Here is a 112,253-nt window from a genome sequence, read left to right as displayed (position 1 = left end):
TTCCCGGCCGCGGAATCGGTTCCGGGAAGTCCAGTGGTTCGCTGTCGTCGTCACGGTTGACGGTGGCGAACATCCAGTTCGCCTCAGCGAGTTGGTCGATCACGGTCGCGAGCAGGTAGTCGGTCGCCGTCCACTCGGCGGCTTCGCCGTGGAGTTCCTTCAGCAGTGCGCTGTCCCGCGGGAGATGCCGGAGCAGGGCCGACAGCCGGCGCGAGGAGAGGTGGCCGCGGTGCCAGTCCAGCAGGTCGACCCCGTAGTGGCGGAGCAGATCCGCCTCCAGGGCCTCGGCGTGCTCTTCGACGAGCTCGCCGAGGCTCAGTCTTCCCCCAGGCCCAGCCCCGTCTCCTTGCCGTAGGCCTCCAGGATGGCCGCGATGTCCTGCATCGTGACGTCGTGCTTCTCGAAGCGCGCGAACTGCCGCTTCCCGAGCAGCAGGTGCAGCAGCCCGTCCACGTCGTTGTCGTCGAGGCCGCGCAGCTCGCGCGCGGTCGTACGGGTCAGCTCGGTCGGCAGCTCGAAGCTGTCGTCGTCGAGTTCGAAGGTCCAGCTGCGGCCGAGCGCCTCCAGGCGCTGGGCGCGGGCCGCGTTGACGTTGAATCCGGCCATCGGGGTTCTCCCTTGTCAGATGTATGTGGACGGGGGCCGGGGCGGCGGGTGGGGGAGCCCGCCGCCCCGGGTGACGAGCCCTACGGGGCGCCCGTCACGGAAGGTGGATCGGAAGGTCCGTCACAGGGCGGCGTACGCCTTGTCCTTCATGATCCACTTGGCCAGTTCGCGGTTGGCGGTCTCCGCCTCCAGCGCGGTGAAGGTGACGCCGAGCTTCACCGACCCGGTCCGCGTGAAGCCCATCTCCTCGGTCTCGGTGACCTGGCCGCGCGGCAGGATGAAGCGGTACACGGCGTCCGTTCCGTCCGTGAACTCGATGCCGAGCGCCCGCTCGTCCTTGGCCGGGGTGCTCGGGACCAGGAACTCGTACGTGTCCACGACCGCGGTGCCGCCGACCGAGGTCTGCGCGATGTTGGTGGCCGGGATGCCCATGAAGAAGGAGAGCGTGCTCTTGTTCATCTGGAGCAGCTGGAACTTCACGGTCAGATCGCGGTCGGAGTAGATGAAGCGAGCCGGGCTCGCCGACTGCCAGGTGTCGACCGGGTCGATCTTGTCCTTCTTGTTGAGCTTGATGCCGTCGGTGGAGGTGTACCCCAGCTCCACCCAGCCGGCCGGCCAGGCGTCGTCGGACTTGACCGGCGCGGTGGTACCGGCGGGCGCGACGAGGACCCGGCCGGTACCGGCGACACGGATTTCCTTGCCGTTGTTCGTAGCCATGCGAACTCCTTGTGTACGTAAGGGACGTGAGGCCTTGGTTCGAGGTGGGGCGGGCTCAGCCGAGGCGCAGCAGGAGCCGGATCGTGGAGCGGTAGCGGTTGGCGGCCGAGCGGGTGTAGTCGGGCAGCCAGCGCGGCCCGTCGGCCTCGGAGACGTCGACGACGGCCGCGGAGCCGTACACGGTGTCGGCCAGCTCCAGCACACAGGCGCGGGCGGACAGCGCCACGGTGTGTGCCGTGGGCTTGTCCGGGCCGTACACCTCCAGGTCGAGCAGCGGCTGGTCGAGATGCTGGTCGTCGACCCAGGCGCCGCCCATGTGCGAGACGAGGACGACCTTCTGGGTGCCGTCGAATCCGGCGGGCGGCCGGCTGTCGACGACGACACCGGTCAGTTCGGCCCGGTTCTTGAGGAAGTCGACGACGAGCTGCTCGGCGTCGGGAAAGGTCAGGATGGCCACATGGACGCTCCCTTCGGGGCCCGGCTTCGTGCCGGGCGGGGGCCCGTTTCCGGGCAACACAAAGCGGCAGGTCCGTCGCCCCCGCTGAGGGTGGGCGCAGCTCTGCCGCTGCATCGAGTGTGACGCGACCGCTCGGATCGTGCAACTGGTCTATTCGTGTGGGGTATTCGCTCGGCATGGTCGCCATGCACCATGCGGCATGCGCCCGGCCGGCAGCGTGCGCCGCCGACCGGGGTGGACCACAAGGGCCCCGCCGCATCGCGCGGCGGGGCCCTCGGGCGTGCGGAAGGTCAGCGGTCGGCGCCCGCCCGGTGCGTCGCGCGTTCCGCCGCGAACACGTCCTCCAGGCGGTACAGCCGGCGTCGGCCCCGGGTGTCCGCCGGGCGCAGGTGGCCTCGCTGGACCCATTTGCGGATCGTGGCCGTGGAGACCCCGGCCTCGTTCGCCGCCAACTCGGTGGTGATCAAGGGGGAGTTCATGTGTCCTCCGGTTCGAGTACCTGTCCGCACACGGGATTGACGCAGCGCACCTCGGCGCGTTCCGGGAAGGCCCGCAGGGAGACGGAGTCGCAGGCGGGGCAGCGGCCCGGGAGCCGTACCAGTTGTTCGGGGTCGCCGAGCGCCCGTGCGCAGCGGGCGGCCATGCGCCGGGTCTCGTCCTCCACGTGCGAGGCGAGGACGGAGTCCGCGGCGACGCGCTCCAGCAGGCCGGCGATCCGGCGCAGCCGCACCGGGACGGGGGCGGGCGGCACGGCCCGCAGCCCGAGCCGTTCCCGTGCGGCCTCCTCCAGTTCGACCACTCCGTCGGTGATGTCCCGTACGGCGTCCGAGACGTGCAGCCGTACGGGCAGTGTCGTCCCCGCGACGGGGCCGCCCCCGCGGCGCTCCCGCATCCCCCCGTGCGCGGCGGGCGCCAACTCGTCGACGAGGTCGGGGAAGCGGCGGACGAGCGAGGCGATCCAGACGGCACCGGGCAGTTCGCGGTTCATCGCGCGGCTCCCGCCGGGGCGCCCTGCGACATTCCATGGGACACCTCACGCCCGTTGCGCCACAGCCGTCCCCCGCTCACTCCGTCGAACCAGGTGTGCGAGGGGTCGACGACCGCCTCGCATTCGTGATGGATCGGGCACTGATTGCAGGCGCGCAATACCGGCTCGGCCTCGGAGAGGGTGCGGGTGAACACGGAGTGCTCGGGAAGATCGGCGCAGGCTGCGGCGCGGCGCCAGTCCAGTTCTTCGCTTGTCGAGGGAAAGCGCCAGGTCGTGGCGGTGGCGGATGTGGTCGAGTGGTTGGGCACGTGCAACCCCTCCCCAGGTGTGGGAACATATGTTCGACAGTTGCGAACGCGCGATCAGAGTCGCATGGTGCGAGCGCGTGCGCAAGTGACTACGCTCCGGAGTCGCGCTCGGCCGGAACCGGGATCGGAACCAGGGCCGGGGCCGGGGTCGGGACTCGTCCGGGAGGTGTCAACAGCGCCTGTACCAGCCGCATATGCCGCGACAAGAGCGACCGCGCATGTCAGAACTTTACGAATGCGTGCGAGCGCGCACTCCCAGAGGTGCGCGCGCGCTCGGTACTCTTCCCTCGCGACGAGGGGAGAGCCACCACATGGGTGCAAGCTCGTGGGCCAACGCCTACAACGACCAGGGCCATCGCGCCGACAGTGGCCGAACGCCCAGGGCCGACGGCCTGGAGGAGTTCGCGGCCTGGATAGAAGGGCTGATGCGCAGGCGTGGCTACGACATCGACAGCCCGCGAGGCGGTGGCAAGTCCAAGCTCGCCGACGACGCGGGCGTCCACCGGGCCGCGGTCAGCCGGCTGTTGCAGCGGCAAAGCATGCCGGACCTCGAGACGATGCGCCGGTTGGCGACGGTTCTGGCCGTTCCCTTGCGGGACATGCTGATCCGGTCCGGTCGGCTGTCGGAGGACGATCTTCCGCTCGACCCGCGGATCGGCGAAACCGCCGGGGGCCCGGCTGCGTCACTCAGCCCGGCGGAGGCGGCACGGCTGCTCGGGGTGCCGTCGGAGCTGCAAGATCTTTTCGTAAAGGTGGTTGGCCAGTTCCTGCCGGAGGAACGCAGACGAGAGTGACGCTTCGGCAGGGGGATTCGGAGCAGCGGTGAAGAGGGGTGTGCAGGTGGGGCACGAGGGGGGAGACCCGCATGCGCGCGACCCGCGTGCGCGTGGTTCGCACGACTCGCACGCACATGATCGACGTCCACCGGAGGAGGAAGCGGCGGACCGACCGGCCACCGCGCCGGATCCGGACGCCGTGGCGTACACCGTGGGCGGCCTGCTGATCGAGCTGGGGGAGAAGATCCGGCGGGCCGGTACGGACGGCGTACGCATCCTCACCGATGAGGAGGTGCAGCGGGACCAGTTGGCCTGGTTCCGCGCGGGCTGGACCGAGCACGCCCGAGCGATGTCCCCCGACCGGCCCGACGGCCCCGAGCCCTCCAACGGCCCCGGCCAGCACCCGGACAGCGAGGGCTTCCCCGTGCCGCCGGCACGGCTGCTCCACTTCCCCGAGCGGCAGCCGGAGCACCACGACCACCAGGACGAGCGGCACTCCCGCTGTGCCGAGGGCCCCCAGGAACACCACAAGACCGAAGAGTTACGGCTGCCCGTGGTGGGCGCGGGCGAGTCCCGCATACGCGACCTCATGCCGCACCGGCCGCGCTTACGGCGGTTACGGGAGGGCGAGGACGAGGACAACGACGACATGCCACCGGACAGGACCTAGAGCGCGGTCACCTCGATCCGCTCCGGATCGGTCGCCTCACGCACATCGTGTACCGGGCCCCGGTGGACTGGTGGCGTCCACTCGCGGCGAGGGCCGTCCCCGGCGCGAACAGCGCGCCGAACGTCCATTGCACCCTCCGCTCGCGGGATGTCGTCCAGCGGTCCTTGCGTTCCGTCCGCGGCGGCACGGGCACGGTGGTCACCAACGTCGCCCCGTCCGCGCGCGGTTCGACGGCGTCCCGGACGGGCAGCGCGGCGTTGACCGTGTCGGCGAACGCGGTCGCGGCGGTGGCATTCGGTGGGCTCGGCGTGTGGACGACGGGGGTGGCGCCGGCGGAGGTCAGGGCGATCTCGATGACGCGCCGCCTCGATCCTCCGCCTGTACGGACGGTCTCGATCGCGGCGAGGGGGATGTGTGAACCATTCCGGGCCCGCCGGTGTCTCAGAGGGGGACCGTGTTTGTCGTACTTGATGTGCTCGTCGTGCTGGAGGCGTCCGTGGCCATGATCGGCCTGTTCTGGATCACCAAGGAGAGCGTGTACGTGGGCGCCGAGCCCGAGGGGCACGGGCGCGGGGTGCGGCTCACCCCCGAGGGGCTTCAGGCCGTGGGTACCGGTCAGCAGGGGTTCTGGTCCTGGGCGGACGTCCGTGCGGTCACCGTCCACGACGTGCAGGTGCGCTCCAGCACGCGGTGGCTGGTGAACAACGTGATGGACACGGTCCTCGACATGGCGACGGGCGGCGGCGAGGCGCCGCCCGCGTTCGAACTCCACGTACGGACGGACGAGGAGAAGGCCGAGCTGACGGTGTACACCGCGGCCGTCGGGGGCTACGTCCAGTCCGAGTACGAGCTGTCGGTGGCGCTGCTGGACCGGTTCGTGGACGGTACGGCGGACGTGGCGCGGCTGCTGGAGTGGGGGAGCGCCGAGGGCGACGGCGTGACGCCCTGGCGAGCGGCCCGCGAGGCACTGCTCACGAGCTGGGCCGCGGCCTGAGGCGCTGGAGGAGGGCGGCGAGGCCCTCCGGAGTGGTGGCGAGTACGGTGCGGGGTTCGGCGCTCTCGCGTAGGCGGATCGTTCCGAGGACGTGTCGCCATGACCGCTCTTGCGCTTTCGTGATCGGCGAGGCCATCACCGGGCCCAAGCGGAGCTGAGGCCGCCCCGTCGTCCTCGGGCCCCGGTCGGTGAACGCGCGGGCCACGCCGTGTCGCCCTGGGGGAAGCGGGTCCACGATGTACCGGGCAGGACACCGCCACCACCGTCATGTTGTTGCAGAGCGCCGTGCGGAGGTGGGGATATTTCCGGACGTATGCGGGCGAGAGGGGGCGCGCGAGGGGCGCAGCCGTGTTGCGATGGCGGTCGGGGCCGCGCATAGTTGCGCTGCGGACGGCGCGGAGGCGTCGCATCGCGACGATGCTGGAGCCAGGGGTGGGAGATGGCCGGGCACAGGAGGGACGGGCATCCGCACGGCGCTGACCGACTGTGCGAGGCCGGAGACCGGGTGTACTCCCGGGCGGTGCGGCGCGGACGCGTGCCGCGCGAGGACGCCGAGACGGTGCCCTGTCTTGTCGAGTTGGCGCTGCTGCATCCGGACCCTGACGACATGGGGTGGCTGGTGCCGACCTCGCCGCAGGAGGTCATGACACGGCTGCTGCGCGGGGTGTACGAGGAGGTCAGCGCCAGCCAGGCGCGCGTGGGCGACGCGGTGGCCGCCTTCGAGTGGTACGCCGGTCTCGGCGGTCGCGTCCAGACGCCCACGGAGGGCGTGGCGATCCGCGTGCTCGACGGACTGCCGCGGATCCGGGCCGCGATGGACGAGGCGACCGAGGCGTGCGCGACCGAGGTGCTCACCGTGCAGCCCGGCGGCATCCGCCGCGAGGACGAACTCTCCGAGGGACTGCACCGGGCGCTGGAGATGCGCCGGCGCGGCGTGCGGATGCGCGACCTGTACACGCACGTGGCCCGGCACGGCCAGGGCCTGCACAACTACATGGAGCTGATGGGCGACGCGGCCGAGGCCCGCACCCTCGACGAAGTCGTCGAGCGCCTCATCCTCTTCGACCGCAAGGTGGCCTTCATCCCGGCGAACACGGACCGCACGATCGCCCTGGAACTGCGCCACCCCGCCCTCGTCGACTACCTGGTCACGGTCTTCGAGCGGCTGTGGCGCCTCGCGATCCCGCTCGCCGCGCCGCTCCCGGAGACCGGCATCGACGGCATCACCCACCGCGAGCGCTCCATCGCCGCGCTGCTCGCCGAGGGACACCAGGACGCGGTGGTCGCGGAGCGGCTGGGGATCAGCGTCCGTACCTGCCGGGCGCACATCGCCCGCCTCTCGGAGACCCTGGGCGCGGCGAGCCGTACGCAGTTGGGTGTGCGGATCGCGCAGGCGGGGCTCGACGGGCCGCCGCGCTCCCCGGAACTCCAGACGCTCACCGCTCCCGGCTCGGCACCTGTTCCTGATCCAGGATCCCCGACTGCGCTATGAGATAGCCGAGTTGGGCTCTGCTGCCGCTGCCGAGGGCGGTGGCCAGCTTGGCTATGTGGGCGCGGCAGGTGCGCACGTTCATGCCGAGGCGGCGGGCGATGGCCTCGTCGACGTGCCCCTCCACAAGGAGTTTGGCGATGGAGTGCTGGATCTCCGTGATGCCGTCCGGGGCCGTTTCGTAGGGCGCGCCGGCGCTCAGCGGGACGGACCGGCCCCACATGAACTCGAAGACCTTGATGAGATAGCGGACGAGTCCCGGGTTGCGGAGTTCCAGGGCGACTTGCTGGTCGTCGCGGGTGGGGATGAAGGCGACGGTCTCGTCGCAGATGATCAGGCGCTCGACCAGCTCGTCGATGGTGCGGTACTCCACCTTGCCGTTCGAGAGCTGCTCCACGTAGGCCAGCCGCTCCAGGTCGTAGCGGACCGTGTGCTGATAGAGCGTCCGGATGCGCACCCCGCGCTCGGTCAGCGGCCGGTCGCGCTCCATCCCCTGGAGGATGCTGCGTTCGGAGAACCGGTTGCTCGGCTGGACCGTGAGCATCTCGGTCTGGCACTGGGCCGTGGCCAGGTTGAGCGCCGCGTTGATCCGGTCGCCGCCCTCCAGCACCGTGATCGAGTGCGTGGTCGCCGTCGTCTGCGTGCTGAGCGCCATGAACGGCTCGAAAGCATCGGACAGTTCGATTGACCATCGCCTGCGCTCGGCTATCTCCTGCTCCAGGGGGTTGAGCCGCTGAGCGAGGGCGACTGCCGGGGGTACGGGTCGCAGCCAGTCCGGGTCGTCGGGATCAGGGTGAAGAAGGGACAATTCCATCAGACAGGAAGCGGACTTTACGTCTTCGCGGGCGATACGTCCGGTGCGCAGGGCATGCGCATAAAGTCGGCCACCTTCCTCACACAGTTCGGTCACCGCATGGGGATGTGTCGCTTTAGTCCGATTCGTTGTCAAATCTCCACCCCCCAGGGTCCTGAACGTGCAGGAACATGATGCACCGATTGTGTGGCCATGACGTGCCCGAATGAGCCATCGTCGTATCCGACGGGGGAAGAGGGGACCTTCAAGTGAGGACGAAGCCGACTATGCGTAACAGAATGCTTCGCTCGGTGCTTGTCGCTGCCTTCTCTGCCGTTGTGGCCATCGGAGCTCTGAGTGGCCTATCCGGTACGAAGAGCGACATGCGAGCGGACAGCAAGTGGCCGGCGGTAGCCGTGTCCACCACGCCCGTGGACACGGCAGAGGGAGCTGGAGGCTGACGTGACCACTCCACCCGACGACCGCTCCTTCCGTCGAGAAATGGCCACCGCCTACCGCTCTGGATGGCACTTCATCGACCTGGCGACCGCCATTCCCCACACTGGCGACTCGTTGATGGTGACGGTGTTCGGAGAGCCGGTCGTCGTCACCCGGGACGATGACGAGGACGTCCGGGCGTACCGGTGTCTGCGACGCCCGCGCGGCGCGCCGCAGCCCGTGCGATGTGCCATTCGGTACGGAATGATCTTTGTGAACCTCGACCAGCGTGACCACCAGCTGGCCGAGCCGGAAGTCCCGGACGTAAGGACCATCTCAGCCACCCCCCGCAGTGCCTGACGCGATTCCCCCGTCGCAGTAGATCGCGCAGGTACTTCCCCCCGCAGCGGCGTCACCGTGACCTGAACACGGTGACGCCGCTGCAGTTTTGGGCGAAAGATCCAGATATCCGCCCAACTTCATGCCATCTCCACAACGGCCGAAACCAGCCGGACCCCCACGCCCGGGTCCGATCGACCGCGCCCCCGGGCCGGACGGGTCACCCGTGCCCTCTCTCCCCGCCGAGGCCGGTCGGCCGCGCCTCCGGGCCTGGACGGGGTATCCGTGCCCCCTCCCCCGTCGAGGCCGGTCAGCCGTGGCCCATCGCTGAGGTCAGGGTGATCTCGATCGCCACCCGGTCGGGGTTCGGCGAGGGCACCCTCCCGTACCGCTCCGCGTACCGCCGCTCCGCGTCCGCGACACGCGCGGGCTCCGCGGCGATCCTCGCGCGCCCCTCCAGCGTCGCCCACCGGCGCCCGTCCACCTGGCAGACCGAGACGCGCGCCCCCTGCGCCCCCGCGGCCAGTACGTGCCCCACCTTCGCGCTGGACTTGTTGGTGATCACCCGAGCCAGGCCCGCCTCCGGATCGTATGTAACCCCGACGGGCACGACGTGCGGGCTGCCGTCCGCCCGGAGGGTGGTGAGGGTGCACAGATGGCGTTCCCGCCAGAAGGCGAGGTACGCGGGGTCGGGATCGTACGGGTCCACCGGGTATGCGCTCATGTCGGAAATGTATCCCCACCCGTGAGTGTCATGGCTTCCCCGGCCTTACTTGAGTGAAATAGACTCAACTTTGTGTACGTTGGTTGAGTCAGTGCTTACATCAGGGCCGTACTGAGGAGGAGAACGCGAACGTGGACGCCGAGCTGACCAACAGGAGCCGGGACGCGATCAACGCGGCCACCAGCCGGGCCGTGTCCGAGGGGCACCCCGACCTCACCCCTGCCCACCTGCTGCTCGCGCTGCTCGGTGGTCAGGAGAACGAGAACATCACCGACCTGCTGGCCGCGGTCGACGCCGACCAGGCCGCCGTACGGGCCGCGGCCGAGCGCGTCCTCGCCGGCCTGCCCAGCGTGACCGGATCCACCGTCGCGCCCCCGCAGCCCAACCGCGAACTGCTCGCCGTCATCGCCGAGGCGGCCGACAAGGCCAAGCAACTCGGGGACGAGTACCTCTCCACCGAGCACCTCCTCATCGGGATCGCCGCGAAGGGCGGCCCGAGCGGCGACGTACTCTGCCAGCAGGGCGCCAGTGCGAAGAAGCTGCTTGAGGCGTTTCAGAAGAGCAGGGGAGGACGCCGGGTGACGACCCCGGATCCCGAGGGCCAGTACAAGGCGCTCGAAAAGTTCGGTACGGACTTCACCGCCGCCGCGCGCGACGGGAAGCTCGACCCGGTCATCGGCCGGGACCAGGAGATCCGCCGGGTCGTGCAGGTGCTGTCCCGGCGCACCAAGAACAACCCCGTCCTCATCGGTGAGCCCGGCGTCGGCAAGACCGCCGTCGTGGAAGGGCTCGCCCAGCGGATCGTGAAGGGCGACGTGCCCGAGTCGCTCAAGAACAAGCGGCTGGTCGCGCTCGACCTCGGCGCCATGGTGGCCGGGGCGAAGTACCGGGGTGAGTTCGAGGAGCGGCTGAAGACCGTCCTCGCCGAGATCAAGGACTCCGACGGGCAGATCATCACCTTCATCGACGAGCTGCACACGGTCGTCGGCGCGGGCGCGGGCGGCGACTCCGCCATGGACGCCGGCAACATGCTCAAGCCGATGCTCGCCCGCGGTGAGCTGCGGATGGTCGGTGCCACCACCCTCGACGAGTACCGCGAGCGGATCGAGAAGGACCCCGCCCTGGAGCGCCGCTTCCAGCAGGTCCTGGTCGCCGAGCCGTCCGTCGAGGACACCATCGCGATCCTGCGCGGACTCAAGGGCCGCTACGAGGCCCACCACAAGGTCGTGATCGCGGACAGCGCGCTGGTCGCCGCGGCCACCCTCTCCGACCGGTACATCACCTCCCGCTTCCTGCCCGACAAGGCCATCGACCTCGTCGACGAGGCCGCCTCCCGGCTGCGCATGGAGATCGACTCGTCCCCCGTGGAGATCGACGAACTCCAGCGCGCGGTGGACCGCCTGCGCATGGAGGAGCTGGCCCTCGACAAGGAGACCGACCCCGCCTCCCGGCAGCGTCTGGAGAAGCTGCGCCGCGACCTCGCCGACAAGGAGGAGGAGCTGCGGGGCCTGACCGCCCGCTGGGAGAAGGAGAAGCAGTCCCTCAACCGCGTCGGCGAGCTGAAGGAGAAGCTCGACGAGCTGCGCGGCCAGGCCGAACGCGCCCAGCGCGACGGCGACTTCGACACCGCCTCCAAGCTGCTCTACGGCGAGATCCCCACCCTGGAGCGGGACCTGGAGGAGGCCTCCGAGGCGGAGGAGGAGGCCGCCAGGGACACCATGGTCAAGGAGGAGGTCGGCCCCGACGACATCGCGGACGTGGTCGGCTCCTGGACGGGCATCCCGGCCGGGCGCCTCCTGGAGGGCGAGACCCAGAAGCTCCTGCGCATGGAGGAGGAGCTGGGCCGCCGCCTCATCGGCCAGAGCGAGGCCGTCCAGGCCGTCTCCGACGCCGTACGCCGCACCCGCGCCGGAATCGCCGACCCGGACCGCCCCACTGGGTCGTTCCTCTTCCTCGGCCCGACCGGCGTCGGCAAGACCGAACTCGCCAAGGCCCTCGCGGACTTCCTCTTCGACGACGAGCGGGCCATGATCCGCATCGACATGAGCGAGTACGGCGAGAAGCACAGCGTCGCCCGGCTGGTCGGTGCCCCTCCCGGGTACATCGGCTACGAGGAGGGCGGCCAGCTCACGGAGGCCGTGCGCCGGCGCCCGTACAGCGTCGTCCTTCTGGACGAGGTCGAGAAGGCGCACCCGGAGGTCTTCGACATCCTGCTCCAGGTGCTGGACGACGGACGGCTCACCGACGGACAGGGCCGCACGGTCGACTTCCGCAACACCATCCTCGTCCTGACCTCGAACCTGGGAAGCCAATTCCTGAGCGGGCACAGCCTGGACGAGCCGCTGACCTCCGAGGAGGAGAAGAAGCAGCAGGTCCTGGAGGTCGTACGGGCCTCCTTCAAGCCAGAATTCCTCAACCGCCTCGACGACCTCGTGGTCTTCTCGGCCCTCAACAAGGAGGAGCTGGAGCGCATCGCCGGGCTCCAGATCGGCCGCCTCGCCAAGCGGCTGGCCGAGCGCCGGATCGGCCTGGAGGTCACCGACGTGGCCCTGGCCTGGCTCGCGGACGAGGGCAACGATCCGGCGTACGGGGCCCGGCCGTTGCGCCGCCTCGTCCAGACCGCGATCGGCGACCGGCTCGCCAAGGAGATCCTGGCGGGCGAGGTCAAGGACGGCGACACGGTCCGGGTGGACGCATTCGGGGACGGCCTGATCGTGGGGGCCGCGCAGTAGTCCCGGCGGACCGATCCTCAGCGGTCGACGGCGCCGACCCCGGCGGCGCCGTCGTCACTGGCCGCATCGGACGCACACTCCCGGTGGCGGTGTCCGTGCCTTTGCCCTGTGGGGTTGCCACTGACCGCCCGTGATGGGGGAGGATGGCAGCATCCGTACGAAGGGAAATACACGGTGAGCATCGACCCGTCCTCGATTCCGAATTTCGGGGGCCAGCCCGAGCCGCAGCCCGGCGGACCGGCGGGCCCCGTCGTCCCGGATCAGGACCTCGTGAAGCAGCTCCTGGACCAGATGGAGCTGAAGTACGTCGTCGACGACGAGGGTGACCTCGCGGCGCCGTGGGAGGAGTTCCGTACGTACTTCATGTTCCGCGGCGAGGGGGACCAGCAGGTCTTCTCGGTGCGGACGTTCTACGACCGGCCGCACCAGATCGACGAGAAGCCGACTCTGCTGGAGTCCATCGACGACTGGAACCGCCGCACGCTGTGGCCCAAGGTCTACAGCCACACGCACGACGACGGCACCGTCCGCCTGATCGGCGAGGCACAGATGCTGATCGGCACCGGCGTCGCCCTCGAGCACTTCGTTTCGTCGACGGTCAGCTGGGTGCGGGCCGCCATCGAGTTCGACAAGTGGCTCGTCGAGCAGCTCGGCCTCGAGGAGGAAGTCAACGAGGCGGAGAAGCCCGAGGACGACGAGGAGTAGTCCTCCCACCAGGATTTACAGCGGCGTGTGCGCGATGACGACCAGATACGCGCCGTAGGCGAACGAGAGCCCGGCCAGGGCGCCGACCACCAGGACGGCGTGCCAGGGCCGGGCTCTTGCCGTGCGGACCAGCGCCCGGGCGAGCGGCAGCAGCAGCGGGAACGCGGGCAGCAGGAAGCGCGGCTTGCACTCGAAGAACCCGGAGCCGCCGAGCGCGATCAGCAGCAGTACCCCGCTGTGCACGAGCAGGGGCAGCGGGGCACGGTCCGCGATCAGCAGCCCGTACAGCAGCACGGCCGCCGCCACGACCACCATCGTCATGGGGAACACGAAACGGTCCCCGTGCGTCAGCAGATGCCGGACGAAGCGCAGCGAACCGGCGCCGAGGTCGAAGCGCGAGCCCCACAGCCGCTGCACCTCGAAATAGCCGCCGAACGGATCGCCCTTGCGCCGGCCCACCCACAGCACATAGCCGCCCCAGCCGACCGGCGCGAGCGCGGCGCCCGTCCACAGCCTGTGGGAAACCCGTCCGCGCCGCCGCCAGACCTCGCACACCGCCGCGGCCAGCACCGCCGCGGCCACCGCGAGCCCGTTCGGCCGCGACATGCCCGCGAGCGCGGCCAGTGCGCCCGCCCACAGCCAGCGCCCGGTGAGCACCGCGTACAGCGACCAGGCGGCGAAGGCGGTGAGGACGGGCTCGGTGTATGCCAGCGAGAGCACGATCGAGTGCGGGAGCAGGCCCCACAGCAGGACCAGCATGGTGGCGACGGCGCGGCCGTGCAGCCGGGCCCCGATCGCGTAGATCCCGCAGGCGGCGACCGCGGCGGCGGTCCAGGCGACCAGCAGCCCCGCCGCGCCGCCGCTCAGCGCGGTCAGCGTGGTGACGGCGCGGATCAGCCCCGGATACAGCGGGAAGAAGGCCAGGTCGCTGTGGACGACGGTGGGCCTGAAGTACTGAGTGCGTCCATAGCCGTGCGCCGCGATCCCCAGGTACCAGAGAGAGTCCCAGGACCGCCCGAGCAGGGCGAGGGGGCGCTTGCCGCCCGCCCAGGCGGTTCCGGCGAGCACGAGAACGCCGACGAGCCGCGCCGTCGCGAACAGCGCCAGCGCGTGCGCGACAGGGGGCAGGCGGTGCGCGGGGCGCGCCGGGCGGCCGTGCCCCGCGTCACCGGGCTTCGGGGCGGCGGGGGCCGGAAGGGTACTGGCGTGGGTCACACCCGAACTGTGCGTCCCTTACGGGCCATGTGCGAGCTTTACACGCCTGGGTGGGTACGGTTTCCCCCACTTCGGCGCGCCGTCCCCACCGTCCCGGGCCCCCGTGCTACCAGGCCGCCTTGAGCCGCTTAGCCGCCTCCTCCAGCACCTCGGTCCGCTTGCAGAACGCGAACCGCACGAAGGGCGCGCCCGCCTCCCGGTGGTCGTAGAAGACCGCGTTCGGGATGGCGACGACCCCGGCGCGCTCCGGGAGCGCGCGGCAGAAGGCGAAGCCGTCGGACTCGCCGAGCGGCCGGATGTCGGTGGTGATGAAGTACGTGCCCGCCGGCTGGAAGACCTTGAACCCCGCCTCCGTGAGCCCGGCCGCCAGCACGTCCCGCTTGGCCAGCATGTCCGCGCGGAACGCCTCGAAGTACGTGTCCGGCAGCGCCAGCGCCTCGGCCACGGCGTACTGGAACGGCCCCGACGCCACGTACGTCAGGAACTGCTTGGCCGACCGTACGGCGGTGACGAGGTCCGGCGTGCCCGTCACCCAGCCCACCTTCCACCCCGTGAAGGAGAAGGTCTTCCCCGCGCTGCCGATGGTGACCGTCCGCTCCCGCATCCCCGGGAAGGAGGCCAGCGGCAGATGCTCGGCCTCGTCGAACACCAGGTGCTCGTACACCTCGTCCGTGATGACGAGGAGATCCCGCTCGACGGCGAGCTTCGCGATCTCCCCGAGCTCCTCGCGGGTCAGGACGGTGCCGGTCGGGTTGTGCGGGGTGTTGACGAGCAGCAGCCGGGTGTTGTCGGTGACCGCGTCGCGCAGCTCGCCGAGGTCGAGCCGGAAGCGCCGGTGGGTGACTCCGTCGCGGGTCTCCTCGTGCGGGCGCAGGGTGACCGGGATCCTGGTCCCGCCCGCCATCGCGATGCTGGCCGCGTACGAGTCGTAGTACGGCTCCAGGGCGATGACCTCGTCACCGGGCTCGACCAGCGCGAGCAGCGACGCCGCGATGGCCTCCGTGGCACCGGCCGTGACGAGCACCTCGCGGTCCGGGTCGTACGCCAGTCCGTACCGGTGCTTCTGGTGCGCGGCGATCGCCGTACGCAGCTCGGGCACGCCGGGGCCCGGCGGGTACTGGTTGCCGCGTCCGTCGCGCAGCGCCCGCACGGCCGCCTCCCTGATCTCCTCGGGCCCGTCCGTGTCGGGGAAGCCCTGGCCCAGGTTGATCGACCCGGTACTCAGGGCCAGGGCCGACATCTCGGCGAAGATCGTTGTGCCGAACTCGGCGAGTCGGCAGTTGAGGAGGGGGCGGCGGCCGTTGGAGGTCATGCCGGTCATCCTGCGCCGAAGCTCTGGACTTCCTCAACTCTGCTTTGGCTGGTGAGACGCGAGGGCATCCCCCTGGCACGCAAGAAGCGAGGCGCCCACGGGGGGTCGCTTCGGGGGAACGAAAGGAGGGTGACGCCATGTTCATCGGCTTCATCCTGGCGGTCGTCTGCATCCTGTTCGTCGTGTCGTTGCGTGCCGCCGCCCGCAGCCGGAAGAAGGTCGGGCTCTCGAAGAGCTCGTCGGGTTCGGCGCGGGGCCGCCGCTCGCGGGGCGGGTCCTCGGACAGCTCCGGCAGCTGGTGGGCCGGCGGGGCCGGGGGAGCCGTGTCGTCCTGCGGCAGCGGTTCGTCCGGAGGTCACCACGGGGGTCACCACGGGGGTCACTCGTGCGGCGGGCACTCGTCGTGCGGGGGCGGCTCGTCCTGCGGAGGCGGGTCGTCCTGCGGCGGCGGGGGGTGCGGCGGGGGCAGCTGAGCCTCGCCGGGGGCAAGAACAAGGACAGGGGCAAGGGCAGGGGCGGGAGCAGGGGCGTGGGGCCGGGGGGATTCGGCTGCGGGGCCGGTGGGGGCTGTTCGCGCCCGCGCGGCGGAGCCGCGGATGCCGGCGCCCCGCGCCCCTTACGGGCTGTGCCGGGGCGCTCAATTCCGCGCGCCCCGGCGCACGCCGTGGTTGAACAGTTGAACTGTGGAGCCCTCGGGGGGATGGAAACCCTACGAAGTTGGGTAAAAACGCTGTGACGGCGCCACAGTTCATGATTCCCTCTAAACCACCAAAGCAGCCCTCGGATCGTCCCTTCCCCACAGGGCAGACCGGGCTGACCGGGCCGATCCCCCGGTACTGAGGTACCGACCGGGTGCGCCGGATCCCCACCTCCCTTTTTGCGTGCTAGCGGAGCCGACCCATGCTCACGACCCTGAACACCTCGTACACCGACACGCGCGCGGCCGACCTCGCCTGGGCCCTGGGGCGCGAACCGCTCCCCGCGCTCGCCACCCTCGACCTCGAACTCGAAGGGGCGAGACTGCAGTTGCGACTCCTCGGCGCGTCCCACCAGGTCCTCCTGGAGGAGGAGCGGGGCAGCTGCTCGGAAACCGTCGCGTGCATCGCCGGCAGCAGCACACCGCTTCCGCTCGGGGTGGCCAAGCGCGTCGGCGACTGGGAGTACGAGTTCGCGGCGCGCGTCGAGACGCTCTCCCGAGGGTCCTTCGCGGGGCGGGCGCAGGAGTTACTGGCCCTGGTCTCCGACCACCCCAACGGACTCGCCGGAGTCTTCCCCGGCAGCCCGCACGCCTTCACCGCGCTGCTCGCCCAGCGCCATGAGGGGCAGGTCCACTGGCGTACGTGGCACGCCTACCCGCAGGACGGGCAGCTGGTGGCGACGCGCACGAGGGTGGGGGTACGGGTGACGGCGGGGGTGCTTTGAGGGGGTGGTGCGGGGGTGGCGGGCCGGCTGCCGATGAACTCGTCGTCAGCGCCGGACGCCACACATCGGGACGGCACTTCCACACGTGTGGGTGACGAAGCGTCGTGGTGGCGTGACGTAGCGTTCCACGCGTGATCGAACCGCACGCGCCTGCTCCCCCCGGCGCGCCGCCGCCCTGGGGCGTCCAGGGCCAGGCGCGGCTGCCCGTCCGCCCGGGCACCGGGCGGTTCCTGGTCCTCGCGGGCGTATTCGTCTGCGCTGCCTGTGGACTCGTGTACGAACTCGAACTCGTCGCCCTCGCCTCGTACCTGATCGGCGACTCGGTCACCCAGGCCTCCGTGGTCCTCTCCGTGATGGTCTTCGCCATGGGCATCGGCTCCCTCGCCGCGAAACGCCTGCGCCCCCGCGCCGCGGCCGGCTTCGGCGCGGTCGAGGCGGCGCTCGCCCTGGTCGGCGGCTGCAGCGCGATGGCCCTGTACGCGGTGTTCGCGTGGACCGGCGACTGGGGCGGGGTCTGGACGAGCGGCTCGCGCTACCTCCTGGCGGCCTTCTCCCTCGCCATCGGCCTCCTCATCGGCGCCGAAGTCCCCCTCCTCATGGAGCTGATACAGCGCATCCGCCGCCAGGACCCGGGCGGTGCGGTGGCGGACCTCTTCGCGGCGGACTACGTCGGCGCCCTCGTCGGCGGCCTCGCCTTCCCCTTCCTTCTGCTCCCCCTCCTCGGGCAACTGGAGGGCGCGCTGCTCACCGGAACCGTGAACGCGCTGGCCGGCGGAGCCCTCGTACTGGGCCTGTTCCGCAGGGACTTGAGCCGACGCGGGCGCTGGTTCCTGCTGATCGCCAACGTCCTGGTCCTCGCCCTGCTCGCCGCGGCCGCCGCCCACGTCGACGACTTCGAACGCGCGGCCCGGCGCGCCGTGTACGGCAAGGACGTACGGGTCGCCCTGCAGACCGGCGTCCAGGAGGTCGTGCTCACCGGCGGCACGCACGGCCGCCCGCTCGACCTCTTCCTCGACGGACGCCTGCGGGTCAGCGGCCGCGACGAGCACCGCTACCACGAGGCGCTGGTCCACCCCGCGATGAACGGCCCCCACGCGCGCGTGCTCGTCCTCGGCGGCGGTGACGGACTCGCCACCCGCGAGGTGCTGCGCGACCCGGGTGTGCGCCGCGTCGACGTGGTCGAACTCGACCCGGGCGTGGTGCGGTTGGCACGCACCGACCCGGCCCTGTCGGCGCTCAACGCCCACGCGTTCGGCGACCGGCGCGTGCACGTGTTCACCGCCGACGCCTTCGGCTGGCTGCGCGGAGCCGAGTCGACGTACGACGTGGTCATCTCGGACCTGCCGGACCCCGGGATCACGGCGAGCACCAAGCTGTACTCGCAGGAGTTCTACGGTCTGGCGCGCCGCGTCCTCGCCCCCGGTGGCCGCCTGGCCGTCCACGCGGGACCCGTCTCCTCCCGACCCCGCGTCTTCTGGACGGTCGAGTCCACACTCCGGGCGGCCGGCCTGCGCACCACCCCCTACTGTGTCGGCGGCCGGGACTCCAGTTTCGCGGCCGGCCCCGACCGCACGGCGGGCGCGTCGCGCGCCCCCCGCGACTGGGGCTTCATCCTGGCCTCCGTCACGGGCGCGCCCCTGCGCCTCGACCCGCACGGCCCGCGCCTTCGTACGCTCACACAGCCGTCCCTCACCGCCGACGCGCACGCCGCGTGGCGTACCCGCGTCCCCGGCCTGGCGCCCTCCACACTGGTCCATCCGCGCTACGCCGACTGAGACCCGACCGAGACGGCGGACGGGCGAATCCCCGGATACGAGGGTGCGGTGCGGGCCGTCCTGGGTAGGCTCGGCCGACATGGAGCATGAGGTGTTCGTTCCGGTTCAGGCCGAGCGGCTGAGGGAGGCGCTGGCCGATCCCGTACGGGTGGCCCGGGCGGTCCCCGGACTCCAGCAGGACGCCGGGACGCCGCCCGTCTCCGGGCGCCTGAAAGTCCGCGTCGGCGGCCACACCATCACCTACCGGGGGGCGGTCCGGGTCACCGCCCGGGACGACGGTTCGTACACCGTCGAGGGCGACGCCAGCGAGGCGCGCGGGCCCGGCACCGTGAAACTCGCCCTCACTCTCACCCTCTCCCCCTCCGACGGCGGCACGACCGTCACCATCACCGGAACCACCACGGCGGACGGGCGCGTGGCGGATCTCCCCCCGGACGCGGTGTCCGCGACCACGGGCCGCCTGCTGAACCGGTTCGTCGAGAACCTGGCGGAGGTGCCGGAGACGCCACCGAGCGTGGCCGAACGCGAGCCGAAGCCGGAGCCCGAGCCGGAGGTTGAGCGGGAGCCGGAGGCCGAGCCGGAAGCGGAGATCGAGCCGGCCCCGGAGGCCGAGCCATCCGCCCTCTTCGAGGAGGAGGAACCGGCCCCGCCCGAGGAACCGGCCCCGCCCACCCCGAGCCGTGTGAACAGGGAGGATGCCGTGGCCGAGGCGGCGCACGCGCGACGGACGATGATCGGCCGCAGCGCGGAGGAGGTGGACCACGCCCCGCCGCGTGGCCGCTACGCCCCCGTCCCGGCGCCGGAGGCCGCCGCCGCCCGCGCCACGCTCCGCTGGGCGGCCCCCGCCGCGGCCGTCGCCCTGGCCTCGGCCATCGCCGTCACCCGAGCCCTGCGCAAACGCCGCTGACCACACCACCCCCGTGCCCGCGCCTGCCCAGGGGCGCGGGGGACCGCGCGATCAGCACCCAACCGCCCGCAGCCGACGAACCGCCCCGGGGTTCGGGACGGGACGGGCAGGGGCGGCGGGGGCGAACAGAGAATCCGGCCCAGTAGGGTCAACTCCGTGAGTAACGAAGACATCACGCTGACCGCGGGCGACGCGGAAGTGACCGTCACACCGGGCAACGGCGGACGGATCGGCAGTCTACGAATCGGCGACACCGAACTACTGCGACAGGGCCAGAAGTTCGGCTGCTTCCCGATGGTCCCGTGGTGCGGAAGAATCCGCGACGGCCGCTTCCTGGACGGCGCCACGGTCCAGCAGATGCCGCTCAACGCCCCACCGCACGCCATCCACGGCACCGCCCGGGACGGTGCCTGGCGCACCGCCCGCACCAGCAAGTCCGAGGCGGTGATCACGTACGACCTCGTGGCCCCCTGGCCCCACCCCGGCCGCGTCACCCAGCTCTTCACCCTGACCGAGGACGCCTTCACGGTCACGATGTCCGTGGAGACGTACGAGGACTCGTTCCCCGCCCAGGTCGGCTGGCACCCGTGGTTCAACAGGAACCTGGGCCAGGACGACGTCCAGGTCGACTTCACCCCGGCCTGGCAGGAGGAACGCGGCGAGGACCACCTGCCCACCGGCCACCGCATCGAGCCGAAGCCCAGCCCCTGGGACGACTGCTTCGGCATGCCCGACGGCGTCGACGTCACGCTCACCTGGCCGGGACAGCTGGAGCTGAAGGTCGCCAGCCGGGAGGAGTGGGTGGTGGTGTACGACGAGCAGGAAGCCGCCGTGTGCGTCGAGCCGCAGACCGGCCCGCCCAACGGGCTGAACACCCACCCGCGCCTGGTCACCCCCATCGACCCCCTGGAGGCGACCATGACCTGGAGCTGGCGGCGCCTCTAAGCTGGCGGACATGAGTGACGTACGCGGCGCGCTGCTGCAGCAGATCAAGGACAAGGCCGTGGTGCACGGCAAGGTGACCCTCTCGTCGGGCAAGGAAGCCGACTACTACATCGACCTTCGCCGGATCACGCTCGACGGTGTGGCCGCGCCGTTGGTCGGTCAGGTCATGCTCGACCTGACCGACGAACTCGACTACGAGGCCGTCGGCGGTCTGACCCTCGGCGCGGACCCGGTCGCGACCTCGATGCTGCACGCCTCCGCCGCGCGCGGGAAGACGCTGGACGCCTTTGTGGTGCGCAAGGCCGGCAAGGCCCACGGCCTCCAGCGTCGCATCGAGGGTGCCGAGGTCAAGGGGCGCCGTGTCCTGGCGGTCGAGGACACCTCCACCACCGGTGGCTCGGTGCTGACCGCGGTGGAGGCGCTGCGCGAAGCCGGTGCCGAGGTCGTCGCCGTGGCCACGATCGTGGACCGGGACACCGGTGCCGCCGAGGCCGTCGCCGAGAAGGCCGCAGTGCCGTACCTCTTCGCCTACTCGAAGACGGATCTCGGCCTGGACTAGACCCCGGCACGGGACCCCGCGGAACTCGGGGTCCCGTATCCCGGACAGGGTGTCTGGAGCATCCGGTCAAGTCTGGAAAGATGGGGACGACGATGACGTCGCCCCCCTAGGTCAGGGCCGTAAGCACCAGTCCCGTCGTGCCGCAGCAGCGGTACGCAGACCCGCACATACAAGGAGCGGACAGATGCCCATCGCAACTCCCGAGGTCTACAACGAGATGCTCGACCGGGCGAAGGCAGGCAAGTTCGCCTACCCGGCCATCAACGTGACCTCCTCCCAGACCCTGCACGCTGCGCTGCGCGGCTTCGCGGAGGCGGAGAGCGACGGCATCATCCAGATGTCCACCGGTGGTGCGGAGTTCCTCGGCGGCCAGTACAAGAAGGACATGGTGACCGGCGCCGTCGCGCTCGCCGAGTTCGCGCACATCGTCGCCGCCAAGTACGACATCACCGTCGCGCTGCACACGGACCACTGCCCCAAGGACAAGCTGGACACGTACGTACGCCCGCTGCTCGACATCTCCGCCGAGCGCGTCGCCAAGGGCGACAACCCGCTGTTCCAGTCGCACATGTGGGACGGCTCCGCCGAGACCCTCGCCGACAACCTGGCCATCGCCCAGGAGCTGCTCGCCAAGGCCGCCGCCGCGAAGATCATCCTCGAGGTCGAGATCACCCCGACCGGCGGTGAGGAGGACGGCGTCAGCCACGAGATCAACGACTCCCTCTACACCACCGTCGACGACGCGCTGCGCACCGCCGAGGCCCTCGGCCTGGGCGAGAAGGGCCGCTACCTGCTGGCCGCGTCCTTCGGCAACGTGCACGGCGTCTACAAGCCGGGCAACGTCGTGCTGCGCCCCGACCTCCTGAAGGAGCTGAACGACGGCGTCGCCGCCAAGTACGGCAAGCCGTCCCCGTTCGACTTCGTCTTCCACGGCGGCTCCGGCTCCACGGCCGAGGAGATCGCCACCGCGCTGGAGAACGGCGTCGTGAAGATGAACCTCGACACCGACACCCAGTACGCCTTCACGCGCCCCGTCGCGGACCACATGTTCAAGAACTACGACGGTGTCCTGAAGGTCGACGGCGAGGTCGGCTCCAAGAAGACCTACGACCCGCGCACCTGGGGCAAGCTCGCCGAGGCGGGCATGGCCGGGCGTGTCACCGAGGCGTGCGAGATGCTGCGCTCCGCGGGCAACAAGCTCAAGTAGTCACCGGGTTCCTCGGTTACCCGGGTTTCCCAGGTCGGTACCCGGGTTCGCCCGGTCCGGACCGTACGAGAAAGGGCTCGGCACCACCCACGGTGCCGGGCCCTTCCGTATGCTCCGAAGTATGGCTGCGCCTCTGCAGAAGACATCGGGCGAGGGAGCGGGGCCGGGTCCCCAGGTGCGGATCTCCAGCCCCACCGGCAAGTGGATCCTGCTGACCACCGTCCTCGGCTCCAGCATGGCGATGCTGGACTCGACGGTCGTCAACGTCGCGCTGCCCACGATCGGGCGTGACCTGGGCACGGGCCTCGCGGCACTCCAGTGGACCGTGAACGCGTACATGCTGACCCTCGCGGGCCTGATCCTGCTCGGCGGCTCACTCGGCGACCGCTTCGGACGGCGCAAGATCTTCGTCCTCGGTGTGGTGTGGTTCGCCTCCGCCTCGCTGCTGTGCGGCCTCGCACCGACCGGGGGCGTACTGATCGCGGCCCGCGCCCTGCAGGGCATCGGCGGAGCCCTGCTCACCCCCGGTTCGCTCGCGATCATCCAGGCGTCCTTCCACCCGGACGACCGGGCCAGGGCCGTCGGCCTGTGGTCGGGCTTCGGCGGCGTCGGCGCGGCGGTCGGACCGTTCCTGGGCGGCTGGCTGGTGGACGGCCCCGGCTGGCGCTGGGTCTTCCTGCTCAACGTTCCGGTGGCGCTGATCTGCGCCCCCATCGCCGTGCGCCACGTCCCCGAGTCGTCCGACGGCCGTGCGCACGGCCGGGGCTTCGACGTCCTCGGCGCCGTCCTCGGCGCCCTGGCGCTCGCCCTGGTGACGTACGCCCTGATCGAGGCCACGAGCGGTGCCGTACTGGTCTGGGTGTCGGCGGCCGCGGGCGTGGCGGCCGGCGTGGCCTTCGTGTACGTCGAGCGGCGCCGCCCCGACCCGATGATGCCGCCGGACATCTTCTCGTCGCGGCAGTTCACGGCCGTCAACCTCGTCACGCTGTGCGTGTACGCGGCCTTCGGCGGCTTCTTCTTCCTGACCGCGCTCCAGCTCCAGGTCGTGGCGGGCTACTCGGCCCTGGGCGCCGGTACGGCACTGCTGCCGACGACCGTCCTGATGTTGCTCTTCTCCGCCCGCTCCGGCGAGCTCGCCCAGCACATCGGCCCGCGCATCCCGCTCACCGTCGGCCCGCTGCTGTGCGCGACGGGCATGCTGCTCATGCTGAGGGTGGGCCCGCACGCCTCGTACCTCGGCGATGTGCTTCCCGCGCTGGTGGTGATGGGCGCGGGCATGGTGACCCTGGTCGCGCCCCTGACCGCGACCGTCCTCGCCTCCGTGGACGCCGGGCGGGCGGGCCTGGCCAGCGGGATCAACAACGCGGCCGCCCGGGCGGCCGGGCTGATCGCCGTGGCCGCGCTGCCGCTGCTGACCGGGATGGGCCCGGAGGCCTACCGGTCGGCGGACGCCTTCAACGCCGCCTTCCGGCGTGCGATGCCACTGTGCGCGGGGGTGCTGGTCGTCGGGGCGGTGCTGGCCTTCACGACCGTACGCCGCCCGGCCCCCGACTGCCGACGCCCCCAGTGCCGCACGCATGGCTGTGTGACGACCCCACCACTGGAGCCTTCGCGCCCGCGACCGCCCCAGTGAGACCCGTGCCCGCCCTGGGGGGACTGGAAGGGGGGGCCCCGGGTCCGCCGGCCCCGGGTCCGCCGGCCCCGGGTCCGCCGGCCCCGGGGCGGCTGCTCGGGCGCCGGGTACCCCGTACGGCACAACCCCCGGAGGGTGCCGCAGACTGGAACGTATGACCATTCACGAGAACCTTCTCGGGGGCCCGCCCCCGACTCACCTCCCCGACGACCCGGGGCCGCGCGAGCTCCTCGCGAACGGCACGGCGCCCGCGGATGTCGCCGCCAAGTACCCCACCTCCTCGCTCGCCTGGGCCCAGCTGGCCGACGACGCGTTCGAGCGAGGCAGTGTCGTCGAGTCGTACGCCTACGCCCGTACGGGCTACCACCGAGGCCTGGACTCCCTGCGCCGCAACGGCTGGAAGGGCCACGGCCCGGTGCCCTGGGAGCACGAGCCGAACCGCGGCTTCCTGCGCGCCCTGCACGCCCTCGCCCGCGCCGCGCAGGCGATCGGCGAGCAGGAGGAGTACGAGCGCTGCAGCCAGTTCCTGAAGGACTCCTCGCCGACGGCGGCGCAGACGCTGGGCTGAGTCCTCCCCTGGGGGCGGCCGAGCCCTCCCAGGGTGTACCTGTCGTGCAGCCCGCCGGGTGTGCTCGCGGGTCGTACGGGTCCGCCTGGTCGATGTGACCGGGCGGACCTTGCGGTTTCGGGTGACGATTGTGGAGGATGCCCGGTGGGGACCGGGGCCCCCGTGTCGATAACGGCAGGGGCGGACCGCTACCCGGAGTACGCATCAGGAGACAGCGATGTCGTCCCAGCAGGCTCAGCCCGTCGAGGCTCAGGAGCCCGAGACCCCGCATCTCGACTTCCAGGGAACGACCCCGTACGAGGACTATGTCCAGGCGGACGTTCTGACCCACCTCCAGCACACCCTCTCCGACGACCCCGGAGAGATGGTCTTCCTGGTCACCACCCAGGTCATGGAGCTGTGGTTCACGGTCATCGTCCACGAGTGGGAGACCGCGGCGAACGCGCTGCGCGAGGACCGGGTGCCGGTCGCGGTGGCCGCGCTGAAGCGGTCCGTACGGGAGCTGGAGGCGCTGAACGCCTCCTGGCGGCCCCTCGCCCAGCTCACCCCCGCCCAGTTCAACTCCTACCGCTCGGCCCTCGGCGAGGGCTCCGGCTTCCAGTCCGCGATGTACCGCCGGATGGAGTTCCTGCTCGGCGAGAAGTCCGCGTCCATGCTGGTCCCGCACCGGGGCGCGCCGCGCGTGCACGCGGAACTGGAGAAGGCGCTGCACGAACCGAGCCTCTACGACGAGGTCCTGAGGCTGCTCGCGCGACGCGGCCACGCGGTCCCGAAGTCCGTACTGGTTCGGGACGTGTCCCGGCGCTACGAGTCCTCGCCGGAGGTGGAGGCGGTGTGGACGGCCCTGTACGCGGGCGACGAGCATGACGAACTCGCCCGACTCGGTGAGGCGTTGACGGACGTCGCCGAACTGGTGTGGCGATGGCGCAACGACCATCTCGTCGCGACGCGCCGTGCGATGGGCGCGAAGACGGGCACGGGCGGCTCCGCCGGGGTGGCCTGGCTGGAGAAGCGGGCGCAGAAGAACGTGTTCCCCGAGCTGTGGACGGCGAGGTCTCATGTCTGAGCGGTCTGAACTGGGTGTCTCCGAGCGGCCCGACCTGGGTGTCAGGGCCGCTGAACTGGACACCTCCGACGAACTCGCCAAACTGCGTGCGCAGTTCGTCCTGGACGACGTGGTGTACCTGGACGGGAACTCGCTCGGCGCGCTCCCGGCGTCGGTCCCCGGCCGGGTCGACGACGTCGTACGCCGCCAGTGGGGCGAACTGCGCATCCGCTCCTGGGAGGAGAGCGGCTGGTGGACGGCGCCGGAACGGATCGGCGACCGCATCGCGCCGCTGGTCGGGGCGGCCCCCGGCCAGATCGTGGTGGGCGACTCCACGAGCGTGAACGTCTTCAAGGCCCTGGTCGGAGCGGTCCGCCTGGCCGCCCTGTCCTCCGAGGGGCGTGACGAGATCGTCGTCGACGCGACGACGTTCCCGACGGACGGCTACATCGCGGCGTCCGCGGCCCGCCTGACAGGCTGCGAACTGCGCCCCCTGGAGCCGACGGAGGTCCCGTCCGCACTGGGCCCCCGCACGGCGGCGGTGCTGCTGAACCACGTCGACTACCGCACCGGCCGTCTGCACGACCTCCCGGCCCTCACGTCCGCGATCCACGACGCGGGTGCCCTGGCGGTCTGGGACCTGTGCCACAGCGCCGGGGCCCTGCCGGTGGACCTCGACACCCACGGGGTCGACCTGGCCGTCGGCTGCACGTACAAGTACCTGAACGGAGGCCCGGGCTCTCCCGCGTACCTCTACGTCCGTTCCTCCCTCCAGTCCCGCTTCGACTCCCCGCTCCCCGGCTGGAACTCCCACGCCGACCCCTTCGGCATGAGCCCCGCCTACGAACCGGCCCCGGGCGCCCTGCGGGGCCGCGTCGGCACCCCGGACATCCTCTCCATGCTGGCCCTGGAGGCCGCGCTGGAGGTGTGGGAGGGCGTCTCGATCGACTCCGTCCGCACCAAGTCCCTCGCCCTGAGCGACTTCTTCCTGGAATGCGTCGAGGCGTACGTCCCCCGGGGTCGCGTCGAGTCCCTGACGCCCTCCGCCCACGCCGAACGCGGCAGCCAGGTCGCCCTGCGCTGCGCGGACGCGGGCGAGGTGATGAAGCGCCTGATCGAACGGGGCGTCGTAGGCGACTTCCGCCACCCCGACGTCCTCCGCTTCGGCTTCACCCCCCTGTACGTGGGCTTCGGGGACGTGGAACGGGCGGCGCGAGTGCTGGGAGAGACGGTGCGCCAGGGGGCGTAGCCGGTGTTCTGTTCACCTGCGGGTGGGCGGGGGCCCTGGGCCCGGGGCTGCGCCCGGCCGCGGTAGTTCTGCTGCGGGCCGGTGGGGGCCGATCGCGCAGTTCCCCGCGCCCCCAAAACCCTCGGATCCCCCGGTGTCCGAGGCCATACCCCCCACCGGCCCGCCCTGCGGAGGTCCAGCGAGCGGTAGCCCCCGGTGGAGCGCAGGGGCGTGGCCCCGTGGGTGTCCGGGGGTGCGGCCCCGCACGGGTCCGAGGTGCAGCCTTGTGGGGGTCAAGGGGGCGGTAGCCCCGGTGGGGTGCAGGGGCGCGGTAGCCCGCGGTGGGGTGCAGGGGCGGAGCCCCGTGGGGGGTTCGGGGGTGGAGCCCCGTGGGGGGTGCAGGGGGGCGGTAGCCCGCGGTGGGGTGCAGGGGCGGAGCTCCGTGGGGGGTTCGGGGGTGGAGCCCCGTGGGGGGTGCAGGGGGGCGGTAGCCCGCGGTGGGGTGCAGGGGGGCGGTAGCCCGCGGTGGGGTGCAGGGGCGGAGCCCCGTGGGGGGTTCGGGGGCGGTAGCGCCCGGCGGGGTTGAAGGGGCGGAGCCCCTGGGGATGGGACGGGTAGGGGCGGCGGGGGCGATCAACCCCCGGCCGACCCCCACGCCGGTTCACTCTCCAACGACGTACACCCCCGCCACCGCCGCAGCAAACGCCCCCTCCGCAGCCCGCACGGCAGCCCCCTCGTCCGGCACCACCCCAACAGTCAGCAACGAGTAATAGAGCGGCGCCGACACCGCCCGTACGACCATCGCCGCGTCGGTCCCCACAGGCAGCTCCCCCCGAGCCACCCCCTCCTCGACACACGGCACCCACTCACGCACCCGCACGTCATAGAACCGCCGCAACGCCTCCGCCGTACGCACATCGCACGTCGCCGCGGCGATCACGGCCCGAAACAACGCCCCCTGCCGAGGATCGGCCAACGTCCTCCGCACCAACGCGGCGTTGGCCCGCAGATCACCCCGTACGGACCCGGTCTCCGTACGCGGCGACGACTGCTCCGCCATGTCACCCAGCAGATCGGCGACGAGCCCCGTCACCGACCCCCACCGCCGGTACACCGTCGTCTTCCCGACCTCCGCCCGCCGCGCCACATCGGCGAGATCGAGATGCGCGAACCCCTCCTCGGCGAGTACATCCCCCGCGGCACGCAACACGGCCGCACGAACCCGGGCAGTACGCCCACCAGGACGTACGGTGCCGGGTACACCAGGAGGTACGGTGCCGGGTTCACCAGGACCCACGAGGCCAGGCTCGCCAGGACCCACGAGGCCAGGCTCGCCACGACCCACGAGGCCGCGCTCGCCACGACCCACGGTGCCGGACTCGGCGGACATGACGGACTCCTTAGCAATGCCGTTCGCTGACCCCACCCAGCGTAACGAAACACCAGATCCGTTTACCCCTCACCGAGCGTGACATCCGGGTGTAGACCCACGTCACCGGCCTGATACCGTCCCCGCCAACGGCCGAATTCACTCCTGGTCCGCCAAATCCGTTTCACCGCTGAGAGGTTGGAGCATGCCGGACGACGCCGCAGCACGGGACGCCGCCGAGGAGGCCTCGGCCTTCTCCCACCCGCCGGTCGACCCCGACGTCACCGCCACGTACGGCGACCATCCCGACCAGGTGATCGATTTCTACACCCCGCGCGAGCCGGACCCCGAGGTCCCCGCCCCGCTGGTGATCGTCCTGCACGGCGGCGCCTGGCGCGCCCCGTACGACCGTCGCCACATCACCCCGTTCGCGGACTTCCTGGCCCGCCGGGGCTTCGCCGTGGCCAACGTGGAGTACCGCCGGGGCGCGACGATCCCCGCGCAGGGCGGCGAGGGCCCGGTCGCGGGCCGCTGGCCGGACACCTTCGACGACATCGCGGCCGCACTCGACGCGCTGCCGGCGCTCGCCCGCGAGCACCTGCCGAGGGCGGACCTGCGCCGCACGGTGATCACCGGCCACTCGGCCGGCGGCCACCTCGCCCTGTGGGCCGCCGCCCGCCACGTCCTGCCCGCCGACGCCCCCTGGCGCACCGACCGCCCCGCCCCGCTGCGCGGTGTCGTCGCCCTCGCCCCGATCGCGGACTTCGCGCTCGCCGAGAAACTGAACGTCTGCTCCGGAGCCTCCCGCCAACTCCTCGGCGGCGAGGCCAGGTTCGCGGAGCGGCAGCCGTACGCCGACCCGGCGTTCCTGCTCCCCACCGGCATCGCCACGACCCTCGTGCAGGGCCGCACCGACGTCGTCGTCCCGGAGGCGGTCGCCGAGTCGTACGCGGAGGCGGCGGCGAGGGCGGGCGAGGTGGTCGGTCTGACGCTCCTGGAGGATGTCGGCCACTTCCCGCTGATCGACCCGGCGGCGGACGCGTGCGCGGTGGTGGCCGAGGAGATCGCCCAACTGGCTTGGTAGCGCCCCCCGGTCATACCCGTAGTACCTGAGAGCTACCTCCAAGATGAGCTCCCTGGCGGGACGCGAACGACACGTCACGATCCGTAACTTCCCATCCAGAGGCGCCCGATGAGCGGGCGGACCGGACGGGGAGGACGCCATGGAGCTCCGGGGGAAGCCGACCGCGGCGGGAAGGGCGACACAAGCCGCCCCGACGGCACCGCCTCTTGAACCGTCCAGTCCCCCACGGGAGCCCCCGCCCCCCACCTCCCACGGCCGGTTCCTCCGACGCCTGAGCCGCACCCTGCTCGCCGCCCTGGTCACGGCCGCCGTGGTCGTCCCCGTCTCCGCCGCGGCCCGCCCCCGGATCCCGGCCCCGGCCCCCGCCGCCCTCGCCCCGCCGACGACAGCGACGCTGGACAAGGCGTACACGGCGAACCGGGCGAACGCCGCGGAGGCGTCCCGCATGGCCGCCGCCCACGGCGACCGCACCCGCGCCGCAGCGGACCGCGCCATGGCCGCCCCTTCCCGCCACTTCCTCACCTTCGACGGCCGCGGCCAGGGCCTGGCCGTCGAGGTCCTCGGCGGCCTCGCCCACGCCGACCGCGTCGCGGTCCTGGTCCCGGGTTCCGACACGACCTTGGAGACCTACGGCCGCTTTCGAGCAGGAGCGGCAGCCCTCCAAGACCGCCTCAACAGCCTCGACCATCGCCACGGAACCCACAGAACCCACGGACCCACCTCACGTCCGCATACGGCGGTCATCACCTGGCTCGGCTACGAGACACCGGGCACGGTCAGTACCACGGTCCTGACGACCGGCCGCGCTGAGAACGCGGCCCCGCGACTGAAGGGGTTCATACGCGAACTGCGGGGCGTCGTCGGCGAGAAGGCGCACGTCTCCCTGCTGTGCCATTCGTACGGCACGGTCGTCTGCGGCCGCGCGGCACGCGGGCTGGACGTGGACGACCTCGCCCTCATCGGCAGCCCGGGCACCGGCGCGGACTCCGCGGCGGCACTGCGCGCCTCCGCCCGGATCTGGGCGGCCCGAGGCGCCGACGACTGGATCGTGAACGTGCCGCATGTCCACGCCGACCTCTTCGGCACCACCGTCGGCTTCGGCGCCGACCCGGTGTCCCCGGCCTTCGGCGCCCACGTCTTCGCGGCGGGCACCGGCGGCCACAGCGACTACTTCAAACCGGGCTCCGTGTCCTTGGACAACCTCGCCCGGATCGTCCTCGGAGACACCTCGGAGGTAACCCGTGCGTGAGTCGACGGTTCATGAAGAGGCAGCCACCCGCCGAACGACCCCACAGACCCCACAGACCCCACCGAAGCGACGGACACCCCCCTCCACCCCCATGCGCACGGTCGCCCTGCGCACCGCCACCCACGCCATAGGAGACGGCGCCCGCCGTATCGACGCCGCCACCCCCGCGGAGCGGGACCGTGCCGTCGATGCCCTGCGCGCCTTCGCCATCCTCGGCGTGGTCCTGGGCCACTGGCTGGTGACGGCCCTGGTCGCGGACGGCGGCGCGCTGCACACGGCGAGCCCGTTGCAGCACATGCCGTGGCTGGCCCCCATCTCCTGGGTCTTCCAGACGCTCGCGGTGTTCTTCCTGGTGGGCGGCCATGTGGCGACGAAGAGCTATGCCTCGGCGCGGGCGCGCGGCACGACGTACGGACAGTGGCTGCACGCCCGCCTCAGGCGACTCTTCAAACCCGTGGCCGCGGTACTGACCCTGTGGACGGTGGCCACCGTGGGCCTGCTCGCGTCGGGCACGGGAGTCGGCACAGTCCACACCCTCGTCAAACTCGCCCTGTCCCCGCTGTGGTTCCTCCTGGTCTTCGCGGGACTGACGGCCGCGACACCCCTGCTCACCCGGCTCAACCCACTGTGGCCGCTGGCCGTCGTTCTCCACGTGGACCTGATGCGCTTCGGACTGGGCGGCCCGTCCTGGCTCGGCTGGGTGAACGTGGCGGCGGGCTGGATGGTCCCGTACACGCTGGGCGCGGCCTGGACACGCGGCGAGCTGGACCGGCGGCGTGCGGGCTGGGTGCTGCTCCTGTGCGGCGCGGCGGCGACCGCGGCGCTGGTGACGTGGGCCGACTACCCGGCGTCGATGGTCGGCGTCCCGGGCGCGGCGGTCTCGAACCTGAACCCGCCGACGCTGGCCGCGGTCACCTTCGGCCTGGCCCAGTGCGGCCTCGCTCTTCTGCTGCGCGAGCCGTTGCGCCGGTGGTTGCGGCGGCCTCTGGCATGGGCCGCGGTGGCCCTGGTCAATCTGTCAGCGATGACGATATTCCTCTGGCACCAGACGTCCATGATGGCGGTCACCGCCGTGGGCCTGCCGGCGGGAAGCCTGCCCGGTCTGCACATGGTTCCCGACGGTTTGGGCTGGGTGGCTGCCCGCCTCGCCTGGCTTCCGGTCTTCGCCTTCGCGCTCGGCGTCTGCTGGGTCGCCTTTCGCTCCTACGAGCAGGGTCCGCGCCGCCGGTCCGGCCGTCCCTCCCGGGTCGTCCGCGTCCACCGTCGCGGTGGTCCGGCGGGGTCGCGAACGGCCCGCCGTGCCTAGGGTTGCTCACGTGACCAGCGCCGAGCCGAGGCCTCCGAGCAGCGAGCCGATCCGCGCCCTCCTGCGCGAGGTCCTCACCGACCTCGCGTCACCGTCGGCGGCCCCGCTGCCCCCGCTGTCCCGGCCCCGCCTGCTGCGCCGGCTGCCGCACGTGGTGCTGTACCTGATCGCGCTCGGGCTCGCACTCGCGGGCGTGGCCGAGCTCAACGACACCTATCAACTCGGGTTCCCGCTGAGTGAGGTGACCGGGGCCGCGCAGGGCGTGGCGCTCGCCCTCGCTCTGTGGCGGCCCGTGCCGGCGTGGTGGCTGTCGCTGGGCGCCACGCTCCTGGCCGCCGCCGGAGCCAGGTCGCACATGATGGCGGACATACCGGCGTCGCGCCCCGACTGGCCGTGGAGTTCGCCCGCGCTGGTCGCGCAGGCCTTGGTGCTCTTCCTGCTGGCGCTGCGGCTGCCCGCACGGGTGGCCATCGGCGCGCTGTCCGTGACCGCCCTGCTGACGTACGTCATGCAGGGACTGGTCGGCGGACAGCTGTACCACTCGACGGGGTTCCTGGCGGTCGTCGTCTTCGCCGCGGCGGTCCTCCTCGGCATCGCTCTGCGCGGCCGCCGCGAGGCCCGCACCCAGCTGGTCGAACAGGCCTCGCAGACCGAGGAGGAGCGCGCCCGCCGCACCCTCCTCGAGGAGCGCAGCCGGATCGCGCGCGAGCTGCACGACGTGGTCGCCCACCACATGTCGGTGATCTCCATCCAGGCCCAGGTCGCCCCGCACCTGGTCGAGAACCCCTCCGACGAACTGAAGGAGAACCTCGAGGGCATCCGGCAGAACGCCCTGGAGGCGCTCACCGAACTGCGCCGCGTCCTCGGCGTGCTGCGCTCCGAGAACCCCGAGGACCCGTACGGCCTCGGGGCCGGCACCGGTGCCGCCCCCAACTCACCGCAGCCCACGCTCGACCGCCTCGACGCCCTCGTCGAGAACACCCGCGCCGCCGGTCTCCAGGTCACCACGGAGATCACCGGCGAGCAGCTCCCACTGCCGCCCGGCGTGGAGCTGTCGGCGTACCGGATCGTCCAGGAGGCACTGAGCAACGCCCTGCGGCACGCGCCCGGTTCGGTGGTCCGCGTCGAGCTGTGGCACTTCCCGCGCGGGCTTCAGGTGCGGGTGATCAATTCCAGACCCGAGCGTCCCGCCCCGCCGTCCCCGGGCGCGGGGCACGGGCTGCTCGGTATGCGGGAACGCGCGGCGATGCTGGGCGGCACCCTGGTGACCTCCGAGACCGCGCACGGCGGTTTCGTGGTGGCGGCCTTCCTGCCCCGCGACGGCGCGGTCACGGGCGACGTCCCCTCCACCGACCTTTCCCCTCCCCCTTCCCCCGACGCCGATCGCCCCGGCCCAGGCCGCACAGGAGACGAGAGCCGATGACGAGCAGCACCATCCGCGTACTGATCGCCGATGACCAGCAGATGGTCCGCCAGGGCTTCACCGTGCTGCTCAACACCCAGCCCGACATCGAGGTGGTCGGCCAGGCGGTCGACGGCCTGGACGCGATCGCCAAGGTCGCCGAACTCGCCCCGGACGTCGTGCTGATGGACATCCGTATGCCCGAACTCGGCGGCATCGACGCGACCAGACGCATCACCGGCGAGACCCCGCACATCAAGGTGCTGGTGCTCACCACCTTCGACCTCGACGAGTACGTGTACGAGGCGCTGCGGGCCGGCGCCTCCGGGTTCCTGCTCAAGGACGCGTCCGCCGACCAGCTCGCCGAGGCGGTACGGGTGGTGGCGGCGGGCGACGCGCTGCTCGCCCCCGGGATCACCCGCCGTCTCATCGCCGAGTTCTCCCGCCTGGACTCCACACCCCGCGCCCCGCTCAAGCAGCGCGTGGGCGAGTTGACCGAGCGGGAGACGGAGGTGCTGTCCCTCATCGCGCAGGGCCTGTCGAACGCGGAGATCGCCGAGCGCCTGGTCGTCGCCGAGCAGACCGTGAAGACCCATGTGGGCCGCATCCTGGTGAAGCTGGGCCTGCGCGACCGCACCCAGGCCGCGGTCTTCGCCTACGAGTCGGGCCTGGTGCGCCCGTCCGGCTACTGAGCCGCAGACTTCCGCGCCTCCCGTGGCCCCTGTCTCCGGAGCCCTTGTGTGTCCCTACTCTCCAACTCCATACCCTCTACCTCCGTCCCCCTGGTCCCTCCCCGGGGGATACCCGTAGTACCTGAGACGGATCCCGCAGGACCCTTCTCACTGGTGACGACCGCGACCCGGCAGGCGGCCTACCGTTTTGAACGTGACCGAGACGACCCAGACGCAGATGAAGCCGCCGGGCGGGGCCAAGCCCCGCAGCCCGGAGTTCCGGCTGGCCGCGGACGCCCTGCGCGGGCTGCGGCAGGACCTGTTCCACGACGCCTTCGCCTACCGCCCGCTGCCGCGGATGCGGGTGGACGGCCCGCTCGCCCGACGCCTCCCCGAGCGCGTCAGGGAGTACGCGGCCTGGACTCCGCACGCTGTGATCGCGGCGTGCGGACTGCTCGCGATGGCCGTCGCGAGCACCGCGAACGATGGCGGCCCCGGCATCGGAAGGCTGGTGCCCAGCTTCCTCGCGCTGCTCCCGGTCCTGCTGACGCTCGTCCGGCCGGTCGGAGCCTTCTGGGTCTCCATGGCGGCGACACCGTTCGCGGCCGTGTTCAGCGGCAGCTGGGGCGACTGGCCCTGGCCGCCGGGTGCCTTCATCACCCACCTGGTGGTGCTGACGATCGTGGCGCTGCGGACCAGGCCGCGCACCGCCGCCTGGATGTGGGTGCTGACCGCGTGGTACGGATTCATGTCCGAGTCCCTCTTCGGCGTCGGTCACATCGGGAGCAACACGGCGCCGCTGCTGTTCCTCTCCGCCCTGGTCCTTCTGGTGGTCACCGTCCTGCACGTACGCCGCGCGGCCGAGCAGGAGGTGACCGCCCACCAGTCGGAGACGGCGCAGGAGCGCTCCAGGCGCACCCTCCTGGAGGAGCGCACCACGATCGCCCGCGAGCTGCACGACGTGGTCGCCCACCACATGTCGGTGGTCGCCATCCAGGCGGAGGCCGCCCCCTACCGGGTGGAGAACCCACCGCCCGAGCTGGAGCAGGCATTCGTCACGATCCGGGAGAACGCGGTGGCGGCGCTCACCGAGCTGCGCCGTGTCCTCGGTGTCGTACGGGCCGCGGACTATGAGGCTCCGGACGCCCCGCAGCCCACCCTCGCCGACATAGGCGCCCTCCTCGCCAATGTGCGGGAGGCGGGCCTGGGTGTGGAGAAGACGGTCACGGGCGCGGTGCGCGAACTCCCGCAGGGCGTGGAGCTGTCGGCGTACCGCATCGTCCAGGAGGCGCTGAGCAACACCCTGCGGCACGCACCGGGCGCGACGGCCCGCGTCGAGATCGGCTACGTTCTCGGCGGGCTCGGCCTGCGCATAGTCAACGGCCCCGCGCGGACCACGACCCTGGTGAAGTCCACCCACGGCGCGGGGCACGGCATCACCGGGATGCGCGAGCGGGTCACGATGCTGGACGGCGAGATGACGACGGGCGAGACGGACGACGGAGGATACGAGGTGACGGTCTTCCTGCCGGTGCCGCTGCGGGCGGCGGAGGAATCAGGATGACGAACGGCACCATCCGCGTCCTGATAGCCGACGACCAGGTGATGGTCCGCGAGGGCTTCTCGGTGCTGCTCGGCGCGATGCCGGACATCGAGGTGGTCGGCGAGGCGGTCAACGGCCGGGACGCGGTCGAGCGGGTCCGTGAGCTGGGTCCGGACGTCGTGCTGATGGACATCCGCATGCCGGAGATGAACGGCATCGAGGCGACCCGGGAGATCGTCGCCGCGGACAGCGCCGCGAAGGTGCTGGTGCTGACCACCTTCGACCTCGACGAGTACGTGTACCAGGCGCTGCGCGCGGGAGCCTCCGGCTTTCTGCTCAAGGACGCCTCGGCGCGTCAACTCGCCGACGGGGTGCGGGTGGTGGCGGCCGGGGAGGCGTTGCTCGCCCCGTCCGTGACCAAGCGGCTGATCACCGAGTTCTCCAAGCTCTCGGACGCCCCGCGGCTCTCGGCCACGGCGCAGGCGGCCTACGGCGAGCTGACCGAGCGGGAGACGGAGGTGCTGGTCCTGATCGCCCAGGGCCTGTCGAACGCGGAGATCGCCTCGCGGCTGTTCGTCGCCGAGTCCACGATCAAGACCCATGTGAGCCGGATCCTGGTGAAGCTGGGCCTGCGGGACCGCACACAGGCGGCGGTGTTCGCGTACGAGGCGCGGCTGATCACACCCAGGTGACCCAGGTGACCCAGGTGGCCGAGGTCACCGAGGTCACCGGTGACCCGGGTGGCTCGTTGACCGGGGGAGTGCGGCGGCCGGGCCGACGGCGGGGTACGGGGGTCCTCGCCGTCGGCCCGGCCGCCGAGACACCCCTGTTCAGCGCGGCCGAGTCGGGCTAGCGTCCGCCCATGGCAGCCTCGCACACCTCGCACACCTCGCAGTCTCCGCAGACACCGTCGGCCTTCGATCCCTGGAACCCGGAGTTCGTGGCGGACCCGTACCCCGCGTACGCGGAGCTGCGCGAGCGCGGCCGGGTGCACTACTACGAGCCCACCGACCAGTGGCTGGTCCCGCACCACGCGGACGTGTCGGCGCTGCTGCGGGAGCGGCGCCTGGGCCGGACCTACCAGCACCGCTACACGCACGAGGACTTCGGGCGGACGGCACCTCCGCCCGAGCACGAGCCGTTCCACGTCCTCAACGACCACGGCATGCTGGACCTGGAGCCGCCGGACCACACGCGGATCCGACGGCTGGTCTCCAAGGCGTTCACGCCGCGCACGGTCGAGCGGCTCAGGCCGTATGTGGACCGGCTGGCGAACGAGCTGGTCGCCGGCCTGGTGGCGGCCGGCGGCGGTGATCTGCTCACCGATGTCGCCGAGCCGCTCCCGGTGGCCGTGATCGCCGAGATGCTGGGCATCCCGGAGTCGGACCGGGCGCCGCTCAGGCCGTGGTCGGCGGACATCTGCGGGATGTACGAGCTGAACCCTTCCGAGGAGACGGCGGCGAAGGCGGTCCGGGCGTCGGTGGAGTTCACCGAGTACCTCCGGGAGCTGATCGCGGCGCGCCGCGAGGAGCCGGGCGACGACCTGATCTCGGGCCTCATCGCCGCGCACGACGAGGGCGACCGCCTCACCGAGCAGGAGATGATCTCCACCTGTGTCCTGCTGCTGAACGCGGGGCACGAGGCGACGGTGAACGCCACGGTGAACGGGTGGTGGACGCTGTTCCGCAACCCCGACCAGTTGGCGGCCCTGCGCGGCGACCGTTCGCTGATCCCCACGGCGGTGGAGGAGCTGATGCGTTACGACACCCCGCTCCAGCTCTTCGAACGGTGGGTTCTGGACGACATCGAGATCGACGGCACGACCGTTCCCCGGGGCGCGGAGATCGCCCTGCTCTTCGGCTCCGCCAACCACGACCCGGAGGTCTTCGCGTCCCCGGAGAGTCTGGATCTCTCCCGCACCGACAACCCCCACATCTCCTTCAGCGCCGGCATCCACTACTGCATCGGCGCCCCGCTGGCCCGCCTCGAACTGGCGGCGTCCTTGGGCGCTTTGTTGGAGAAGGCGCCGACGCTCGCCCTCGCCGCGGAGCCGCGGCGCAAGCCGAACTTCGTGATCCGCGGGCTCGAGGGGCTCAGCGTCGTGCTCTGACCCGTCGGCCCAGGGCCCAGAGTCCCAGTGCGGCGGCCGTCCCGCCGAGGACCGTCAGGGGCAGTTCGGCATAGAGCACGCTCCAGTCGGGCCTTGCTCGAACCGCTGGAACCGGTCGCGGCCGCCCACGGCCCAGACCGCCAGCCCCGCCCCCGCGCCGACGACAGCGATCAGGCATCCGCCCGCGGCCTGCATCCTTTGCCCCATGCCCGTCATGGACGTGGTGCGGGGGCCCGGAGGTCCCGGGTCGCCGCACCAGGCACGCCTGCGTCCGCCGTCAGGTGCTCATGTCCCGCCGCCGCAACGCCGCCAGCCCCGTGACGGTCAGGGCCAGAGCGATCGCCGTCAGGATCAGTACCGGGGTCCACGTCATTTCCCCGCCCGGCAGCTTGGGGAGGTGGCCGAAGGGGGAGAGGTCCATGGCGGCCTGGGGGACGTTCAGGGCGGGGCCGATCCAGCCCAGCAGGAGGGCCACCCCGGCCGCGCCCCAGGCGCCGGGGGCCAGCCGGGGCGAGACCCCGTGGAGAAGGACCGCAAGCCCGCCCAGCGTCCAGACCGCCGCGACCTGGACGAGGCAGGCGCCGAGCACGGGCCCGAGCTCATGGCCGTACCCGAGTCCGAGTCCGAGGCCGCCCAGCGACAGGATGAGCGCCGCGCCACCGAAGGCGACGACCAGGTGGCCGCAGGCCCACCGCAGCCGCCCCACCGCGTTCGCCAGCACCGGTTCGGCCCGCTGGGAGGTCTCCTCACCGTGCAGGCGCAGCACCGAAGAGACGACATACAGCGCGGCCACCATCCCGAGCATGCCGACCATCGCCGCGAGGAACGCGTCCGTGATCCCGGACTGCCCGCCCATCCGCTCGATGATCTGCCGGGTCTTGTCGTTGCTCCCGACCAGATCGGTGGCCCCCTTCGTGATCCCGCCGAACGCGGCCCCCGCGGCGAGGAACCCGAGGCTCCACCCCAGCACGGCCCCCCGCTGCAGCCGCCAGGCCAGCGCCCCGGCCGATCCGAGCCGCCCCTGCGCGGGCCCCGGCCGGGTCGGCAGGAAACTCATCCCGACATCGCGCCGCCCGGCGAGCTCGTACGCGACCGCGCCCTGGATCACCACGGCCGCGACGAACAGCGGCAGCACCCACCACCGTTCCTGCGCGAAGGGCCGTTCGTTCTCCAGCCATCCCAGCGGCGACACCCAGGTCAGCACGGACGAACCGTCGTTCGTCGACGAGTCGCCCGCCGCCCGCAGCACGAACGCCGCGCCGAGCAGCCCGCCCGTCAGCCCCCTGGCGAGCCGCGCGCTCTCGGTGAGCTGGGCGACGATCGCCGCCATGGTGGCGAAGACCATGCCGACGCCCCCGACGCCGAGCCCGAGGGCAAGCGCCCCGCCGCCGCCCTGGCCTGCCAGCCCGCCCGCGATGAGCAGCGCGAGCACGCCGTTGGCGACAAGGGCGGCCAGCAGCGCCGCCGTCAGCGGGGCCCGGCGCCCCACCATCGCCGACGAGAGGAGTTCCTGGCGCCCGCTCTCCTCCTCCTCGCGGGTGTGCCGCACGACAACGAGCAGGCTCATGATCCCGGCGAACAGACCGGCGTAGCCGCCGATGCGCCAGGCGGTGAGTCCGCCGAGCGAGTCGTCGAACACCGGCCCGTACGTGGCGCGCAGGGAGGTGTTGGTGAGCATCTGGCGGGCGAGGTAGGCGCGTTCGGCGGCGGTGCCGTAGACGGACTTCAGGGAGTTCGGCATGGACAGCACCAGCAGGCCGATCACGCCGACCCACAGCGGCATCATCAGCCGGTCGCGGCGCAGGGAGAACCTCAACAGCGTGCCGGTCCCGGCGAGTTGGCGGGAACTCCGGAGCCGTGTGCCGCCCCGTACGGCGGTGGTCGCGGCGGTCATCGCGCCATCGCCCCGTCGCCGTTCACCCGGACGTCGTCCTGGACGTCGTCCTGGTAGTGCCGCAGGAACAGTTCCTCCAGGGTCGGCGGCGTCGAGGTCAGCGACCGTACGCCCGAGTCGGTGAGCGAGCGCAGTACGGCGTCGATCTTGTCGGTCTCGACCTGGAGCCTGACCCGGTGGCCCTGGATGTCCAGGTCGTGCACGCCGGGCAGGTGTGCCAGTCCGTTGGGCGGTCCCGCGAGTTCGGCGGTCACGCTGGTACGGGTCAGATGGCGCAGGTCGGCGAGGGTGCCGCTCTCGACGGTGCGGCCCTTGCGGATGATGCTGACGCGGTCGCACAGCTCCTCCACCTCGCTGAGGATGTGCGAGGAGAGCAGGACGGTCCGGCCGCGGTCGCGTTCCTCCTCGACGCACCGCTGGAAGACCTCCTCCATCAGCGGGTCGAGACCCGACGTGGGCTCGTCGAGGATCAGCAGGTCGACGTCCGAGGCGAAGGCGGCGACGAGGGCGACCTTCTGCCGGTTGCCCTTGGAATAGGTGCGTCCCTTCTTGGTGGGGTCGAGTTCGAAGCGTTCGATCAGTTCCGCCCGGCGCGCCCGGTCGAGCCCCCCGCGCAGCCGCCCGTACAGGTCGATGACCTCGCCGCCGGAGAGGTTGCGCCACAGGGTGACGTCACCGGGTACGTAGGCGACCCGGCGGTGCAGTTCCACCGCGTCCGCCCAGGGGTCTTGGCCCAGCACCTGTGCCGCGCCAGCGTCGCCGCGCAGCAGGCCCAGCAGGACCCGGATGGTGGTGGACTTCCCGGCGCCGTTGGGACCGAGGAAGCCGTGCACCTCACCGGCCTCGACGTCCAGGTCGAGACCGTCCAGCGCGTGTGTCGCGCCGAACGACTTGTGCAGCCCGGAGACGGTGATCGCCTTCGTCGTGGCCTTCGTCATTCCCTTGGCCCTGCCCTTCGTCATGCTTCAGAACGTACGCTTCTTTCAGAAATTTGTGAAGTTAACGAATTGTATGAACCATCGGTTACAATCGAGGGATGGCAGAGCCGGAGGCAGGGGGACCGGAGGCGGTGGGAGCCGTGGGTCGGGACGCGGAGGCGGTCTCGCGGTTCGTCGAGCACTTCGCGGCGCAACTCGTGGAGGCAGGGATGCCCCGGATGCCGTCCCGGGTCTTCGGGGCGCTGCTCGCCTCGGACACCGGTGCTCTGACCTCGGTCGAACTGGGCGAGCAACTGCGGATCAGCCCCGCGGCGGTCTCCGGCGCGGTGCGCTATCTGGCGCAGGTGCACATGGTGTCGCGCGAGCGGGAACCCGGTTCGCGCCGGGAGCGGTACCGCGTGCACAGCGACCAGTGGTACGAGGCGCTCACCAGTCGTGAGGCGATCATCAAGCGCTGGGAGGACGCGCTGCGCGAAGGCGTCGCCAGCCTGGGCGCGGACACCCCGGCGGGCGGCCGGCTCGCGGAGACCCTTGCCTTCTTCGAGTTCATGGAGGGCGAGCTGGAGTCGATGATGGACCGCTGGCGGGTCCACCGGGAGCGGCACTTCGGCGAGGGCTGAGAGCCCTCGCCGAAGAAGTGTTTCCCACCGCTTCTTGGTTCTACCGCTCCTTGGTCTCCTCCAGGACCGTCCGCCCGAGCAGGGCGTACCGCTCCGGTGCGCGGCGCTTGAGATACGTCGCGTACGCCACGCCGCCCACCGCGATCAGGGCGACGATCCAGGGGGTCGCCTTCAGCACGAGGGAGCCGGACTCCGTACCGGCCGCGGCGCCCATGTTGGACACCAGCAGGACGACCACGCCGAGCATCGCGAGACCGCCGATGAGCGGGGCGGTGAAGGTCCTGAACCAGTGCTTGCTCTCGGGGTGGTTCTTGCGGAAGTACGCCAGCACCGCGAAGGAGCAGACCGCCTGCACCACCAGGATGGCCATCGTGCCGAGGATGGCGAGCAGGACGTACGTACCGGTGTACGGGTCCTTGCCGGCGAGCCAGAACGCGGCGATGAGGACGGCGCTGACGACCGTCTGGACGAGGCCCGCGATGTGAGGGGAGCCGTGCCGGGGGTGGGTGCGGCCGACCGTGCGCTGGAGCGAGGGGAGGACGCCCTCGCGGCCCAGCGCGTACATGTAACGGGCGGCGCAGTTGTGGAAGGCCATGCCGCAGGCCAGCGAGCCGGTGATCATCAGCCACTGCATCACGTCGACGGCCCAGTGACCGACGTAGTGCTCGGTGGGGTTGAAGAACAGGGCGAGCGGGTTCGTGGAGGAGGCGGCCGTGACGGCCTCGCTCTCGCCGTTGCCGATGATGGCCATCCAGGAGACGAAGACGTAGAAGACGCCGACGCCCAGGACGGAGATCATCGTCGCTTTGGGGATGATCTTCTTGGGGTCGCGGGACTCCTCGCCGTACATCGCCGTCGACTCGAAGCCGACCCACGACCAGAAGGCGAAGAAGAGGCCGAGGCCCGCCGAGGTCCCCTTGAAGGCGTTGACCGGGTTGACCGGGCCGAAGGTGAAGCCGTGCGGGCCGCCGCCGTGCAGGGCGACGGAGATCGCCATGGCGGCCAGGATCGTCACCTCGGTGGCCAGCAGTACGACGAGCAGCTTCTCGGCGACGGACACCCCGAACCACGTGCCCGTCGCGTTGACGGCGAGCATCAGGACCGCGAACGCCCACCAGGGCACGTCAAGTCCCGTCTGGTCCTTGAGGGTTCCGGTGGCGAAGGTCGAGAAGATACCGATCAGGGCCGGCTCGAAGACGACGTACGCGAAGGTCGCGAGGAGTCCCGAGGCGAGTCCCGCGGTGCGGCCGAGGCCGTAGGAGATGAAGCCGTAGAAGGCTCCGGTGGAGGTGATGTGCTTCGCCATCGAGGTGAAGCCGACCGCAAAGATGGCCAGGACGACCATTGCGACGAGGTAGCTCGCCGGGGCGCCGATGCCGTTGCCGGCGGAGACCATGAAGGGCACGTTGCCCGTCATGGCGGTGATCGGGGCGGCGGTGGCGACGGCCATGAAGACCACGCCCAGCAGCCCGATCGCGTTCGGCTTGAGCCGGTGAACTGTGCCTCCGGGGGCCTCCGGTGCGCCCGCCGCCTCAGGGACCACGCCCTCTTGCACTGCCATCGAGTGGCCCCTTCCCATGGTCGTCCGCCGTCCGCACCCTGGGTGCGGCGGAGTGGATTACGACCGGAATGCTGCACGAGAAATGAGTCCTGTCACGGGGCGGGGCGTTAAATGTGCGTCAACTAGACCTTTAGGAGTCCGGGTGGAGCGAACGTCCTTGTTAACTCTCCGCCGGATCGTGGACCGCGCCCGACGCCCCTCCGTACGGTCCCTGGCATGAGCACCTACTCCGCCACCCTCGGCGGCCGGACGCATTCCTTCGCCGGTCTTGCGCAGCTGCTCGCCGCCGCGAGCCCCGAACGTTCCGGCGACCGCCTCGCCGGGCTCGCCGCCGACTCCGCGCAGGCGCGCGTCGCCGCGCGGTGGGCGCTGGCCGAGGTCCCCCTCGCGCGGTTCCTCGCCGAGCCGGTGATCCCGTACGAGACCGACGACGTGACCCGCCTCATCATGGACAGCCACGACGCGGCGGCCTTCGCCCCCGTCTCGGGCCTCACGGTGGGAGAGTTCCGCGAATGGCTGCTGTCGGACGCGGCGGACGCGCCGACACTCGCCGCACTCGCCCCCGGCCTGACCCCGGAGATGGTCGCCGCGGTGTCGAAACTGATGGGCAACGCGGACCTGGTGGCAGTTGCCCGCAGGGTTCAGGTCGTCACCGCGTTCCGCTCCACGATCGGGCTCCCGGGCCGCCTGGCCACCCGCCTCCAGCCCAACCACCCCACCGACGACCCCGCGGGCGTGGCGGCGGCCCTGCTGGACGGCCTGCTCCTCGGCTCCGGCGACGCGGTGATCGGCATCAACCCGGCCACGGACAGCCCCAAGGCGGTACGGGACCTGCTGGACCTCCTGGACGGGGTGATCGACCGCTACTCCATCCCCACCCAGTCCTGCGTCCTGTGCCACGTCACCACCAGCATCGACCTGATGGAACGCGGCGCCCCGGTGGACCTCGTCTTCCAGTCCATCGCCGGTACACAGGCCGCGAACGCCTCGTTCGGGGTCACGCTGGGGCTTCTGGACGAGGCGTACGAGGCGGCGCGCTCGCTGGGCAGGGGCACGGTCGGCTCCAACGCCCTGTACTTCGAGACGGGGCAGGGCAGCGCGCTCTCCGCCGACGCGCACCACGGGGTGGACCAGCAGACGGTGGAGGCGCGGGCGTACGCGGTCGCCCGCCGCTATGACCCGCTGCTCGTGAACACGGTGGTCGGCTTCATCGGCCCGGAGTACCTCTACGACGGCCGCCAGATCCTCCGCGCTGCCCTGGAGGACCACTTCTGCGGCAAACTGCTCGGCCTGCCCATGGGCCTCGACATCTGCTACACCAACCACGCCGACGCCGATGACGACGACATCGCCACGATGCTCACCATGCTCGGTGTCGCCGGCGCCTCCTTCGTGATCTGCACTCCCGGAGGCGACGACATCATGCTCAACTACCAATCGGCCTCGTACCACGACGCGTTGTACCTGCGCGAGGTGCTCGGGCTGCGCCCGGCACCGGAGTTCGAGACGTGGCTGGAGCGGATCGGTCTGCTGGACGACGGCGGCGGGATACGGGACGTGGCGGGTACGGGCCATCCACTGACGGCGATCGGACGGGGGCTGGCGGCATGACGGAACGTCAATTCATGTCTCTGACGGGCGACTTGGAAAGCAACCCGACCGCCCCGACCGCCGGGGCCACTTCGGCTGTCCCGGCCGCCTCGACCGCTCCGTTCGCGGACCGGGAGTCGGACACCGCCCTCTGGACCTCCCTGCGCCGGCACACCCAGGCCCGGATCGGGCTCGGACGGGCCGGCTCGGCGTTGCCCACGCGGCACCGGCTCGAACTGCAGGCCGCGCACGCCGCCGCGCGGGACGCGGTGCACTCGCCGTTCGACCCGGACGTGGTGGCGTCCGCGCTGACGGGTGCGGCGACGATACGGGTGCGCAGCGCCGCCCCCGACCGGCTCACCTATCTCCAGCGCCCCGACCTCGGACGCAGGCTCCACGACGTGGACCGGGCGCACCTGCCCCGCGACGGCTGGGACGTGGTGTTCGTCGTCGCCGACGGGCTGTCCAGCCGGGCGGTGCACGAGCACGCGGCGGCCGTCGTGCGCGCGACGGCACAGCGGCTGCCCTCCGACTGGCGCGTCGCTCCCGTCGTGCTCGCCGAGCAGGCGCGGGTGGCTCTCGGCGACGACATCGCGCACGCGCTGGGGGCCGGGATGGCCGTCGTCCTCATCGGGGAGCGGCCCGGGATGTCCGCCGCGGACTCGCTCGGCGCGTATCTCACGTACGACCCGCGCCCGGGTCACACCACCGACGCCGACCGCAACTGCCTCTCCAACATCCGCCCGCCCCTCGGCCTGTCCCACACCGCCGCGGCGACGAAGCTGGCGACACTGATGCGCAGAGCACGCGACCTCGGCCGCACCGGCGTATCCCTGAAGGACGAGTCCACTTCCGCACTGCCCCGGCCATAGCGTGCCGGACGCGCTGAAGAGGCGGGGCGAAGCCCCCGCCTGAGGGGCGCGGGGAACTGCGCGACCAGCCCCCACCCACCGGCAGTCGACCATCACACCCCGGGGTCGAAGGGGCAGAGCCCGTGGGACGGGACGGGTAGGGGCGGCGGGGGCGGGAAACCCCTGGGGGCTCAGCTCGGCAGCGTAAGCCCCCACCCCCCTTCCCGAACCGTCCACGTCCGCGTCCGCACAGGCCCGGACACCACAGAATCCGCCCGGTACCGAAAGTCCGCCCCGGACACGGTCACCCGCCGCCCCACCACCCGCAACGGCGAAGCCTCCGCCCCCACAGAAACCGGCCGAACCTCCACCTCCGCACCCCCGGCAACGCCAGGCGTCACGGACACCGCCTCCACCGGCTGGTCCAGATCGACCAGGATGACCCCGTCGACCTCGACCCGCAGCCGCGAAGGCCCGGGCCCCGGCACGGACGCCACGCGCGCGGGCCGCGCCGCGAGCGTACGGACCAGCGACTGGCAGGTCCGCAGCCACGCATGCCCCCCGAGCCCGGAAGCACCACCCCCGAAGCCCCCGAAGCCCCCAGATCCTCCAGAGCCCCCGAAGCCCCCAGATCCTCCAGAGCGCCCGAAACCGCCGACTCCACCGACACCCCCCACGTCGGCCTCGTCGACCTCCTCGGCACCCCTCATCCCCCCACCCGCCCCCACCGGCGGAATCCGCAACGCCCCCAACACCACCCCGTCACTCTCGTCGACCAGCAGATCGAGCCGCCGCTCGACCCCGTCGAGCACGGCCCGGGCCGCCGCGACGGCACCGACAGGCACCCCGAGCGCCCGCGCCAGCGACAGCACGCCCCCCACCGGCACCAACGACACCCCACATCCGGCCAGTTCCCGCTGTCGGTGCAAAAGGGACACAGCGCGCAACAGGGCGCGGTCGTCGCCCACCACGACCGGCCGCCGGGAACCCCTGCGGGCCAGCGCCCGGGCAAATTCCTCGGGCCCTTCCGGAAGGCATACTTTCGTCGTCGCACCCGCGCTGAGCACGTCTTTTGCGATCCGTACAGACTCGCCGTCCGTCCAACGGGCGACCGGGTCGATGACCACAAGGAGCTGGTCGGAAGCCGCCACCTCGGTCATGCCTCGCTTCCTCGGGTAGCATCTTTGTGCAAGAGCCCCTTGCGCTATTGCGCCAGGGGCTTCGTCTATTCCGGGGCATCCGGTCCGACGGTCGCGGCCAAAGGAGGTCGCCGGCGTACGCAGCCGTATCGAAAACCAGCCGCGTACGTCCCCGACCTTGGACATGCCCCGCCCGGAAGGGGTGTACGCCTGTGCCCGCACTTGTGCTGCTCGGTGCTCAGTGGGGTGACGAAGGCAAGGGAAAGGCCACCGACCTGCTCGGTGGATCCGTGGACTATGTGGTGCGCTACCAGGGCGGCAACAACGCCGGCCACACGGTAGTCGTGGGCGATCAGAAGTACGCCCTCCACCTCCTCCCTTCCGGAATCCTCACGCCGGAGTGCACTCCGGTGATCGGAAACGGAGTCGTCGTCGACCCGTCGGTCCTGTTCTCCGAGCTGAACGGACTGAACGAGCGCGGCGTCGACACCTCCAAGCTCCTGATCAGCGGAAACGCTCACATCATCACGCCGTACAACGTCACCGTCGACAAGGTGACGGAACGCTTCCTCGGGAAGCGGAAGATCGGCACGACCGGGCGTGGCATCGGGCCCACCTACGCGGACAAGATCAACCGCGTCGGCATCCGTATCCAGGACCTCTACGACGAGTCGATCCTGACCCAGAAGGTCGAGGCGGCCCTCGAGGTCAAGAACCAGTTGCTGACCAAGCTCTACAACCGCCGTGCCATCGAGGCCGGGCAGGTCGTCGAGGAGCTGCTGGGCTACGCGGACCGGCTCAAGCCGTACGTCGCTGACACGGTCCTGATCCTGAACCAGGCGCTGGAGCAGGACAAGGTCGTGCTCTTCGAGGGCGGCCAGGGCACGCTCCTCGACATCGACCACGGCACGTACCCCTTCGTGACGTCGTCGAACCCGACGGCCGGCGGTGCCTGCACCGGTTCGGGTGTCGGCCCGACGAAGATCAGCCGGGTCATCGGCATCCTCAAGGCGTACACGACCCGTGTCGGCTCGGGCCCGTTCCCGACCGAGCTCTTGGACGAGGACGGCGAAGCGCTGCGCCGCATCGGTGGCGAGCGCGGTGTCACCACCGGTCGTGACCGCCGCTGCGGTTGGTTCGACGCGGTCATCGCCCGCTACGCGACCCGTGTCAACGGCCTGACCGACTTCTTCCTCACCAAGCTGGACGTCCTGACCGGCTGGGAGGAGATCCCGGTCTGCGCGGCGTACGAGATCGACGGCAAGCGCGTCGAGGAACTCCCGTACTCCCAGACCGACTTCCACCACGCGAAGCCGATCTACGAGAACCTCCCGGGCTGGTCCGAGGACATCACCAAGGCGAAGTCCTTCTCCGACCTCCCGAAGAACGCCCAGGCGTACGTCAAGGCGCTGGAGGACATGTCCGGCGCCCAGATCTCCGCGATCGGCGTCGGCCCGGGCCGCGACGAGACGATCGAGATCAACTCCTTCATCTGATCCGTTCGGACCGTTCAGATGGTTCGGACCGTTCGGACCGTTCAGATCGTTCGGCGAAGGCGGGCGTTCCGTCGCCCTGATGCAGTGAGAGGCCGTCGTCCCCAACCGGGGGCGGCGGCCTCCGCGTTCACCGTGGGATGTGCCGCACTCGCCGTGGGGCTCGGCTCCGCGCCGTCCTCCCGCCAACGGCCTCATGAACTGAAGGCGCCGTCATGGCACGGAGTGACCGTCCGGCAGGGCAAGCTGACCGTTAATTGACCTGGACATGGTCTGTTCCTGGTTCCCGACCGGCCGGGACCCGACGACGATCTACGCGTGTAGTGCACTGGGTGCGTGTGGCGCACGTGACGCACCTGGCACACCTAGCGCACATGCAGTGCCCGAAGTCCCCGCACGACTCGCGCAGTTGCTCCCGTCAGCCAAGTCCCAGCCAGTCCCAGGAGACACGTATGCCCGTCAATCCCATGAACCGCCGGGAGTTCGTGAAGAAGTCGGCCGTCACCGGGGCGGCCGTCACGGTCGCGGGGGCCGTCGCCGCGACCCCGGCCCAGGCCGCGGATCACAAGCCCGAAAAGGCGCCCCGTACCTGGTCCTTCTCCATCCTGGGCACCACCGACCTGCACAGCCACGTCTTCGACTGGGACTACTACACGGACGCGGCGTACAAGGACAGCAAGGGCAACTCCGTGGGCGTCGCCCGCGTCGCCACCCTCATCAAGCAGCAGCGCGCCGCCAAGGGCGAGAAGCATGTCCTGCTCGTCGACGCCGGTGACATCATCCAGGGCACCTCGCTGGCGTACTACTACGCCCGCGTCGACCCGATCGTCGCCGCCAAGGGCAAGCGCGCCCCCGTGCACCCCATGGCCGTCGCCATGAACCACATGCGCTACGACGCCGCCGCCCTCGGCAACCACGAGTTCAACTACGGCATCGAGACCCTGCGCAAGTTCGAGCAGCAGTGTCACTTCCCGCTGCTCGGCGCCAACGCGCTGGACGCCAAGACGCTGCGCCCGGCCTTCCAGCCGTACACCGTGAAGCGCATCCGCGTCCCCGGCGCCCCGGACATCAAGGTCGGCATCCTCGGCCTCACCAACCCGGGCATCGCCCTGTGGGACAAGGACAACGTCTCCGGGAAGATGGCGTTCACCGGGCTCGTCGAGCAGGCGAAGAAGTACGTCCCGCGGATGCGCGCACTCGGCTGCGACGTCGTGTTCCTCACCGACCACTCGGGCCTGGACGGCAGTTCGTCGTACGGCAGTGAGCTGCCGTACATCGAGAACGCCTCGAACCTCGTCGCCCAGCAGGTACCCGGCATCGACGCGATCCTCGTCGGTCACACGCACGTCGAGGTCTCGTCGTACACGGTGAAGAACGAGGAGACCGGCAAGGACGTCGTCCTCTCCGAGCCGTACTGCTGGGGCATGCGCCTGACCGTCTTCGACTTCGAGCTCGAACTCCACCACGGCCAGTGGAAGGTGACGAGCACCAAGGCGCAGACCCTCAACAGCAACACGGTCGAGGAGGACCCGGAGATCACCAGGCTCCTCAAGGCCGACCACGACCTGGTCGTGAAGTACGTCAACACTCCGGTGGGCACCTGCACCGCGGACCTCTCCGCGGCCGAGGCCTGCTGGAAGGACGTCCCGGTGATGGACTTCATCCACCAGGTCCAGATGGCGACGGTGGCCTCCGGCCTGTCCACCGCCGACGCCGCCCTGCCCCTGATCTCCGTCGCCGCGCCCTTCAGCCGCACCGCCGACATCCCGGCGGGCAACGTCACCATCCGCGACGTGGCCGGGCTCTACATCTACGACAACACCCTGTACGGCAAGAAGCTCACAGGCGCCCAGCTCAAGGACTACCTGGAGTACGCGGCGAAGTACTACCACCAGTTCGCGTCCGGTACGAAGGTGGACACGGCCACCCTCACCAACGCCAACAACTTCTGGGACTACATGTACGACACCGCCGCCGGGGTCGAGTACGACATCGACATCGCGCAGGCCGAGGGCTCCCGCATCAAGAACCTCACCTACAAGGGCGCGGCGGTCGCCGACGACCAGGTCTTCGTCGTCGCCGTCAACAACTACCGCGCCAACGGCGGCAGCGGCTACCCGCACATCGCGGCCGCCGACATCGCGTACAGCTCCACCAACGAGATCCGCCAGCTGATGATCGACTACGTCACGTCCAAGGGCACCCTCGACCCCGCCGACTTCGCGGTCACCAACTGGAAGCTGACACAGGACGGGACGCCGGTGTTCTGAGCCGCGGCCCGCTCATCTTCCGAGGCCGGGGCCGCCGACCGGATCACCCGGCCGGCGGTCCCGCCCCAGGCCTTGTCCGGCCGGGGTGCGCCTCAGCTGAAGATGATCATCGACCCTTGGGCGAGGCTGCGGGTCGCCGCCGCGTGCAGGCCGAGCCACACATGCCGCTCGCGCGCGAACGGGCTCGCGTCGTACGGGGCGGGCGCGGCCGGTTCCTCCAGCTCCGTGGGAGCCATGGGCGGCTGCGGGGCGGCCGGGGGGTTCGCCGGGTCGATACCGATCGACTGGGCCACGAACTCCAGCTCGCGCAGCAGCGTCTGGGAGGAGCCCAGGGGGCCGCCCCCGGCGAGGAGTTCGTCGTTGGCGAGCGGATGCGGGAAGTCGACCGGGACGTACGCGCCCGCGTGGTCGTAGTGCCACACCAGGTGCGACTGCTGGGCGTTCGTCTCGAACATCTCCAGCAACTGCTCGTAGTCACCGCCCAGTTCATCCACCGGGGTCACCGCGAGGCCGCACATCTGGAGCAGATACGCCCGGCGCAGGAAGTGCAGCGCGTCGTAGTCGAAACCGGCGACCGGGGCCACGTCGCCGGAGAGCCCCGGCATGTACGCGTACACCGGGACCGGCGGAAGTCCGGCCTCGCCCAGCGCTTTGTCGTACAGCGCCAGCTCCTCGGCGAAGGGATTGTCGGGGGTGTGGCACAACACGTCGACGAGCGGGACCAGCCACAGGTCACAGGCCAACAGACGGCTCCTCTAGCTCCTTGGGAAGCACGGTGGTCAGGGAAGCGTAATGGGTGGGACCCGTCCTCAGTCCCCCTCGTGCGGATCCCGTACCCACACCCCGTGCGCCCACCTGTCGCACCGGCGCACATGCCTCCCGCCACGACCTCACGTCGAGCTCATCCGGCGGTCAGACGCTCGAGCAGGGCGAGGGAGTGCTCGTTGTACGCGGCGACGATCGCGTGCGCCGCGCCCGGGTCGCGGCGGCCCAGCGCGTCCACGAGCTCCGTGTGGGCCGCCCACAGGTGGCCCTTCAGATCCTCCACCCGGCGCAGGTGCTGCACCGTGCACACCCAGGACTGGACGCGCAGGCGGTGCAGGAAGTCGGCGAGGTAGGCGTTGCCGAAGAGGGCGCTCAGCTCGCGCCAGAAGCGCAGGTCGTAGCCGATGAGGATGTTCAGGTCGCCGGCCGTCGCGGCGCGCTGGGCCTCCTCGCCACGGCGGCGGACCCCGGCGAGGGCGGCGAAGGTGCGCGGATCGTCGGCCTGCGCCATGCCTCCGGCGAGGAGACTCCGGAACATCCCGTCGGTGACGAGACTCCGGGCCTCGATCATGCCGCGGTAGTCGTCCAGCGAGTACTCGTGCACACGGAAGCCGCGGTGCTGGTCCGCCTCCAGGAGGCCCTGGGCCGACAGATCGACGAGGGCCTCGCGGACGGGGGTCGCGGAGACGCCGTACTGCTCGGCGATCTCCTTCACCGTGAACGCCTGCCCGGGCCGGAGCCGGCCTGCCAGCACCTCGTCGCGGAGCGCGTCCGCGATCTGCTGCCGCAGGGTGCTACGGGTTACGGCGCCGCTGCCGCCGGTGCCGGGCATGGTCTCTCGCTCCCTCATCGCGTACGGGTGCACGTGCGTGCGCTTCTCCATGAGCACGGTCACCTTACGCGGACGCGAGCCTTTCAGGGCACGGAGGATGCGTGCCACAGCCCCCCTGGGGGCGCGGGGAACTGCGCGCTCAGCCCCCACCGACCGCCGGCCGAAGAACTGTCGGGCGGCCGGGGGATGCGGGGCGAAGCCCCGCCCTCAGGGGGCGTGGGGAACTGCGCGGCCGGCCCCCACCCGCCCGCAGCCGAGGAGCCACCTCGGGGGTCTGGGGGCGGAGCCCCCAGGTACGGATGGGACGGGTAGGGGCGGCGGGGGCGAGACCCCCCGCGCGTCACACGGTGTGTTCGTCCGCCACCGACAACGCCTCGTCCAGCGCCGCGAGCCCCTCCTTCGCCTCCCCCTCGGAGACATTGCACGGCGGCACCACATGAGTCCGGTTCATGTTGATGAACGGCCACAGCCCCCGCGCCTTCGCCGCGGCCCCGAACGCGACCATCGGCCCATTGGCCTCACCGGCGGCGTTGTAGGGCACCAGCGGCTCCCGGGTCTCCCGGTTCTTGACCAGCTCCAGCGCCCAGAACACCCCCGTACCGCGCACCTCACCCACACTGGGATGCCGCGCGGCGAGCTCCCGCAGCCCGGGACCGAGCACCGTCTCCCCGATCCGCGCGGCCTGCTCGACGATGTCCTCCTCCTCCATCACGTTGATGGTGGCGACGGCGGCGGCACAGGCCAGCGGATGCCCGGAGTACGTGAGTCCCCCGGGGTAGGGCCGCCGGGCGAAGGTCTCGGCGATCGCCGAGGAGATCGCGACGCCGCCGAGCGGAACGTAGCCCGAGTTCACGCCCTTGGCGAAGGTCATGAGGTCCGGCGTCACGTCGTAGTGGTCCGCCGCGAACCACTTCCCCGTACGTCCGAACCCCGCCATGACCTCGTCCAGGATGAAGACGATCCCGTACTGGTCGCAGAGCGCGCGCACCCCCGCGAGATAGCCCGGTGGCGGCGTCATGATGCCCGCGGTCCCCGGAATCGTCTCGAGGATGATGGCCGCGACGGTCCCCGGCCCCTCGAAGGCGATCGTGTCCTCGAGGTGCTGAAGCGCCCGCTCGCACTCCTGCCGCTCACTGTCGGAGTGGAAGGGGGAGCGGTAGAGGAACGGCGCCCAGAAGTGGACGACGCCCGCCGCGCCGCTGTCGTTCGGCCAGCGCCGCGGGTCACCGGTGAGGTTGATCGCGGTGGAGGTGGCTCCGTGGTACGAGCGGTACGCGGAGAGCACCTTCGGACGGCCGGTGTGCAGCCGGGCCATGCGCGTGGCGTTCTCGACGGCCTCCGCGCCACCGTTGGTGAAGAAGATCTTGTCCAGGTCGCCCGGGGTCCGCTCGGCGATCAGCCGGGCCGCCTCCGAACGGGCCTCCACGGCGAAGGCGGGTGCGAACGTGGACAGGGTTGCGGCCTGTTCCTGGATCGCGGCGACGACCTTCGGGTGCTGGTAGCCGATGTTGGTGAAGACGAGCCCGCTGGTGAAGTCCAGATACCGCTTGCCTTCGTAGTCCCAGAAGTACGACCCCTCCGCGCCGGCGACGGCGAGCGGATCGATGAGCTCCTGCGCGGACCAGGAGTGGAACACGTGCGCGCGGTCCGCGGCCTTCACGGCGGCGCCGACCTGGGGGTTGGGCTGAGGGGTCATGCGCCGAAGCGTAAATGTCCCCGGAGGGGGCGCGACATCGGCGTCCTGTCTGTGACCGGGGGCTTTCCACGACAGTCTGTCGGGCTTGGCCGCCGACAACCGCATATTGACAGTAAGCTGTCAGAGTGACAGCATGCTGACATAGTGCACAGTCATGGTCCACGCGAGGAGAGAGCGATGAACGCAATGAGCGCGACGAGCGACCACGGCAGTCCCGTCCACCTCGCGGTCTACGACACCTACGCCGACTGGGAGACCGGTCACACCACCGCGTACCTCGCCCGCGCCGGCCGCGAGATCCGGACCGTCGGCCCCACCCGGGAGCCGGTGGCGACGATCGGCGGTCTCCGCGTCCAGCCCGACCTCGCGCTCGACGAACTCCGCCCCGAGGACAGTTCCCTGCTGATCCTCACCGGCGCCGACCTCTGGGACACCTCCGACGACCTGGCCCCCTTCGCCCGCAAGGCCCGCGCCTTCCTCGACGCGGGCGTGCCGGTGGCCGCGATCTGCGGGGCGACGGCCGGGCTCGCCCGCGAGGGGCTCCTGGACGACCGGGACCACACCAGCGCCGTGTCCTTCTACCTCGCCGCCACCGGCTACCGGGGCGCCGGGCGCTACGTCGACACCGACGCCGTCACCGACGGCAACCTCGTCACCGCAGGACCGACCGAGCCCGTCGCCTTCGCCCGGGAGGTCCTCCGGCTTCTCGGGGTGTACGAGGGGGAGGTCCTGGACGCCTGGTACCGCCTGTTCCACGACTCCGACGTGTCCGCGTACGCCGTGCTGGAGAAGGCCTCGGGGCCCGCCGGGGAGGCCGCCCGATGAGCCGGGAGCGACAGGACCTCCTCAGCCGCGCCGCCCTCGGCGTCTTCCGGCTCAACGGCCAGTTCCTCTCCGTGGCGGACGAGCTGGCCGGCCCCGCGGGGCTGACCGCCGCCTGGTGGCAGGTGCTGGGCGCGGTGCTCCCCGAGCCGCTCCCCGTCGCCGGGATCGCCCGCGTCATGGGCATCACCCGGCAGAGCGTGCAGCGCGTCGCCGATCTGCTCGTCGGCAAGGGCCTCGCCGAGTACCTGCCCAACCCGGCCCACCGCCGCGCCAAACTGCTCTCCCCGACCGCCGCAGGACGCACCGCCGTCGCCGCGATCGGCCCAGGCCACGCGGCCCTCGCCGACCGGCTGGCGCAGGCGCTCGGGGAGGACGGCTTCGCCGAGACCGTACGGATCCTGGAGCGACTGTCGGCGGTTCTCGACGAGATCGACGGGGTCGCGACGGACGTCACGAAAACGCCAGGTGCTGTTACTGAACCGTAGACACCGCCCCACCCACCTCCCCGTGGGGCCGCACTATCCTCGGCCTCGGGCGGTTGCACCGGCACGGGGGAGGGCGGCACGACGATGGAGAAGCTGGGGGCGGGGGAACCGCAGCAGATCGGGGCGTACCGACTGCTCGCGCGGCTCGGTGCCGGTGGCATGGGGCGCGTCTATCTGGCCCGCTCCGACCGGGGCCGTACCGTCGCCGTGAAGCTGGTGCGCGAGGAACTCGCCGCGCAGGAGGAGTTCCGGGCCCGCTTCCGTCAGGAGGTCCAGGCCGCGCGCCGGGTCGGCGGCCTCTGGACCGCCCCCGTCCTCGACGCGGACACCGAGGCGCCCGTCCCGTGGGTCGCGACCGGATATGTCGCCGGACCCTCCCTCCAGACGGTCGTGGGCCACGACCACGGGGCGCTACCGGAACGTTCCGTCCGCATCCTCGCGGCCGGACTCGCCCACGCCCTCAAGGACATCCACACCGCCGGACTCATCCACCGCGACCTCAAGCCCTCCAACATCCTCGTGACCATCGACGGCCCGCGCGTCATCGACTTCGGGATCGCGCGCGCCCTGGAGACCGTCACCGACGGCGGCCTCACCAGCACCGGCGCCCTCGTCGGCTCGCCCGGATTCATGGCGCCCGAGCAGGTCCGTGGCGACCGCGTCACGCCCGCGTGCGACGTCTTCTGCCTGGGCTCGGTCCTCTCGTACGCCGCCACCGGGGCCCTGCCCTTCGGGGCGGCGAGCAGCGGGGTGCACGCGACGATGTTCCGCATCGCGCAGGAGGATCCCGACCTGGACGGTGTACCGGAGGGCCTCGCCGACCTCGTACGGCACTGTCTGCGCAAGGACCCCGCCGCCCGCCCCGGCCTCGACGAGATCCTGGAGCGCATCGGCGCGGAGGACACCGTCGTGGACGGACGGTCCCGCGACCCGTGGCTGCCCAGCGCGCTGGTGGCCCAACTCGGGCGGCACGCCGTGCGGTTGCTGGACACGGAGAACCCGGACGAGCGCCCCGCACCGGCTCCGGCGCCGCCCGCGCAAAAGGCCACCGTCCCCGCTTCTGAATCGGCCCCGGGATCCACCCCGGCGGCCCTGGACCTGTCCAAGCCCCCGGCCGCACCCACCCCCGCACCCGAGGTCGCCCCGGAGCACGCCGCCACCCCGCCCCCGCCGGGCGGACCGGCCTCGACGGACCACCTCCCGACGCTGATCGCGGGCGCCGGCCAGACGCCCCCACCGGCCGCGCCGCCCGCCGCGCACCCCGCGTACGGCCATCCCCAGCAGCATCCCAGCCCCACGGGCCCGCCCGCGTACGGCTATCCGCAGAGCGGCTGGGGCGCTCCCGGCTCGTACGGCCCGACGCCGCCGTACGGACCGGGCACGCCCACAACGCCGTACGGCCCCGCGGGCGTCCCCGAGCCAGAGCCGCCGCGCAGAAGCGGGCGTTCCACCGCCGCCCTGATCGTCGTGGCGCTGGTCGTGGCGCTCGGCGCGGGCGGTTCCGTCTACGCGCTGATGCAGGGCGGCACGGCCCAGGGCAGCGACGACGCGAAGGCGTCCTCGGCCGCGTCCACGAGCCCGACCTCCCCCGACTCGCCTCCGCCGGCTTCCTCTGCTTCCTCCACCCCTTCCGATTCGCCCTCGCCCCAGGCATCCCAGGGCGGCACGATCCCGGAGGGGTTCCTCGGCACCTGGGACGCCTCCATCGACAACCGGACGGGCCACAACACCCGCCGACTCACCATCCAGCAGGGCGCGGTGGGCGACACGGTCCTCTCGCTCGTCGCGGACGGTCCGTCCGGCAGCAGCACCTACCACTGCGTCTTCCAGGCCGAACTGACCGCCGCCCCCGGCGCCGGCGGCCCCCTGGTGATCGGCCCCTCCGAAGTCACCGGCGGCGCACCGATCTCCTCCTGCTCCCCGGGCGCCGCCTCCGAGATCACCCTTCTGTCCGACGGCCGGCTGCGCCGGGTGAACACGGGCTCGGGCGAGTCGTTGACGTACACGAAAAGTGGCTGACGAGCCGTCAGTTCGGTTGCACGGTCGCTGAACTTCACCCGGCGTACGCCGGGAGCTCCCCGCCCGCCCGAAGTTCTTCGGCCGCGGGCCGGTGGGGGCTGGCCGCGCAGTTCCCCGCGCCCCTTGAGGGGCGCTGCGCGCATCTTCAGCCCGTCCGGCGTTTGAGGACGAGGCTGTTCAGGCCGATGCGGGTGTACGGGGCGGAGCCCCGCGGGGGTTTGGGGCGGAGCCCCGCGGGGGTTTGGGGCGGAGCCCTGCGTGGGTTTGGGGCGGAGCCCTGCGTGGGTTTGGGGCGGAGCCCTGCGGGGGTCCAGGGGGCGGCAGCCCCCGGTGGGGTGCGGGGGCGGAGCCCCGCGGGGGGTGCGGGGGCGGCAGCCCCCGGTGGGGTGGAAGGGGCGGAGCCCCTGGGATGGGACGGGTAGGGGCGGCGGGGGCGGGGAAACGCTAGCGCGGCTCCGGGGGGCGCTGGCGGGGCATGTTCGGGCGGGTGCCCGGCGGCAACGGCAGCCGCCCGGGCGACGCACCCTCCGCCCGAGGAACCCCGGCCAGGGACGACTGGATGCCCAGCGGCGCGGGCCCGGTCCGGAACTCCACCATCCAGTCCGCCGTCTCCACCCGCACCAACTCCGTCATATCCTCCGAAAACCTCCGCAACACCCCCAGACACCGATCCGCCGCCTCACTGGCGGTCCCCTCCGTCGGCCCCAAAACCTCCCGCACACTCTCGGACGCCCAGTCGAACTGCAACACCTGCAACCGCCGCTGCACGGCCTGCGCGGTCGCCACGTCCCTTATCCACCCGGAGGTCACCCCGAAGAACCGGTCCCCGGCTACGCACGCGACCCCGAGCAGCAGCGCGAGATACCCCCAGGGGGCGACCCCGCCGACCACTCCCGTGAGGTCCAGCAGGGGAAGCGCGGCCCCGGCCACCGCCCCCGCCGCCGCCCCACCCCGCAGCACCCGCGCCCCCCGCCGCTTCCACACCCGGTCCGCGAGATACCAGGACGCCGTGTCGAGCGCCCCCCGCTCCACCCACCGGTACAGCTCATGGAGCCGCTCGGCCGGCTCCCCCCAGTCCCCGAGCGGAAACGCCCGGCCGGTCAGATCACCCGGCCGGGTCCCCGCGGCCCCGTCGTCCCGCCCGTCCTGGGGCGGCCCCTCGGGCTGCATCTCCGGCTGGCTCACCCGGCACTCCCTACTGGCGAAGGACGACGAAGGACGAAGCTGGTGATGTTGCTGGTGACGTTGTGTCTGGTGACGTTGTGTGATGTCAAGTGACGCGTGGTGCCGAAGCGCCGCCCCCTTCCTACCGCCCAATGGGTGGCGATGGCCCGGGTTTCGCCGCTTTTCCGCCCAGAAGAGGGTCTTGATCAGGTATAGGATTCGAGATCGTCTCACTCGAAAGAGTGCTTGGGCGACGGCCCCGCCAACCACGTAGGCTCGTGCTGAACGGGAAAACCCCGTCCAGACAGCCGTACGGACCAGGAGCTGATCGTGATTCCCGGTGGTGGCCAGCCCAATATGCAGCAGCTGCTCCAGCAGGCCCAGAAGATGCAACAGGACCTCGCCAACGCGCAGGAGGAACTCGCGCGCACCGAGGTGGAAGGCCAGGCGGGCGGCGGTCTCGTGACGGCGACGGTGACGGGCTCGGGCGAGCTGCGCGCCCTGGTCATCGACCCGAAGGCCGTGGACCCCGAGGACACCGAGACCCTCGCCGACCTGGTCGTCGCGGCGGTCCAGGCGGCCAACGAGAACGCCCAGGCGCTCCAGCAGCAGAAGCTCGGCCCGCTCGCCCAGGGCCTCGGCGGCAGCGGCATCCCCGGCCTGCCTTTCTAAGACCGGCGACGGCCAACTACCGTACGTACTGAAAGATTCCAGGAAGGGCGGCAGTCCGTGTACGAAGGCGTGGTCCAGGACCTCATCGACGAGTTGGGGCGGCTGCCCGGCGTCGGTCCCAAGAGCGCGCAGCGGATCGCCTTCCACATCCTGCAGGCCGAGCCGACGGACGTCCGTCGGCTCGCGCAGTGCCTCATGGAGGTCAAGGCGAAGGTCCGCTTCTGCGCGACCTGCGGCAATGTGGCGCAGGAGGAACTGTGCAACATCTGCCGTGACCCGCGTCGGGATCTGACCGTCATCTGTGTGGTCGAGGAGCCCAAGGACGTCGTCGCGATCGAGCGGACGCGCGAGTTCCGGGGCAAGTACCACGTGCTGGGCGGCGCGATCAGTCCGATCGAGGGCGTCGGCCCGGACGACCTCCGGATAAGGGAACTCCTCGCCCGTCTCGCCGACGGCACGGTCACGGAGCTCATCCTCGCCACCGACCCGAACCTGGAGGGCGAGGCGACGGCCACGTACCTCGCCCGCATGATCAAGCCCATGGGCCTCAGGGTCACCCGCCTGGCCAGCGGCCTCCCGGTGGGTGGCGACCTGGAATACGCGGACGAGGTCACACTCGGCCGCGCCTTCGAGGGGAGACGACTCCTAGATGTCTGACGCCACGCTGCACGCGACCAGTCAGGATCCCGACGACTTCGTGGTCCAGATCGCGGACCAGGTCGAGAGCTTCATCGTCGCCGTCACCGAAGTGGCGAAGGGCGACGAGCCCGACTCCGCCGTGCCCTTCCTCCTCCTGGAGGTGTCCCAGCTGCTGCTGGCGGGCGGCCGTCTCGGCGCGCACGAGGACATCGTCCCCGACGAGCGCTACGAGCCGGACCTCGGTCCGGAGCCGGACGTCGACGACCTGCGCGAGCGCCTCGCGGTCATGCTGGACCCGATCGACGTCTACTCCGAGGTGTTCGACCCGTACGAACCGCGCAAGGCCCCGGTGGCCTGCCGCATCTCGGACGACCTCGCGGACGTCATCACCGATCTGCGCCACGGCATGGCCCACTACCGCGCGGGCCGCACCACCGAGGCCCTGTGGTGGTGGCAGTTCTCCTACTTCTCCAACTGGGGGTCCACCACCTCGGCGGCCCTGCGCGCCCTCCAGTCCCTGGTGGCCCACGTGCGTCTGAACCAGCCCCTGGACGACCTCAACGGCCTCGACACCGACCAGGACCTCGGCGAGGAGGTCCTCGCGGAGGAGGCGGGCCGGGTCATGGCTGAGGAGATCGGCGGCCCGCTCGGCATCAGGTCGGCCAAGTAGCCCCGGTCCGGGGTCAGTCGGCGGGCCAGTGCGCCCGGGTGAAGGCGGCGGCGGAGGTCAGCGCGGCGTCGGCGTCGTCGAGGAGCGCGGCGAACGCCTGGAAGACGTGCGGGACCTGGGGCCAGACCTGCAGCTCGACCGCCACGTCGTGCTCGGCGGCGCGGGCGGCCAGCCGTACGGCGTCGTCCAGCAGGATCTCGTGCGAGCCGACCTGGATGAGCAGGGGCGCGAGCCCCGTCAGGTCGGCGTGGACCGGGCTGGCCAGCGGCGTGGCGGGGTCGGTCTCGCCCAGGTAGTCGCGGGCGCGGATCTGCAGTCCCTTCGCGGTCAGCGCGGGATCGACGTCGGCCTTGCCGGTCAGGCTGTCCCCGGACAGGGTCAGATCGGCCCACGGGGAGAAGACCACGGCCGACGACGGCTGCGGCAGCCCCGCCTCCTTGAGCGCGACGAGCGTCGCCACCACCAGCCCGCCGCCCGCGGACTCACCGACGAACGCGACCTTGGAGCTGGGTGTCCCGTCCGCGAGCAGGGCGCGATAGGCGGCCACGGCGTCGTCGACGGCCGCGGGGAACGGGTGCTCCGGGGCCAGCCGGTAGTCGACCGAGACGGCACGGACCCCGACCCGCCGGGCCACGTCGGCGGCCAGGCCCACGGAGTCGCCGGCCGAGCCGAGGGCGTACGCGCCGCCGTGGAAGTAGAGCACCACAGCCGAAGAATCATCACCCGGAGTCTCGACGGTGACGACGGGTATGCCACCGAGCCGGCCCGGCGTGGCCGTGACGTCTTCGGGCAGCGGCACGGACGCGATCATCTCGTGGAAGAGGGCGCGCTGTTCGCCGAGTTCACCGCCGATGTCGAACGGAGCGTGCCGCAGGAGTTCATCAAGGGCTTGGCGTTGCTGCTGGGTCATGAGGGACCTCTCATCGGTGAGCGGGGGCGGGTGTCGGTCAGCGGGGCGGTCCCAGAACGACCTGCCCGTACTTGTCGGCGGCTTCGGCCAGCAGTTCCGGCGCGATCCGGAAGCCCTCGGGCCGAGGTGTGGCCAGATCGCGTCCGGCGTGCCGGAACATGCCCTCGATGCCGCCCGGGGTGCAGATCATCAGCAGGTCGGCGGTGTCGGAGGTGATCCGGTAGCCGTGCGGGACGTTCTTGGGCAGATAGACGATGCCGCCCTCGGACAGCTCCATCTCCTGGTCGTCGGACCAGACCAGCGCGGTGCCCTTGATCAGCATGAAGACCTCGTCCTCACGGGTGTGCAGGTGGTACGGCGGTGCCTCGCCCTTGTTGACGGTGAACCGCCCGACGGTCAGCTGCCCATCGGTGGCCGCGCTGTCCAGCAACACGGCGAAGACGCCACCGTCGAGCCACTCGAGCTTCTGCTGCTGATCGGCCAGCGCGAGATAAGCCATGCTCATGACCAGTCCCCTTCCCTGGGCCAGATGCTGCGAATTCGAAGCACATGCCGACCTTACTTCTGCTTCGAATTCGCAGCAAGTAAACTCTTGGTCATGCCCGACACCCCGCCCCCCGATCCGGAGCGACTGGATCCCGAGCAACTGGCCGCCTACTTCGCCCTGATGGAGGTCAGCAGCCTGCTCCAGCACGCCGTCGACCAGCAGCTGCGTGACGAGGGCGGCCTCAGCTACACCCAGTTCCAGATCCTCGCCGTGCTCGGGCAGGCCCCCGAGGGGCAACTGCGGATGACCGACATCGCCGACCGCCTGGTCCACAGCCGCAGCGGACTGACCTACCAGGTGGCCCAGTTGGCCAAGGCGGGACTGGTCACCAGGGCACCTTCAGCGGACGACGAACGCAGCGTCAACGTCACCGCCACCCCACAGGGCCAGGAGCTCCTCGGCCGAGTGATGCCGGGCCACGTAGCGGTCGTACGCAGACTCCTCGTCACACCCCTGAACCGCTCGGACATCACCGCACTCAGCGACGTACTGGGCCGGGTCCGCACCCACATGCGCACGACCCCACCCCGCTCAGCGACCCCCGGCCGCAAGCCCACAACACTCCACAACGACTGACCCCCCGAGGCCGCCGACCCCCGAGGCCACCACGCGACCCGAGGCCACCACGCGACGCGAGGCCACCACGCGACGCGAGGCCGCCATACGACGCGAGGGGCCGTGCCGGTACGTCGCAAGCCCGTCGCTTACGTTCGGATCGAGCAGCGGCTCCCTTGCCCGGCCCACGCCTGATCCAGCGGCGACGGGCTCGACGTACCGGCACGGCCCCGCCCCACCACCGGCACCAGGCGCCCCACCACCGGCACCAGGCGCCCCACCACCGAACCGCAGGCGCCCCACCACCATCCCGGCGCAGCGCCGAACCTTAGTGCTTGAGAGTTAAGACACGGCCGTGTCGTGTGACACGGGGCACTTTCCGGAGTGGCGAGGCGTGTCGGCGGGCAGGTGCCGCTCGGAGCGGCCGGAGGAACCCTGCCGAAACCGGTGGATCTGACGACTCCGGTGGACTCCCGGTGCACCTAGACGGTCCGGAGTGATCACTTCGTGAGCGGGACATCTCACGATCCGATACTCCGGAAGGGAAATCCGGCCGCTCGTTAGACTGAGCCGACCGCAGTTGTGCGGTGCAGAGACGGATTGAGCGAGGAGCGCACGTGGGCCTTGTCGTGCAGAAGTACGGAGGCTCCTCCGTAGCCGATGCCGAGGGCATCAAGCGCGTCGCCAAGCGAATCGTGGAAGCGAAGAAGAACGGCCACCAGGTGGTCGTGGTCGTTTCCGCGATGGGCGACACGACGGACGAGCTGATCGATCTCGCCGAGCAGGTATCTCCGATGCCCAGCGGCCGAGAGTTCGACATGCTGCTGACCGCCGGAGAGCGGATCTCCATGGCCCTGCTGGCGATGGCGATCAAAAACCTGGGCCACAGCGCCCAGAGCTTCACCGGCAGCCAGGCAGGCGTCATCACCGACTCGGTCCACAACAAAGCGCGGATCATCGATGTCACGCCGGGCCGTATCCGGACGGCGCTCGACGAGGGCAACATCGCCATCGTCGCCGGCTTCCAGGGCGTCTCGCAGGACAAGAAGGACATCACCACGCTCGGACGCGGCGGGTCCGACACCACGGCCGTCGCGCTCGCCGCGGCGCTGGACGCCGAGGTCTGCGAGATCTACACCGACGTGGACGGCGTGTTCACCGCCGACCCGCGGGTGGTGAAGAAGGCGAAGAAGATCGACTGGATCGCCTTCGAGGACATGCTGGAGCTTGCCGCCTCCGGCTCCAAGGTGCTGCTCCACCGCTGTGTGGAGTACGCCCGCCGCTACAACATCCCGATCCACGTGCGCTCGTCCTTCAGCGGACTCCAGGGCACCTGGGTCAGCAGCGCACCGATCAAGCAAGGGGACCAGAAGGTGGAGCAGGCCATCATTTCCGGTGTCGCTCACGACACCTCCGAGGCCAAGGTCACGGTCGTCGGTGTCCCGGACAAGCCGGGCGAGGCCGCCTCGATCTTCCGCGCCATCGCCGATGCCGAGATCAACATCGACATGGTCGTGCAGAACGTGTCCGCCGCCTCCACCGGCCTGACGGACATCTCCTTCACCCTCCCCAAGACCGAGGGCCGCAAGGCCATCGACGCCCTGGAGAAGGCGAAGACCGTGATCGGCTTCGACTCGCTGCGCTACGACGACCAGATCGGCAAGATCTCGCTCGTCGGCGCGGGTATGAAGACGAACCCGGGTGTCACGGCCGGCTTCTTCGAGGCGCTGTCCGACGCGGGGGTGAACATCGAGCTGATCTCCACCTCCGAGATCCGCATCTCGGTGGTCACGCGTGCCGACGACGTCCCCGAGGCCGTCCGCGCGGTGCACACCGCCTTCGGACTCGACTCCGACAGCGACGAGGCCGTCGTCTACGGAGGCACCGGACGATGACCGTCCTTTCGTACGGCGGCACTGGCCGCCGCTGATGGCCAGGACCGCAGGACCGACGCTGGCGGTCGTGGGTGCGACCGGGGCCGTCGGCACGGTCATGCTCCAGATCCTGTCCCAGCACGCGGACATCTGGGGCGAGATCCGTCTGCTCGCCTCCCCGCGCTCGGCCGGCCGCAAGCTGGCCGTGCGCGGCGAGGAGGTCGAGGTGGTGGCGCTCGGTGAGGCCGCCTTCGACGGGGTCGACGTCGCGATGTTCGACGTTCCCGACGAGGTGGCCGCGCAGTGGGCGCCGATCGCCGCGGCCAAGGGCGTGATCGTGGTCGACAACTCGGGCGCGTTCCGGATGGACCCGGACGTGCCCCTGGTCGTCCCCGAGGTGAATCCGCACGCCGCGCGCGTGCGCCCGCGCGGGATCATCTCCAACCCGAACTGCACCACCCTCTCCATGATCGTGGCGCTCGGCGCGCTGCACGCCGAGTTCGGCCTGCGCGAGCTGGTGGTCTCCTCGTACCAGGCGGTGAGCGGCGCCGGGCGCGCGGGCGTCGACACCCTGCGCGAGCAACTGTCCCTCGTCGCCGGTACGGAACTGGGGACCAGCCCCGGTGACGTACGCCGGGCCGTGGGCGACAACACGGGCCCCTTCCCGGAGCCGGTGGCGCTGAACGTCGTCCCGTGGGCCGGATCGCTGCGCGAGGACGGCTGGTCCTCGGAGGAGATGAAGGTGCGGGACGAGTCCCGCAAGATCCTCGGGCTGCCGGACCTGCCCGTGGCCGTGACCTGCGTCCGCGTCCCGGTCGTGACCACGCACTCCCTCACCGTGCACGCCCGCTTCGAGGGCAAGGTCACCGTGACCAAGGCCCGCGAGATCCTGGCCACCGCGCCGGGGGTCGTCCTGTTCGACAACCCCGCCGCCGGCGAGTTCCCCACCCCCGCGGACGTCGTCGGCACCGATCCGACCTGGGTGGGCCGCGTCCGCCGGGCTCTCGACGACCCGACCGCTCTCGAACTCTTCGTCTGCGGCGACAACCTCCGCAAGGGCGCCGCCCTCAACACGGCCCAGATCGCGGAACTGGTGGCGGCGGAGCTGTTCTAGAAAGCCGCGTCAGGGGAGCGGCGTGCGCGCGGGATCAACGGGATCACTCGTGTACGCCGCTGCCCCGGCGCCGGGGCTCCAACTGCCGTTGCCGCGAACCGATTTCGGCGGCGTGCGGCTGAGCGTCGTCCTGCATGGCCGGTAGGTTTCCCTGCTCAGGGTGCCCGAGGGGCAAAATCTCCCTGGCCATCATGGGATTCGTTTGTAGGATCTGTGTCAGTTGTGTGGCCGGAATAATGGTCCGGACCACTTGTAGAGGACCCGCTTGGCGTTCGAAGATTTCCCTCCCCGTTCTCCGCAACCGCGCGGAGGGCGGGGAGCGTCTTTGCGGTCGCCCTGAGCGGGTGTCCGGGGGCGGCACGGCATAACGGGGCATAGGGGATGAGCTAGTACGCATGAGGGCATTCAATGCACTGCCAGACGCGCAACCGGTCGCGTCGGCAGGCGTTCCGGCACATGGTCCGGCGGGCGTTGCGAGGTGCGTGGGGGCGGGTCTTGTGAAGCGCGTGGGGACAGGCGTCGCGCGGTGCGTGGGGACGGGCGTTGTGCGGTGCGTGGGAGCGGGCGTCGTGGGGTGCGTGGGAGCGGGTGCTTCGGCCGGTGTGAATCCTGGAGCGAATGTGATGCCTGTCGCGTACAACCCTGACGGGGGTAAGCGCGTCCAACTGGCGTGGCAGAGGTTCTCGAATTCACCGCGGTACAGACCAGGGGCACGCCCCTGCGTCCACCCCGCCGACTCCGCAGCCCCGGCGTGCCCGGCGGCATGCCGGTGATCGCGCCCATGCCCGCAGCGCGGCCCGCCCGCATACCGAGTCAGCGCGACGGCGCTGAAGACAGCATGGCCGCCGGCACCACCGTCGACCATCTCACCGAGACCTACCGCGCCCACTACCGGTCGCTGCTGGGCCTCGCGGCACTCCTGCTCGACGACACCGCCTCGTGCGAGGACGTCGTCCAGGAGGCCTTCATCCGGGTGCACTCGGCGCGCAAACGCGTCCGTGACCCCGAGAAGACGCTCGCGTATCTGCGTCAGACCGTCGTCAACCTCTCGCGCTCCGCGCTGCGCCGGCGCATCCTCGGCCTCAAGCTCCTCTCGAAGCCGATGCCCGACATGGCGAGCGCGGAGGAGGGCGCGTACGACCAGCTGGAGCGCGACGCCCTGATCAAGGCGATGAAGGGCCTCCAGCGCCGTCAGCGCGAGGTCCTCGTCCTGCGCTACTTCGCGGACATGACCGAGGCCCAGGTCGCCGAGACCCTCGGCATATCGCTCGGGTCGGTCAAGGCGTACGGCTCGCGCGGCATCGCCGCGCTCCGTGTCGCCATGGAGGCCCCGGCATGAGCCAGCGACGCGACAACCACGACCGACACGAGCCCTATGAGTGGCACGAGCCGACACACCGGCCCACGCCCGCCGAAGACGAGCACGAGCACGAGCAGCAAGCTGGGAACGGAACTGTGAACCACGGACCCGACGCAAACGGCCCCCACTCGCAGGGCCCGGACGCACTGGGCCCCGACGCTCTGGGCCCCGACGCTCTGGGCCCGGACGCACTGGGTTCCGACGGGTTCGGTTCGGACGAGCTGGCGCTGCGTCGGCTGCTGCACCAGGCCGTCCAGGAGATCGAACCCACCGACGGCACGCTGGAGCACCTGCGCCGCGCGGTCCCCGCACGGCGGGCCCGCAAGCGTCAGGCCATCGTCGGCGTGGCCGCCGCCGCGCTCTTCATCGGCACCGCCGTTCCCGCCCTCGTGCACGTCTCGAACGCCTCCGGGTCGAACGCCGACCCGTCCATAGCGGGCAACAGCTCACAGGCCCAGGGCGGCACCAGCCAGGGCAAGGGCCCCGACGGCGGCGAGAGCTCCGCGGGCGGCAGCTCGGGCACCTCCAAGGACAAGGGCAAGGGCAGCCGGACCGGCACGCCCGACAAGGGCAAGGCGTCGAGCACCGGGTCGGCCACGGGCGGCCCCGATCCCTCGGCCTCGGCCGCGATCTCGCCCGCGTGCACTCCGGCGCAGCTCGGCGGGGCCACCAGTACCGTCGGCACCCCGGACGCCACCGGCGCGGTCTACGGCTCCTTCACCCTCTCGAACGTCTCCACCACCAGCTGCACCGTCAGCGGCGCGGGCACGGTCGGCACCCTCGCGCAGGGCGCCGCGGACTCGGCCAAGGTCAGCGTGGTGACGCATGTGGCGGGCGACGCGGCCAGCGGGCTGCCCGACCCCTCCACGGAGGTCGCCTCGGTGGTGCTGAAGCCAAGCGCCTCGTACGTCGTGAAGTTCGCCTGGGTGCCCTCGGAGACCTGTCCGACCACCGGCGGCGGACAGCCCTCGCCGAGCCCGACCACCACCACGGACGGCGCCACCAGCACGGGCGGCACCGCCACGGACACCGGTGGCACCGGCACCTCGACCCAGATGGTGAGGGAGGACGGCGGCTTGGCCGACGGCAGCGTCGCCGTGTCGTACACGCCGGAGACGGGCGCGGCGACGGCCACGACGACCGTGTCCAACGCGTGCGCCGGGACGATCTACCGGACGGGGATGTTGTCGGCGTCCTGAGGGGCGCCGGCGGCGGGTTCGGCGACCGTGGCTTCTTCTTCGGCACGGTCCGGGACGAGTCCCAGCTCCGTGTCCCGCGCGAACTCCGCCTCGCGGCGCAGCAGCCGGAACCACATGAAGACCACGAAGCCCGCGAAGACGAACCACTCGCCGGTGTAACCGAGGTTCTGGAACGCCTTCAGGTCCAGGCCGGTGCCCTGAGGCGCGGTCGCGGGCACCGCACGCATCCCGCTGTCGGCCTTCGTAAGGGTGATCCAGGCGTCGTACACCTCGTACGGCACCAGGTTGACGAGTGACGCCGAGCTGATCGCGCCGGTCTGTCCTGCGGGCAGACCCCCGGCGGCGGTGACGCCGTTCGCCCCCGGGCTCTCGGACGCCTGGAGCGCACCCGTGACGGTGACCTCACCGGCCGGGGCGGCGGGCGCCTTCGCCGGGTCGGCGTTTCCGGGCAGCCAGCCCCGCACGACGGGCAGCGCCTTGCCGCCGTCGACGCGCAGCAGCGTCAGTACATAGAACCCGGACACGCCGTCGAGCTCGCGGCCCGGCACAAGGAGCTGCTTGCCGTACCGGCCGGTCGCGGTGGCCTGCTTTCCGGAGGTCTCCGTGCTCACGGGCAGCAGCCGGGCGAGCGGACGGGCCGCCGCCGTCTTGGCCGCGGCGGCCTGCTCACCGGCCGCGCGGTGGTCCTGCACCCGCGCCTCGAACCGGCTCAACTGCCACGAACCCATGAAGATGCAGAAGGGGATGGCCAACAGCACGAAGACGTTGATCCCCCACCAGCGGGGCGTCAGCAGGAACCGGTACACGACTTCAAAGGTACGGTGCCGCGCGCGACGTCCAGGCCTCGGGGCCCCTCCTGCCGGTGTTCTCCCGGAGTTCGTCCGGCGCGATCGGCGAAGTTATCCACAGGCTGGGGGCCTCGCCAGCGCGGGCCCGGTCGGGCCAGGCACTATGGGGCCATGACTGAGAGCATCGGGTCCATCGAGCAGCAGCAGGCAGCCATGCCCGACTGGGAGAAGCGCTTCCGGGCGCCGCGCGTGTCGCTGCCCGACTGGGCGGAGGACGCCCCGCACCGCGCGCTGTTCGTCTCCAACGCGACGGGGACGTACGAGCTGTACGCGTGGGACCGCGGGACAGGGGAGCAGCGCCAGGTCACGAACCGGGCGAACGGTACGACGGACGGGGTGCTCTCCCCTGACGGCGAGTGGATCTGGTGGTTCGACGACAAGGACGGGGACGAGTTCGGCATCTGGCGCCGCCAGCGCTTCACCGCTTCCCAGACCCCGGACACGGTCGATGCCGTGGACGGTGCCGAAAGTGTCGACGCCCCCGCCGCTCCGGGCCTGGAGCCTTCCTACCCCGGGGGCCTGGCGATCGGCAGGGACGGCCGGACGGCGGTCGTGGGCCGTTCGACGGACGAGGACGGCTCGACGATCCACATGGTCCGCTTCGGCGAGGAGCCGGTGGAGATCTACCGCCACCGGGAGTCGGCGGGCGTCGGCGACCTCTCGCACGACGGCTCCCTGATCGCCGTCGAGCACACCGAGCACGGCGACGCGATGCACTCGGCGCTGCGCGTGCTGCGCCCGGACGGCTCGACGGTCGCCGAGCTGGACGACACCAAGGGCGGCACGGTCGAGCTGGGTCTGGAAGTGCTCGGCTTCGCCCCCGTCGACGGCGACACCCGCCTCCTCATCGGCCATCAGCGGCGCGGCCGTTGGGAGCCGCTGGTGTGGGACGTGGCGACGGGGGAGGAGACGGACCTGGCCCTGGACCTCCCGGGCGACGTGGCGGCCGAGTGGTACCCCGACGGTTCGGCCCTCCTCATCGCCCACAGCTTCGAGGCCCGCAGCGACCTGTGGCGCTACGACCTGGCGTCCCGCGAGCTGGTCCAGGTGCCCACCCCGCAGGGCACGGTCTCCGGGGCGACGGCCCGCCCCGACGGAACCGTGGAGTACCTGTGGTCCTCGGCGGCCGAGCCGTCCGTGGTCCGCTCGACGACGGGTGAGATCGTCCTCGATCCCCCCGGCCTGCAGTCCCCGGGCTCGGTCCCCGCGGAGGACGTGTGGGTGGAGGGCCCCGGTGGCCGCGTCCACGCGCTCATCCAGAAGCCGGCGGGTACGACGGGCCCGCTGCCCACCGTCTTCGACATCCACGGCGGCCCGACGTGGCACGACAGCGACTCCTTCGCGGCGGGCCCGGCAGCCTGGGTGGACCACGGGTACGCGGTGGTCCGTATCAACTACCGAGGCTCCACGGGCTACGGCCGCGAGTGGACGGACGCCCTCAAGCACCGGGTCGGCCTGATCGAACTGGAGGACATCGCGGCGGTCCGGGACTGGGCGGTGACGTCGGGCCTCGCCGACCCCGCCCGCCTGATCCTCACCGGCGGCTCCTGGGGCGGCTACCTCACCCTCCTGGGCCTCGGCACGCAGCCGGACGCGTGGACCCTAGGCATCGCCGCCGTCCCGGTCGCCGACTACGTGACGGCGTACCACGACGAGATGGAAGCCCTGAAGGCGATGGACCGCACCCTCCTCGGCGGCACCCCCGAGGAGGTCCCCGAACGCTTCGAGGCGTCCTCCCCCCTCACCTACGTCGACGCGGTCAAGGCCCCCGTCTACATCTCGGCCGGCGTCAACGACCCCCGCTGCCCCATCCGCCAGATCGACAACTACGTAGCCCGCCTCACCGCCCGCAGCGCCATCCACGAGGTCTACCGCTACGACGCGGGCCACGGCTCCCTGGTCGTCGACGAACGCATCAAACAGGTAAAACTGGAACTCGACTTCGCCACCAGACACCTGCCCCACTAAGCGAGCCCCACAAAGGACGCGAAGAACCGCGCCCCCACGCAACAAGGGGTCTGGGAGCGCGTCCCCGGCGGAGTGCGGGGCGGAGCCCCGCGGGGGTTCGGGGGCGGAGCCCCTGAGGGAGGGGACGGGTAGGGGCGGCGGGGGGGAGGAAAATCCCCCACCCCACCCCACTCCCGCACCAGAAGCCCGAACCAGCCCCCCCCGAGACCAAAGACCTACGTGCCCGCCGATTCCCGTCGCCGCCGCCCCAACAACTCCGCCAGCCCCCTCCGAGTCGCAGCCAACACCACCCGATCCTCCGCCCGAAGCACATACGTAGAGGGAAGATCCCAGACCAGCCCGGAACCACCTCGCTCGCCCCCACCACCCCCCATGGCGGAGACCGGTTCACCACCCCGCCGTCCCCCCGACGCAGCCGTATCCAACGCAAGCACCCGCCACGACCCCGCCCGAAACGCCTCCCCCACAGTCCGCCCCTCCAACTGCGGATGCCCACCCACCACCATCGCCGCGAACAGCAACACCCGCCGCTCCACCGGAATCGCCCCGAGGATCTGCCGCCCCATCATGGCCCCGGCAAACGCGGGCGCGGCCAGATGAGACACGCTACGACTCCGGGTCAGCGCCTGCGGATGCGCGGCCCGCAGGGTCCGGTACACGGCGGTGGCGAAGTCGTCGTCGTACAACCGCAGCACGACCCGTAGATCGGGCCGCACGGTACGGGCGTACAACGCGGCTTCCAGGTTCGTCGTGTCCGCGCTGGTCAGCGCGAGCAACGCATGCGCCCGATGAATCTTCGCGGCCTCCAGCACACCTTCCTGCGTGACGTCACCCAACACCACCGGCACCCGCAACCGCCGCGCCAGCGCCAGCCCCCGCGCCTCCGGATCGGCCTCGACACACACCACCGGAATGTGCAGCTCACGCAGGCGCGTCAACACCCGCGTCCCGATCTTCCCGACCCCGAGCAGCACCACATGCCCGGAAAGCCCCCGCGGTGGCTTGCGCAACGCGGACCCGCTCCGGAACGTACCGAGCGCCTCCAGCACGGCGGCGAGCAGCACAGGCAGCAGCAACAACCCGACGAGCCCGGAGAAGAGCTGAAGAATCTGCCGCCCGATGGGCTCCCCGATGGCGGGGTTGTTGATGGCGAAGAGATCGAGGAGCGTCAGATAGGTCGCCTGCAGCGGGGGCTCCCCGGTGACGAGCATCGACGCGACCGCCAGCCCGACCACACACCCCACCAGCCCGGCGAACGACCAGCGCAGCCGCCGCGACATCAGCGAGCCGAAGGGCACGACGCTGCGCCCGGCGGAGGGCGCGGACGCGGCGTAGGACACCGTCTCCAGGACGATGGTCCCGCGCCCGGTGGCGGCCGCCACGGCCCGCTCGTCGGGCAGCAGCCGAGGCCCCTGCGACCCGCTGCTCTCGGAACCGTCGGCGCCGGCGGGGTCGTTGGTGGTGGCGGACAGCAGCGCGAGCGTGCACAGCCCGGGATCGGCGACCTCGCCGGGCCCCGGCGGCGGCCGCTCCACCGCCCGCAGCATCAACCCATCGGTCTGGACGACCTTGCTGGTCCCGGCGACGGCAGTCGCGGCGAGCGCGGGCGCGGCGGTGTCGGCATCGGACAACACGGTGGTGGACGCATCGAGCCCGAGCCCCCCGCTTCCTTCGCCACCGTCTCCCTCGCCATCGGTCACGGCCATGGCCAACGCCGAAGCCTGATCGAGGAGTTCCTCGATGTGCTGCCCGAGGCGCCGGTTGTAGAGCCGTATGACGAGCCGCAGCCGCGGGTTGAGGCGGCGCGCGGTGAGCGCGGCCCGGATGTTGGTCTCGTCGTCGTCATGGACGAGCGCGAGGGCGGCGGCCCGTTCCACACCCGCCTCGGCGAGAACGGACTCGGTGAGTTCGGTGGCCTCCAACACCCGCTCGGAACCGGCGGGTTCGGCCGTCCGCTGGGGCGGCCCCTCCCCGTTGCCCGCGGCCCGGTTCACCGCCGCGGACATCCGGTCGAACAGAGTCGAGCCCCGCGCCCGCCCGACCACCGGCGGCCGCACACTGCGCTGGGTGGGCGGCACGACGAGGGTCACACGTTCGCCGTACACCCCCCGCAGTTCGGCGGCCAGCCGGTGCGCCAGGGCGTCGTCCCCGGCCACCACCATGTGCGCGGTCGTGTCGGTCGACGGGCTTTGATACGGAAGGGTCCCCACGAGGGAGAAGAGTGCCGCACCGGGACGTGTGGTTCCAGAGGGCGGCCCGCGGGCCGGCATCGCCTCAGCGACGAGTACGGGCCCGTGCCTCGCGCGGCGGCCGGACGAACTGCAACTCCAGCGCGACCGGAGGTTCGGCGGCCCCCGGCCCTCCGGCGGACGCCCAACTCACCAGTTCCTCGGTGCAGTCGTCCCCCATCGCGAACCCGATCCAGGTCGCCCGCGCTCCCCGGCGCCGCGCGTCCCCCGAAGGCTGCACGACCACGACGTTGGCCTGGTCGCAGGGCCCGAGACAGTCCACGGTCCGCACCACGAACCGCCCCCCGGACGCCTCGGCCCCGGCCCGCAACCGCTCCAGCTGCCAGGCGTGATCGTCGTCGGGATACTTCCGCGGATTGCCACAACAGCACCCACGGCAGACGACCAGCGTGCAGGGCCGCGACCCGGCGGCACCGATCGCCACCGTACGAGACCTGTCGGCCGAGGCTCGGTTCAACGGATCGGCTCCCCCTGTCGAACGTACGTCTACAGCCGCAGACGATAGTTGACGACCTCTCGTCGCGAGTGGTGCGGGATGGACGGCGGCGTAACGGCGAAGGCTGGGCCGGCCGGGTGTTACGGCTGTCGAGGTGGCCGGCCACGGTCGGCGAGCACGCCCTGCCAGGCGTCCCGGGCACTCGCGTACCGGGGGAACCGTTCGTCGAGGGAGCCGGCCCGGAACACGAGACGTATGCCCGACCGGGTGTAGACGACGCGCAACCACCCTTGCCGCTCCAGGCATTCGTCCCACGCCGCGCACAGCGGGGCCAGGACGCTGCCGTCCATGAACGTCACGTCCCTCAGGTCGACGATGAGGAAGAGGCGTCCGGTGCCGTGGCGGACGTCCTCCAGGCCGCGCGCGAAGGCTGGAGCGGTCGTCAGGTCCAGTTCGCCGCCGGATCGGATCACGCGGCACTCGTCGAACAGGTCGGGATGCGGGCCCATACGCCCCAGCTCCTCTGCCTTCAGGATGGCTTTCGCCTCGCGCAGGGCCTCTGTTGCGCGGAAAGAGACTGCACGGAGAGGGCCGGGGGCAGGGGCTGCCGCACGGCCAGCGTACCGCCGTGGAGGGCCGGCCGGTCCAGCCGCGGTGCACGGGCGCCGCCCATCCGCGCTGCCGTGCGGGGCGCCGCCCGGCTTCTCGGGGTGGCGCCGGATCACCGTGGCGGTCTGCGGATCCACACCTCCCGAGCAGCCTTCGTCCGGCCGGGACCGGCACCCGCGCCGGATCCGGAGTCCGAGGCGGCGTGGGCGTCGAGTGCGCCGAGCTTCGACCAGCCCCAGGCGTGCAAGGTCTCCGTCGCCGCGTTCTCGCGGCCGTCGTCGCCGGACCGGTCCACGGCCGCGACGACCAGATCGGTGTCGAGGCGGGCCAACAGCCACTCACCCAGGCGTGTCGCGATGCCTTCGCGGCGATGGGCCGGGAGCACCATCAGCTCGGCCAGCAGGAACGTACGGCCCGAGGCGGTGAGTTCCTCGATGTCCGTGGGCAGCTCTCCTCGAAAGCCCGACCACCAGTCTCCGGTACGGGCGATCCGGAACCCGTAGGCGCAGCCGACCAGGCCGCCGGTGTCGGCGACCACCATGTCGAAGCCCGGGCGTTGCACGTGCTGCTCGAAGCGGTTCAGAAAGCCCTGGCGGTCGCGGTATTCGGCGCCCGCGGGACCACGGTAGGCCGTGACATGGACGTCCGCGACGGCGCCCCGCTGCTGCTCGGCCTGCCATCGGGACAGCCTGCGCAAGTACACCTCTGCCATCTGAGCCTCTCCCCCCGGGGCCGCGGGACGGACATCCCCGGACTCGGCATGGTGGCAGCACGAGCCGACGGGGTAAACCAGGCGTCCGGCCCCGACCGGGACACGGGGCTCACGGCCGCGCGGAGTGTGTGACATGCCGCGTGTGGCGTAATGGGCTCTTCGGGTTGCTCGGCCGCGTCACTCTGTGCGGGTTGATCACGGCCGGGTCAGGAGCTCGTGTGTACAGATCACGTGAGCGGGTCGAGCGCATCCGCCGTGACCGCCGGATGGACCCGAGGACGTCGGGGCGGGCGCCGGATCCGCGGCACGAGATGAGCCGGGACACGCGGGCCGAGGCCGTGAGGACGTCGGTGAGGGGGCGCGGCTGTGGCGGAAGGTGAGCGGCGGCCCGACAAGGGCATGGTGGACCGGTCGGAAGGGTTCGGCGAGCGGCTGCTGGGGGTGCTGCTGGACCGGGCACACGAGATGCCGCCGCAGCTGATCGCCCCGCTGATCGCGGAAGAGGTGGCCAGGGTCGGTGGCCGCGACGTCTCGATCCTGTTGCAGGACTACGCCCAGCTGGTGCTGGTGCCGCTACCGGGTCGGCGGCTGATGGTCGGCGAGCCCGAGTCGATCGACGACTCTGCCGCCGGCCGGGCCTTCCTGTACGCGACCATTGCCGAGGTGCCGCAGGGCGACGCCGTCCGGATGTACCTGCCGTTGCTGGACGGCAGCGACCAGGTGGGAGTGATGGCCCTCACCCTGGACACCGTCGATGACGACGACCGACGGCTGCTGCGCAGGCTCGCCGGCCTGGTCGCCGACATGCTGGTCACCAAGCACAGCTACACCGACCAGTTCTTCCGTGCCCGGCGCCGCGAACCGATGAGCCTGGCCGCGGAGATCCAGTGGTCCCTGCTGCCGCCGCTGGCGATGTCCAGCCCGCAGGTCGCGGTGGCCGGAATCCTGGAGCCCGCCTACAACGTCGCGGGCGACAGCTTCGACTACGCCCTCAACGAAGACATCCTGCATGTCGCCATGGTCGACGCGATGGGCCACGGCCTGGACGCCGCCACGATGGCGACCGTCGCCGTCGGGGCCTACCGGCACGCCAGACGTGCCGACATCGGCCTGTCCGAGATCTACGCGTTCATGGACCGGGCCATCGCCGAGCAGTTCGGGCCCGACCATTTCGTCACCGCGCAGATGATGCGGCTGAACATCGCGACGGGTCACCTGCAGTGGGTCAACGCCGGCCACCCCGCACCGCTGCTGATCCGCGACCACCGGGTCGTCCGGAAGCTGGGAGGCCCGACCACCTTGCCGGTCGGCTTCGGCGGTGAAGATCCCCGGATCAGCGAGCAGCTGCTCCAGCGCGGCGACCGAGTGCTGTGCTTCACCGACGGCCTGATCGAGGAGCACGAGGCCGGCGAAGAACAGTTCGGCGAGGAACAGCTCATCGACTGCGTCAACCGCGTCGCACTCGGAGAGAAGGGCGTACGAGCGGTGGTGCGCTCGCTCTCCCACGCCCTGAAGTGGCAACGAGGCGGCCGTACCAGCGACGACGCGACCCTCTTCATGATCGAATGGCGCGGGGGCGCCGCCGACCACCTCGCCGTCCTGGACTGAGCCGACAGCCCTGCGTGGACGGCATCGGCATCCACCGGCCCTGATCCCAAGGAACCCGGGCCTTCCACAGCACACGAGTGCACCGGCCCCGGCCCGCGTCAGCCGCGTTCCTCCTCCTCGGCCTCCATGAGCCGGATCCCCCGATGCGTCAACATCACCATCGCGGGTGTGTTTCCCTGCGCCCAGTCGACGGTGATGAGTTCTTCGCCCACCAGATATGCGCACGCCGCGGCCAGATCCTGCTCAGGGACCTGGAGGTCGTCACGCAGCCTCGCCCCGGTGACGCCAAGGAGGCGATTGCCTTCCGTGGCCTCGTACAGCGTTTTCATGATCGCTTCGCGGTAGTTCTTCCGCTCGCGCAGTGTTGCCATGATTGCCGCCACTCGTGCCTGTCACCTCACTCTACTCCGGGCCTTGTGCAGGAGAACCTGCGTTCGCCGTGACCAGGCGGCACGGCCGGGCGGCAGCTGCCCGGTAGGAGGAGGCGTCATCCGCGTCCTCCCAGGTGTCCTCGTCCGCGTCCTCCCAGGCGTCCTCGGAATCCTGGTCCCGGGCAGCCATGGAACTGCCGTGGAGGGCGTGTTCCGCCGCCATGAGCGCGCTCGCGGTCGCCGGAGGGCGGGCGCTGTCGCTCGCGGCGGCCATCAGGCGGGCGGCTGCCGGGGCGTTGGTCTCCGGGGGTATCACCAGCAGGTTCCAGCTGCCCGTGGTGTGGGACAGCAGCAGGATCTTGTGGGGGTCCAGCTCAGTCGTGAACCAACCGACCCTCACCACGTGACCGTTGACGGGCACCCTGCTCGGGATGGCGGGCCAGTACGTCGCGTTGACGGCGATCCGGGTGATCCGTCCGGACAGCGGGTCCAGTACGTCGGCCAGGGCGGAGAGTTCGTGTGTCAGGTCCCGGGAGCGGGGCCACCAGGCACCGTCGAGAGGCCCTCGGGACGTGCTCACGGATTTCAGTGCGAGGCGAGCGGTCGGAGCCCTGAAGGGCACGATCCGCAGCAGAGGTCGGTCGGTGGTCGCGGACATCGCGCGCACCTGTCTCCCGGCCGCTGCCTGGGGCGGCGGCCCGGTGTCGTCACTCGCCGAGAACGACGCCGGCATGGCGGCCGGTGTGCGAAATACTCTCGATGTCTTCACGCTACTCCCGCGGTATGTCGAACGGGCCCCACTCCCGCGGTATGTCGAACGGGCCCCACTCCCGCGGTATGTCGAACGGGCCCCGTCGAGGCACCGCTCCCGAACCCCGCCGCTCCCGAACCCCGCCCATCACGCACCCGCCAACACGCACAGCGCTGCTCCGCCCGGCCTGGGACGGTCGGGACGACTGCATGTCCGTCACATGCCTGCCGCCGGAATCGGCACGCGGCCGATGGCGGTCCCCGCGGGGCCGTACGAGGAGGTGCGGCGGGCGTCGTGTCCGCCCTCGGAGTCCCAGACCGTCTCCCGGGCCGAGTCCCACGCGGCGGCCTCGGCCTCGGCGGCGATGCGGAAGAGCTCGGCCTCCTGGATCAGGCCGCTCGCGGTGAGGCTGCGTGCGGGATCCGCGGCCGTGGTCATCAGCCGGGCGGCCGTGACGGCGTCGGTCTCGGGCGGGATCACCAGCAGGTCCCAGCGGCCCGCGGTGTAGGAGAGCAGCAGCAGCTTGTGCGGGTCCTGCTCGGCCTTGAACCAGCCGACCTTCACCACATGGCCCTGGACGGGAACCTTGTGGGGGATGACCGGCCAGAACGTGGGGTTCACGGTGACGTGGGTGATCCGCCCCCACAGCGGGTCCAAAACAGCGGTGAGCGCGGGAAGTTCGGCCGTCAGGTCGCGGGAGCGTGGCCACCATGCGCCGTCGATCAGGGCGGGGGCCGTACCGGGCGGCGCCAGCCGCAGCCGGAGAGGTGGCGGGGAAGAAGAGAAGGTCCGGTCTTCGACCGCGGACTTGTCGAACATGGTTGCGGTCATCACGCGAACCCTGCCCCGGGCCGGCCAGGACCGGCCCGGTGTCGTGAATCGCCGGGGACGGCACGGGCATCGAAGCCGGTGTACGAAGTACCCTCGGTATCTTCAGGATACTCCTGGCCGGGGTCAGATGGACGGCTACGGTGGCGCGAGTTTCACGGCGTGCCGGACGCGCGGTCGCCCATGGGCCGCCGTCGGCGGACGGGGCGACGGCCGGCGCGACGGGACCATCGGGCGTAGGCGGTGGCCACATCTCGCCGGACCTCCGGATCGCGGGAATTTCCTGGTTCCGCGGGGGCCGGGCGGAGCGGGAAGGGGGAATGCCCCGCCCGAGTGATCCGGAGTGGCATGGCCCTGCGCCGTGCTGCCAGTGAACGCCCGGCGCCCTCCCGCGTCAACGCGACGTCGGACAGGACCTGTCGGCAGTCTTCGGGCAGGACTACGCTGTGGGTGAGGCCCCAGTCCCCGGTACCGATGCTGTGTTCCGCTCCCGGGGAGGCCCGTTGTGTTCGTTCTGCTTCTCGTCCTGATCATGGTCTTGTTCGGCTTCGGCTTCCTCAACCCCATCTGGTGGGTCGCCGCGGCTGTGCTGGTCTTCGGAGCCATCCGTTACGGCCGTGGTGGCGGGGGCCGGAGCCGTGGCGGCGGGTCCGACTTCGGTGAGTACCAGGACTACCGGGACCGCCGGGAGCGTCAGGACCGCTGGGATCGCCGCTACAGCCGACAGCACCGAGCGCGCTGGAACCGCGAGGACCGTCGGGACCGCGAGCGCCGCGGGTGACCGATGAAGAGGCCAGAACGCGTACGTCATGCCCTGTTCCGCTCGTCGTGTATCTGCTCTACGGTCAGAGCAAGGCAGGTGGGACTTCGTCCGCGTCAGGAATCGACGGAACAGGCAAGTCCCCCACCCAGGCTCCCAGCCCCCGAGTCGCAATCGAGGCCGGCCGGAGCCGCATCGCCGGAGAACGCGGCTCCAGCTTCCGTCCTCCCGGCGTTTTCTGCTCGGGGTGCTCCCGCCACCCCGCCGCCGCGGAGGGCAGCGCGCGAGGACACGATGGCTGGGGGGCCTCGCGTCCTCGCGACCACGGCCGCCGCCGAGCGCCATCGGCGGCGGCCGTCCGGCCCGGGAAGCAGACCTGTGAACCGCGGGCCTCGAACCCACAGCTCCTGAACCCACAGCTCCTGAACCCACAGCTCCTGAACCCACAGCTCCTGAAGCCACTGCCAGGGAACTGCTGCTGACCGGCCGTGACATCGGTCAGGACCTCAGGCCGGGGAGGGCTTCGGAGTCGTCGATGAACGCGCGGGCCAGGTCCGACAAACGCCGGTTGTGGGCACGGGCGTAACCGCGCAGTGTGGTGAAGGCCTGTTCCATGTCGATGCCCCGGCGTTCGGCGAGTTTTCCCTTGGCCTGTTCGATCAGGACACGGCTGTTCAACGCGCTCTGCAGTTGCTCGTTGAGGACGGTGCTGCGGTGCGCGGTGCGCTGTTGCAGCAGGCTGATGGTGGCGACGTCGGCCAGGGCCTGGGCGAGCGGCGTGGCGTCCGGATCGAAGGGGCCCGGGGTGGCGTGGAAGAGGTTCAGGGCCCCGACGACCTCGTCCCGTAGACGCATCGGCAGGGCCTGGACCGCCCCGAACCCGCTGCGGTGGGCCGCCGCGACGAAGCGTGGCCAGCGGTCGGCCTCCCCGCTCAGGTCGGCGACGACCACCGGTGCGCCGGTGCGGAAGCAGTCCAGGCAGGGCCCCTCGTCGTTCTGCAGCTGGAAGAGCTCCAGCAGGCGCACCTGTTCGTCGGAGGCGGCCATGACGCGGAGTTCACCGTCGCGGTCCGCGAGCAGCACGCCAGCGGCACTCGCGCCGAGCATGCCCACACAGCGGTCGGTCAGCAGGCGCAGGAAGTCGATCAGGTCGAAGTCGGCGACCAGGTTGTCCGCCAGCTCGACGAAGGTCTTGGCCAGGAGTCGCTGATTCATCGTGCACACCCTCCGTCGAGACTGATCCCGGCCCGGATGAAGGGGCGGGAAGCGCAACTCACTTCTCTGTCCGGTTTCTTGGTCGGTTTCTTGGTACGGCTTCTTGGATCGGATTCTTCGTCCGGTTTCTTGGATCGCTTCTCGGCCCGGCGAAAGGTGTCAGGCTTCATCGTCGCTCTGATCCGTGTGCGCGCCTGGGGGGAACGTGAGCCGGTGGGCGACCACGTCGGCGGCCACCGCGGCGAGGCGGCGCCCTCTGGCGTAGGCGTAGGCGCGCAGCCGGACGAAGGCCTCTTCGGCACCGACTCCGAGCTGGGCCGTGAGCATGCCCGTGGCCTGGTCGATCTCCGTCCGGTACGCGCCCAGGTCCTCGTAGCGACCGTCCGTCGACGGTCCGTCGGCCAGGTCCTCCTCCCCGTCGATCCGGGAGTCGAGCAGGACCAGAGTGGCGGTGTCGGCGAAAGCCAACGCGTCGGCCAGCTCCTCCGCGTTCAACCTGCCCGGGACTTGGGAGTACAGGTCCAGAACTCCGGGGCTGATCGCGCCCATTTGCAGAGGGAAGGCGAACACGGCGCGGGCCCCGGCTTCCAGGGCCGCGTCGGCGAACACGGCCCAGCGGTCCTGCACGTCGGCGGCGAGCAGGTCGGGGGCCAGTACGGCCGAGCCCTGTGTGAAGGCATCCACGCAGGGCCCCTCGCCCAAGGTGAGCTGGAGCTCCTCCAACTGCTCGCTGACATCGTCGGTGCTGCACAACGGATGGCTGGCCGCGGATCTGGACATCGCGGAAAGTCCGGCCCCGCCGACCGGCAGTGCGGCCACGGCCGCGGTGCACACGTCCACCACGCCGACCCGGGCACCTCGCCGGGCCGCGTGCTCGGCGACCAGTACCTGGATCCGGGCCGACCGTTTGCTGGACCTCACCCGGGCCACCGTATCCAGGCCTCGTGCGCGAGACCCGCCAGTCTTGCCGTGGTCCGTTCCCCGAGGGGGAGCACCAGCGCCCGGAACGTGGTGGGGCTCGTCCGCCTCCGAACCTCTCCGATCTCCAGCCATCCCGAGGAGCGGAGCGAGTCGAGAGTCGGGCGGTCGGCCTGATCCACCAAGGTGGCGCCGAGGGTCGCCTGGTGGTCGGTCAGCAGCTTCTCCTGCAGCCGGTGGGCCAGCTTCTGGTCCTGCGGGTGTGGGTGGACCAGGGTGTCGCTGATCGCGAAGACACTGTTGGACTTGGTGATCCGCTCGATGGCGCGTGGCAGCACACCGTCGAAACCGAGCCACCAGCGGCCGTCGCCGAGTACGGGGAACCCGAAGGCGCACCCCATCAGACTGTCCGTCTCCGCGATCACCATGGCGAACCCCGGCCGGCGGATGTCGCCCGCCAGCTGGTTCAGGAAGTCCTGGCGGCTGGGACTGCGGTATGCCCTGCCGGATCCCGTTGCGCAGGAGTCCTCGTACAAGTTCCCGAGGTCCTCACGGATGTCCTCCACGAGCCATCTGTTCACCCGGCGCAAGCGCACCGCGTCCGCCGCGGAGTCCGCTCCGCGGGCCGCTCCAAAGGCCGCTCCGGAGTTCACGCCGGAGGCCTCGCCGGAGTTCACGCCGGGCTTCTCGTTTCCACGGGACTGCCGTGGCCGTCCCTGATGCGGCCGAGCCATCACACCGCACCGCCCGACAGGACAGGTACAGGCGGAATTGGAGGAATTGGAGGAATTGGAGGAACTGGAGGAACACGCCGATGCGGCGGGACGGGAGCGGTCGTGACCGGGGTGTACCCGGGAGGAGGCGACAACTGCCCGAACGGCACGCCCTGGAGCAGGAATTCGCAGCCGGCGACGTCGAGCATGAGCACCAGCGTCGGCGGTGGATGGTGCAGTCGCAGCGTTCCCCTGGCCGCGGTGCTGCGCTGTGCGGCGTAGCGGAAGGCGTTGAGGCCGCTGCAGTCGCAGAAGGTGACGGGGGTGAGGTCGACGTCGATGGTGCGGATGCCGTCGCGCAGACACCGTTCCGGTGATGCGCGCACGAGGGGCACCGTGTCCAGGTCGATCTCACCGGCCAGCGTGATCAGTGCTCGTCTTCTTCGGTCGTGACGGTAGATGGTGAGCGGCGGAAGGGGCATGACGCCTCGGTTCGGAAGACCGTCCGGCAGGAGAGTCGGTGGTGCCGGGATCCCGGCACGGTCGGCCCACTTCCGGCAGCGGAGAACATTCGGCGGAGGTCGGGCAACGGCCGACTGGCCGGCCTGCGCGGCAGGACTGCGGACCCACCCGGTTCCCTCCAGGGATGCGCCGGGCGACGGGCGAAGGGCCCGCTCCCCACGGCGATCTGTGCTCGGCAACGACATGCCGCCGGGGTCTGGGACGTCTGTGGAGCAGCGTAGTCCTCGCGCGGTGCGACGGGCGGTCGGAGCGGCCCATTCCCAGCATGTGGACGGTATTGAGGCGTGGTGGAGTGCGCATGTCCTGTGCACCGCAAGGTACTTGGGATTTCAACCTCGCAGAGATCCGAACCCGGTTTCGCTACCGGGACCATCGCAGTGCCATCCCGGGGCCGAGTGAATTCAGCCTGCCTCTGTACCTGTCTCCGTGTATTCCGTAGGCATGTCGGATAATCGGAAGTATGAACTTCAATGTTTTCGTCGCGTTTGCGCCGTTTGAATGATGGGAAATTCCCCTTTCCCTTTTTGTGGTCGGTGCGCGAATGTTCATGCGTAATATGCGGCGCAGCAGAAGAAGGCTTCCCGGGCGATCCGTAGCGGCCCGGTACGCCCCGGCCCGCACAGGAAATGGCCCTTAGATGAAGCTGAAGATCCCGCAAACGGCTCACCGCCGTAGTTTGTCCGGTTTGCTGACCTCGGCCCTTGCCGCAACGATTGCCGCGATGATGGTTGCTGTGATGCCGACGCCGGCGTCGGCCATCGCAACAAAGGTGAACCTCGGCAGAGCGACGAGTTTCTCGGTTCTTGGAGCGTCGGCAGTCACCAATACCGGGAACAGTTCGCTCGAGGGAGACCTCGGAGTGAGTCCTGGGTCGTCCATCACCGGATTCCCGCCCGGCGTCGTCGGCGGCGCCGTGCACCAGACGGACGCTGTGGCAGGCGGGGCCCAGGTGGACCTGGTGACGGCGTACAACAGCGCGGCCGGCCAGGCCACGGACTTCCCGCTCGCGGCGGCCATCGGCGCGGGTCAGACGCTGCTGCCGGGTGTCCACACCTCCTCGTCCGGTGTCCTGCTCACCGGCGATCTGATCCTGGACGCACAGGGCGACCCCAACGCCGTCTGGGTGTTCCAGATTCCTGAAGCCCTGACCGTGGCGTCCTCCGCCCGGGTGCTCCTCACGAACGGCGCTTCGGCGTGCAACGTGTTCTGGCAGATCAGGGACTCGGCCACCATCGGCACCGGCGCCAGCTTCGTGGGCACGATCATGGCCGGGGTTTCGATCACTGTGAACACAGGGGCGAACATCCAGGGCCGTGCGCTGGCTCGTACCGGTCTCGTGTCGCTCCAGAACAACAGGATCTTCTTCGGCGGGTGCGCGACCGGCACGACCGGTGGAACGACCACCGGCACGACGACCGGCACGACCACCGGCACGACGACCGGCACGACCACCGGGACGACGACCGGCACGACCACCGGAACAACGACCGGTGGAACGACGACCGGAACCGTCGCCGGTGCGACCACCGGTGGGCTGCTCGGCGGGGGTCTGGTCACCGGTGGCGTCCTGGGTGGACCCATCGTGGACGTCACGAGCGGCGGCACCGCGGGCAACATCGCCGGCAACACGTCCGGGAACACCGCGGGCAACACCGCCGGGAACACCGTCGGCGGGAACGTCACCGGCGGGCCGGAGCACGGCGGCAAGCCCGAAGCGCCGGAGCACGGCGGCAAGCCCGAAGCGCCGGACCACGGCGGCAAGCCCGAAGGCCCGGACCAGGGCGATCAGCCCGAAGGCCCGGACCACGGTGGGAAGCCGGGCCCTGGGCATGATGTCGCGCCCGGCAAGCCGGACCACGGCAAGGAGTCGGACGAGAACTTCGGCTACGCCGACGTGCCCAACGGCCACGAGGCCGACGACTACTCCAAGGGCTACGACGGCTCCAAGGACTAGGCAGCGCACTGCGGCAAGCCCGTTCATCGGGTGACGGCGTGCGGCGGAATCCTCATCGAATCCGCCGCGCGCCGCCGTTGGCCGTCTACAGATGAAGCCAGAGATTAAGCCAGCGAAGAAGCCAGACGCGAGTAGCTGATATGAGAAAGACAGGGTGGGCGGTGTCGAGCGGAATTGAATCAGCGGACGTGAAGGAACTCCAGCACTCCGATTCCGGTCCGGTCACACAGGAATTTCCTGACGACGCGCCCGCGCCGGTCAGATGGTCGAGGGGGGCCCGTGCGCTGAACGCGGGGCTGCGCGCCGCCGTGGTCCTGTGTGTGGCGACGACTCTCGTCCATGTCCTTCTGGTGTTCCTTCATGTGGCCCCCGCCAACACCGTCTCCAAGAGATACAGCCCGCTGATCAACGCATGGGTGTATCCCTTCTTCGAGCAGAACTGGCGTCTTTTCGCCCCGGACCCCGAATCCGTCAACCGGCAGATTCTGGCGAGAACCGCGCGCACCGACTCCGGCGGATCGGTTCGGGTGAGTGCCTGGTTCGACCTGACGGCCGTGGACAATTCCGCGGTCAAGCACAACCCGTTCCCCAGCCACACCGCGCAGAACCTGTTGCGCCGCGCCTGGACTTGCTATGTCGATTCACACGGTGGGGACGACAAGGCGCGCACGGAACGCGCCTTGATGATGCAGAGGTATCTGCGCAACATCGCCGCGGACCGCGTCGCCGCCCACAACGGTGGCACTTTCGACTTCATTCAACTCCGCGTCGTCACACTGCCCATCGCCGCCTCGGGTCCCGCCGCCGGTCCCGCCTCCGGCAACCGCCCGCCGACGCCCGTCGAGAACCGGCTTCTGCCCTGGTGGAAGGTGACCCCCCATGGGAAATGAGCTCCCCCAGATTCCCCAGACCGAGGCCATGGCATCAACACCCCACCGGCCAAGGGGGCGACAGACTGCGCACCCCGGCGCTGCCCAGTGGCTCGCCAACCGGATCAGTACCGTGGGCGAGCTTCTGACCGGCCGGCCGGTGTCCCTGTACGCCGCGTCGGTGCTGCGCATCGGGTACGGACTGCTCTACCTGCTCTTTCTGCTGCGCGAGTTCCCGCACCGTGACGAGATCTGGGGCCCCGACTCCCCGTGGACACCCGCGTTGGCGCAAGAGCTCTTCGACCAGACAGGGTGGAACAGCATCCTGACCCTGTCCGACAGCCGCGCCTACTTCGAGCTCTGCTACGCGCTGGCCCTCGTCACGTCCGCACTGTTCCTGCTGGGCTGGCGGACCCGCGTCGTGTCCCTCCTCTTCGCCGGCGTAGTGGTCTCCTTCCATGCACGAGCGATCTTCATGACGGATGGAGGCGACAACCTGCTCCTGCTGATGTCCATCTACCTCTGCCTCACCGCGTGCGGTCGGCGCTGGTCCCTGGACGCCCGCAGGCACCGGCTCAAGGCGGCTGGTGAGGGCAACGCGCCGCAGCCGGTGCGGAGCCACTCCGCACAGCAACTCCGGGATGCCCGAACCACTTTGACCACGGTGGTCCACAACTGCGGCATGTTCGTCATCGCGGCACAGGTCTGCTTCCTCTATGGATCAGCCGGCCTGTACAAGGTCCAGGGCCCGTCGTGGGGCGGCGGCACCGCTCTCCACTACGTGCTGAACCTCGGCCTCTTCCAGCCCTGGCCCGCCCTCTCCCACCTCGTGGACGAGCACACGATCCTGATCGCGATCGCCGGCTATATGACGGTGCTCTTGCAGGTGGCCTTCCCGTTCGTGCTCTTCGGCAGGCTCAAGTACCCCGTCCTCACCATGCTGCTCGGCATGCACATCGGCATCGCGCTGCTCATGGGGCTGCCTCTCTTCTCCGGCGCGATGATCGTCGCGGACGCCGTGTTCCTGCCCGACCGCTTCTACACCTTCCTGCCTCACCTGTGCCGACGCGCGGCGCAGCGCACCGGCATGCGGCGGCCGGACTCCGGGCGAGCGACAGCATCCGGATCCGTACCTCCGCAAGGCAGGCCCGGCGTACTCAGCTCGAAGCGATGAGCCATTTCGGCTCCAACGGTTGAGCCGCGTCGCCGGGGAGCTCGCCCCGAACCCCGCGAGCCGCCCCGACGGCGCTCTCGCCAACCCCGTCCATGAAATCGTCGTAGAGCCCCACCGCCTGACACGAGCCTCAGCAGAACCCGCGACCTCCAGTTGCACACCCACGCATGCCGCCACGACTTCGGGCCCTCGCCCTGGGAAGCTGCGGCGATACCGCGATCGGTTGCGGCAGATACAGCCGCTGAGCTGGGCGAACGGTTGGGATGGGGCCGTGGTGGGGATGCCTGCTTTCACCGTGATTCCCCGCTGTTCCCGCCGCTCGATCACTGGCAGGTCCGTTGTCAGTGCCCGCAGTTATGGTCTTTAACGCGCGGTCGGCTTCCGGGGGTTCCAGCTCTGAAAGGAATGGTTGCATCCCCGGCCTGTCTGGGGGCGGCCCGGAGACTCGTCCGGGACCCAACCGACGGTCGGGCTTCGTCGATGGCCAGGAGGCAACCTGCCAGCGCCGGCCGCGCACCACCAATTTGAGCCGGGCCGAGGGCAGGCGCGGGCTCCGGACCAGGGATGAGCCGGTTCAGTGTTCCAGAGGAACACGGCGGCCGAAGGGGGCCGGACAGGAGTCCCCGGATCTGCTGGATCCCGGGACACCGAATGGGTACTCCCTGGCGCACCGATTTCATCGAGCCGCCGGCCGCGGTGCGCACCGATCGACGACGGTGAGGAGGTCTTTCCCGGCGTGCGCGCTGGTGACGCCTGGACACGGTCCCGGTCACGCCGGCTATGACGCCGTACCCGCGGCGAGGCAGCGGCTGCTGAACGAGCTGGAGACGCCGGGCACCATCGGTTACGCCTTCCACTTCGGCGACCAGCCCTGTGGACGTGTCACCAGGGACGACTCCCGTAGGCGCCGCTGGCTCCCGGAGCCTGGGGCGGGGCGGGGCGGGGCGGGCCGGGGTGGGCCGGGGTGGCTCAGCCCTCTTCTGGCTGACAGAACACCTCGCCAGGCAGACGCCGACCCTGCCCGCCCCGTCGTCACGCGCCGAAATCCCCCCAACGGCTCACACGCCGCCCCACACCTTTTCTCCTGAGGTGAAACGCCTGGCCAGTAGGGGGAGGACGGCGCGCGGGGTGGGTGCAGGCCGCGCTGGGAGCCTGCCCTGACCTGCCGTTTCCCGCTCCGAGGGCGCCCCTCGCCCCACGCCCGTCCCACGGTGAACTGCGCTGCGACTCGGGTGAAGCGCGCTCGAAGGCACGCCCTGACTCACGTCGGCTGGACTACCGCCCGGCTCCGAGGCGCGAGATCCTGGTACTCCGACCGTGGACCAGCGACCACATGCGGGCCGGAGCGCCTCTCACGCGTCGTAAAGCCCACCTCATGCTCATACGGCCCTCAGCGCGACGGTTACCGTCGCGCCTTCCCGAAGGAGGCCGGGCGATGAATCTCCTGTCGCACCGTGACCGCAGAAGCGCGACAACACCGCCGCGGCTCCCCGGCCGGGCCGGGAACGCACGAATACTGAGCACAGCCGCCGCCATGGCGGCGATGCTCCTGGCGGGCTGTGGCACAAGCACTCCCAACGCGGCCCCGCACTCCAGTGGTCCCGGCGTGTCCCTCGCCCCGTCCGCCACGCCGTCCCAACCCCGTTCGACCTTCTCTCCGGCCCTCACGTCCACCTCCACCTCCGCTGGCACCTCCACCTCCGCCTCTACCTCCGCTGGCACCTCCACCTCCGCCTCTACCTCCACCGCGTGCACCAACAGCACGAAGCTGGCCGGGTGGTCGAACCGCCGACTGGCCATGCTGACCATCGCCGTCCCGGTGTCGGAGACCTCGGTGTCCGACGCCACCTCCGAGGTGAGCGCGGGTGCGGGCGGTGTGGTGCTGTTCGGCAGTAAGGCGCCGTCCGACCTCGGCTCCCGGCTGACCGCCCTGAAGTCCCATGTACCCGGCCACCTGGGCCTGTTGGTGATGACCGACGAGGAGGGCGGCGGCATCCAGCGCATGGCGAACCTCGTCGGGTCCCTGCCCTGGCCCGCGTACATGGGTGCGCACTGGACCCCGGCCCAGATCCAGCAGAACGTCACGAAGGTCGCCACCAAGATGGCCGCCGCCCAGGTGAACATGGACCTCGCGCCGGTGGTCGACGTCGACGGCAGGAACATGGCCCCCAGCCATACCAACCCCGACGGATGGCGGTCCTTCAGCGGCAACACCTCGGTGGTGTCCAAGGCCGGTGTCGCGTACATGAACGGGTTGCGCGCCGGAGGCGTGATACCCGTCGTCAAGCACTTCCCGGGCCTCGGCGGCTCCACCTACAACTCCGACTTCGGCCCCGCCCGCACCCTGCCCTGGTCCACCCTGCAAAAGGTGGGCATCCCGCCGTTCGCAGCGGCCATCAAGGCCGGTGCCCCGGCCATCATGGTCTCCAACAACATCGTGCCGGGCCTGGGCACCAATCCGGCGAGCCTGTCACCCACCGTCATCAGCTCCGAGCTGCGCGGCAAGCTGGGATTCAAGGGGCTGGTGGTCACCGACTCGCTCAGCGCCAAGGCGATCTCCGCCGCCGGCTTCAGCATCCCCGCCGCCGCCGTCCAGGCCCTGCGCTCCGGCGCCGACATGATCATGTTCGACCTGGGGGGCAATGTCAGCTCCCAGACGTCCTCGATCGCCACGGCGATCACCAATGCGGTGGCCGGCGGGCACCTCTCCCGCAGCCGCCTCACCGACGCGGCGGGACACGTCCTGGCCGTCCGGCATGTGAACCTCTGCTCCTGAACGCGAGCGGAGAACTGAGGTCGGCGGAGTCTCCATGGCCAAGGGAAGGCAGCCGTCAATCTTGAAAACCGTCGTGGCAGCGATGTCACCGTGGGTTCAAATCACGCACCACCGCAGGTGAACGGCCCCTGGCCGGGTATCTCGGTCACGGCCGTTCTCATGAGCGCTGTCCGCCAGGACCGTGGCTCGCCTGCTTCCCGACCGAACGGACACGGGAGGAGCACGTCCGTCGCGGACGGGGGCATGGGCCGCGTGCGGTCGGCTGGGCAATCCGCGGAGAGTGTGCCAGGATCCCCCTCCGAATCGGAGGCCGATCATGAGTGCGCCGTTTATCGAGGTGGCCTGCTCGCCGGTGCTGCTCGTCGGGGGAGTCGCCACCCTGGTTGGGGCTGGCTGCCGGCGTGGTTCCGTCACAGTGTCCGCCGCCCGGTCGTGTTCGGTTGGGCACAGCTGACCCTGGCTGCCGCACTCATCATTGTTCTGGTGAGCGACTTTCTGACCAACACGCCACCCCTCTGCTTGGCGGTGAGGGTGGTCGGCGTTGTTGTGATGTTGTTCGGCTCCTGGTTGCTCAGCGTGGCTGACTGGGAACCGCGGCGCAGCTGATTCCCTCCCTCACCCACCACTCGCTCCCCGCGCGCCCCATGACGCGGCCGCCCCTCGCGAACGGAGCCCCGTCCATCTCGGAGCGAGCTCGCTGCGCCCCCAGGGGCCAGGCCCAGGGGGCCGACCGCGCGGCCCTCTGATCGAGCACGCAACGAGCAGACGCCCGCTTCAGCCAACCGCGATCGTGCAGTCCTTCGAGGGGACATCGGCGAGTTCACACGCGCCGGCGTCCTGCTCACCCTCGGATCGAGGTTGTTGCAGATACGCCGCTGTCGCACGAGTCCCGGCACCGAAGCATGTCGGATTCTGCACCACGATCAAGCTGAGCACCTTCACCCGGGTCGACTCCATTTCCCGACTTATGGAATCGAAGTACTCGTCGTCATGGGCTGCCCGTTGCTTCTGCTTCCGGAGCTGGCCGGCCCGCTTCTCGAAATCCTGGTTGGCCTGCTCACACGTCGCCGACCGCTCGGACGCTCCGCCGTGTCGCGTCGCCCCGACGGCATACCCACCCAGGGCGAGTGTGATTGCTCCTGCGCTGACCAGCGCGATCATGGAACGCTTCATGGCCGGGGATCGTATACGCGCAGGTAAGGCCACTCACCACCGGCGCACGCGCTTGCCCGGGCACTTGATGAGGCAGAGATTCCCGTAACACCCCAGTTGCTGAGGCGGTATTCGAGCACGTACGAACCGGCGTCCAAGAGCATCTGGTTGACCTCGACGGGCGGTCGTCCTCGGTGAAGCGTCCTCGGTGAAGGCGGTGCGGCAGATCTCCAACACAGCTGCGCCCGCAGCCAGGTTCAGAGCAGAACGCTCCTCCTCGCTCGGCATCCGCGCGGGGCAGGGAGCGCTGAGGACTCTCCCGCTTTCGATGTGCTCGACGCGACAAGGGTGTGACGCGCCCAACGCCTGAGGGCGGGATCGCGAGGGAGTCTTTCGTAGGACCGGAAACCCCGCCTGTTGTTTCTGCCGGCGCATCATCGATCTCCATCAGGATCAGGATGCGAATGAGCTCAGGCTCGGCCCGGCGCACTCGAGTGACGTCCGGCAGCTCATCTACTCCCACTCAAGCTGCCAGCGTGAGCGCATCCACGGTGCCCTGGACAGCAACGCCAGAGAGCCCTTACCGATCCGGTAAGGGCCCTCTGAACTGCTACTTAGCTGTCGGGGTGGCGGGATTTGAACCCACGACCTCTTCGTCCCGAACGAAGCGCGCTGCCAAGCTGCGCTACACCCCGATTGTCGCTGCTCTCGCGGCGACGTCGTTTACTTTAGCCCACTGGTGGCCGGAGACGAAATCCGGTTTTCGGGGCGTCGGCCGCGGTAGCGGTACGGGTCGGGGCGGACGTGGTCCAGGGCGATGACGAGGAGGGCGAGGGCGTAGAAGGCGACGCCGAGGATCGCGGTGTTGCCGAGGATGCCCACGTAACCGTGCCGGTCGACGTCCACGAAGGGGTAGAGGTAGCGCGCCGGGGTGCCCGGCGGCAGCATCGCTCCGCGGACGAGGGAAAAGCCCAGGTAGGCGAGGGGATAGACAAGCCAGGCCGTCGCATGCCGGATGGCGAACGGCGCCGGGCGGGCCAGTAGGAGCCAGTCGATCACCGCGGCGATGGGGATCGCCGTGTGCAGGATCTGGTTCGCCACCGCCTGCCAGCGGGTGGGCGGGGAGATACCCCCGATCATGGAGAAGCCGCTGGACGGGTCCGCCAGGATCAGGTGGTAGACCAGGCCCGTGATCGAGATGTAGAGCAGCGTGCCGCCGGTAAGGACCGCGGGCAGCGGGCGACGCGCCGTCCATGCCCGCCGGGCCGAGGCGGCGAAGACCACCGCCACCAGCAGGTTGGCCTGGATGGTGAAGTAGCTGAGCACGTGGAGCGGACTGCCCAGGCGCATCTCGATGGCCACGCCCGTGGCCGTGACGAGGGCGACCAAGAGGCGGAAGATGGCCGCCAGCGGGCGACGCACGGGGGCCACGACTGCCGTCGCCGGGACGATGAAGGGGGCCGGCGACGGGATGCCCGGTATCGCGGGCAGGTCGGGTATATCCCTGGGGATCGGGGCGATCATGTCCCCACGCTAAGCGCGGGGGGCGAATCGGGCGATATGGGTCACCCGGGTGGGTGACGGCCGGGCGTGGACCCGCGCCCTATCGACATCGACATCGACATCGACGCTTCCATCGATCCGGACGATCCGTTCGACCTGCCCGGCGCCGCCGCACCGGACGCCGCTTTCGATCGCCCTCCGACGCTCGACCGCCACGCTCCGGCCGACCCGCTTCCGGCCGACCCACCGCCGTCCGACCTACTGCCGGGCGACCAGCGTCAGCAGTGACGCCTCCGGGGGGCACGCGAACCGCACCGGTGTGTAGCGGTTCGTACCGCAGCCCGCCGAGACGTGCATGTACGACGTTCGCCCCTCCGCCGTGTGCGTGGACAGGCCCTTCACGCGGTCCGTGTCCAGGTCGCAGTTGGTGACGAAGGCGCCGTAGAAGGGGAGGCACAGCTGGCCGCCGTGGGTGTGACCGGCCAGGATCAGGGGGTAGCCGTCCGCCGTGAACGCGTCGAGCGTTCGCAGGTACGGGGCGTGGACCACGCCCATCGAGAGGTCGGCCGACTCCGACGGGCCGCCGGCCACGCGCGCGTACCGGTCCCGCTTGATGTGCGGGTCGTCGAGGCCGGTCAGCTCGATCTCGGCGCCTTCTATCTTGAGCGTCCCCCGGGTGTTCGTCAGGTTCAGCCAGCCCGCCGTGTCGAAGCCGTCGCGCAGGTCCTCCCACGGGTTGTGGATGACGCCCACGGCCGGCTTGTTGCCGTTCAGACCGTGGCGGCCCTTGGACTTCTCGAGCAAGTACAGGGCGGGGTTGCGGAGTTTGGGGCCGTAGTAGTCGTTCGAACCGAAGACGTACGCACCGGGGAACTCCATCAACGGGCCGAGGGCGTCCAGGACTTCGGGGACACCCTCCGGGTCGGAGAGGTTGTCCCCGGTGTTGATGACGAAGTCGGGGCGCAGCCCGGCCAGGGAGCGCAGCCAGCGCTGCTTCTTGCGCTGACCGCTCACCATGTGGATGTCGGAGACCTGGAGGACGCGGAGCGGGCGCATGCCTGGTGGCAAGATCGGGACCGTCACCCGTCGGAGGCGGAACGAGCGGGCCTCGAAACCCGCCGCGTACAACAGTCCGGCGGCGCCCACCGCCGTGATTCCCAGGGGTACTCCGTATCGCGCGCGCATACGTCCATCGTGTCAGACCCCGACACCCTCGCGTGACTCCCTGTGGACAACCTCAAACCTGTGAACAGCCAACTCGCGTCCATCGACGGCGCGTCCCGGGCACGGCGCTGAAATCAGCAGGCGACCGCCGCACCACACCTGCGACAATCGACGGCATGACCACGCTCAAGTCGAAGCTGCAGGAAGACCTCAACGCCGCCATCAAGGAGCGCGACGAGCTCCGCTCCGCGACGCTCCGGCTGACCCTCGCCGCGATCACCAAGGAGGAGGTCGCGGGCAAGACGAAGCGCGAGCTCTCCGACGACGAAGTACAGAAGGTGATCACCCGCGAGGCGAAGAAGCGCCGCGAGGCCGCGGACGCCTTCGCGCAGGGCGGGCGTCCCGAGTCGGCCGAGCGCGAGAAGGCGGAGGGGGAGGTCCTCGCCGCGTACCTGCCCAAGCAGCTGTCCGACGAGGAACTCCAGCAGATCGTCGGGCAGGCTGTCGAGGAGGCCAGGGCGGCGGGTGCCGAGGGGCCGCGTGCCATGGGCCAGGTCATGAAGATCGTGAACCCGAAGGTCGCGGGGCTGGCCGAGGGCGGCCGTGTCGCCGCCGTGGTCAAGAAGCTGCTCGCGGGCTGAGCGCGAGAGGGACCAGAACCAGTAGTAGAACCCGATAGGGAACAGAACCAGTAGGAGAAACGGAACCCGTACCCGTACCCGTACCCGCACACCCCGTACCGGTACCCGTACCTGTACCAGCCTGCTCACAGAAAGTCGTCGGCCTCGGCGCTTCCCCCGACCGGGGGAGCGAGCGCCGAGGCCGACGACTGTGCTGTGCCGCTCTCTGTCAGCGGGCGTAACGGGGCGGGTTACCCGTGACGCCCCCCGTTGCCGTTCTGTCCCTGAATGAAGCCCGAGGGGATCGAGAACTTAGGCGTCGGGAACCCACCACCGTTCGTGGCACCGTTGGCGCCGTTGGCGCCGCTGATCGTGTTCCCGTTGACGGTGTTGCCGTTGGTGGTGTTCCCACCGTTCGCGTTGCCGTTGTTGTCGCCGTTGTTACCGTCGTTCGAGCCATGGCCGTTGTCCTTGGGCTTCTCGTCGGGAATGTCGACGAGGTTGAAGGACGGGGAGTCCTTGCCCGAGAGGGCGCCGGTCATGGCGTCCTTCCAGATGGGGCCGGGCACCTGACCGCCGTAGACGAGGTCGTGGTAGACGCCGCCGATGCGGATGCCCGTCATCTTGACGTTCTGCTTGGGGCTGCCGACCCAGACCGCGCCGGACAGGTTCGGCGTGTACCCGACGAACCAGGCGTTCTTGCGCTCGTCCGTCGTACCCGTCTTACCGGCGTTGTCGCGGTCGGAGAGGCCGGCCTGCTGACCCGTACCGGAGTCGATCACGCCCTGGAGCAGCGTGTTGACGGTGTCCGCGGTCTTCTCGGACATGGCCCGCGAGCAGGTCGACTTCGGGACCTCGAGCGACTTCTCCCTGCCGTCGGTCTTCTGGGTGATCGACTCGATGGCGATCGGCGTGCAGTACGTGCCCCGGGAGGCGAAGGTGGCGTACGCGCTCGCCATGGTCAGCGGGGAGATGCCCTTGGAGCCGAGGGTGATGGCAGGCACCTCGGGCAGCTTGTCGCCGTTGCCCTGCACGACGTGCAGCTTGTCGGTCATCTTCACCACGGGGCAGATGCCGATGTCCGAGATCATCTGCACGAAGTAGGTGTTGACCGACTTGGCCATCGCCGTCTTCAGCGCGTACGGGCCCTTCTCCTCGGTGCTCTCGTTCGACAGCTTCTCGTTGGTCAGGTTGGTCCAGGGCTTGCTGCTGCACGTCTGCACGGGGCTGGGGTAGGGCATCTCGTACGGCGACGGGTACTGCTGGGTCGCCGGCCGGCCCTCCTCCAGCGCGGCCGCGGCCACGAACGGCTTGAAGGTCGAACCGGTCGGGAAGCCGTAGTTCGAACCGCCCATGTCACGGTCGACCGAGTAGTTGTACTCCGTCTCGTTCTTCCCGTAGCCGTACGGCCTCGACTGGCCCATGCCGACGATCTTCCCGGTGCCCGGCTCGACCAGGGTGGCCGCCGTGGCGACCGAGTCCGACTTGTTGACGTGGGACTTGATCGAGGACTGCACCGACTTCTGCGCCTGCGGGTCGAGCGTCGTACGGATGGTCAGGCCGCCCTGGTTCCAGAGCTTCGCCCGGGCCTCCTTGGTCTTGCCGAAGACCGGGTCGGTGAGGAACACGTTCTCCACGTACTTGCAGAAGAAGCTCGCGCCCTTGACCGCGGTGATGCAGCCGTTCTTCGGCTGGCTGACCCTCAGGCCGAGCTTCGCCTCCTTGGCCCTGTCGGCCTCCTGCTGGGAGATGTCGTGCACCTCGGCCATGCGCTGCAGCACGGTGTTGCGGCGCTTGGTGGCCTCCGCCTCGTCGTTCACCGGGTCGTACCGGCTGGGCGACTGGACGATGCCCGCGAGCAGCGCCGACTCCTGGAGGTTCAGGTCCTTGGCGGGCTTGGAGAAGTAACGCTGGGCGGCGGCCTCGATGCCGTAGGCCTGCTCACCGAAGAACGTGATGTTCAGGTAGTTCTCGAGGATCTTCTTCTTGCCGAGCTTCTCTTCCAGCTGGATCGCGTACTTGAGCTCGCGGACCTTGCGGCCGAGGGTCTGCTGGGTGGCCTGGGCGACCTTCGTCGGGTCGTCGCCGGCCTCCTCCACGAAGTAGTTCTTCACCAGCTGCTGGGTGAGCGTGGAGGCGCCCTGGGCGACCCCGCCGTTCTGCGCGTTCTGGTTCAGGGCGCGCAGGACGCCCTTCAGGTCGATCGCGCCGTGCTGGTAGAAGCGGGAGTCCTCGATCGCGACGATCGCCTTCTGCATGTACGGCGAGATGTCCTTGAGGTCGACCACCGTGCGGTCGCGCGAGTAGACCGTCGCGATCTGACCGCCCTTGCTGTCCAGGATGGTGGTGCGCTGACTCAGCGCGGGACTCTTCAGGTTGTCGGGAATCTCGTCGAACCCCTGGACGGAACCCTTGGCCGCGAGACCGAGCACGCCCGCTGCGGGCAGCGCGATTCCGGCCATGACTGCTCCAGCGAGCACGCTGACACCGAGGAACTTGGCGGCCTGCTGCGTTGGCGACAGACCACCGCCCGAGCGCTTCTTTGGCATAGGGGCAGCCTACGTTCTCATTCGCCGGACACGCGTATATGCCTTGGCCTAAGCTGCTCTCAACTGTCACAGCAGTATGGCCACGTATCAATACGTCCGGCGACCCCGAATCGTTCCGGAGGTTCCCCAATTTTTTGGGGAGGTCGTGTCCGAATCAGCCTCATGCGTCACCTGGCGTCCGTTGTGACTCAACTGAACTGTCCCGGTTTGCCGGGATACTCACGTATGTCCGCCGCTCACTCCCCCGGGTGATCTGCCGCTTACGCATAGTCCGTTCGGGCCATTCAAGATTGGGCCCGCAGGGGGTGTTGCGCTGTGCCTGCCTTCCGTAACGTCCTCAACTGGCGGCGGTGAATATGCCGCTGCCGCCGTGGGGGAGCCTCGATTCGGGAGAGGACGGCGCCGGTATGGGCTGGGTAACCGACTGGAGTGCGCAGGCGGCCTGCCGCACTACCGATCCGGATGAACTGTTCGTTCAAGGAGCAGCGCAGAACAGGGCGAAGGCAGTGTGCACCGGATGTCCGGTACGCACGGAGTGCCTCGCCGATGCGCTCGACAATCGCGTCGAATTCGGCGTGTGGGGTGGCATGACGGAGCGGGAGCGTCGCGCATTGCTGCGCAGGCGTCCCACCGTCACCTCGTGGCGTCGCCTGCTGGAGACCGCGCGTACCGAGTACGAGCGCGGCGCGGGCCTGCTGCCCCTCGACGAGGAAGAGGTGTACGAGCGCTACGCGGCGGTGGGCTGAGGGCGCCACGGAGGGCGTCCCGCGGGGCCACCTCGGCCCGCGTGACCCACCCACCGCCTCGGACCCACTCGCCTCAGGCCATCTCAGGCCCGGCCACGAGCTCGTGACAGCTCATGACTCAGGGCCGGCCTCGGGCCCGTGGACGGCGCCGCTCAGGCGCCGGTCTCAGGCAGCTCCGGCCGGTTGGCCGCGAGCCGTTCTCCGATGTCCCGCAGTCCAGCGAGATCGTGTACGTCGCCGGGCAGCGCGGCCACTTCGGCAACCGCCACCTCTGGGTGGAGCGCGGCGAAGCGGTCACGCGTGCGCTGCTCGCGGGAGAGCAGCTGCATGCGCTCGGCGTGCAGCCTCAGCAGGCCTGCGGTGAGTTGTTCGACGGTCCGGTGCCCGTGCGGCGGCGTGTCGGTCGGTGCGTCGGTCCTGTCCGTGGCGTCTGTGCTGTCCGTGGCGGCGGGGGAGCCTTCATCGGAAGCGTCGGAGCCGACTGGACCTTCGGAGCCGTCGGGAGCTGATGTTTCGGAAGCGGGAGATTCTGAACTGCCGTACGTGTCGGGAGAGTTACGAAGTCCAGCTTTCCCGCCCTCCTGATCCACAATGCGGGTGTCGTCAAGATTTTCTACAGCTGTGGATTCAAGATCTTCCGCAGGGTGGGGATCAAGGCCGCCGACGGCCCCAGCGGCGAGATCCTCGGCGCCCCCGGCACCTGGATCCCCGGCTGCCCCGGCAACCGGATCCCCGGCGGCCGCGGTACGGGGATCCCTGCCGCCCTCGGCACCGGGATCTGTGTCCCCTTCGGCCGCGAGTTCACCGGCGGTCTCGGCCGCGAGATTTTCCGCGGTCTCGGCATCGAGGTTCTCCGCCGCCGCGAGCGCCCGCTCGGCGGACAGCTGGGCGGCACCGCTGCCGTGCACCCGGTTGAGTACGAGGCCAGCGAACGGCATGTCCTCGGCCGCCAGCCGCTCCACGAAGTACGCGGCCTCGCGCAGCGCGTCCCGCTCCGGGGCCGCCACCACCAGGAACGCCGTCCCGGGCGCCTGGAGCAGCTTGTACGTGGCGTCCGCGCGCGTACGGAAGCCCCCGAACGTCGTGTCCATCGCCGCCACGAACGTCTGCACGTCCTTCAGGAGTTGTCCCCCCAGCAGCTTCCCCAGGGTGCCGGTCATCATCGACATCCCGACGTTCAGGAACTTCATCCCCGCACGCCCGCCCAGCTTCGCCGGGGCCGTCAGGAGCCGGATCAGCCGTCCGTCGAGGAAGGACCCGAGCCGCTTGGGCGCGTCCAGGAAGTCGAGCGCCGAGCGGGACGGCGGCGTGTCGACGACGATCAGGTCCCACTCGTCCCGGGCCCGCAGCTGCCCCAGCTTCTCCATCGCCATGTACTCCTGCGTGCCCGCGAAGCCCGCCGAAAGCGACTGGTAGAAGGGGTTGTTCAGGATCACGGCCGCCCGCTCGCCGTCCGCGTGCGCCTCGACGATCTCGTCGAACGTGCGCTTCATGTCGAGCATCATGGCGTGCAGCTGGCCGCCCGCGGAGTCGTCGATGCCCTTCACACGGCGTGGGACGTTGTCGAGGGAGTCGATGCCCATCGACTGGGCGAGCCGGCGCGCCGGGTCGATGGTGAGAACGACCACCTTGCGGCCGCGTTCGGCGGCGCGCAGCCCCAGCGCCGCCGCCGTGGTCGTCTTGCCGACGCCGCCCGAGCCGCAGCACACCACGATGCGGGTGTCGGGGTCGTCGAGCAGTGGGTCGAGGTCGAGTACGCGGGCCGGTTCCAGACTCATGAGATCCCTTGAGTGCGCAGTTCCGTGGCGAGCTCGTACAGGCCCGCCAGGTCCATTCCCTCGGCGAGCAGGGGGAGTTCGTGCAGCGGGAGGTCCTGTTCGGTCAGGACGGCCCGCTGCTCGCGCTCCAGGGTGTGCCGCTCGGCGTACTCCTCGGCCTGTTCCAGGAGGGGCCCGACGAGCCGCTCGGCGTTCCCGCCGCGGCGGGCGCCGCCGAGCCCGGCCGCCGAGAGCGACTTGGCGATGGCGCTGCGCGCGACGGCGCCCGTGAGCTCCAGGTCGACGTCGTCCAGGAGAGCGGGCCGCACCATGTTCACGATGATCCGTCCCACCGGCAGCTTCGCCGCCCGCAGCTCGGCGATGCCGTCCGAGGTCTCCTGGACGGGCATCTCCTCCAGCAGCGTCACCATGTGCACCGCCGTCTCCGGCGACTTCAGGACGCGCATCACCGCCTGCGCCTGATTGTGTATCGGGCCGATCTTGGCGAGCCCCGCGACCTCCTTGTTGACGTTCAGGAAGCGTGTGATCCGTCCCGTGGGTGGCGCGTCCATGACGACGTAGTCGTACGCGAACCGCCCGCTCTTGTCCTTCCTGCGTACGGCTTCACACGCCTTGCCCGTGAGGAGCACGTCCCTTACGCCGGGCGCGATGGTGGTCGCGAAGTCGATGGCGCCGAGCTTCTTCAGGGCCCGGCCGGCGCTGCCCAGTTTGTAGAACATCTGGAGGTAGTCCAGAAGGGCCAGTTCGGGGTCGATGGCGAGGGCGTACACCTCCCCGCCCCCTGGAGCGACGGCGATCTTCCGCTCCTCGTAGGGCAGCGCTTCTGTCTCGAAGAGCTGCGCGATGCCCTGCCTGCCCTCGACCTCGACGAGGAGGGTGCGCTTGCCCTCGGTTGCGAGGGCGAGCGCGAGGGCTGCGGCTACCGTGGTCTTGCCGGTACCGCCCTTGCCGCTGACGACCTGGAGCCTGCTCACGTCTTCGAGCCTAACCAGTCCGCCGCCGTACTACGCAGGAGGCTGTGGACAACGTGCGCGCGAGGCCCCCCGCGGCAACGACTACAGTCGGCGACATGACCAAGTGGGAATACGCAACCGTGCCGCTGCTCGTCCATGCCACGAAGCAGATTCTGGACACCTGGGGCGAGGACGGCTGGGAGCTCGTCCAGGTCGTGCCCGGGCCGAACAACCCCGAGCAGCTGGTGGCCTACCTGAAGCGCGAGAAGTCGGCATGAGCGGCGCCGTCGAGGCGAAGCTGGCGGAGCTCGGCCTGACGCTGCCGGGCGTCGTTCCGCCGCTGGCCGCCTATCAGCCCGCCGTGCAGTCCGGCGTGTACGTCTTCACGGCGGGCCAGCTGCCGATGGTGGACGGCAAGCTTCCGGTCACCGGCAAGGTGGGCGCGGAGGTCACGGCCGAGGAGGCCAAGGACCTGGCCCGCATCTGCGCGCTGAACGCGCTGGCCGCGGTCAAGTCCGTCGCGGGCGACCTCGACCGCATCGCGCGTGTCGTGAAGGTCGTCGGCTTCGTGGCCTCGGCCTCGGACTTCACCGGCCAGCCGGGTGTCCTGAACGGCGCGAGCGAGCTCCTGGGCGCGGCCCTGGGGGACAAGGGCGTCCACGCCCGCAGCGCGGTCGGCGTGGCCGTCCTCCCGCTGGACGCCCCGGTCGAGGTCGAGATCCAGGTGGAGCTGACGGGGGTGTAGGCGGTCGGGTCCGGCGGCGGTTTTCCTCGCCCCCGCCGCCCCCACCCCCGGCCCGGAGATCCCCATGGGCCCCTCGAACATTCGCCCGGCTCGGGATAGCCTCCGGCCATGGCGAATGGGCAGTGGTATCCACCGGAGTGGCCCGAGCGGATCCGCGCGCTCGCGGAGGGCACGCTGACCCCGGTACGCCCCAAGCGCGCGGCCACCGTCATGCTGCTCAAGGACACCCCGAGCACCCCCGTGGTGCACATGCTGCGCAGACGCGCCTCCATGGCCTTCGCCGGAGGCGCGTACGCGTATCCGGGCGGCGGCGTGGACCCACGCGACGACGAGCACCAGATCCGCTGGGCGGGCCCCACGCGCGCGTGGTGGGCGAAAAGGCTCGGCACCGACGAGACGTCCGCCCAGGCCGTCGTCTGCGCGGCGGTGCGCGAGACGTACGAGGAGGCCGGCGTCCTGCTGGCCGGGCCCACCCCGGACACCGTGGTCGGCGACACGACCGGCGAGGACTGGGAGGCGGATCGCGCGGCCCTGGTCGCCCGTGACCTCTCCTTCGCGGAGTTCCTCGACCGCCGCGGACTCGTGCTCAGGTCCGACCTCCTGGGCGTCTGGACCCGCTGGATCACCCCGGAGTTCGAAACCCGCCGCTACGACACCTGGTTCTTCGTGGCCGCCCTCCCGGAGGGCCAGCGCACCCGCAACGCCTCCACGGAGGCCGACCGCACGGTCTGGATCCGCCCCGCGGACGCGGCGGACGGGTACGACAAGGGCGAGCTCCTGATGATGCCGCCCACCGTCGCGACCCTGCGCCAGCTCATCCCGTACGACAGCGCCGCCGACGTCCTCGCCGCCGCGCCCGCCCGTGATCTGACCCCCGTCCTGGCCAAGGCCCGCCTGGAGAACGGCGAAGTCGTCCTCGCCTGGCCGGGCCACGACGAGTTCACCAAGCACATCCCGACCGGTGGAGCCTCCGCATGACCGACGCCGCAGCCCTCCCCGGCCAGCCGCGAGGCGGGGTCCTCTCCGGCTCCGCCACCTCGCGCGCCGTCAACGTGCTCGCGCCCAACGCGTCCGCGATGACCCTGGACGGCACCAACACCTGGATCGTCTCCGAGCCGGACTCCGACCTGGCGGTGGTGATCGACCCAGGGCCCCTGGACGACGTACATCTGCGCAATGTCGTGGACACCGCCGAGAAGGCGGGGAAGCGGGTGGCGCTGACCCTGCTGACGCACGGGCACCCCGATCACGCCGAGGGTGCTGGGCGGTTCGCAGAACTGACGGACACGAAGGTGCGGGCGCTGGATCCGGCGCTGCGGCTCGGGGACGAGGGGCTGGCGCATGGGGACGTCATCACCGTGGGCGGGCTCGAACTGCGTGTCGTACCGACTCCGGGCCACACCGCCGACTCGCTGTGCTTCCATCTCCCGGCCGATCGGGCCGTCCTGACGGGTGACACCATCCTCGGCCGCGGTACGACCGTCGTGGCCCACCCCGACGGCCGTCTGGGCGACTATCTCGACTCGCTGCGGCGGCTCAGGTCCCTCACCGTGGACGACGGCGTGCGCACCGTGCTGCCGGGGCACGGGCCCGTCCTGGAGGACGCCCAGGGCGCCGTCGAGTTCTACCTCGCCCACCGCGCTCACCGCCTGGCCCAGGTCGAGACGGCGGTCGAGAACGGCTACCGGTCGCCGGCCGAGGTCGTCGCGCACGTGTACGCGGACGTGGACCGCTCGCTGTGGCCGGCGGCGGAGCTGTCGGTCCGGGCGCAGATGGACTACCTCCGGGAACACGGCCTCATCTAGACGTCCGGGCGGCCGGTGGGCGCCCGGACGATACCGGCGGCGATACGGGAACCCGGCGATACCAGTGATACGAGAAGGGCCCCGCTGTGCGGCGGGGCCCTTCAGGTGCGTCGAAAGCCGGCGCGCGGTGCGGTCAGCGCGAACGCTTCGCGAGGCGCTCCACGTCCAACAGGATGACCGCGCGGGCCTCCAGGCGGAGCCAGCCGCGGCCCGCGAAGTCGGCGAGCGCCTTGTTGACCGTCTCGCGGGATGCGCCGACCAGCTGGGCCAGCTCCTCCTGCGTCAGGTCGTGCACGACGTGGATGCCCTCCTCCGACTGCACGCCGAAGCGGCGGGAGAGGTCCAGGAGCGCGCGGGCCACACGGCCGGGCACGTCCGAGAACACCAGGTCGGACATCTGGTCGTTGGTCTTGCGCAGGCGCCGGGCGACGGCGCGCAGCAGCGCGGCGGCAACCTCGGGCCGCGCGTTCAGCCAGGGCTGGAGGTCGCCGTGGCCGAGGCCGAGCAGCTTGACCTCGGTCAGCGCGGTGGCGGTCGCCGTGCGCGGGCCCGGGTCGAACAGCGACAGCTCGCCGATGAGCTCACCGGGGCCCAGGACGGCCAGCATGTTCTCGCGGCCGTCGGGTGAGGTGCGGTGGAGCTTCACCTTGCCCTCGGTGACCACGTAGAGGCGGTCCCCGGGGTCGCCCTCGTGGAAGAGAGCGTCGCCTCGTGCGAGGGTCACCTCACTCATGGAGGCGCGGAGCTCCGCGGCCTGCTCATCATCGAGCGCCGCGAAGAGCGGGGCGCGCCGCAGAACGTCGTCCACGAGTTCTCTCCTTGTCGACCTGCTCAGGGGATCTTGCTCCCCCGTGATACCAGGGGACCGTGTTCCCCATCTTGCTGGACGGTCCAAACAGTGTGATCAGTCACAAGTCTGCCGCACTGGCGTGCCGGGCAGTGCGGCAGGGGGCCAATTGGGGGCTGATCTTCTGGGTCCGGGGCGGATGTCGGTGGGGGGCTTTAGGCTGGCCGGGTGTCCAAAACGCCGGTGAGAGCACAGGCCAAGGGGGCTGGGCGGGTGGTTGTACGTCGCGATTCCGCTGTGGGCGAACAGAGTCCCGCCGAAAGTATGAAAACGACAAAAGCGACAAATTCGACGCCGGTGAAGCCGGTCGCGAAGAAGGCCGCGAAGAAGGCCGCCAAAAAGGCGACAGCCACGACCGGGAAGACGACAGGCGTGGCTAAAAAGGCGACGGCCACGATCAAGAAGGCGGCGACCACGTCCAGCAAGGCGACAGCCGCGTCCGAGGAGGGGGCGACCGCCTCCGAGAAGACCACCGCCTCCAAGAGGGCGGCTGCTTCCAAGAAGGCGGCACCGGCCAAGACGGCCGCTTCCAAGAAGACGGCCGCCACCAAGAAGGCGGCGACTGCCAGGACGGTCGCCAAGAAGGCGGCACCTGCCAAGACCGTGGCCAAGAAGGCGGCCCCCGCCCAAGTCGCCCCCAAGAAGGCGATCGTCGAGTCCCACGCCGCTCTCGTGCGCCGCGCCCGGCGCATCAACCGCGAGCTCGCCGAGGTGTACCCGTACGCCCACCCGGAGCTGGACTTCGAGAACCCCTTCCAGCTGGTGATCGCCACGGTCCTGTCGGCCCAGACGACCGACCTGCGGGTGAATCAGACGACTCCGGCGCTCTTCGCCAAGTACCCCACGCCCGAGGACCTCGCCGCGGCGAATCCGGAGGAGGTCGAGGAGATCCTCCGCCCGACCGGTTTCTTCCGGGCCAAGACCAAGTCGGTGATAGGGCTCTCCAAGGCCTTGGTGGAGGACTTCGGAGGCGAGGTCCCCGGCCGCCTCGAAGACCTCGTCAAGCTCCCCGGCGTAGGCCGCAAGACCGCCTTCGTCGTCCTCGGCAACGCCTTCGGGCGCCCCGGCATCACCGTGGACACCCACTTCGGCCGACTCGTGCGCCGCTGGCAGTGGACCGACGAGACGGACCCGGACAAGGTCGAGGCCGCCGTCGGCGCGCTCTTCCCGAAGAGCGAGTGGACGATGCTCTCGCACCACGTGATCTTCCACGGCCGCCGCATCTGTCACGCCCGCAAGCCCGCGTGCGGCGCCTGCCCCATCGCCCCGCTCTGCCCCGCGTACGGGGAGGGCGAGACGGACCCGGAGAAGGCGCGCAAGCTCCTGAAGTACGAGAAGGGCGGCTTCCCCGGCCAACGCCTCAACCCGCCGCAGTCCTACCTGGACGCGGGCGGTATCCCGGCACCCCCACTGGGCGCCGGATGACGGAACGAACACGGCGCCGCCCGGCGTTGGGGAGAGCAGAACGGGGGTGGCGATGACGCACGCGAGCAACACGCACAGCAGGCACGACGAGCCGGACACACACCGCACACAGAGCGAGCCCGGCACGCGCGGCACGCGGAACGAGACGGGTACGCACCGCACACAGAGCGAGCCCGGCACGCACGGCACGCGGAACGAGCCGGGCGCACACCGCACGTTCGACGGACCCGGCGCACACCCCCGCACCTACGAAGGCCCCGACTCGCACAACGGCCGGGTCGTGGTGACCAAGGACGGTCTGCCCGCCTGGCTCGACCCGGTCGTGCACGCCGTCGAGACCGTGGAACCGCTCCAGCTGAGCCGCTTCCTGCCGCCGGCGAACGGCGCGGGGCGGCAGTCCGCCGTCCTCATCCTCTTCGGCGAGGGCGCCCGCGGTCCCGAGCTGCTGCTGATGGAGCGTGCCAGCTCCCTGCGCTCGCACGCGGGACAGCCCTCCTTCCCCGGCGGCGCCCTCGACCCGCAGGACGGCGACCCGAAGGCCGACGGGCCGCTGCGGGCCGCGCTGCGGGAGGCCGAGGAGGAGACCGGGCTCGACCCGAGCGGCGTCCAGCTCTTCGGCGTGCTGCCGAAGCTCTACATCCCGGTGAGCGGCTTCGTGGTCACCCCGGTCCTGGGCTGGTGGCGCGAGCCGACCCCGGTCGGCGTGGTCGATCCGGCCGAGACGGCCCGGGTCTTCACGGTCCCCGTGGCGGATCTCACGAACCCCGCCCACCGTGCGACGACCGTGCACCCCAGCGGTCACCGAGGTCCGGCATTCCTGGTCGAATCGGCCCTGGTCTGGGGCTTCACCGCGGGGATCATCGACCGTCTGCTGCACTACGCGGGCTGGGAGCTGCCCTGGGACCGCGAGAAGCAGGTCCCGCTCGACTGGCGCGCATGACAGGGTGGCCCCCGTGAACGTGCTGGACATCCTGTTGCTGGTCGCCGCCGTGTGGTTCGCGATCGTGGGCTACCGCCAGGGCTTCGTCGTCGGCATCCTGTCGGTGATCGGCTTCCTGGGCGGCGGCCTCGTCGCCGTCTATCTGCTCCCCGTCATCTGGGGTGCCCTGACCGACGACACCAAGGTGAGTACGACCGCCGCCGTGGTCGCGGTGATCGTCGTGATCGTCTGCGCCTCCGTCGGCCAGGCACTCACCACCCACCTCGGCAACAAACTGCGCCGGTACATCACCTGGTCCCCGGCCCGCGCCCTGGACGCGACCGGCGGCGCCCTCGTCAACGTCGTCGCGATGCTCCTGGTCGCCTGGCTGATCGGCTCGGCCCTCGCGGGCACGACGCTGCCGACGCTCGGCAAGGAGGTCCGCGGCTCCAAGGTGCTCCACAGCGTCTCCAGCGCCCTGCCCTCGCAGGCCGACACCTGGTTCGCCGACTTCTCCTCGGTCCTCGCACAGAACGGCTTCCCGCAGGTCTTCAGCCCGTTCGCCAACGAACCCATCACCGACGTCCGGCCCCCCGACCCGGCGCTCGCGAACAGCCCCGTCGCCACCCGCGCGCAGAAGTCCATCGTCAAGGTGATGGGCACCGCGCAAAGCTGCGGCAAGGTCCTCGAGGGCAGCGGCTTCGTCTTCGGCGACCGCCGCGTGATGACCAACGCGCACGTGGTCGGCGGGGTCGACGAGCCCACCGTCCAGATCGGCGGCGAGGGCAGGAAGTACGACGCCAAGGTCGTCCTGTACGACTGGGAGCGCGACATCGCCGTACTCGACGTACCGAACCTGGACGCGCCCGCCCTCCAGTTCACCGCCAAGGACGCGACCAGCGGCCACAACGCGATCGTCGCCGGCTTCCCGCAGAACGGCGCGTACAACGTCCAGCCCGCGCGCGTGCGCGGCCGCATCACGGCCAACGGCCCGGACATCTACCACCGTGGAACCGTGCGCCGCGACGTCTACTCGCTCTACGCGACCGTGCGCCAGGGCAACTCGGGCGGCCCGCTGCTCACGCCCGACGGCAAGGTGTACGGAGTGGTCTTCGCGAAGTCTCTCGACGACGCCAACACCGGGTACGCGCTCACCGCGGACGAGGTCCAGCCGGACGCCACCAAGGGCCGTACGGCCGATCAGCAGGTGGACAGCGACAGCTGCGCGCTCTGACAGCGAAGGTGACGGGCGGCGGTGTGCGGGGGCTCAGCCTCGTGGGTGACGCAGCCGTACCGAAACCCAGCGGGCCCGGCGGCGCAAAATGCGCGGGATCCCCACTTGGGGGTCCGCGCCCGGCAACTGCGGGGTGCCCCTCTGATGGGAGCTCAGGCCCGTCGCCGAGCGGCGGTTGCGTGGTGCGTCACTGTAGTCGTGCGTCCAGCCCATACCTCGACGTCTGCCCCTGCCCCAAGGTCGATAACCGCGCCCGGGCCCCCCAATTGGCCTATGCGCGAGGCATTTGGCTGTTCGTAGGACAGGCGTTCGCGTCCGCATACCGGGCGGGCCACGGGCCGCAATCGGACAGTCACCGACGGGTCACCGGTCAGGCTCGGGATCCTTCAGCCAGTTGACCAATTCGGTCGAAAACGCCACCGGGTCCTCTTCGTGGGGGAAGTGTCCGAGACCGTCGAACAGCCGCCAACGGTAGGGCGCTTCGACGTACTCCCCGGAACCGGCCGCGCTCCGCGTCCGCATCACCGGATCGAGCGACCCGTGCAGATGCAGCGTCGGCACCCGAACCGGCCGCTTCATACGCCGGTTGAACTGGATCCCGTCCGGTCGCGCCATCGAACGGACCATCCACCGGTAGGGCTCGATCGCACAATGCGCCGTCGACGGGATGCACATGGCGCGGCGGTACGTCTCCACGGCCTCGTCGTCCGGCTGTCGCGGCCCCGACCAGTCCCGGACCAGACGGCCCACCAGGGCGCCTTCGTCGGCGACGAGTTGGCGCTCCGGGATCCAGGGCCGCTGGAACCCCCAGATGTACGAACCCGCCGCCGACTGCTTGACGTCGGAGAGCATCGCCGAGCGCCAGCGGCGCGGATGCGGCATGGACGACACGGCGAGCCGGCGGACGAGCTTGGGGCGCATCACGGCCGCCGTCCACGCCAGATAGCCGCCCAGGTCGTGTCCGACCAGCGCGGCGTCGGGCTCCCCGAGGGACCGTACGACCCCCGTGATGTCGAGCGCGAGGTTGGCGGGGTCGTAACCGCGCGGCGTGCGGTCGCTGCCGCCGACGCCGCGCAGATCCATGGCCACGGCCCGGAAGCCCGCGTCCGCGAGCGCCACCATCTGCCGGCGCCAGGTCCACCAGAACTGCGGGAAGCCGTGCAGCAGCAGGACGAGCGGCCCGTCGCCCATCTCGGCGATGTGGAAGCGCGCGCCGTTGGCGGCGACGTCCCGGTGGGTGACTTCTCTCCCGCCGGGGACGTCGAGCCGCACGACCGAGGTGGGTTGCGCCGAAGGGGTGGCGGGATCCGTCATGACGTCGAGCGTGCCACAACCTCGACCGCGTCACTCACAGGGGCGGTCCGGGGATGCGGTTTGGCGTTCTGGAGCACACCCGCGGTCTCCTTGACCGAGGCGGCGACCTTCTGCGGGCCCTTGCCCTTCTTCGCCTTCTTCGCGAAGACCAGGCCGATCAGCGCGAGGAAGGCGGCGACCAGCACGTTCGCGGCGAACGACAGGACGAAGCAGATCGCGAGATTCCAGTGGCTCCAGGTCCGGATGCCGTACGCCAGGGCGAAGTTCAGCATCGGGAGGGAGAAGATCAGCACCGCTCCGGCCGCGGAGAACGCGCCGCCGCTGACCGCGCCGCGCTTGACGTCCCGCTTGAGCTGCGCCTTAGCCAGCGCGATCTCGTCGTGCACCAGTGCGGACATCTCGGTCGTCGCCGAGGCGAACAACTGGCCGATGCTGCGTTCGGCGCCGACCGGGCTGCCGTCGGGTGCGCTCATCGCGGACTCCCTCTTCTGTATGTGCCTGCTCAGTACGGGCTGCTCTGTACGGTCTGGCTGCCAACGGTGCCGGCACGGCCCTGGCTGCTCCAGTGTCCGTATCGTCCACCGCCGACCGTCCGGCCCTGACCGTCCGGCCCTGACCGTCCGGCCCTGACCGTCCGGCCCGGACCATCCGATTCTGACCATCCGGTTCTGCTCAGATCATGCCGGACCGTCGTTCTCCTCGCTTGCCCCGCCCGCCACTTCGGCAAGCCTTCGGTGCTCGGCGGCCTTCCGTTCGTGGATCTCGGCCATCCGCAGGTGGTACGCCGGGTTGTTCTGCTCGTAGATGTCGGGGATGCCGTCGCTGTCCTCGTCGAGCTCCTCGGCCTCGTACAGCGCACGGTACTTGGCGTTGCGTACCTTCAGCAGTGCCGTGGCGAGCACGGCGGCTATGAGCGAGCCGATCAGTACGGCGGCCTTGACCTCGTCGGTGAGCACCGGGTCGTTCTTGAAGGCGAGTTCACCGATGAGGAGGGAGACGGTGAAGCCGATTCCGGCGAGGGAGGCGACGGCGAAGACGTCGGGCCAGACGAGATCCTCACTGAGCGAGGCCCTGGTGAACCGGGCGGCCAGCCAGGTCCCCCCGAAAATGCCCACGGCCTTCCCGACCACGAGCCCCAGCACGACACCGAGCGTCTCGGGCCGCGTGAACACGTCACCGATCGCCCCTCCGGAGACGACGACCCCGGCGCTGAAGAGCGCGAACAGCGGCACGGCGAGCCCGGCGGAAAGGGGCCGTACAAGATGCTCGATGTGCTCCCCGGGTGAGTGCTCCTCGCCCTCATGCCGGTGGCAGCGCAGCATCAGCCCCATCGCCACGCCGGAGATGGTGGCGTGGACGCCGCTGTTGTACATCAGCCCCCAGATGACGAGCGCGAGCGGCACATACACGTACCAGCCGCGTACGCCCTTGCGCAGCAGTACCCAGAACACGCCGAGCCCGACGACTGCCCCGCCCAGCGCGCCGAAGTCGATGTGGTCGGTGAAGAAGATCGCGATGATCAGAATCGCGAACAGGTCGTCGACGACGGCGAGGGTGAGCAGGAAGGCGCGCAGGGAGGACGGCAGGGAGGTGCCGATCACGGCGAGTACGGCGAGGGCGAAGGCGATGTCGGTGGCGGTGGGTACGGCCCACCCGCCGAGGGATCCGCCCCCGATCACATTGGTGACGGTGTAGACCAGCGCGGGCACGGCCATTCCGCACACGGCCGCGACGACGGGCAGTATCGCGGCCTTCGGATCGCGCAGATCCCCCGCCACCAGTTCGCGCTTGAGTTCGATACCGGCGACGAAGAAGAACACGGCCAGCAGTCCGTCCGCCGCCCAGTGCTGAACGGACAGGTTCAGCCCGAGCGCGGAGGGCCCGAGATGGAAGTGACTGACGGCGGCGTAACTGTCCCGCAGCGGTGTGTTGGCCCACACCAGCGCGGCAACCGCCGCGACGAGCAACAGCACCCCACCGACGGTCTCGGTCCGCAACGCCTCCGCGACGAAGTTCCGCTCGGGCAGGGACAGGCGTCCGAGGAGCTTGCGGTTGTTGGCGCTGGGCGCGGCCACGGTGGGACCTCCGGGTCGTTACGGCTGCTTACTGACGGCCGTCACACGGGATCGCTGACGACACCGCCGACCAGACTTCCCGGCACACCCTGAGGTCACCACTTTACCTTGCCATTACAGCGAGATATTTCGCGTTACAGACATATGGGTCGCGGTCGCAAGGGGATAGGTAGCCGCGTGGAAGGACTCTCACAGGTCCGTGCGGCACGGCCGTGGGCCATCACGTCCAGCCCTCGTCACGTCCAGCCCTCGTCATGTCCAACCTCGTTGTTGCCGAGGCGCGCCCCGCACGCCCCGCGAGGCCCCGACGGGCGCGGAGCCCGGCCGGAGCGGTGGTAGCCCGACTCGAGCCCCAGGAGGAGACCCCCGTGGAACTCGGCCGGGGCCGGGGCTGTACCGACCGGTTCCAGGCCCCAGCGGGGTCGCGCAAGCGCCGGGTGCGGACCCGCCGGGGTGCGGGGGCGGAGCCCTGCGTGGGCGCGGGCGCGGGGCGAGGCCCCAGCGATGTCGGGGCGCGGGCGCGGGCGCCCAGGGATGGGGGGACGGGGCGGCGTCAGGGGCGCTGAGGGCCGTCGCGTCGCGCTGCCGGGGGTGCGGGGCGGAGCCCCGCGAGGTTGGGGGTGTGGGGGCACGTAGTGCCCCCACACTCAAAAGGGGCGGGTGGGTGGGGAAACCCTCAGTCCTCGCTCGGCGCCGCCGGCAGCTTCTCCTGGATGAGATCCATCACCGTGGAGTCCGTCAACGTCGTGACATCTCCCAGCTCCCGGTTCTCCGCCACGTCACGCAACAACCGCCGCATGATCTTCCCGGACCGGGTCTTGGGAAGCTCGGCCACCGGCAACACCCGCTTCGGCTTGGCGATCGGCCCCAGCGTCGCCCCCACGTGATTCCGCAGATCCGCCACCAGCCCGGCATCCTCCGCGGAAGCGGTCCCCCGCAGAATCACGAACGCGACGATCGCCTGCCCCGTCGTCTCGTCCGCCGCACCGACCACCGCCGCCTCGGCGACCGACGGATGCGAGACGAGCGCCGACTCGACCTCGGTCGTCGAGATGTTGTGCCCGGACACGAGCATCACGTCGTCGACCCGCCCGAGGAGCCAGATGTCCCCGTCCTCGTCCTTCTTCGCTCCGTCTCCGGCGAAGTACTTCCCCTCGAACCGCGACCAGTACGTGTCGAGGAACCGCTGGTCGTCGCCCCAGATCGTGCGCAGCATCGAGGGCCACGGCTCGGTGAGCACCAGGTACCCGCCACCCCCGTTGGGAACCTCTCGCGCCTCGTCGTCGACCACGGTCGCCGAGATCCCCGGCAACGGCCGCTGCGCCGAGCCCGGCTTGGTCTCGGTGACCCCTGGCAGCGGAGAGATCATCATCGCGCCGGTCTCGGTCTGCCACCACGTGTCCACGATCGGCGTCCGGTCGCCACCGATGTGCTTGCGGTACCAGACCCACGCCTCGGGGTTGATCGGCTCGCCCACGGACCCCAGCACCCGCAGGCTGCTGAGATCGAACTTCGCGGGGATGTCGTCGCCCCACTTCATGAACGTACGGATCGCGGTGGGCGCCGTGTAGAGAATCGTCACCCCGTACTTCTGCACGATCTCCCAGAACCGCCCCTGGTGCGGCGTGTCCGGCGTCCCCTCGTACATCACCTGCGTCGCACCGTTCGAAAGCGGCCCGTACGTGATGTACGAGTGCCCGGTGACCCAGCCGATGTCGGCCGTGCACCAGTACACGTCGGTCTCCGGCTTGAGGTCGAAGACGGCGTGGTGGGTGTACGAGGCCTGCGTGAGGTACCCGCCCGAGGTGTGCAGGATGCCCTTCGGCTTCCCCGTGGTCCCGGAGGTGTAGAGGATGAACAGCGGCTGCTCGGCGTCGAACGCCTCCGGCGTGTGCTCGGCGGACTGCCGCTCGACGATCTCGTGCCACCACACGTCGCGGCCCTCGGTCCAGTCGACCTCCTGCCCGGTGCGCCGCACCACCAGCACCTTGTCGACCCCGTCGACCCGGCTCACCGCGTCGTCGACGGCCGGCTTGAGCGCGGACGGCTTACCGCGCCGGTAACCGCCGTCGGAGGTGATGACCAGCTTGGCGTCCGCGTCCTGGATGCGCGTGGCGATCGCGTCCGCGGAGAATCCACCGAAGACGACCGAATGCGCCGCGCCGATCCGTGCGCACGCCAGCATCGCGATGACGGCCTCGGGGATCATCGGCAGATAGACGGCGACCCGGTCGCCCTTTCCGACGCCCAGCTCGATCAGTGCGTTGGCGGCCTTGCTCACCTCGTCCTTGAGCTCGGCGTAGGTGATCGCCCGGCTGTCACCCGGCTCGCCCTCGAAGTGGATGGCGACCCGGTCGCCGTTCCCGGCCTCCACATGCCGGTCGACGCAGTTGTACGCGACGTTCAGCTTCCCGTCGGCGAACCACTTCGCGAACGGCGGATTCGACCAGTCCAGGGTCTCGGTCGGCTCGGTGGCCCAGGTCAGCCGGCGGGCCTGCTCGGCCCAGAAGCCGAGCCTGTCAGCCTTGGCCTGCTCATACGCCTCCGCGGTGACATTGGCGTTCGCCGCCAGGTCGGCGGGCGGCGCGAACCTGCGCTCTTCCTTCAGCAGGTTGGCCAGGCTTTCGTTGCTCACGACATCTCCCTTTCCCAGGGTGTCCGTTGTGTCCCAGGCCACAGCTCATCAGACCGGGGGCCTCGATGACAAGGGCCGATCTCAAATTGGTTTAGACCTGTCGAGGAGCTGAGGTCCCTTCAGGAGTACGCACCAGGCACGCACGGGGTACGCACTCCGAGCCACGTACGGACAGGCACCCGGGTTCACCCGGCAACCTTTCCCGTGACCGCCCCCACGTGGACGCCCTGACACATGCGACGCCCGGGCGTGTCGCGGCCCCTCACACCCGGCCCCCACACCCGCCCCCTACACACACCCGCCCACACACACCCGCCCCCCCCCACACACACCCGGCCCCCACACTCAACGTCACGCCCGGCCCACACAAGGGAGCCCCGTGCCTGTGCACCCGCCGCGTCCATACGTACGGCGTGGGGGGGGGGCCCCCCCCCCCCCGGGGCCCCCCCCCCCCCCCCGCGGACCCCCGGGCCCCCCCCCCCCGGGGGGCGCCCCCCCAGACACACCCCCACACAAACCAAAAAAAAACACCGCCCCGCG

Annotated in this window: 105 protein-coding genes and 1 tRNA gene (1 of these 106 running past the window's edge); 59 read left to right on the top strand and 47 right to left on the bottom strand. The window is 70.6% G+C overall.

Annotated elements, in window-relative coordinates; all coding sequences use genetic code 11:
- The 7 genes from ACIQTP_RS30825 to ACIQTP_RS30795 all read right to left on the bottom strand — a co-directional run.
- Nucleotides 1-73 carry the 5' end (the start) of a hypothetical protein gene (locus ACIQTP_RS30825; protein ID WP_403405852.1) on the bottom strand. The gene continues 95 nt to the left of window position 1, outside the view, so only the first 73 of its 168 coding nucleotides appear in the window; it begins with the start codon at nucleotides 71-73; its stop codon lies off the left edge, out of view.
- Between the two features lie 242 nt (nucleotides 74-315).
- The gene (locus ACIQTP_RS30820) at nucleotides 316-606 is read right to left on the bottom strand and encodes a hypothetical protein (protein WP_403405849.1); all 291 of its coding nucleotides are present in this window, start codon (nucleotides 604-606) and stop codon (nucleotides 316-318) included.
- A gap of 120 nt (nucleotides 607-726) precedes the next feature.
- Nucleotides 727-1,323 (bottom strand): phage tail protein, encoded by a 597-nt coding sequence (locus ACIQTP_RS30815; protein WP_352051450.1) that lies wholly within the window; start codon nucleotides 1,321-1,323, stop codon nucleotides 727-729.
- Nucleotides 1,324-1,378: 55 nt separating this feature from the next.
- Nucleotides 1,379-1,780, bottom strand: coding sequence for a hypothetical protein (locus ACIQTP_RS30810; RefSeq protein WP_121415501.1), 402 nt, complete (start codon nucleotides 1,778-1,780; stop codon nucleotides 1,379-1,381).
- A 290-nt stretch (nucleotides 1,781-2,070) separates the two neighbouring features.
- Complete coding sequence (locus tag ACIQTP_RS30805) at nucleotides 2,071-2,259, bottom strand: MerR family DNA-binding transcriptional regulator (protein WP_402039196.1); 189 nt, start codon at nucleotides 2,257-2,259, stop codon at nucleotides 2,071-2,073.
- On the bottom strand, nucleotides 2,256-2,768 hold the full coding sequence (locus ACIQTP_RS30800; protein ID WP_403405844.1) for a hypothetical protein: 513 nt from the start codon (nucleotides 2,766-2,768) through the stop codon (nucleotides 2,256-2,258). Before ACIQTP_RS30800 ends, ACIQTP_RS30805 begins: the two co-directional genes overlap by 4 nt.
- Nucleotides 2,765-3,076 carry a hypothetical protein gene (locus tag ACIQTP_RS30795; RefSeq protein WP_403405841.1) on the bottom strand — a complete coding sequence of 104 codons (312 nt, stop codon included), beginning with the start codon at nucleotides 3,074-3,076 and terminating at the stop codon, nucleotides 2,765-2,767. The genes ACIQTP_RS30800 and ACIQTP_RS30795 overlap by 4 nt, the downstream gene beginning before the upstream one ends.
- Nucleotides 3,077-3,501: 425 nt before the next feature.
- On the opposite strand from ACIQTP_RS30795, the gene ACIQTP_RS30790 reads away from it, so the two are divergent.
- The 4 genes from ACIQTP_RS30790 to ACIQTP_RS30775 all read left to right on the top strand — a co-directional run bounded on the left by ACIQTP_RS30790 (nucleotide 3,502) and on the right by ACIQTP_RS30775 (nucleotide 7,008).
- Nucleotides 3,502-3,870 carry a helix-turn-helix domain-containing protein gene (locus tag ACIQTP_RS30790; RefSeq protein WP_403406118.1) on the top strand — a complete coding sequence of 123 codons (369 nt, stop codon included), beginning with the start codon at nucleotides 3,502-3,504 and terminating at the stop codon, nucleotides 3,868-3,870.
- 181 nt (nucleotides 3,871-4,051) lie between these two features.
- Nucleotides 4,052-4,522: a hypothetical protein gene (locus ACIQTP_RS30785; RefSeq protein ID WP_403405838.1), complete on the top strand. Its 471-nt coding sequence runs from the start codon at nucleotides 4,052-4,054 to the stop codon at nucleotides 4,520-4,522.
- Nucleotides 4,523-4,976: 454 nt separating this feature from the next.
- On the top strand, nucleotides 4,977-5,516 hold the full coding sequence (locus tag ACIQTP_RS30780) for a hypothetical protein (protein WP_403405835.1): 540 nt from the start codon (nucleotides 4,977-4,979) through the stop codon (nucleotides 5,514-5,516).
- A 439-nt stretch (nucleotides 5,517-5,955) separates the two neighbouring features.
- A complete protein-coding gene (locus ACIQTP_RS30775) occupies nucleotides 5,956-7,008 on the top strand; it encodes a LuxR C-terminal-related transcriptional regulator (protein ID WP_403405832.1) in 1,053 nt (350 codons plus the stop codon).
- On the opposite strand, the gene ACIQTP_RS30770 is transcribed toward ACIQTP_RS30775, so the two are convergent.
- Complete coding sequence (locus ACIQTP_RS30770) at nucleotides 6,953-7,954, bottom strand: helix-turn-helix transcriptional regulator (protein ID WP_403405829.1); 1,002 nt, start codon at nucleotides 7,952-7,954, stop codon at nucleotides 6,953-6,955. The two genes, ACIQTP_RS30775 and ACIQTP_RS30770, sit on opposite strands and share 56 nt — an antisense overlap.
- A gap of 345 nt (nucleotides 7,955-8,299) precedes the next feature.
- On the opposite strand from ACIQTP_RS30770, the gene ACIQTP_RS30765 reads away from it, so the two are divergent.
- Nucleotides 8,300-8,596, top strand: coding sequence for a (2Fe-2S)-binding protein (locus tag ACIQTP_RS30765; RefSeq protein WP_179436836.1), 297 nt, complete (start codon nucleotides 8,300-8,302; stop codon nucleotides 8,594-8,596).
- A 289-nt stretch (nucleotides 8,597-8,885) separates the two neighbouring features.
- Here ACIQTP_RS30765 and ACIQTP_RS30760 read toward each other — a convergent pair whose 3' ends face one another.
- The gene (locus tag ACIQTP_RS30760; protein ID WP_403405826.1) at nucleotides 8,886-9,299 is read right to left on the bottom strand and encodes a pyridoxamine 5'-phosphate oxidase family protein; all 414 of its coding nucleotides are present in this window, start codon (nucleotides 9,297-9,299) and stop codon (nucleotides 8,886-8,888) included.
- A 131-nt stretch (nucleotides 9,300-9,430) separates the two neighbouring features.
- Here ACIQTP_RS30760 and clpB point away from each other — a divergent pair, with 131 nt between their 5' ends.
- Together clpB and ACIQTP_RS30750 are read left to right on the top strand one after the other, a co-directional pair.
- The gene (gene clpB / locus ACIQTP_RS30755; protein WP_403405823.1) at nucleotides 9,431-12,031 is read left to right on the top strand and encodes an ATP-dependent chaperone ClpB; all 2,601 of its coding nucleotides are present in this window, start codon (nucleotides 9,431-9,433) and stop codon (nucleotides 12,029-12,031) included.
- Between the two features lie 174 nt (nucleotides 12,032-12,205).
- Entirely contained in the window at nucleotides 12,206-12,736 is a 531-nt protein-coding gene (locus ACIQTP_RS30750; protein WP_402039206.1) for a YbjN domain-containing protein, read from the top strand.
- 15 nt (nucleotides 12,737-12,751) lie between these two features.
- Here the strand turns inward: ACIQTP_RS30750 and ACIQTP_RS30745 are convergent, their stop codons facing one another.
- Nucleotides 12,752-13,951: a hypothetical protein gene (locus ACIQTP_RS30745; protein ID WP_403405820.1), complete on the bottom strand. Its 1,200-nt coding sequence runs from the start codon at nucleotides 13,949-13,951 to the stop codon at nucleotides 12,752-12,754.
- Between the two features lie 106 nt (nucleotides 13,952-14,057).
- The gene (locus ACIQTP_RS30740; protein WP_403405817.1) at nucleotides 14,058-15,272 is read right to left on the bottom strand and encodes a pyridoxal phosphate-dependent aminotransferase; all 1,215 of its coding nucleotides are present in this window, start codon (nucleotides 15,270-15,272) and stop codon (nucleotides 14,058-14,060) included.
- An 891-nt stretch (nucleotides 15,273-16,163) separates the two neighbouring features.
- On the opposite strand from ACIQTP_RS30740, the gene ACIQTP_RS30735 reads away from it, so the two are divergent.
- The 10 genes from ACIQTP_RS30735 (at nucleotide 16,164) to kynU (ending at nucleotide 26,573) form a co-directional block, all read left to right on the top strand.
- Nucleotides 16,164-16,685, top strand: a complete 522-nt coding sequence (locus tag ACIQTP_RS30735; protein WP_403405814.1) for a DUF2617 family protein — start codon at nucleotides 16,164-16,166, stop codon at nucleotides 16,683-16,685.
- 131 nt (nucleotides 16,686-16,816) lie between these two features.
- Complete coding sequence (locus ACIQTP_RS30730) at nucleotides 16,817-18,460, top strand: polyamine aminopropyltransferase (protein WP_403405811.1); 1,644 nt, start codon at nucleotides 16,817-16,819, stop codon at nucleotides 18,458-18,460.
- Nucleotides 18,461-18,539: 79 nt separating this feature from the next.
- Nucleotides 18,540-19,367 carry an SRPBCC family protein gene (locus tag ACIQTP_RS30725; protein ID WP_403405809.1) on the top strand — a complete coding sequence of 276 codons (828 nt, stop codon included), beginning with the start codon at nucleotides 18,540-18,542 and terminating at the stop codon, nucleotides 19,365-19,367.
- Between the two features lie 156 nt (nucleotides 19,368-19,523).
- Complete coding sequence (locus ACIQTP_RS30720; protein ID WP_403405806.1) at nucleotides 19,524-20,312, top strand: aldose 1-epimerase; 789 nt, start codon at nucleotides 19,524-19,526, stop codon at nucleotides 20,310-20,312.
- Between the two features lie 10 nt (nucleotides 20,313-20,322).
- Nucleotides 20,323-20,871, top strand: a complete 549-nt coding sequence (gene pyrE / locus ACIQTP_RS30715) for an orotate phosphoribosyltransferase (protein ID WP_403405803.1) — start codon at nucleotides 20,323-20,325, stop codon at nucleotides 20,869-20,871.
- Nucleotides 20,872-21,055: 184 nt separating this feature from the next.
- Nucleotides 21,056-22,078 (top strand): class II fructose-bisphosphate aldolase, encoded by a 1,023-nt coding sequence (gene fbaA, locus ACIQTP_RS30710; RefSeq protein ID WP_403405800.1) that lies wholly within the window; start codon nucleotides 21,056-21,058, stop codon nucleotides 22,076-22,078.
- Between the two features lie 121 nt (nucleotides 22,079-22,199).
- Nucleotides 22,200-23,711, top strand: coding sequence for an MFS transporter (locus ACIQTP_RS30705; RefSeq protein WP_403405797.1), 1,512 nt, complete (start codon nucleotides 22,200-22,202; stop codon nucleotides 23,709-23,711).
- A 154-nt stretch (nucleotides 23,712-23,865) separates the two neighbouring features.
- Nucleotides 23,866-24,279, top strand: coding sequence for a DUF3151 domain-containing protein (locus tag ACIQTP_RS30700; protein ID WP_402039216.1), 414 nt, complete (start codon nucleotides 23,866-23,868; stop codon nucleotides 24,277-24,279).
- 217 nt (nucleotides 24,280-24,496) lie between these two features.
- Nucleotides 24,497-25,345 carry a tryptophan 2,3-dioxygenase family protein gene (locus tag ACIQTP_RS30695; RefSeq protein ID WP_067374111.1) on the top strand — a complete coding sequence of 283 codons (849 nt, stop codon included), beginning with the start codon at nucleotides 24,497-24,499 and terminating at the stop codon, nucleotides 25,343-25,345.
- On the top strand, nucleotides 25,338-26,573 hold the full coding sequence (gene kynU / locus ACIQTP_RS30690) for a kynureninase (RefSeq protein ID WP_403405793.1): 1,236 nt from the start codon (nucleotides 25,338-25,340) through the stop codon (nucleotides 26,571-26,573). The genes ACIQTP_RS30695 and kynU overlap by 8 nt, the downstream gene beginning before the upstream one ends.
- Nucleotides 26,574-27,213: 640 nt before the next feature.
- Here kynU and ACIQTP_RS30685 read toward each other — a convergent pair.
- Nucleotides 27,214-27,849: a TetR/AcrR family transcriptional regulator gene (locus tag ACIQTP_RS30685; protein ID WP_403406115.1), complete on the bottom strand. Its 636-nt coding sequence runs from the start codon at nucleotides 27,847-27,849 to the stop codon at nucleotides 27,214-27,216.
- A gap of 277 nt (nucleotides 27,850-28,126) precedes the next feature.
- Here ACIQTP_RS30685 and ACIQTP_RS30680 point away from each other — a divergent pair, with 277 nt between their 5' ends.
- The 9 genes from ACIQTP_RS30680 to ACIQTP_RS30640 all read left to right on the top strand — a co-directional run bounded on the left by ACIQTP_RS30680 (nucleotide 28,127) and on the right by ACIQTP_RS30640 (nucleotide 37,286).
- Nucleotides 28,127-29,005: an alpha/beta hydrolase gene (locus ACIQTP_RS30680; RefSeq protein ID WP_403405790.1), complete on the top strand. Its 879-nt coding sequence runs from the start codon at nucleotides 28,127-28,129 to the stop codon at nucleotides 29,003-29,005.
- Between the two features lie 139 nt (nucleotides 29,006-29,144).
- Nucleotides 29,145-30,254: an alpha/beta hydrolase gene (locus ACIQTP_RS30675; RefSeq protein ID WP_403405787.1), complete on the top strand. Its 1,110-nt coding sequence runs from the start codon at nucleotides 29,145-29,147 to the stop codon at nucleotides 30,252-30,254.
- A 91-nt stretch (nucleotides 30,255-30,345) separates the two neighbouring features.
- Nucleotides 30,346-31,560 (top strand): acyltransferase, encoded by a 1,215-nt coding sequence (locus ACIQTP_RS30670; RefSeq protein ID WP_403405784.1) that lies wholly within the window; start codon nucleotides 30,346-30,348, stop codon nucleotides 31,558-31,560.
- A 10-nt stretch (nucleotides 31,561-31,570) separates the two neighbouring features.
- Nucleotides 31,571-32,983, top strand: coding sequence for a sensor histidine kinase (locus tag ACIQTP_RS30665; RefSeq protein ID WP_403405781.1), 1,413 nt, complete (start codon nucleotides 31,571-31,573; stop codon nucleotides 32,981-32,983).
- Nucleotides 32,980-33,654 (top strand): response regulator transcription factor, encoded by a 675-nt coding sequence (locus ACIQTP_RS30660; protein ID WP_067374104.1) that lies wholly within the window; start codon nucleotides 32,980-32,982, stop codon nucleotides 33,652-33,654. Before ACIQTP_RS30665 ends, ACIQTP_RS30660 begins: the two co-directional genes overlap by 4 nt.
- Nucleotides 33,655-33,847: 193 nt before the next feature.
- A complete protein-coding gene (locus ACIQTP_RS30655) occupies nucleotides 33,848-35,197 on the top strand; it encodes a sensor histidine kinase (RefSeq protein ID WP_403405777.1) in 1,350 nt (449 codons plus the stop codon).
- Nucleotides 35,194-35,868 carry a response regulator transcription factor gene (locus ACIQTP_RS30650; RefSeq protein ID WP_054231357.1) on the top strand — a complete coding sequence of 225 codons (675 nt, stop codon included), beginning with the start codon at nucleotides 35,194-35,196 and terminating at the stop codon, nucleotides 35,866-35,868. Before ACIQTP_RS30655 ends, ACIQTP_RS30650 begins: the two co-directional genes overlap by 4 nt.
- On the top strand, nucleotides 35,865-36,029 hold the full coding sequence (locus ACIQTP_RS30645; protein ID WP_403405773.1) for a hypothetical protein: 165 nt from the start codon (nucleotides 35,865-35,867) through the stop codon (nucleotides 36,027-36,029). The genes ACIQTP_RS30650 and ACIQTP_RS30645 overlap by 4 nt, the downstream gene beginning before the upstream one ends.
- A gap of 9 nt (nucleotides 36,030-36,038) precedes the next feature.
- A complete protein-coding gene (locus ACIQTP_RS30640) occupies nucleotides 36,039-37,286 on the top strand; it encodes a cytochrome P450 (protein WP_403405770.1) in 1,248 nt (415 codons plus the stop codon).
- A 277-nt stretch (nucleotides 37,287-37,563) separates the two neighbouring features.
- Here the strand turns inward: ACIQTP_RS30640 and ACIQTP_RS30635 are convergent, their stop codons facing one another.
- Together ACIQTP_RS30635 and ACIQTP_RS30630 are read right to left on the bottom strand one after the other, a co-directional pair.
- Entirely contained in the window at nucleotides 37,564-39,180 is a 1,617-nt protein-coding gene (locus ACIQTP_RS30635; protein ID WP_403405767.1) for an ABC transporter permease, read from the bottom strand.
- A complete protein-coding gene (locus ACIQTP_RS30630; protein WP_403405765.1) occupies nucleotides 39,177-40,142 on the bottom strand; it encodes an ATP-binding cassette domain-containing protein in 966 nt (321 codons plus the stop codon). Before ACIQTP_RS30630 ends, ACIQTP_RS30635 begins: the two co-directional genes overlap by 4 nt.
- A 74-nt stretch (nucleotides 40,143-40,216) precedes the next feature.
- On the opposite strand from ACIQTP_RS30630, the gene ACIQTP_RS30625 reads away from it, so the two are divergent.
- Nucleotides 40,217-40,738, top strand: a complete 522-nt coding sequence (locus tag ACIQTP_RS30625) for a GbsR/MarR family transcriptional regulator (protein WP_403405764.1) — start codon at nucleotides 40,217-40,219, stop codon at nucleotides 40,736-40,738.
- Nucleotides 40,739-40,778: 40 nt separating this feature from the next.
- Here ACIQTP_RS30625 and ACIQTP_RS30620 read toward each other — a convergent pair whose 3' ends face one another.
- A complete protein-coding gene (locus ACIQTP_RS30620; RefSeq protein ID WP_403405761.1) occupies nucleotides 40,779-42,299 on the bottom strand; it encodes an APC family permease in 1,521 nt (506 codons plus the stop codon).
- A gap of 216 nt (nucleotides 42,300-42,515) precedes the next feature.
- Between ACIQTP_RS30620 and ACIQTP_RS30615 the strand changes: the two genes are divergently transcribed.
- Together ACIQTP_RS30615 and eutC are read left to right on the top strand one after the other, a co-directional pair.
- On the top strand, nucleotides 42,516-43,910 hold the full coding sequence (locus ACIQTP_RS30615; protein ID WP_403405758.1) for an ethanolamine ammonia-lyase subunit EutB: 1,395 nt from the start codon (nucleotides 42,516-42,518) through the stop codon (nucleotides 43,908-43,910).
- 14 nt (nucleotides 43,911-43,924) lie between these two features.
- On the top strand, nucleotides 43,925-44,761 hold the full coding sequence (gene eutC, locus ACIQTP_RS30610; protein ID WP_403405756.1) for an ethanolamine ammonia-lyase subunit EutC: 837 nt from the start codon (nucleotides 43,925-43,927) through the stop codon (nucleotides 44,759-44,761).
- Nucleotides 44,762-44,931: 170 nt separating this feature from the next.
- On the opposite strand, the gene ACIQTP_RS30605 is transcribed toward eutC, so the two are convergent.
- Nucleotides 44,932-45,900, bottom strand: a complete 969-nt coding sequence (locus ACIQTP_RS30605) for a diacylglycerol kinase (protein WP_403405753.1) — start codon at nucleotides 45,898-45,900, stop codon at nucleotides 44,932-44,934.
- A 191-nt stretch (nucleotides 45,901-46,091) separates the two neighbouring features.
- Here ACIQTP_RS30605 and ACIQTP_RS30600 point away from each other — a divergent pair, with 191 nt between their 5' ends.
- The gene (locus ACIQTP_RS30600; protein ID WP_403405750.1) at nucleotides 46,092-47,375 is read left to right on the top strand and encodes an adenylosuccinate synthase; all 1,284 of its coding nucleotides are present in this window, start codon (nucleotides 46,092-46,094) and stop codon (nucleotides 47,373-47,375) included.
- A gap of 449 nt (nucleotides 47,376-47,824) precedes the next feature.
- Nucleotides 47,825-49,642: a bifunctional metallophosphatase/5'-nucleotidase gene (locus ACIQTP_RS30595; RefSeq protein ID WP_403405747.1), complete on the top strand. Its 1,818-nt coding sequence runs from the start codon at nucleotides 47,825-47,827 to the stop codon at nucleotides 49,640-49,642.
- Between the two features lie 92 nt (nucleotides 49,643-49,734).
- Here the strand turns inward: ACIQTP_RS30595 and ACIQTP_RS30590 are convergent, their stop codons facing one another.
- From ACIQTP_RS30590 to ACIQTP_RS30580, 3 genes are all read right to left on the bottom strand, one after another.
- Nucleotides 49,735-50,385: a hypothetical protein gene (locus ACIQTP_RS30590; RefSeq protein ID WP_382159485.1), complete on the bottom strand. Its 651-nt coding sequence runs from the start codon at nucleotides 50,383-50,385 to the stop codon at nucleotides 49,735-49,737.
- A gap of 158 nt (nucleotides 50,386-50,543) precedes the next feature.
- On the bottom strand, nucleotides 50,544-51,239 hold the full coding sequence (locus ACIQTP_RS30585; RefSeq protein WP_403406112.1) for a GntR family transcriptional regulator: 696 nt from the start codon (nucleotides 51,237-51,239) through the stop codon (nucleotides 50,544-50,546).
- A 340-nt stretch (nucleotides 51,240-51,579) separates the two neighbouring features.
- On the bottom strand, nucleotides 51,580-52,935 hold the full coding sequence (locus ACIQTP_RS30580) for an aspartate aminotransferase family protein (RefSeq protein ID WP_403405744.1): 1,356 nt from the start codon (nucleotides 52,933-52,935) through the stop codon (nucleotides 51,580-51,582).
- Between the two features lie 177 nt (nucleotides 52,936-53,112).
- Here ACIQTP_RS30580 and ACIQTP_RS30575 point away from each other — a divergent pair, with 177 nt between their 5' ends.
- From ACIQTP_RS30575 to ACIQTP_RS30565, 3 genes are all read left to right on the top strand, one after another.
- Entirely contained in the window at nucleotides 53,113-53,760 is a 648-nt protein-coding gene (locus ACIQTP_RS30575; protein ID WP_403405741.1) for a type 1 glutamine amidotransferase family protein, read from the top strand.
- A complete protein-coding gene (locus ACIQTP_RS30570) occupies nucleotides 53,757-54,245 on the top strand; it encodes a MarR family winged helix-turn-helix transcriptional regulator (RefSeq protein WP_403405738.1) in 489 nt (162 codons plus the stop codon). Before ACIQTP_RS30575 ends, ACIQTP_RS30570 begins: the two co-directional genes overlap by 4 nt.
- Before the next feature lie 84 nt (nucleotides 54,246-54,329).
- On the top strand, nucleotides 54,330-56,264 hold the full coding sequence (locus tag ACIQTP_RS30565; protein WP_403405735.1) for a serine/threonine-protein kinase: 1,935 nt from the start codon (nucleotides 54,330-54,332) through the stop codon (nucleotides 56,262-56,264).
- Between the two features lie 444 nt (nucleotides 56,265-56,708).
- On the opposite strand, the gene ACIQTP_RS30560 is transcribed toward ACIQTP_RS30565, so the two are convergent.
- Nucleotides 56,709-57,449: an SLATT domain-containing protein gene (locus ACIQTP_RS30560; RefSeq protein ID WP_403405733.1), complete on the bottom strand. Its 741-nt coding sequence runs from the start codon at nucleotides 57,447-57,449 to the stop codon at nucleotides 56,709-56,711.
- Between the two features lie 309 nt (nucleotides 57,450-57,758).
- Between ACIQTP_RS30560 and ACIQTP_RS30555 the strand changes: the two genes are divergently transcribed.
- From ACIQTP_RS30555 to ACIQTP_RS30545, 3 genes are read left to right on the top strand one after another with little or no spacing between them, the layout of a single operon-like run.
- Nucleotides 57,759-58,100, top strand: a complete 342-nt coding sequence (locus ACIQTP_RS30555; protein ID WP_075033091.1) for a YbaB/EbfC family nucleoid-associated protein — start codon at nucleotides 57,759-57,761, stop codon at nucleotides 58,098-58,100.
- A gap of 57 nt (nucleotides 58,101-58,157) precedes the next feature.
- Nucleotides 58,158-58,757 carry a recombination mediator RecR gene (gene recR, locus ACIQTP_RS30550; RefSeq protein ID WP_055613476.1) on the top strand — a complete coding sequence of 200 codons (600 nt, stop codon included), beginning with the start codon at nucleotides 58,158-58,160 and terminating at the stop codon, nucleotides 58,755-58,757.
- The gene (locus ACIQTP_RS30545; RefSeq protein WP_402039237.1) at nucleotides 58,750-59,409 is read left to right on the top strand and encodes a DUF5063 domain-containing protein; all 660 of its coding nucleotides are present in this window, start codon (nucleotides 58,750-58,752) and stop codon (nucleotides 59,407-59,409) included. The genes recR and ACIQTP_RS30545 overlap by 8 nt, the downstream gene beginning before the upstream one ends.
- 13 nt (nucleotides 59,410-59,422) lie before the next feature.
- Here ACIQTP_RS30545 and ACIQTP_RS30540 read toward each other — a convergent pair whose 3' ends face one another.
- The gene (locus ACIQTP_RS30540) at nucleotides 59,423-60,319 is read right to left on the bottom strand and encodes an alpha/beta hydrolase fold domain-containing protein (protein ID WP_403405728.1); all 897 of its coding nucleotides are present in this window, start codon (nucleotides 60,317-60,319) and stop codon (nucleotides 59,423-59,425) included.
- A 37-nt stretch (nucleotides 60,320-60,356) separates the two neighbouring features.
- Entirely contained in the window at nucleotides 60,357-60,824 is a 468-nt protein-coding gene (locus ACIQTP_RS30535; protein ID WP_403405725.1) for a cupin domain-containing protein, read from the bottom strand.
- 93 nt (nucleotides 60,825-60,917) lie between these two features.
- Between ACIQTP_RS30535 and ACIQTP_RS30530 the strand changes: the two genes are divergently transcribed.
- The 5 genes from ACIQTP_RS30530 (at nucleotide 60,918) to ACIQTP_RS30510 (ending at nucleotide 66,968) form a co-directional block, all read left to right on the top strand.
- Nucleotides 60,918-61,442: a MarR family winged helix-turn-helix transcriptional regulator gene (locus ACIQTP_RS30530; RefSeq protein ID WP_403405722.1), complete on the top strand. Its 525-nt coding sequence runs from the start codon at nucleotides 60,918-60,920 to the stop codon at nucleotides 61,440-61,442.
- Nucleotides 61,443-62,038: 596 nt separating this feature from the next.
- Nucleotides 62,039-63,316 (top strand): aspartate kinase, encoded by a 1,278-nt coding sequence (locus tag ACIQTP_RS30525; RefSeq protein WP_402039241.1) that lies wholly within the window; start codon nucleotides 62,039-62,041, stop codon nucleotides 63,314-63,316.
- Between the two features lie 34 nt (nucleotides 63,317-63,350).
- Nucleotides 63,351-64,409: an aspartate-semialdehyde dehydrogenase gene (locus ACIQTP_RS30520; RefSeq protein ID WP_403405719.1), complete on the top strand. Its 1,059-nt coding sequence runs from the start codon at nucleotides 63,351-63,353 to the stop codon at nucleotides 64,407-64,409.
- Between the two features lie 670 nt (nucleotides 64,410-65,079).
- The gene (locus ACIQTP_RS30515; RefSeq protein ID WP_079065272.1) at nucleotides 65,080-65,748 is read left to right on the top strand and encodes a SigE family RNA polymerase sigma factor; all 669 of its coding nucleotides are present in this window, start codon (nucleotides 65,080-65,082) and stop codon (nucleotides 65,746-65,748) included.
- On the top strand, nucleotides 65,745-66,968 hold the full coding sequence (locus ACIQTP_RS30510) for a hypothetical protein (protein ID WP_403405714.1): 1,224 nt from the start codon (nucleotides 65,745-65,747) through the stop codon (nucleotides 66,966-66,968). Before ACIQTP_RS30515 ends, ACIQTP_RS30510 begins: the two co-directional genes overlap by 4 nt.
- On the opposite strand, the gene ACIQTP_RS30505 is transcribed toward ACIQTP_RS30510, so the two are convergent.
- Nucleotides 66,938-67,774 carry an SURF1 family protein gene (locus ACIQTP_RS30505; protein ID WP_403405711.1) on the bottom strand — a complete coding sequence of 279 codons (837 nt, stop codon included), beginning with the start codon at nucleotides 67,772-67,774 and terminating at the stop codon, nucleotides 66,938-66,940. The genes ACIQTP_RS30510 and ACIQTP_RS30505 overlap by 31 nt on opposite strands.
- A 153-nt stretch (nucleotides 67,775-67,927) precedes the next feature.
- Here ACIQTP_RS30505 and ACIQTP_RS30500 point away from each other — a divergent pair, with 153 nt between their 5' ends.
- Nucleotides 67,928-69,784: a prolyl oligopeptidase family serine peptidase gene (locus ACIQTP_RS30500; RefSeq protein ID WP_403405708.1), complete on the top strand. Its 1,857-nt coding sequence runs from the start codon at nucleotides 67,928-67,930 to the stop codon at nucleotides 69,782-69,784.
- Between the two features lie 215 nt (nucleotides 69,785-69,999).
- Here the strand turns inward: ACIQTP_RS30500 and ACIQTP_RS30495 are convergent, their stop codons facing one another.
- The 4 genes from ACIQTP_RS30495 to ACIQTP_RS30480 all read right to left on the bottom strand — a co-directional run bounded on the left by ACIQTP_RS30495 (nucleotide 70,000) and on the right by ACIQTP_RS30480 (nucleotide 73,790).
- Nucleotides 70,000-71,946 carry an NAD-binding protein gene (locus ACIQTP_RS30495; RefSeq protein ID WP_403406109.1) on the bottom strand — a complete coding sequence of 649 codons (1,947 nt, stop codon included), beginning with the start codon at nucleotides 71,944-71,946 and terminating at the stop codon, nucleotides 70,000-70,002.
- A gap of 112 nt (nucleotides 71,947-72,058) precedes the next feature.
- The gene (locus ACIQTP_RS30490; RefSeq protein ID WP_403405705.1) at nucleotides 72,059-72,490 is read right to left on the bottom strand and encodes a (2Fe-2S) ferredoxin domain-containing protein; all 432 of its coding nucleotides are present in this window, start codon (nucleotides 72,488-72,490) and stop codon (nucleotides 72,059-72,061) included.
- A gap of 119 nt (nucleotides 72,491-72,609) precedes the next feature.
- On the bottom strand, nucleotides 72,610-72,978 hold the full coding sequence (locus ACIQTP_RS30485; RefSeq protein ID WP_403405702.1) for an STAS domain-containing protein: 369 nt from the start codon (nucleotides 72,976-72,978) through the stop codon (nucleotides 72,610-72,612).
- A 212-nt stretch (nucleotides 72,979-73,190) separates the two neighbouring features.
- Entirely contained in the window at nucleotides 73,191-73,790 is a 600-nt protein-coding gene (locus tag ACIQTP_RS30480; protein WP_403405699.1) for a GNAT family N-acetyltransferase, read from the bottom strand.
- A gap of 366 nt (nucleotides 73,791-74,156) precedes the next feature.
- On the opposite strand from ACIQTP_RS30480, the gene ACIQTP_RS30475 reads away from it, so the two are divergent.
- Nucleotides 74,157-75,398, top strand: a complete 1,242-nt coding sequence (locus tag ACIQTP_RS30475; protein WP_403405696.1) for a PP2C family protein-serine/threonine phosphatase — start codon at nucleotides 74,157-74,159, stop codon at nucleotides 75,396-75,398.
- A 98-nt stretch (nucleotides 75,399-75,496) separates the two neighbouring features.
- Here ACIQTP_RS30475 and ACIQTP_RS30470 read toward each other — a convergent pair whose 3' ends face one another.
- The 3 genes from ACIQTP_RS30470 to ACIQTP_RS30460 form a co-directional block, all read right to left on the bottom strand.
- Entirely contained in the window at nucleotides 75,497-75,769 is a 273-nt protein-coding gene (locus ACIQTP_RS30470; RefSeq protein WP_054229945.1) for a hypothetical protein, read from the bottom strand.
- A gap of 31 nt (nucleotides 75,770-75,800) precedes the next feature.
- Entirely contained in the window at nucleotides 75,801-76,349 is a 549-nt protein-coding gene (locus tag ACIQTP_RS30465) for a DUF5994 family protein (RefSeq protein WP_403405694.1), read from the bottom strand.
- A gap of 387 nt (nucleotides 76,350-76,736) precedes the next feature.
- The gene (locus tag ACIQTP_RS30460; RefSeq protein WP_403405691.1) at nucleotides 76,737-77,351 is read right to left on the bottom strand and encodes a DUF5994 family protein; all 615 of its coding nucleotides are present in this window, start codon (nucleotides 77,349-77,351) and stop codon (nucleotides 76,737-76,739) included.
- Nucleotides 77,352-77,853: 502 nt separating this feature from the next.
- Here ACIQTP_RS30460 and ACIQTP_RS30455 point away from each other — a divergent pair.
- Nucleotides 77,854-78,129, top strand: coding sequence for a hypothetical protein (locus ACIQTP_RS30455; RefSeq protein WP_403405688.1), 276 nt, complete (start codon nucleotides 77,854-77,856; stop codon nucleotides 78,127-78,129).
- A gap of 477 nt (nucleotides 78,130-78,606) precedes the next feature.
- On the opposite strand, the gene ACIQTP_RS30450 is transcribed toward ACIQTP_RS30455, so the two are convergent.
- The 4 genes from ACIQTP_RS30450 to ACIQTP_RS30435 form a co-directional block, all read right to left on the bottom strand.
- Nucleotides 78,607-79,323 carry a GAF and ANTAR domain-containing protein gene (locus ACIQTP_RS30450; RefSeq protein WP_403405685.1) on the bottom strand — a complete coding sequence of 239 codons (717 nt, stop codon included), beginning with the start codon at nucleotides 79,321-79,323 and terminating at the stop codon, nucleotides 78,607-78,609.
- A 159-nt stretch (nucleotides 79,324-79,482) separates the two neighbouring features.
- A complete protein-coding gene (locus tag ACIQTP_RS30445) occupies nucleotides 79,483-80,244 on the bottom strand; it encodes a GAF and ANTAR domain-containing protein (RefSeq protein WP_403405682.1) in 762 nt (253 codons plus the stop codon).
- Nucleotides 80,241-80,918 carry a hypothetical protein gene (locus tag ACIQTP_RS30440; protein ID WP_403405679.1) on the bottom strand — a complete coding sequence of 226 codons (678 nt, stop codon included), beginning with the start codon at nucleotides 80,916-80,918 and terminating at the stop codon, nucleotides 80,241-80,243. Before ACIQTP_RS30440 ends, ACIQTP_RS30445 begins: the two co-directional genes overlap by 4 nt.
- A gap of 56 nt (nucleotides 80,919-80,974) precedes the next feature.
- A complete protein-coding gene (locus ACIQTP_RS30435) occupies nucleotides 80,975-81,436 on the bottom strand; it encodes an STAS domain-containing protein (RefSeq protein ID WP_403405676.1) in 462 nt (153 codons plus the stop codon).
- Between the two features lie 776 nt (nucleotides 81,437-82,212).
- Here ACIQTP_RS30435 and ACIQTP_RS30430 point away from each other — a divergent pair.
- The 4 genes from ACIQTP_RS30430 to ACIQTP_RS30415 all read left to right on the top strand — a co-directional run bounded on the left by ACIQTP_RS30430 (nucleotide 82,213) and on the right by ACIQTP_RS30415 (nucleotide 88,249).
- The gene (locus tag ACIQTP_RS30430) at nucleotides 82,213-83,430 is read left to right on the top strand and encodes an ice-binding family protein (RefSeq protein WP_403405674.1); all 1,218 of its coding nucleotides are present in this window, start codon (nucleotides 82,213-82,215) and stop codon (nucleotides 83,428-83,430) included.
- A 140-nt stretch (nucleotides 83,431-83,570) separates the two neighbouring features.
- Complete coding sequence (locus ACIQTP_RS30425; protein ID WP_403405671.1) at nucleotides 83,571-84,320, top strand: DUF5819 family protein; 750 nt, start codon at nucleotides 83,571-83,573, stop codon at nucleotides 84,318-84,320.
- 28 nt (nucleotides 84,321-84,348) lie between these two features.
- Nucleotides 84,349-85,473, top strand: a complete 1,125-nt coding sequence (locus tag ACIQTP_RS30420; protein ID WP_403406106.1) for an HTTM domain-containing protein — start codon at nucleotides 84,349-84,351, stop codon at nucleotides 85,471-85,473.
- 1,435 nt (nucleotides 85,474-86,908) lie between these two features.
- Nucleotides 86,909-88,249: a glycoside hydrolase family 3 N-terminal domain-containing protein gene (locus tag ACIQTP_RS30415; RefSeq protein WP_403405668.1), complete on the top strand. Its 1,341-nt coding sequence runs from the start codon at nucleotides 86,909-86,911 to the stop codon at nucleotides 88,247-88,249.
- Nucleotides 88,250-89,023: 774 nt separating this feature from the next.
- On the opposite strand, the gene ACIQTP_RS30410 is transcribed toward ACIQTP_RS30415, so the two are convergent.
- The 3 genes from ACIQTP_RS30410 to ACIQTP_RS30400 all read right to left on the bottom strand — a co-directional run bounded on the left by ACIQTP_RS30410 (nucleotide 89,024) and on the right by ACIQTP_RS30400 (nucleotide 90,925).
- Nucleotides 89,024-89,422 carry a hypothetical protein gene (locus ACIQTP_RS30410; protein ID WP_403405666.1) on the bottom strand — a complete coding sequence of 133 codons (399 nt, stop codon included), beginning with the start codon at nucleotides 89,420-89,422 and terminating at the stop codon, nucleotides 89,024-89,026.
- Between the two features lie 600 nt (nucleotides 89,423-90,022).
- A tRNA-Pro gene (locus tag ACIQTP_RS30405) sits at nucleotides 90,023-90,096 on the bottom strand.
- Between the two features lie 28 nt (nucleotides 90,097-90,124).
- Nucleotides 90,125-90,925 carry a Pr6Pr family membrane protein gene (locus tag ACIQTP_RS30400; RefSeq protein ID WP_403405663.1) on the bottom strand — a complete coding sequence of 267 codons (801 nt, stop codon included), beginning with the start codon at nucleotides 90,923-90,925 and terminating at the stop codon, nucleotides 90,125-90,127.
- Nucleotides 90,926-90,991: 66 nt separating this feature from the next.
- Between ACIQTP_RS30400 and ACIQTP_RS30395 the strand changes: the two genes are divergently transcribed.
- Nucleotides 90,992-91,192, top strand: a complete 201-nt coding sequence (locus ACIQTP_RS30395; RefSeq protein ID WP_403405660.1) for a hypothetical protein — start codon at nucleotides 90,992-90,994, stop codon at nucleotides 91,190-91,192.
- On the opposite strand, the gene ACIQTP_RS30390 is transcribed toward ACIQTP_RS30395, so the two are convergent.
- A complete protein-coding gene (locus ACIQTP_RS30390) occupies nucleotides 91,163-92,089 on the bottom strand; it encodes a metallophosphoesterase (RefSeq protein ID WP_403405657.1) in 927 nt (308 codons plus the stop codon). The two genes, ACIQTP_RS30395 and ACIQTP_RS30390, sit on opposite strands and share 30 nt — an antisense overlap.
- Nucleotides 92,090-92,244: 155 nt before the next feature.
- On the opposite strand from ACIQTP_RS30390, the gene ACIQTP_RS30385 reads away from it, so the two are divergent.
- On the top strand, nucleotides 92,245-92,709 hold the full coding sequence (locus ACIQTP_RS30385; protein WP_388515942.1) for a GatB/YqeY domain-containing protein: 465 nt from the start codon (nucleotides 92,245-92,247) through the stop codon (nucleotides 92,707-92,709).
- Nucleotides 92,710-92,939: 230 nt separating this feature from the next.
- On the opposite strand, the gene ACIQTP_RS30380 is transcribed toward ACIQTP_RS30385, so the two are convergent.
- The gene (locus ACIQTP_RS30380) at nucleotides 92,940-95,237 is read right to left on the bottom strand and encodes a transglycosylase domain-containing protein (RefSeq protein WP_403405654.1); all 2,298 of its coding nucleotides are present in this window, start codon (nucleotides 95,235-95,237) and stop codon (nucleotides 92,940-92,942) included.
- A gap of 407 nt (nucleotides 95,238-95,644) precedes the next feature.
- Between ACIQTP_RS30380 and wblA the strand changes: the two genes are divergently transcribed.
- Complete coding sequence (gene wblA, locus ACIQTP_RS30375; RefSeq protein WP_028799159.1) at nucleotides 95,645-95,983, top strand: transcriptional regulator WblA; 339 nt, start codon at nucleotides 95,645-95,647, stop codon at nucleotides 95,981-95,983.
- A gap of 152 nt (nucleotides 95,984-96,135) precedes the next feature.
- On the opposite strand, the gene ACIQTP_RS30370 is transcribed toward wblA, so the two are convergent.
- Together ACIQTP_RS30370 and ACIQTP_RS30365 are read right to left on the bottom strand one after the other, a co-directional pair.
- Nucleotides 96,136-97,761 carry an ArsA-related P-loop ATPase gene (locus tag ACIQTP_RS30370; protein WP_403405651.1) on the bottom strand — a complete coding sequence of 542 codons (1,626 nt, stop codon included), beginning with the start codon at nucleotides 97,759-97,761 and terminating at the stop codon, nucleotides 96,136-96,138.
- Nucleotides 97,758-98,735: an ArsA family ATPase gene (locus ACIQTP_RS30365; protein WP_403405649.1), complete on the bottom strand. Its 978-nt coding sequence runs from the start codon at nucleotides 98,733-98,735 to the stop codon at nucleotides 97,758-97,760. Before ACIQTP_RS30365 ends, ACIQTP_RS30370 begins: the two co-directional genes overlap by 4 nt.
- Nucleotides 98,736-98,830: 95 nt before the next feature.
- Between ACIQTP_RS30365 and ACIQTP_RS30360 the strand changes: the two genes are divergently transcribed.
- The 4 genes from ACIQTP_RS30360 (at nucleotide 98,831) to ACIQTP_RS30345 (ending at nucleotide 101,264) form a co-directional block, all read left to right on the top strand.
- Nucleotides 98,831-98,992, top strand: a complete 162-nt coding sequence (locus ACIQTP_RS30360; protein WP_075033571.1) for a DUF4177 domain-containing protein — start codon at nucleotides 98,831-98,833, stop codon at nucleotides 98,990-98,992.
- Nucleotides 98,989-99,459 carry a RidA family protein gene (locus tag ACIQTP_RS30355; RefSeq protein WP_402039269.1) on the top strand — a complete coding sequence of 157 codons (471 nt, stop codon included), beginning with the start codon at nucleotides 98,989-98,991 and terminating at the stop codon, nucleotides 99,457-99,459. Before ACIQTP_RS30360 ends, ACIQTP_RS30355 begins: the two co-directional genes overlap by 4 nt.
- A 108-nt stretch (nucleotides 99,460-99,567) precedes the next feature.
- Entirely contained in the window at nucleotides 99,568-100,437 is an 870-nt protein-coding gene (locus ACIQTP_RS30350; RefSeq protein ID WP_402039270.1) for an NUDIX hydrolase, read from the top strand.
- Nucleotides 100,434-101,264 (top strand): MBL fold metallo-hydrolase, encoded by an 831-nt coding sequence (locus ACIQTP_RS30345; protein WP_403405645.1) that lies wholly within the window; start codon nucleotides 100,434-100,436, stop codon nucleotides 101,262-101,264. The genes ACIQTP_RS30350 and ACIQTP_RS30345 overlap by 4 nt, the downstream gene beginning before the upstream one ends.
- 133 nt (nucleotides 101,265-101,397) lie before the next feature.
- Here ACIQTP_RS30345 and ACIQTP_RS30340 read toward each other — a convergent pair whose 3' ends face one another.
- On the bottom strand, nucleotides 101,398-102,072 hold the full coding sequence (locus tag ACIQTP_RS30340) for a Crp/Fnr family transcriptional regulator (protein WP_006382668.1): 675 nt from the start codon (nucleotides 102,070-102,072) through the stop codon (nucleotides 101,398-101,400).
- A gap of 276 nt (nucleotides 102,073-102,348) precedes the next feature.
- On the opposite strand from ACIQTP_RS30340, the gene nth reads away from it, so the two are divergent.
- The 3 genes from nth to ACIQTP_RS30325 all read left to right on the top strand — a co-directional run bounded on the left by nth (nucleotide 102,349) and on the right by ACIQTP_RS30325 (nucleotide 105,689).
- Nucleotides 102,349-103,536, top strand: a complete 1,188-nt coding sequence (nth, locus tag ACIQTP_RS30335; RefSeq protein WP_403405641.1) for an endonuclease III — start codon at nucleotides 102,349-102,351, stop codon at nucleotides 103,534-103,536.
- A 280-nt stretch (nucleotides 103,537-103,816) separates the two neighbouring features.
- On the top strand, nucleotides 103,817-104,476 hold the full coding sequence (locus tag ACIQTP_RS30330; protein ID WP_403406103.1) for an NUDIX hydrolase: 660 nt from the start codon (nucleotides 103,817-103,819) through the stop codon (nucleotides 104,474-104,476).
- 13 nt (nucleotides 104,477-104,489) lie between these two features.
- On the top strand, nucleotides 104,490-105,689 hold the full coding sequence (locus tag ACIQTP_RS30325) for a MarP family serine protease (protein ID WP_403405638.1): 1,200 nt from the start codon (nucleotides 104,490-104,492) through the stop codon (nucleotides 105,687-105,689).
- A gap of 33 nt (nucleotides 105,690-105,722) precedes the next feature.
- Here ACIQTP_RS30325 and ACIQTP_RS30320 read toward each other — a convergent pair whose 3' ends face one another.
- The 5 genes from ACIQTP_RS30320 to acs all read right to left on the bottom strand — a co-directional run bounded on the left by ACIQTP_RS30320 (nucleotide 105,723) and on the right by acs (nucleotide 111,755).
- The gene (locus ACIQTP_RS30320; RefSeq protein ID WP_075033566.1) at nucleotides 105,723-105,902 is read right to left on the bottom strand and encodes a hypothetical protein; all 180 of its coding nucleotides are present in this window, start codon (nucleotides 105,900-105,902) and stop codon (nucleotides 105,723-105,725) included.
- A 150-nt stretch (nucleotides 105,903-106,052) separates the two neighbouring features.
- A complete protein-coding gene (locus ACIQTP_RS30315) occupies nucleotides 106,053-107,003 on the bottom strand; it encodes an alpha/beta fold hydrolase (protein WP_054237406.1) in 951 nt (316 codons plus the stop codon).
- The gene (locus ACIQTP_RS30310) at nucleotides 107,000-107,476 is read right to left on the bottom strand and encodes a phage holin family protein (protein WP_403405633.1); all 477 of its coding nucleotides are present in this window, start codon (nucleotides 107,474-107,476) and stop codon (nucleotides 107,000-107,002) included. The genes ACIQTP_RS30315 and ACIQTP_RS30310 overlap by 4 nt, the downstream gene beginning before the upstream one ends.
- A 204-nt stretch (nucleotides 107,477-107,680) precedes the next feature.
- Nucleotides 107,681-109,078, bottom strand: a complete 1,398-nt coding sequence (nhaA, locus tag ACIQTP_RS30305; RefSeq protein ID WP_402039274.1) for a Na+/H+ antiporter NhaA — start codon at nucleotides 109,076-109,078, stop codon at nucleotides 107,681-107,683.
- 676 nt (nucleotides 109,079-109,754) lie between these two features.
- Nucleotides 109,755-111,755 carry an acetate--CoA ligase gene (gene acs / locus ACIQTP_RS30300; protein WP_403405630.1) on the bottom strand — a complete coding sequence of 667 codons (2,001 nt, stop codon included), beginning with the start codon at nucleotides 111,753-111,755 and terminating at the stop codon, nucleotides 109,755-109,757.
- Between the last annotated feature and the right edge of the window lie 498 nt (nucleotides 111,756-112,253).

It is taken from the genome of Streptomyces sp. NPDC090798 (assembly GCF_044768965.1).
Lineage (GTDB): Bacteria > Actinomycetota > Actinomycetes > Streptomycetales > Streptomycetaceae > Streptomyces.
The sequence above is the reverse complement of the archived record's forward strand: the minus strand, read 5'-3'. Positions and strand labels throughout refer to the sequence as shown.

Excerpts from the sequence above, each read along its gene's own strand:
- ACIQTP_RS30820 (WP_403405849.1), bottom strand. The coding sequence starts at position 606 with ATGGCCGGATTCAACGTCAACGCGGCCCGCGCCCAGCGCCTGGAGGCG.
- ACIQTP_RS30815 (WP_352051450.1), bottom strand. The coding sequence starts at position 1,323 with ATGGCTACGAACAACGGCAAGGAAATCCGTGTCGCCGGTACCGGCCGG.
- ACIQTP_RS30805 (WP_402039196.1), bottom strand. The coding sequence starts at position 2,259 with ATGAACTCCCCCTTGATCACCACCGAGTTGGCGGCGAACGAGGCCGGG.
- ACIQTP_RS30800 (WP_403405844.1), bottom strand. The coding sequence starts at position 2,768 with ATGAACCGCGAACTGCCCGGTGCCGTCTGGATCGCCTCGCTCGTCCGC.
- ACIQTP_RS30790 (WP_403406118.1), top strand. The coding sequence starts at position 3,502 with ATGCGCAGGCGTGGCTACGACATCGACAGCCCGCGAGGCGGTGGCAAG.
- ACIQTP_RS30775 (WP_403405832.1), top strand. The coding sequence starts at position 5,956 with ATGGCCGGGCACAGGAGGGACGGGCATCCGCACGGCGCTGACCGACTG.
- ACIQTP_RS30765 (WP_179436836.1), top strand. The coding sequence starts at position 8,300 with ATGGCCACCGCCTACCGCTCTGGATGGCACTTCATCGACCTGGCGACC.
- ACIQTP_RS30760 (WP_403405826.1), bottom strand. The coding sequence starts at position 9,299 with ATGAGCGCATACCCGGTGGACCCGTACGATCCCGACCCCGCGTACCTC.
- ACIQTP_RS30740 (WP_403405817.1), bottom strand. The coding sequence starts at position 15,272 with ATGACCGGCATGACCTCCAACGGCCGCCGCCCCCTCCTCAACTGCCGA.
- ACIQTP_RS30735 (WP_403405814.1), top strand. The coding sequence starts at position 16,164 with ATGCTCACGACCCTGAACACCTCGTACACCGACACGCGCGCGGCCGAC.
- ACIQTP_RS30725 (WP_403405809.1), top strand. The coding sequence starts at position 18,540 with ATGGAGCATGAGGTGTTCGTTCCGGTTCAGGCCGAGCGGCTGAGGGAG.
- pyrE (WP_403405803.1), top strand. The coding sequence starts at position 20,323 with ATGAGTGACGTACGCGGCGCGCTGCTGCAGCAGATCAAGGACAAGGCC.
- fbaA (WP_403405800.1), top strand. The coding sequence starts at position 21,056 with ATGCCCATCGCAACTCCCGAGGTCTACAACGAGATGCTCGACCGGGCG.
- ACIQTP_RS30705 (WP_403405797.1), top strand. The coding sequence starts at position 22,200 with ATGGCTGCGCCTCTGCAGAAGACATCGGGCGAGGGAGCGGGGCCGGGT.
- ACIQTP_RS30700 (WP_402039216.1), top strand. The coding sequence starts at position 23,866 with ATGACCATTCACGAGAACCTTCTCGGGGGCCCGCCCCCGACTCACCTC.
- ACIQTP_RS30695 (WP_067374111.1), top strand. The coding sequence starts at position 24,497 with ATGTCGTCCCAGCAGGCTCAGCCCGTCGAGGCTCAGGAGCCCGAGACC.
- kynU (WP_403405793.1), top strand. The coding sequence starts at position 25,338 with ATGTCTGAGCGGTCTGAACTGGGTGTCTCCGAGCGGCCCGACCTGGGT.
- ACIQTP_RS30680 (WP_403405790.1), top strand. The coding sequence starts at position 28,127 with ATGCCGGACGACGCCGCAGCACGGGACGCCGCCGAGGAGGCCTCGGCC.
- ACIQTP_RS30675 (WP_403405787.1), top strand. The coding sequence starts at position 29,145 with ATGGAGCTCCGGGGGAAGCCGACCGCGGCGGGAAGGGCGACACAAGCC.
- ACIQTP_RS30670 (WP_403405784.1), top strand. The coding sequence starts at position 30,346 with ATGCGCACGGTCGCCCTGCGCACCGCCACCCACGCCATAGGAGACGGC.
- ACIQTP_RS30660 (WP_067374104.1), top strand. The coding sequence starts at position 32,980 with ATGACGAGCAGCACCATCCGCGTACTGATCGCCGATGACCAGCAGATG.
- ACIQTP_RS30650 (WP_054231357.1), top strand. The coding sequence starts at position 35,194 with ATGACGAACGGCACCATCCGCGTCCTGATAGCCGACGACCAGGTGATG.
- ACIQTP_RS30640 (WP_403405770.1), top strand. The coding sequence starts at position 36,039 with ATGGCAGCCTCGCACACCTCGCACACCTCGCAGTCTCCGCAGACACCG.
- ACIQTP_RS30635 (WP_403405767.1), bottom strand. The coding sequence starts at position 39,180 with ATGACCGCCGCGACCACCGCCGTACGGGGCGGCACACGGCTCCGGAGT.
- ACIQTP_RS30630 (WP_403405765.1), bottom strand. The coding sequence starts at position 40,142 with ATGACGAAGGGCAGGGCCAAGGGAATGACGAAGGCCACGACGAAGGCG.
- ACIQTP_RS30625 (WP_403405764.1), top strand. The coding sequence starts at position 40,217 with ATGGCAGAGCCGGAGGCAGGGGGACCGGAGGCGGTGGGAGCCGTGGGT.
- ACIQTP_RS30620 (WP_403405761.1), bottom strand. The coding sequence starts at position 42,299 with ATGGCAGTGCAAGAGGGCGTGGTCCCTGAGGCGGCGGGCGCACCGGAG.
- ACIQTP_RS30615 (WP_403405758.1), top strand. The coding sequence starts at position 42,516 with ATGAGCACCTACTCCGCCACCCTCGGCGGCCGGACGCATTCCTTCGCC.
- eutC (WP_403405756.1), top strand. The coding sequence starts at position 43,925 with ATGTCTCTGACGGGCGACTTGGAAAGCAACCCGACCGCCCCGACCGCC.
- ACIQTP_RS30605 (WP_403405753.1), bottom strand. The coding sequence starts at position 45,900 with ATGACCGAGGTGGCGGCTTCCGACCAGCTCCTTGTGGTCATCGACCCG.
- ACIQTP_RS30595 (WP_403405747.1), top strand. The coding sequence starts at position 47,825 with ATGCCCGTCAATCCCATGAACCGCCGGGAGTTCGTGAAGAAGTCGGCC.
- ACIQTP_RS30585 (WP_403406112.1), bottom strand. The coding sequence starts at position 51,239 with ATGCCCGGCACCGGCGGCAGCGGCGCCGTAACCCGTAGCACCCTGCGG.
- ACIQTP_RS30580 (WP_403405744.1), bottom strand. The coding sequence starts at position 52,935 with ATGACCCCTCAGCCCAACCCCCAGGTCGGCGCCGCCGTGAAGGCCGCG.
- ACIQTP_RS30575 (WP_403405741.1), top strand. The coding sequence starts at position 53,113 with ATGAACGCAATGAGCGCGACGAGCGACCACGGCAGTCCCGTCCACCTC.
- ACIQTP_RS30570 (WP_403405738.1), top strand. The coding sequence starts at position 53,757 with ATGAGCCGGGAGCGACAGGACCTCCTCAGCCGCGCCGCCCTCGGCGTC.
- ACIQTP_RS30565 (WP_403405735.1), top strand. The coding sequence starts at position 54,330 with ATGGAGAAGCTGGGGGCGGGGGAACCGCAGCAGATCGGGGCGTACCGA.
- ACIQTP_RS30545 (WP_402039237.1), top strand. The coding sequence starts at position 58,750 with ATGTCTGACGCCACGCTGCACGCGACCAGTCAGGATCCCGACGACTTC.
- ACIQTP_RS30540 (WP_403405728.1), bottom strand. The coding sequence starts at position 60,319 with ATGACCCAGCAGCAACGCCAAGCCCTTGATGAACTCCTGCGGCACGCT.
- ACIQTP_RS30535 (WP_403405725.1), bottom strand. The coding sequence starts at position 60,824 with ATGAGCATGGCTTATCTCGCGCTGGCCGATCAGCAGCAGAAGCTCGAG.
- ACIQTP_RS30530 (WP_403405722.1), top strand. The coding sequence starts at position 60,918 with ATGCCCGACACCCCGCCCCCCGATCCGGAGCGACTGGATCCCGAGCAA.
- ACIQTP_RS30520 (WP_403405719.1), top strand. The coding sequence starts at position 63,351 with ATGGCCAGGACCGCAGGACCGACGCTGGCGGTCGTGGGTGCGACCGGG.
- ACIQTP_RS30510 (WP_403405714.1), top strand. The coding sequence starts at position 65,745 with ATGAGCCAGCGACGCGACAACCACGACCGACACGAGCCCTATGAGTGG.
- ACIQTP_RS30500 (WP_403405708.1), top strand. The coding sequence starts at position 67,928 with ATGACTGAGAGCATCGGGTCCATCGAGCAGCAGCAGGCAGCCATGCCC.
- ACIQTP_RS30495 (WP_403406109.1), bottom strand. The coding sequence starts at position 71,946 with ATGGTGGTGGCCGGGGACGACGCCCTGGCGCACCGGCTGGCCGCCGAA.
- ACIQTP_RS30485 (WP_403405702.1), bottom strand. The coding sequence starts at position 72,978 with ATGGGCCCGCATCCCGACCTGTTCGACGAGTGCCGCGTGATCCGATCC.
- ACIQTP_RS30480 (WP_403405699.1), bottom strand. The coding sequence starts at position 73,790 with ATGGCAGAGGTGTACTTGCGCAGGCTGTCCCGATGGCAGGCCGAGCAG.
- ACIQTP_RS30470 (WP_054229945.1), bottom strand. The coding sequence starts at position 75,769 with ATGGCAACACTGCGCGAGCGGAAGAACTACCGCGAAGCGATCATGAAA.
- ACIQTP_RS30460 (WP_403405691.1), bottom strand. The coding sequence starts at position 77,351 with ATGACCGCAACCATGTTCGACAAGTCCGCGGTCGAAGACCGGACCTTC.
- ACIQTP_RS30450 (WP_403405685.1), bottom strand. The coding sequence starts at position 79,323 with ATGAATCAGCGACTCCTGGCCAAGACCTTCGTCGAGCTGGCGGACAAC.
- ACIQTP_RS30435 (WP_403405676.1), bottom strand. The coding sequence starts at position 81,436 with ATGCCCCTTCCGCCGCTCACCATCTACCGTCACGACCGAAGAAGACGA.
- ACIQTP_RS30430 (WP_403405674.1), top strand. The coding sequence starts at position 82,213 with ATGCCGACGCCGGCGTCGGCCATCGCAACAAAGGTGAACCTCGGCAGA.
- ACIQTP_RS30425 (WP_403405671.1), top strand. The coding sequence starts at position 83,571 with ATGAGAAAGACAGGGTGGGCGGTGTCGAGCGGAATTGAATCAGCGGAC.
- ACIQTP_RS30420 (WP_403406106.1), top strand. The coding sequence starts at position 84,349 with ATGGCATCAACACCCCACCGGCCAAGGGGGCGACAGACTGCGCACCCC.
- ACIQTP_RS30415 (WP_403405668.1), top strand. The coding sequence starts at position 86,909 with ATGAATCTCCTGTCGCACCGTGACCGCAGAAGCGCGACAACACCGCCG.
- ACIQTP_RS30410 (WP_403405666.1), bottom strand. The coding sequence starts at position 89,422 with ATGAAGCGTTCCATGATCGCGCTGGTCAGCGCAGGAGCAATCACACTC.
- ACIQTP_RS30400 (WP_403405663.1), bottom strand. The coding sequence starts at position 90,925 with ATGATCGCCCCGATCCCCAGGGATATACCCGACCTGCCCGCGATACCG.
- ACIQTP_RS30390 (WP_403405657.1), bottom strand. The coding sequence starts at position 92,089 with ATGCGCGCGCGATACGGAGTACCCCTGGGAATCACGGCGGTGGGCGCC.
- ACIQTP_RS30385 (WP_388515942.1), top strand. The coding sequence starts at position 92,245 with ATGACCACGCTCAAGTCGAAGCTGCAGGAAGACCTCAACGCCGCCATC.
- ACIQTP_RS30380 (WP_403405654.1), bottom strand. The coding sequence starts at position 95,237 with ATGCCAAAGAAGCGCTCGGGCGGTGGTCTGTCGCCAACGCAGCAGGCC.
- wblA (WP_028799159.1), top strand. The coding sequence starts at position 95,645 with ATGGGCTGGGTAACCGACTGGAGTGCGCAGGCGGCCTGCCGCACTACC.
- ACIQTP_RS30370 (WP_403405651.1), bottom strand. The coding sequence starts at position 97,761 with ATGAGTCTGGAACCGGCCCGCGTACTCGACCTCGACCCACTGCTCGAC.
- ACIQTP_RS30360 (WP_075033571.1), top strand. The coding sequence starts at position 98,831 with ATGACCAAGTGGGAATACGCAACCGTGCCGCTGCTCGTCCATGCCACG.
- ACIQTP_RS30355 (WP_402039269.1), top strand. The coding sequence starts at position 98,989 with ATGAGCGGCGCCGTCGAGGCGAAGCTGGCGGAGCTCGGCCTGACGCTG.
- ACIQTP_RS30350 (WP_402039270.1), top strand. The coding sequence starts at position 99,568 with ATGGCGAATGGGCAGTGGTATCCACCGGAGTGGCCCGAGCGGATCCGC.
- ACIQTP_RS30345 (WP_403405645.1), top strand. The coding sequence starts at position 100,434 with ATGACCGACGCCGCAGCCCTCCCCGGCCAGCCGCGAGGCGGGGTCCTC.
- ACIQTP_RS30320 (WP_075033566.1), bottom strand. The coding sequence starts at position 105,902 with ATGGGCTGGACGCACGACTACAGTGACGCACCACGCAACCGCCGCTCG.
- ACIQTP_RS30315 (WP_054237406.1), bottom strand. The coding sequence starts at position 107,003 with ATGACGGATCCCGCCACCCCTTCGGCGCAACCCACCTCGGTCGTGCGG.
- ACIQTP_RS30310 (WP_403405633.1), bottom strand. The coding sequence starts at position 107,476 with ATGAGCGCACCCGACGGCAGCCCGGTCGGCGCCGAACGCAGCATCGGC.